The following is a 115,343-nucleotide window of genomic DNA, read 5'->3' as shown; positions in this document are numbered from 1 at the left end:
AATAGTGAAACAATAAACCATTGTTGCCCAACGACGCTCATGCCCGATGAATATTTCATGGATATCGCACTAGGACTGGCTGAGGAAGCCGCCGATAATGGCGAAATTCCGGTTGGCGCTGTCGTTGTTTGCCGAAATAGAATTATTGCCAAGGGCCGCAACCAAACCGAACAGCTTACCGATGTAACAGCCCATGCCGAACTCATGGCGATTACAGCAGCAGAACATTATTTAGGCGGCAAATACCTGACCGACTGCACCTTATACGTAACCTTAGAACCCTGTGTAATGTGCGCAGGTGCCTTATTCTGGGCGCAATTAGGTCGGTTAGTGATCGGGGCGAGTGATCCCAAACGAGGGTACAGCCGAATGCAGCCGTCCGTATTACATCCTAAAACTCGCATCGAAACAGGAGTACTAGCCGACGAAAGTCAGGCGCTATTGGCAAAGTTTTTTAATCGTCTAAGAACATAAATTGAAATAGGCTTGTTAACTGAACCGAATAATCTTACATTCTAACTAATCAATACAATGGCTTTTGTATTAGATCCGCTTCCTTACCCAAGTGATTCGCTCGAACCGAATATTGACAAACAGACAATGGAAATTCACCACGGCAAGCACCATAACGCTTACGTGACGAACTTGAATAACGCCATTGCAGGCACGGACATGGAGAATAAATCCATCGAAGATCTGCTGGCCAGTGTGAGCAAAGCACCCGTTGCTGTTCGTAATAATGGTGGTGGCCATTATAACCATACATTGTTCTGGAACACCATTTCGGGCACGGGTGGAGGACAACCTACTGGCACGTTAGCTGAAGCTATCAACCAGAAATTTGGCTCATTTGACGCTTTTAAAGAAGAATTTACGAAAGCTGCTACCACTCGTTTTGGTTCGGGTTGGGCTTGGTTGATCGTAACGCCAGAAGGTGAATTAGCGATCACGTCTTCACCAAACCAGGATAACCCATTAATGGATATTGCCGAAGTAAAAGGCTTCCCTATTATTGGCCTTGATGTTTGGGAACATGCTTATTACCTGAAATATCAGAACCGTCGTCCAGATTATATTGCGGCTTATTTCAACGTAGTTGACTGGAATGCTGCCGAAAAACGGTATCAGCAAGGCAAGCAAGCCTAATTAATTGGGTAATGAATAATGTACAATGCATAATTTATAATTAATAACTCCATTAGTCATTGTACATTATTCATTATTCATTACTTTTGCACTCTCAAAAATGGTGATTGTAGCTCAGTCGGTTAGAGCGTCGGATTGTGGTTCCGAAGGTCGCGGGTTCGAGCCCCGTCTTTCACCCTGAAAAAAAGCCCTGACTGTTCAGGGCTTTTTTTATTGCCCCTGCACTTACTAACCTAGTTAGTTAGTCAGTAACTAAGTGTTAACGTGGATAATCGATAGAATCTGAAATTATTAACTGATAATCAGTCACTTATAATGTTATTTTTGTCATCCCGACGCCAGGAGGGATCTTCGGCAACTGGTTGTCTACCGAAGATCCCTCCTGGCGTCGGGATGACAAAAAACTAGTATAATTCTATTCGTAAATCCTCCATAATTCACGTTAAGTGTTATATAGATTTGATTTATAAGTAGTAAATGCTATTTTTGTTGAACCTTTACAGAAAGAAGATTAAACAAAATTAACATCCCTCGGTTTCCGGTTTATAATTCAACAAGGGAAATATCTATACTCCGCACCAGCTTCGTTTAATTGAGTTTACGGCAGATGCCTTATAGGTTTATTCTTTGCAGTCTTGTTTTATGAGTACCTATTCCATTAGAGATTTAGAGCAGCTTTCAGGAATTAAAGCCCATACGTTGCGAATTTGGGAGCAACGGTACGCCATTATTGCCCCGCAACGAACTGATACCAACATCCGAACGTATGACGATCAGGATTTGAAGCTTGTGCTGAATATTTCCTTATTGAAGGATCACGGCTACAAAATTTCGGAAATCTCGAAGCTCTCACCCGAAGAGTTATATCGTGAAGTTGTTAGTGTTTCAGAACGACGCCTTACCTACCCTGATCAGATTCACGCGCTGACGCTCTCCATGATCGACCTGGACGAGGAAGGGTTCGAGAAAATTATTCGTGATAATTCGTTTCAATTTGGGTTCGAAAATACGATGATCAATATCATCTACCCCTTTTTGAATCGTATTGGTACACTCTGGACAACAGGCTCTATTGGGCCTGCTCAGGAGCATTTTATTTCGAACTTAATCCGACAGAAGCTTATTGTTGCCATAGATGGTCAGAGCAAGCAATCGGCTACGGGTAAAAAATACATTCTATTTCTTCCTGAGGGAGAGTTTCACGAAATCAGTTTATTGTTTGCCGACTATATCATCCGCGCCCGCTCGAATAAAGTCATTTATTTAGGTCAAAATCTGCCATTCAGCGAATTGGAATTCGTTTATGAGCGACATAAGCCCGATTATCTGCTTACTATTCTCACATCACAGCCAGCTAATCATGAGGTCCAGCCTTTCGTAAATCGACTTGCTACCGCTTTTCCAGAGTCGCAAATACTGTTAACTGGTTACCAGATTGTTGGACAAGGAATTGACACGCCCGATAACGTTATGATCATCAATCAAATTAATGAACTCGTCCGCATTGCTACGAATTAATGCTTCTGATCAATTTCCATTAATAAATGACAAGGCCCTACGTTCTGCGTATGTATGTTCATCACGGGCGATCTGAAAACCAACATGGCCACCGGTCCGGGGCGTTTCTAAAAAAATATGTTCGTGGGATTCTGCCAGCCAACCCGGTGAACACTCTGGCGAGAGTAAAGGATCATTCTGTGCATTGAGCAGCAAGGTTGGTACAGTAATACCGGGCATGAAATTAACGGCCGATGCCTGCGTATAGAAATCGTCAGCATCACGATAGCTATTGACTGGGGCCGAAAAAAACTCATCAAAATCCCGCCATTTTTTCACATTTCGTAATTGGCTCATATCCAATCGACCTGGAAATCGGTCGGCCTTCTGGCTTACTTTGGCAACTAGTTTCTTCATGAACCGATTGCGGTAGAATCGGTTAGTTGGGCAGTCGAGCAGTACCGCGCTGGCACCCAAATCAGTTGGGGCAGAAATGGCGATACCTTGCTTGACTGCATCGGGAAGCTGTTTTCCATGAACACCCAGGTATTTCAGCGTAATGTTTCCGCCCATGCTATAACCGATCAGTGCTATTTCCGCATATCGTTTTGTTTGCAACGCATGATCGATAACCTCGCCTAAATCACCGATTTCGCCGTGGTTATAAAGCCGAAACTCCTTGTTCATTTCGCCACTACAGGAACGACAATTCCAGGCCAGCACATCGTACCCGTGCTTAGCAAAGAGTTTTGCGGTCCCCAGTATATACTGTCGGCCACTGTCGCCCTCCAGGCCGTGCGTCAAGACAACCAGACGATTTTTACCACCGTCAATCCAATCCAGATCAACGAAGTCGCCATCGGTTAGTATTAATCGCTCACGTTCGTAGGTAACCCCTGCCACTTTACGTGTGAGGCTGGGAATGATCGTTTGCAGATGGCCGTTATATTGCAACGCAGGTGGCCCAGGATAAGCAGAATGAATCAGCGGCATATTAACTAAACAACGGATACATTTACATCGTTGTTCCAGTACAAACGATAGTCATGCATATTGCCAAATACATTTCCGTGATCATTGCCAGCACGATCAAATTCGTTGGGGGGCCACTCTCAGGGGTCACGCTTGGATTAACCTGGCTCGAAACCGCGATTTGTACAACAGTAGGTATGATGCTGAGTGTTATAGTCGTTACATACGCTGGAGCTGCTTTGCAAGCCCTGTGGCAACGCTATCGGCCTAGCACACCCAAACGATTTACAAAGCGTACGCGGCTGGCAATCCGTATCTGGAAACGGGCTGGCCTAGCCGGTATCGCGCTCTTAACGCCACTAATTCTGACTCCAATTGGTGGAACTATTATAGCCCTTTCATTTGGAGTCAAACGTGGCCAACTGATGCTGTATATGCTTATTAGCGCGGCCGCGTGGGCCGTTGTTCAGACACTCGCTTTTTACCAGATTCCGGGCCTAAAAGGAATTTTAGGCTAATACTACCGGCTTACCGTTTGTGCGGGAGTAGTCGCTGTTTTTTTGCGAAAGTCACCTTGCGAAAAATATTTCTCAATCAGGCAGTACATCAGAATGAAGAAGTAGCGGCTCCCCATTTCTTTAATTTTCAGCTTCGACTCACCGTATTTCCGATTGGTCCAGCTATTGGGTACTACCTCATACGAATAGCCCCGTACAATTGCTTTAAGGGGAAGTTCGACCGTCAGGTTAAAATGGGGCGCTAGAAATGGCTTTACTCCTTCAATCGTCTCTCGTTTGTAGAGTTTAAATGCGTTGGTCGTGTCGTTGTATTTAATGCCCATAACCATCCGCACAATGAAGTTAGCAACACGGTTAATGAGTTTTTTCAACTCAGGATAGTCAATTACTTTACCATCTTTTCCCCAGCGCGAGCCAAATACCGCATCGGTACCGGTTTCCATCATTTTGTGATAAAACTTCACTAAGTCCTCTGGATCGTCGGACAAATCGGCCATAAACACAGCGACACAATCACCCGAAAACCGTTCCAGACCATAGCGTACCGCATAGCCAAACCCGTTTGGTCCGGGATTAGTATAGTAAACCAGTGTCGGGATTTCCGTTGCCGCTAACTGCTCTAGTACCTTCAGCGTGCCATCTTTGGAGTTATCGTTTGTAACGCAAATTTCATGAGGAATTCCGTGCTTGGCCAGTGTTTGATAGAGCACGCGCAACGTTGGCGGCAACGACTCTTCTTCATTGTAGGCAGGAATAACAACGCTTAATTTCATATGTAGTCAGGTACGGACAAGATCCGCAATTGATGGTTTATTCATCCGCATCGCCTATCGATGTGGCAACAGGCGCAACGTGCTATAGACTTTAGCAACTGGCCGCGGTACAATATAGTCTCTAATAACGGCTTTTGTTTTATTCCAGCCTGGCTTTGCCATATAAAGGTATTTGACCGCCAAAGCTGCCCGCCGGAAATAGCTATCTTTATACTGTTGGGAATCGAGCATCATTCGATAATAGCGAGCCATATTTCGGCGCAGTAAAGCATCATACCGATAATCGAGTTCCTGATTAATATCGCTGTACATCTGAATCCGGTTCCGCAGAAACGTTTCATTCTGATAGTTATCATGAAAGCTGGCTCCAGCCCTATTCTTCCGATATACAGACATAACATCCGGAATATAACCGATCTTACCGAGTTTAGCTTTCAGGATCAAGCGCGGAATATCGCCACTCGACGACTCGCGAAACCAGGCCGGGTACTCTTTTATGCTATTTCGGTACATCGTACTCGAGGTAGCCATAAACCAGATTTCATCCTCACCAATCAGGTCTTCTACCGTATAAAACGGCTTCATGTCATCGCCATTGAGTACGTGAGACGGACTACCATCTTCATACGTAATCAATGCATTATGGAAGCTCATTGAATAGTCGGGATGGGCATCCAGCTGATCGGCCTGCTTTTGAAGTTTCAGTGGATTGGTTAAGTAATCATCGCCATCAATTAAAGCGTAGTACTCACCTTTAGCCAGCTTCAACGTTTCCAGAAAGTTAATGCCGCCATTTTTACCCATGTTGTGCGGATGCAAGACACCAATAACCAAGCCTGGGTACTGGCGTTCGTATTCCTGAATAATCTCCCGTGTGCCATCGGTCGAAAAATCATCACCAACTAATATTTCGATAGGGAATGTTGTCTTCTGCGCCAAAACACTATCAATAGCTTCGCGGATGAATTTCTTCTGGTTATACGTGATAATCAGGACACTAACTTTTATCATAACTAGTCTGTAGTAAGGAATAAACCAGGAGGCATCAGAAAAGTTTCCCCTCCGATGCCTCCTGGTTTATTCCTATCACTTTATTTCTATACAGTTGCTTCTTTAGCAGTTTGAATATGGGATTTCCAGCCTTGAGGCTCATCTTTGTCAGCAGGTTTTCCCCAGGGGTCATAGAAAGGCAGAATAGCTACCCAACGACCAGCGGGATCATCCCAGCTAAAACGGTCCGCAAAACTTGACGGGCTAACCCAGTGAGGCAGATCGTACCGGAATAAAATAATATCGCCCATGTCCTGATAGCCCTCTGTTTCAACAATATGATCATTGATAACATAACCTGTTCCGCCTGAATTGTAATCTTTCCCGTATTGGTTCAGGGCCAGAATAGTGCCCACTTTTTGTGGATTAAGCGGGTGCCAGTGCCGACCAAAGAAACTACCGCCCAATGGGTAATGCGTTACCTGTGGATGAAAATAGGGCTGGCCTTTCCGAATACCATACTCTTCATTGTTACCCGTCAGGTTATTCCAGAATTGACGCAGGGGATTAAAAACCTCCATCAACGTTTGTTGCGTTGGTTCTTCAAGATCAAGAATAGCATCGAAGGTATGGTCGTGAAACAACTGCGGAGCCTGTTGAATTTTGGCAATGTGCAGTCGTTGTTTGTGCTGATTATTGTCGAAGGAATCGGGAGCCTCTGCCAAGGGTGTCTTGGATGCCCAGGCATGCGTAGCTTCGATAACGTTACGAAGCGTTTGTTCCGGAATACCTGTTTTAATAATAACAATATTCGGCTCGTTGACCAACCGCATTACCTCTTCATATGGAATCTCGGGCACGATCTGGCCATCCTTGAATTGAGCATCAACCTTTATAATGTATTTTGCTACTTCTTTCATGGTTATTCGCTTACTGATTTCGTACAAAGTAGGCGGCTACCTACATAAAATGCAAATTCCTCTACGCTGATTTTAATCAGTTTTTGACTGAGTGGCATAGCCAAATCCAGACGCACCAAAACCGTTTCCGTTATAGAACATAACCCATTGATTCTGATGCGGGAAAATGTGACAATAGTCCATCATCAGTGAGTCCCAGCCTTCAGCCGATCGCTCAATACCCGCTAATTCATCTTTCCGTACCCAGTTAATACCATCTTCTGATTCGGCATAACCAATCCGATAACTACGCTGAACGTCGGTACGATAGTTCGTCGCGTTCCGATAAGAAAAATACATTTTGTACAAATTCCCATCTTTATAAACGGTAGGTCGCCCGATGGCGTCCGTAAATTCATCGTAGCCTACGCAAACATGTCCCGTACGCTCCCAATGAATTCCATCTGCCGATTCAGCATACTTAACATCATAAAAAGGTTCGGGATGTCCTTGAATCACTTCGATTTTGGTGCAAGACAAATACCACATTCGCCATAGAATAGAGCCATCAGCCTGCTCCTCACGGATAACGCAGGGTTGAGCCACCCACACCTGATCGAATATATACCGATCGAGCAACGGACCGGTAAACTTACGTTCAAACGTCAGGCCACCATCCTTACTAATAGCCAGCCCAATACCGAGCCGATAACTAGCGGTTTCGCTCTTGTTCCAGCCAGTATAGTATAGCCAGATTTCGTCGCCAACGGGCAGAAACCAGGACGGCATTGTTCCCGTTTCGTCAAACATGCCCACATCGCCTTTTTCTAAGCAGGTCTTGTCGTGCACATAGAGTACTTCGGAAAGATTATCGGGATTCAATTCAACAAATGACACTGCCGACGAAATGTTTTCATCGCGTGTCGAGAAATAAACCCGCAACTTATCCTGCATCGGGTAACCAAACGGCACTTGGGCATGGGTTCGGCTGAACGGCTGCGAACCATCGGGTTTATAAATCAGTCCTTTCTTTTTCCAGCTCATCAATTCAGGTATTCGGTACTATACGTTTAAGCGTAACTTATTTAGCTACAGACAAACGGGCAGCCATGCTGTCGTGAATCTGGCTCATTGTCTCTTTCAAATCGAACGTCCAATCCCAATTAGGATAGTGCTGTTTGAATTTAGACAAGTCAGAAATGTACCAGATATGATCACCGCTCCGGTTGGTTTCTGAATATTGGTAGTTCATTTTGTTGCCCGAAATTTCTTCGCAAAGCGCAATGGCTTCGAGCATGGAGCAGTTGGCATAACGACCACCGCCCGCGTTATATACTTCACCCGGACGTGGATTCTGGTAGAAATGCCAGAACATGTTTACCAAATCCCAGCTATGAATATTATCGCGAACCTGCTTGCCTTTATACCCAAAAATGGTGTACTGATTTCCGGTGATAGCACATTTCATCAGGTACGACAGGAATCCATGCAATTGGGCACCTGAGTGATTCGGCCCCGTTAAGCAACCGCCCCGGAATACGCCAGTATTCATACCGAAGTAACGGCCATATTCCTGCACCATAATATCAGCAGCTACTTTCGATGCCCCAAAAACTGAGTGCTTGGTATGATCGAGACTCATGTGCTCGTCGATACCATTTTCGAAGTAGGGGTGATTATGGTCGATTTCCCAGCGCGTTTCGGTTTCGATTAGCGGCAGGAAGTTCGGGTTGTCGCCGTAAACTTTGTTCGTAGAGGTGAAAATAAAGACCGCTTCAGGACAATGAAGTCGAGTCATTTCGAGCATATTAAGCGTCCCTACCGCATTTACACCGAAATCGGTGAACGGCTCACGAGCAGCCCAGTCGTGGCTTGGCTGTGCGGCTGTGTGCAAAACCAGCTTAATATCAGTGCCGAACTCCTTGAAAATTACTTCCAGTTGCGGAACCTCCCGAATATCGGCGGCACGGTGAACGTAATTTGAATAAGTTTCGGCCAAACGATTACGGTTCCATTCCGTAGAGCCATCAGCTCCGAAGAAGTACTGCCGCATGTTATTATCTATTCCGACAACGAGGTCAAACTTATCAGCAAAAAAAGCAACGGCTTCACTACCAATCAAACCAGCAGAACCCGTAACCAGTGCAATTTTCATATATTTATTTGCGCGTAAAGGCGGTTAGCTAACAAAATAATACTCTTTTCAGACTCAACTTGAGTGAACAAAGTAACGCAAAAATTTACATTTACGTTATTTTTCGGCACGTTAGATTGTCTGGAAGGCGGAGCTTTTTAGCCAGCGGTCTGGCAAAATAAAAGCGATGAATCAGCCATTATTTGCTGATTCATCGCTTTTATTTTGCCATTAGCCAATCGTTATTACAGGCTTTGGGTCGTGTTCCGAGGTCCAAATAATTTCTCACGGATTTTTTGCGCCTTCGCATCTAACTCTGGATTAGCCGTGTAGGTGTATTTTGATTGAACAGCAGCCGAATCTTTACCTTTTCCGTATACTTCAGGATCACCAGCCTTGTAATCGGAACGGAAATCTTCTGCCCGGTAGTCTGCCTGGCGGACTGAGTTATATTTTTGATAGTCACACGATGCCAGCGACATCACCACCACAGCCAACAAACCTATATTGAGTACGCGTTTCATAGCCACTTGATTACGAATTGATTCGACAAAAATAAGAAACAGTCGTTAGCCAACAGTCGTTAGTAGTCAGTTTTTTTCTTTTCCCGCCTATTGAGACGCGACAACTACCCTAATTTCTTCATTTCTTCCCCTACGAAAGTCATCAGCTCTTGAATATTTTCGCGCGAAAAGTCGAATGGTACGTTAGCGGCTGCGTATATCTCCCGAATGGGCGCTTTGTAGCCTAAACTCAATGCCTTTTTATAGCCTGCCAAGCCTGCTTTAGTATCTCGTCGGTAGTTCCGCCACACACCAATGGCGCCCAATTGCGCAATCCCATACTCAATGTAATAGAAAGGCACTTCGTATAAGTGCAACTGACGCTGCCAGATATACTCCTGATAAAACGCGAAACCATCCCAGTTGGTCACCGTATCGGCAAACTGGTTGTAAATCCGAAGCCAGTTTTCACGCCTTTCGGTATCGGTATGCTCTGGATGCTCATAAATCCAGTGTTGGAATTTATCGATCGTAGCCACCCAGGGAAGCGTTTCGATGATGGATTCCAGATGCTGAAGCTTGGCTCGCCGAAGCTCATCCGGGTTTTCGAAAAACACGTCCCAGTGATCCATGGAAAGTAATTCCATACTCATGGAAGCCAATTCAGCAACTTCCATCGGTGGATTCCGGAATGCTTTCAGCGGCAAATCGCGGGTTAAGAAGGAATGAACCGCATGGCCGCCTTCATGAACCATCGTCACTAAATCGCGCAGACTTGAGGTAGCGTTCATGAAAATGAATGGTACACCAATTTCTTCGAGCGGATAATTATAACCACCTGGCGCTTTCCCTTTTCGTGATTCCAGATCAAGGTGACCCATCGCGCGCATAATCCGTAGATCATCTCCTAACTCCTTGTCGAGCCGGTCGAAGCAGGTAATGGCTTTTTCCAGCAGTTCATCTCCAGTAGCGAATGGTTTCAACGGTGGCCGACCCTCTACATCCACTTTGGTATCCCAGGGCCGTAGGGGATTAACGGAAAGTTTTTCCTTTCGCTCGCTAGCCAGATCATTGAGCAGTGGAACAACAGCCTCTGCTACAGATTCGTGGAAATTGATGCAATCCTGTGGTGTATAATCGAACCGGCCCAGAGCGGCAAACGAATAATCCCGAAAATTGGCAAAGCCGGCATTAACAGCTATTTCATGACGGAGTGCCCGCAACCGGTCGAACAACTGATCAAGTTCCTCGTGATCCTGATAGCGACGCTCCCAGATTTTACGCCAGGCTTCTTCACGCACAGCCCGATCGGTAGATTGCAGTCGATCGCTGGCAGCGGGCAGGGTCATTTCCTGACCGTCAATTGTTACAGTCATGGCGCCAACAATGGCTCCATATTTTCGTTCCTCGGTCTGAAGTTCAGTTTGAAGCGGAATATTTTCTTCCCGGAAAATCTCGATTGCCTTCTTCATACCCCGTACCATAATATCGTACCCCTCGTCGGTCAGCTCACTTAAAAAGGGGCTATTCACCGCTTTCAGGTCAAGGTCATTGCCGTACGCAGTCATGGGCGGCTGAATCTCGGCAATAAAGAAGTTGAGATTATTGACCAACTCTTCATTAGCCGTATCGCAAGTCATTCGAATGTAACGCCACGCAAAATCTTCCGACAAATACGATTCAAGTTCACTTCGGTCGAGTAACCATTGTCGTAGGTCATTGGCGTTGTTCAGCGGTCGTGCCAGCAAGTCATCGAAAAGTGGTTTAACATCGTCCCAGCTTTGCAAGCTTATAGCCTCACCAATAAATGGGCGGGCAGGCCGAGTTGGAATAGTCAGGGTTTCGTTTGCAGTCATTGTTAAATGATAAGATTCTAGAGATTCTTTTGATGTTGTGGATTCTACCCCATTTAGATGCTATTCGTATGCAGTGCATCTGTATAGAATCTGTGGCCCGAACTACCAAAGAAACATACACCCAACAGAATCCACAAGAATCCTTCCTAAAGAAGCTATTCTAAAACTTTTTTGTTCACAAATTTGCATCTACGAAAACCTTCGTATATGTTTGCTACGAAATTATTCGTAGATGAATCATGAAGCCAACGGACTCTGAACTGGAAATCCTGCATGTACTCTGGACCAATGGGCCCAGTACAGTACGTCAGGTACACGATACGTTGAGCCAAAGCCGAGACCTCGGTTATACAACGGCTCTGAAATTAATGCAGATTATGTACGAGAAAGGGCTGCTTTCCCGCGAGGAAGATGGTCGCTCGCATACCTACACAGCGGCAGTCAGCGAAGAAGCTACCCAACGGAACTTAGTTGACCGTTTTGTTGAAACGGCTTTTCGGGGATCAGCATCGAAGTTAGTTATGCAGATATTGGGTCAACATAAAGCCTCGCGCGAAGAATTAGATGAGATTAAAAATCTGCTGAGTGATCTGAACCGAGATTTATCTGATTAAGCTGATTGACCTGATTTTGTGAACTGATAAAATGATTTTACTCACACTTAACGATTTCCTATAACTCATGAACGCTTTCCATTTTTTGTCGAATTCAGTGGTGGATGCCCTGGGCTGGACGCTACTCCATGCGCTCTGGCAGGGTTTTGCGTTGGTTTTGCCGGTAGCTGTAGTGCTTCATCTTCTTCGGAACCAATCCAGTATGCTGCGCTATCGCGTTAGTGTGCTCACCCTGCTCACCCAACTTTTGGTATCAGGGGCTACGTTTATCTGGTATTATGAGCCAGTTGTTGAGAATCAACCAATCGTGCCGTCAGCCGCCATCCACTATGCTAAACTGGTTCGCTGGCAAACGGTGACGCAAAGTTTACCCTGGCAGCAACAAACGCAGCTATTTCTGGAAAGGCATCTGAGTCAATTTGTCCTGATCTACCTAATTGGTGTGGCCTTGTTCGGGTTGCGACTGGCAGGGGGGTGGCTTTATCTGCAACGGCTAAGCAAAACAGCTACGCAGCCTGCCACCAAAAACTGGCTTTCGTTAACGAACCAGCTTCGTTCGGCCCTGATGATCAAAACCGTTGTGCAAGTTCGTGAATCGGCACGTATTGCGGTACCTATGGTGGTTGGCATGTTAAAGCCCGTTTTATTGCTCCCCATTGGCTTAGCCACAAGCCTGTCTATGCGTGAAGTCGAAGCGGTTTTGGCACATGAATTAGCCCACGTAAAACGGCATGATTACGCCGTGAACCTACTCCAATCGGTTGTTGAAGTGCTCTATTTCTTTCATCCTGCGCTGTGGTGGCTATCAGCTCGTGTGCGAGAAGAGCGTGAACATTGCTGCGACGATTTGGCGGTAGAAGCTTGCGGAGGCAATGGTCGTATTCTGGCACAAGCGCTTGCCCGTGTAGAAGAACTACGGCTTATGCAACTTGAACAGACTCCCGCTTTGGCGATGGCATTTGCCTCAAAACGGCAACACTTATTGCATCGGGTTCGTCGGGTGCTGGGGGTTCCAACGCGCCCCTTCGTCTCCAATGCCAGTCTGGCTGGTTTAACCCTTGCGACTATTTTGCTGATGAGTGTATCGGTTTATGCAGTCCAGAAACAGGATGATACGAAAAAGGAAACCAAACAACCCAAACCTGCTCAATCGACCCGTCGGCATAAAATTGATGGTAATTCTGAATATGGTATGGTCGATGGCAAGAAAGTGGGCTATGTGATCTGGAAAGGCCAAAAGCTGTCGGCAGCCCGATTAACTAAATTACAAACTCAACTGAATCAGGTGATGAATGGGCAGCTATCGCTTGATGCGGTCAAACAAGCTGACCGAGACATTCTATTAACGATTATTGAAAAGAATCAGGCGTTTGATAACGGAATGGGTGCTTTGACCGAAGGCTTATCGCACATTGATTACGATAACATTGTCGCATCATCAGCACTGAAAAACGTTCCCCTCAGCCCAGACGGAACCGTAGAAGGCTTAGCGAAAGTCGATTATAAAAGCATTATCGACGATGCGCTTGCGGCTGCTACTCGTAATAGCCACGATGCGTTCCTGTTAGCAAATGACACCCTTGCCCCTCAGCGCGCTTTCCAGCAACGGCAAATCGATAGCCTAAGCAGGCTTATGAATGAGCGGGCGCATCAGGTTCAGACGTTACACCTTCAGATGGAGAAAATGCAGTTTCCCATTGAGGAGTTCGGACGAAACCAACAGATGTTGGAGTGGCGTAAAGAGAAGCTGATGCAGTTACGCAATAGTCTCATTGAGAAGCAACAACAGATGATGCGTCAGGATGGAAAGCAGAAATTAAGTCTGGAAGAAATGGAGAAGCAAGTAGCCGCTTTTGAGCCAGAAATAAAGAAACAGGAAGCTAGTATTGAGGAGGCCAATCGGCAGTTAGAAGCTACTCAGGCAAAATTACTGGAGGCTCGAAAACCGCTGGAAAAACTAGAACTCGAATCTCGCCAGTTGGATGCACAACTAGAGCGGTTATCAGTAGAAATGGAACGACATGGCGAAAGCCTATCCCGAATAACTAGCGACCTACCCAATCTGGATATGGGCATGAATGTCAACGTCAACACAGGCAGAGGCCGCATTACACGCACTCCGCGTGCCCCACGTGCTCCTCGCCCTGCAATAGCCCCCAGAGTAGATGTAGTAGTACCTGCAGTACCAGCGGCACCAGCAGTACGTGTTCAGGCAGCGCCGGCAATTGCCCCTCCTACTCCCCCTGCACGGGTTGCCAAACCTCGCTCGGCTCCGAAACCAGCGGTGGCACCCAAAATTGACGAGTAGGGAATAAGTTCTCTAAACAAAAAAGGGGAGATAGCCGATGCCATCTACCCTTTTTTGTTTAGAAAGAGTCTTTTACTCAATCTCAATAACGACATTCGGACCAACGGGGTGAGCTACGCAGGTAAGCACGTAACCAGCCTTCAATTCCGACTCGGATAAACCGTCTTCTTCGTCTAGTTTCACCTTACCCGATGTACAGCGTCCCAGACAAGCCGTACACATACCCGCCTGACAGGAGTACGGCAAGTCAATATCCAAATCCAGCGCTGCTTCCAGAATAGTCTGATGAGGGGCAACGGCGAATTTATACTCGCTACCTTCATACAGGACCGTTACTTCTGGTGTTCCATTATCGGCAGCTGTAACGGGTTCTTCAACCACTTCACCCGCCATAACTGGTGCTGTAGCATAGCTTTCTTTATGAACGTGTTCCGAAGAAACACCAACCAACGATAAGGCTGAGCGCACTTCGGCCATCATACCATCGGGTCCACATAAGTAAAAACTGGCATTCTGGCGTTCAGAAGCCGGAAGCTGATCTAATAATTTCGTCAATGTATGCTGATTCAGGCGACCTTCGGCACCAGTCCAACCTGCGCTGGGCTGACTCAGAATATGCGTTACCTGAAAGCGCGAACGTCCATAACCTTGTTCCATCGCATCTAAATGCGCTTTATAAATAATGGACTCCTGGTTACGATTACCATAGATCAGCCACACCCGGCTGTTGGGTTCTACGTGCATCGCCGATTTCGCCATCGAGAAAAGGGGCGTAATACCACTGCCCGCCCCAATCAGGATAATTGTCCGCCGATTTTGGGGATCAAGTTTCGGGACGAACGTGCCCATAGGCTCAAGGGTTTCCAGAATATCGCCGGGTTGGATACGATCGCAGAGGTAATTTGAGGCCAGTCCACCCGGAACACGCTTTACCGATACAGACAAGGATACATCAACGTGGGGCGACGACGCCATTGAGTACGACCGGCGTATCTTTTGCCCATCTATGTTGAGTAAAAAAGTCAGGAATTGCCCCGGCTGATAGCGAACTTCTTCGTTAATGGGGTGCCAGAAGCTTATTGTCACCGCATCGGGCGTTTCCCGAACGATGTCTTTTATTTTCAAAAAATACCGATTTGCCATTATTCAGGTGATTGTCAGTTTACGGTTTACAGTATCCGGTTTACGATGGGCTAACACATCGAGAGTTATTCGTCAGCCCACCGTAGACTGAATACTGTAAACCGTAAAACATTCTGCAAAAGTACGGCGAACACACGGAACTTACCCATTTTTATGGAATTCAACTAACTGTTCGGCAGGTGCTTTTAGAATACTACCCATTGTTAAGCCTGTTTGTTTGACAGCCAGTTGCAGTGGTTTCGCAAAATAGTAAGCAATCGACCCTACAAAATAAATCGGCCACGAACTGGCTTCGGGAAACCGTTTGACATAGGTAGTCAGAAATAACACAAAGGCCTCCGTCACCAAATTGGCGATGTAAGGATGTTCCAGATGCTCGGATAAGAATGGTGTAAATGCGGCAAAGTATCGATTAGGGAAAGGCTTTTGATACGCATTTTCAAGTAACGTTGGGCGATCCAGGGCGTAACGTAATTGAAAGGCTTCGCGGAGTTCGGCGGGTAAGCGTTCCTGAAAAAAATCCCGAACGAGCGTTTTACCCAAATATCCTCCGCTTCCCTCATCGCCCAGCCAAAACCCAAGTGATTGAATACCTCGTGTGAGTTGACCTCCCTCATAGCAGCAGGCATTTGACCCCGTTCCCAAAATGCAGGCTATTCCGGATTGGTGACCGATTGCTCCTCGGGCGGCTCCCAGCATGTCACTATTTACCTCAACAACCTGCAAACCAGGCAATACTGCCTGAAGCGCATCGGCAACAATAGGATTCACCGTTGGGCCAGTGCAACCTGTTCCATAAAAAAAAACCTTCGTGATATCGGTATCGTTCAGGTATGGAATCAATTGCGCCTGCAACGTATTAACCATTTGAGCAGTAGTCTGATAATAAGGATTGAATCCATCCGTTTGAATAGCGTATGTACTGCCATTGCTATCAACAAGTCGCCAGTCGGTTTTAGTTGAGCCGCTATCAGCGATCAGAATTTTCATGTTTAACAATTTCAGGTTCCAGGTTCAAAATTTCACGTTTAATCGGGTATAACATGAAATCTTGACCATTAGATTAATTTCCCAATCGCTGGGAAGCGACTAAAAACACGGTCGGTATGGGGAGCATCAGCCAGTTCATCGGTAAGATCTTGTCCAGCCCAGTGTTCATAATGTTTACCATTACGCCATAAACGCGATGTTGATAGGTCATAAATAATGCCTTCGTACGCGCACCAGATTTCGTCACGATCCTGCCCATTGCGTAAAGCTAGCTGCATACGGGTATACGATGGTAATGAACTTGGGGTAGTAAGAGACATATGTCCGTTGGCTCAAACAAATGAATTATTAGGCATCAATTTTGCGAGTGCCAACAAAATTAGCGTAACTTTAGCCACTCTGATTCTCTTGCATTTGATTAACTATGAGAAAGACTTATTCTATCGCTTTTCTTTCAGTATTAACCCTGTTTAGCCTACTAGTAATGGGCTGTGGTGGTAGTAAGGTAGCTCCCGTTTCAGAACGAATTGCCAAAGTCTGGACAGCTAGCAAAGTGGATGAAAACAGTACCACTGTTTACACCAAAGGAGGAACTACCAATATTCGCAACTATACCAGCTTTAAGCTTGATTTGAGTTCACCCCCAACCGTTGTATACACTGAATTCGATGGGAATAAATTTACTGGTCAGTATTCCCTTCCCGATGACAATACGCTCAAACTGACGAACCTGAACCCTTCGCCAACGGGCGACAATGGAACCATCACCTTTACGATTAACTCCATTGACGACAGCAACTTAAAACTTACCCGAACAACAGCCAGCCAGAAGACAGGTAATACAACAAACGTCTACACGCTGACAAATCCCTAAGACATTCGCAAACCAATTACCAGAAAAAGCCGTTCCGTATGTCAAATCGGAACGGCTTTTTTAATGGATAATGAACAATGTACAATGATCGTATCTATCAATGCATTATTCATTGGCCATTATCCATTATTCATTACTAGTTATCATGACAGACTTAAATACACTTGGCGAAATCGGATTAATTGAACGAATTCGGCAGGCTACCTCTCAACCTACACACCCTGAAACCATACGTGGTATTGGCGACGATGCCGCTGTGTTTGACTGGGGCGATGAATACGGCTTACTTACCACCGACATGCTCGTAGAGGGTATTCATTTTGACCTAACCTACGTACCGCTGAAACATCTCGGTTATAAAGCTGTAACCTTTGGCGTATCAGATATTGCCGCCATGAATGGTTTACCCATACAGGCAACAATTAGTATTGGATTAAGCAGCCGATTCCCCGTTGAGGCTATCGATGAGCTGTACGAAGGTATCCGGGCGGCCTGCGAAGCCTACAATGTAGATTTAGTTGGGGGCGATACGACTTCCTCTCGTTCGGGGTTAATTATTTCCGTCTCCGTTCTGGGAAAAGTCCCTAAGGATTTAATTACGTACCGAAATACAGCCCAGCCAAACGACGTAATTTGCGTAACGGGCGATTTGGGTGCCGCTTATCTGGGTTTGCAGTTGTTAGAACGCGAAAAACAGGTGTTTCTCGCTGACCCGAATATGCAACCCAATTTGTCGGAAGAGCGAGCCTATCTGGTTCAGCGTCAACTTCGCCCCGATGCCCGCACCGATATGGTTCATGAGCTTCGTGATCTCGGCATTCGGCCTACGGCTATGATCGATATTTCGGATGGATTAGCTTCTGAACTACTCCATCTTTGTCAGCAATCGGGTACGGGAGCGGTAATTTTTGACGAAAACTTACCGATAGATGACCAGACGCATTTGGCTGCCGACGAGTTCAAGATAAGTCCGGTGACGGCCGCGTTGAATGGTGGTGAGGACTATGAGCTATTATTTACGGTTCGTCCGCAGGCGTTTGAAAAATTGGAAACCAACGCCCGCATTACGGCCATCGGCTACCTAACGCCCGACCCAAACCAACTTGTTTTATCCACAAAAGCTGGCCAACAAACGCCTATTCGGGCACAAGGCTGGGAGAGGAAAAGCTGATTTCAAACTCTGGCGCGAGTATTCACTCGTGCCCTATAATAAAGCCAGCATTCGCTGACGTACTCAGTAACCTATTGTGCCAGCGAATGCTGGCTCTATTATGGGCACGAGTAAATACTCGCGCCAGAGACGAATCTACAAATGCAGAAACGAGTTAAGTTCGATTTTGAGTTCTACTTTACCAATGGGGGTAGTTTAAAAGGGGAAGATTTCCGACTGGATATTGAAGGCGAGACGATTTCGGATCAGGCCCTAATAGATTACGTTATTGCTGATTTACGCCTACTAATGGTTGGTCAGGCCCGTATTCTCAATAAAGAAATTATAACCGAAGCACACAAACGCGCATCGACCGAAAAAACGGGAAGGCGAAATCGGCTTATTGACTTGAGTCATACAATTGAAGCGGGTCTGGTTACCTATAAAGGGCTCCCCGCCCCTATTGTTTGTGACTACCTGAGTCGCGAAAACTCGCGCCAGTTTTATGAAGCAGGCACGGAGTTCCAAATTGGCAAAATTGAGATGGTGACCAATACAGGTACCTATCTGGATTGCCCGTTTCATCGGTTTGAGCACGGGAAAGACTTATCAGAAGTAGGTCTGGAAGCATTTACAAATCTGGAAGGCATTGTTATAAGCGTACCTTATTCCGAAACACTGGCCGTTACAGAAGCTCATTTACTGAATTATGAACTTCGGAACCGCGCCGTTTTAATTCATACGGGCTGGGATGAATTCTGGAACACTGAAACTTACTACGAAAATCACCCGTTTCTGACCGCTGATGCTGCGGCCTATCTACGCGATTGTGGCGTTAAGTTAGTTGGGATTGACTCGCACAATATTGATGATACAACCGGCAAAAGCCGCCCGGTACACACAACCTTGTTAGGAGCCGATATTTTGATTGTCGAACATTTGTGCAACTTGGCGCTAGTGCCCCAAACAGGCTTTACGTTTAGCGCCGTTCCGCCTAAGTTTAAAGGTGTTGGAACATTTCCGGTACGCGCAATGGCCACTGTTTACTAAGCCTAACTTCTTATACTTTTATGCGCCTTACGTTAAACCCACTTTCATCCTGGCTACTAATCTTCACCATAAGTTTGTTATCCCTAACTGGCTGCAAAAAAACTGAGTCGATACCAGCACCAGACCCTAATCTAGCATCTGCCATATCCGGTCGATATATCGTTACAACCATTACGGCAAGTGGAAGCACACAACCGATTTCGATTGTCAATGGGTTGGTTGTTATAGTACCTACTGGAACCGCGCTGGATGTAGTAAACGTCACATTATCTTACATGACTGCCAGTGCATCCGGGAGCACCGCTTTTTCGGAATTGAAAACGCTTTCGTTACAGCGGTCGGGCAACGCCATTGATTTGTATTCGGGCACAACTAAAGTGGGCAGTTGGACAAGCACAAGCTTAACGTTTACGAATTATCCATTTAACAATTCAACCGTGAGCTTTACCGCAACAAAAGAGTGAGTTGTCGAAGTTTATTTCACCCGAACGAACTTTGAATAACAACGCCGTTCACATCGGGGCTGAAGCAGCATCGTATCTGCATTAAACTTCAATCCCTGCTGAAAGTAGACATTAGCCCGATTAGTCGTAATATACAGATTAAGGAATAGACTGTCGGGATATGTTTTATCGACCAAGAAATACTTGATTGGGTAGTAGTACGACATTGTGTCTCCCTTGGCGCTTAACTTGCCATCCGTATTAAACGTTAATGTTTGTGGCAGGCGATCGGAGTAGCGACCCGTACGGTCAACTGATTTTGTCGTGATAATCGTGTCTTTTTCAAAATGGGCTTTTACCAGGACAGAATCGATCACGTATTGATTATTGACAAAAGTCGAGTCGATTTTATAATAATCACCCACTGAGACCGAGTCAATCAAGGTATCATTGACAATTACGGGGTATAATCGCTCAACAAGGCGCCACGTACCTGCAATGCGGGGATCACTTGCACCGGGCGAAAAATTAGCATCCGATTCTTTACACTCTATGAGCAGAGTTGCCAGAAGTAAGGTTAGGCTTAGGTAGAGAACTTTTTTCACGAGTTAATCAGCAGCTTATAAGGCTAACGAACAGACGGTTTGAGTCATTGCCCAGTCGGTTTTGTTCGTAGACAATCTTCCCGAACAGGTAAGCTATTCGGGAAGATCTTACGCCATCCTAAACAAACTCCGTGCCTCGTTCTTTAGCATCGGCGACAAAGTTCTTCACTTTCTGTTCTTCCTCCTTGCGGCAGATCATCAGAACGTTGTCGTATTCAGCCACAATATAGCCATCCAGGCCATTCACCACGACCAGGCGATCTTTTGGCGTTTTGATAATGCAATTTTTGGTATCGTAAAGCATGATATGACCGTCAACCACATTGAAGTCTTCGTTCTTATCCGATACTTCATACAAAGATTTCCAGGTGCCCAAATCCGACCAGCCAAAATCACTCAGAACAACATATACGTTTTGAGCTTTCTCCATGATGCCATTATCGATAGAGATGCTCTTCGTAAGCGAGTATGCCTTATCGACAAACGCACTTTCTTTCTCGGTGTAATAAGCGCCTTTTCCTTCTTCAAAAATTTCGGCAACTTCGGGTAAGTATGCCTCAAATGCGTTGATAATTGTCTGGGCATTCCAGACGAAAATACCTGCATTCCAAACGAATTCGCCACTTTCGACAAACTGTTGTGCCAGTTCAAGGTGTGGCTTTTCGGTAAATGTTTTTACCCGCAACGGACGTTGGTTTTTAATACCCTCGCCCGATTCGGGAATGTATTGGATATAACCATAGCCAGTATCAGGTCGGCTTGGCTGAATACCAAGCGTTACCAAAATCTCCTGCTCTTTCGTAGCTTCCAGCGCCTTTTGAATCGTACGCTGAAACTCTTCTTCTTTCAGGATAATATGATCGGCAGGAGCAACGACAATATTCGCTTCCGGATCTTGCTGGGCTATTTTATAACAGGCATAGGCAACGCAGGGAGCCGTGTTCCGGGCAATTGGTTCACACAAAACCTGATCATCCGAAAGCTGTGGTAACTGCTCCTGACAAAGGTCTTTGTAGAGTGAACTGGTAACTATATAAATATTTTCGGGGGGGCAAATACCATTAAAGCGATCGGCCGTTTGTTGAAGTAGTGTTCGGCCTGTGCCGAGAACATCGTGGAATTGCTTAGGATAACTTGTTCGGCTGAAAGGCCAGAATCGTGTTCCGACGCCCCCCGCCATAATAATGACATACGTATGATTCATTGATATTGACCTAATTTTATAACAAAGTTGCTATTATCTTATCGTTTTTATACCAGAAAAGTTTAGTATTCTTATCGCAGGGCCGACGCTCGACTGAGTGGCTCTCCAATAAAGTTGACAATTTACACGTAAACTCAAGCAGAATATATTTACCAATACTAGTTATTAGTATCTTCAAGTATTTTCTTTTAATAATTCATTAATTTTCTTAACACAGACCAAGGGGTATTCCATCAGCAAAGATACACTAGTGATTTGACCTAAAAATCACAAAAAAGCAGTACCCTTTAGCAAAGAATACTGTCTTTTTGCTCATCTATTAATTTAGTGACTGGGCTGACCTCAGCAAGCCACTTTTCCTGACTACCAGTCTCCCCCAACCGCACGCAACAACGCAACGGCATATTGTGACTCCTGGCTCCGAAGCTGTACTAACTGTTGTTCGGTTGTCAGAATAGTTCGTTGGGCATCAAGCACTTCCAGATACGTAGCCAATCCTCGAACGTAAAGTTCGCGGTTATACTGTTCCGTCCGGCGAGCTAATGTCAGCGTTTGACCTTGCAAGTCAATCTGCTGACGTAACAACGTAAGGTTATCGAGCGCCGTTTCGGCATCGCGTTGAGCTAACTGAATTGCCTGCAGGTACGTTTGCTGATTGCTCTGGATTGCCTGTTTCGCGAGGGCTATGTTCTGCCGCGCCCGATGGCCTTCATAAAGGGGGACCGAGGCATTGAAGCCTAGTATGTACGTTGCGCTGGTCGGATTTATCCATGGACCAATCCGGCCCGATAGTAAACCTGCGGAACCAACCAGGTTTACGCGCGGCATTGTACTATTTTGCTGAACTGTGACCTGTGCAGCCGCGATCTGATTCTGCCGAATGAATTGCACCAGATCAGGACGGTGTTGTAATTGCTCTGGCGATACGCTGGTATAGGGATAACTTGGCACTGTTGCTGGCAAAGCACCATTAGGCACCGAAAACTGATTAGGGTCCTGCGCACAAAGCTGCGATAAGCCATTAACCAGCTCAACGCGAGCCCGTTCCAGACCTTTGAGCGTTACTTGTAAACCTGCATAATCAGTTTCGGCACGTTGCACGTCGATCTGGTTAATCAGACCAACCCGGAAACGCTCCCGAAGAATGGATAACGTCGTATCACGCGATTGAATATTCCGACGAAAAACGGCTTGTTCAGCGTCGTTGCCCCGAATGAGCAAATAGGTCCGGGCAATGTCGGATGCCAGCGTTAGGCGAAACGTCTGATAGTCGGCCATGCTAGCCTGCGCCTGCAAATCAGTGACGGCAATGGTATTCCGGATTCGTTTGAACAAATCCAGTTCATAGCTGGCATCAATTGGCAATAGCTGAAACGTATTCAACTGAAACCGGGGAGTTTCATCGGGTGCCGCCGTTGCCAGCGCTAATGGCCGGTGCTGTGAGAGACTCTGGGTGGTAATCAGGGCCGAACTCCGCAAAGAAGGCGACAAGAAGGATTGGGCCACCCGCACGCGAATTCGGGCTTCTTCAACGCGACTAAGAGCCGCCCGTAAATTGGGGCTATTGTCTAAACCCAACTGAATCAGCGATTCCAGCAATGGATCACCAAAGCGACGGAAACCGCTGGTCGTCATCGTAGGAGACAGATCAGCGGTAGTAGAACCCGACGTTACAAGGGGCGCTTGCGCATTTGCAGCACCTGTTGCAGCCGACTGAGGCTGAACAACTCCAGGTGTATTGGTCGACCCATTGCCTGGTTGAACGGTTACTGAACCACCTGGTGGGCTAATGGGTGTTGTTTGTGCACTAACTTGGTTACAATAAATCGCAGTACCAACTGCAACAAGATAAACACTAACGGCTAGACTACTTTTTTTCATCGTTGGGCTACGGTTTTTTCGGCAACATTCCCTTTCCGGAATCGAACTTTCTGACCCTCGTGGAGTCGATCATTCGGATTAGTTACTACGGTTTCCTGTCCGGTCAGGCCATTTGTCGCTTCGAGCGTGGTACCATAGTCTCGGCCTAATGTAATTGGAACGAAACGCACTCGCTGGTCTGGATCAACCACCACCACTCGTGGGCCTTCGGATGTTATTTGCAACGCATTGGCTGGAATCAAAATGGGTGCCGTAGCCGCAATCATATCAAATTTCACCTGACTGTACAAACCAGATGGAAGGGCCTGTTTGGGATTCGGGATCACTACTTCGGCTAACAGCGTCCGTGAGTCGTTCCGTAAAGCGCCCGACGTCCGAACTACTTTACCCATAAATTTCTGGTTCTTTAACTCAGGAACAACAACCGTAGCAGGCATACCAATTTTTATGTACCGATAATAGGTCTGTGGCACATCAACAAATACCCGCAATGTTCCCAGTTCAGAAAGGGTAAACAGCGGCTGGCCGGCTCCCGGCGATACAATTACGCCATTTTCAGCCGTCCGACTGGTAATGACCCCACTAAAAGGAGCACGGATTTGCTGTAAATCCTTCAACGCCTGTAACCGACCCAGGTTAGCCTTAGCTACGGCAACACCCGATTGGCGGGTATCGACATCCTGTTTCGCGATGGCACCAGGTAATTGCACGCTTTGCAAACGCTCCAAATTAGTTTGTGCTAATTGCTGATCCGCTTGAGCACGAGCAATATCCTGATCAAGTTCGGGCACGTCGATCGTCGCCAAGATTTGTCCTTGTTTTACCTGGGCACCAATATCGGCATACCATCGACGCAGAAAGCCCTGCGTACGAGCGTACAAAGGTGTTTGCCGGTATGGCTGAATCTGGCCAGGCAGCGTCAGGCCCGTTGTGTCTGACGAGTGTTTCAGCGCAACGGTATTGACAATGGGCTCGCGGTTCTTTTCTACTTCAGATGCCGCTTTTAATTCCTGCGTATTCTTAATGCGTGGCAGTACTCCGAAAAATACAAACAGAGCAGTGAGTGCCAGTAAGGGAATAATGATTCGAATTAGTTTCATATAAGTAACTCAAAGACAATTAGTTCAATTGTTCTATTTCGATAACAGCGTCTTTATTGAGTGGCCCATATAGATGGGGGAACAACTCATTGTTCGTGGCAAGTTCATATTTCAGTTCATGCTTCAGTTTGGTCGTATCAACATGCAAGAGCAGTAAATCGGGAACAGTTGCATAATAACGGCTCAACGTGGCTCCTACCTGTTCTTTCTGCGACAAATGGATGAAACCTTCAGTCTGTAAACTGGCAGCTTCATAATTCGGCGAGTCTTTCTGACTGGCCCAATCGGCAGCAGGAACGATGTGATAAATCAAGCTCATATCTTTATTTTTTTCATGGCTCCGGCCACCCGGTCCGACGTCAGGAGGAATCTTAAAGTATCCTTACTTATACATCAGGAAATTTTAAGATTCCTCCTGACGTCGGAATGACAAAAGTTTATACAGTTTTACTCTTTCGGGCCAGATAGCTAAACACAACTGGCACAAACAAAAGAGTTGTGAATGTCGCCATTAACAAACCGCCAATTACGGCTCGTCCCAGCGGAGCATTCTGCTCACCACCTTCACCTAATCCTAACGACATAGGCAGCATCCCAATAATCATAGCGATCGCTGTCATCAGAATCGGGCGTAGACGCGTCCGACCGGCTTCGAGCGCTGCTTCATACGCATTGCCACCGACTTCGGGCAGGTGATCTTTCGCAAAACTGACGAGCAGAATACTGTTTGCCGTGGCCACCCCAACGCTCATGATGGCCCCCATCAGCGATGGAATACTGAACGTAGTACCCGTTAAGAACAGCATCCAGACCATGCCACATAACGCACCTGGCAACGCTGTAATGATAATGAACGGATAGCGGAATGACTGGAAATTGACCACCATGAGCAAGTAAACCAGCAAGGCAGCAAACACAATGCCTATGCCCAATCGGGTGAACGCGCTTTCCATACTCTCCACCTGACCACGAATCGAAATGACATTACCCGGTTTGAGCTGCGGTTTATATTCGGCCGAGATTTTCTCTAATGCTTTCGCGACTGAACCTAAATCCGTTTTCTCAACCGAGGCATACACATCGTAGGTCGGTTGCGTATTTACCCTATTAATGATAACGGGAGCTACCGTCCGCTTCATCGTCATCACGTTGCTCAACAATTGTGGGCTAATCTGGTTAGAGGTAATTGGCGTTTGAAGCAACTTATCGTACGAATCAAGTTTGTACGGAGGTGTCTGTACAGCAATGACGTATGGAAAACCTGTATTTGGGTCCGGCCAGAAGTTTGGGCGAGTTTGTCCAGTACCGCTCAACGAAATATTCAGGTTCGTAGCCACTCGTTGCTCGGTCAGGCCAAATTGCCCAGCGCGTTCGCGGTCGACATCCAGAAACAGCTCAGGAGCATCCAGAACCTGATGCAAATGCACATCCACCAAACCCGGAATCTGCGCAATTTTATCCTGCATATCCCGCGCCACTTTCAGGTTATTGGCCCGGTCGAAACCTGACACTTGTACGTCTATTGGGGCTGTCAGACCGAAATTCAGAATCTGACTAACAATATCAGCCGACAAAAAGAAATACGTTACGTCAGGCATTTCTTCGCGCAATCGCGCCCGAATTTCCCGGACGTAGTCATCTGTTGGACGTGAGCGCTCTTCAGTCAACGAAATCAACAGTTCAGCATCAGCAGAACTAGCGGTTGAGTTATCGGAGAAAAAGAAGTTGTATCGTTCTGAGGTTAAGCCAATGTTTGAAATGATTGAACCGACTTCGTCTTCTGGAATGACCTCGCGAACGATTTCAGCCGTTTTAGCCGAAATCTGTTCAGCCGATTCGAGTCGTGTGCCCGCAGGAGCCCGCAGGTGCAATCGCATTTGTCCACCATCAACGCGTGGGAAGAAATCACGACCTACAAAAGGCAAAAGTACTCCTGTGAAGACAATGATAACCAGAAAGACAGCTAATACGCTTTTGCGATTATTGAGTACCCATTCTAAAGCACCAATATAACGAGCCTGAAACCGATCAAAACCCGCATTAAAGCTATTATAGAAGCGGGCGAACGCATTAGGGCGCTTATTACCATGCTCCCCGGCCCCGTGCCCCTCGTTTTTCAACATCAGGTCAGCCAGTGCTGGAACCAATGTCCGCGAGAGTACATAGGAAGCCAGCATGGCAAATACCACCGCTTCGGCCAACGGGCCAAATAAGAAACGGGCCGGACCTTCGAGAAACAATACCGATGTAAAAACGATACAGATGGTGAGCGTCGAAACGAGCGTTGGTGTAGCAATTTGCTGAGCCCCTTCGAGAATGGCCTGCCGCAACGGCATTCCTAATTCCTCGTTCCGGTGAATGTTTTCGATAGTTACTGTTGCGTCATCCACTAGAATACCGATAGCCAGCGCTAACCCACCTAAGGTCTGGATATTCAGTGTCTCGCCCAATAAATACAGGATTACCAGCGACGACAGAATCGAGAGAGGAATCGAAATAGCAACAATCAATGTACTGCGCCAGCTTCCGAGGAATAGCAGGATCAAAGCCGCCGTAAGCAAAGCCGCAATCAAACCTTCAACCAATACGCCTTTGATAGAGGCTCGCACAAATAGCGACTGATCGAACAGCGCTTCAATACGCAGGTTAGACGGAGCTGCCGCCCGAACTGTCGGTAAAATCTGGTTTTTAATCTTGTCGACAATTTCCGTAGTCGATGCGTTACCCGTTTTCACTATCCGCATCAATATACCCTTGCTCCCATCCTGCTTAACGATATTTGATTGCACCGCGGCACCGTCATGCACATTGGCAACATCCCGCATGTGAACCGTTGTACCCCCAACCGTTTTGATCGGAATGTCATTCAGCGTCGTAATGACGTCGGGTTTTGAGTTTAGGCGTACATTATACTCCCGTTCCGCTAACCGAAGCGAACCGCCAGGAAGCGTTAGGTTCTGCGCCGAAACAGCATTGGTAACTTCTTCCGGGGTAACGTTATACGCAATCAACTGATCCGGCTCCAAATCAACCGCAATCTGGCGGGTTTTCCCCCCAAACGCCTGCGAAAGCCGACTACCCGGCACGGTCGAAATCTGAGGGCGAACGCGCGTTTGGGCGTAGTCGGTAATTTGGGCTTCGGTCAGACTATCAGACGATAGGCCTAATTGTAAAACTGGTACGTCGGTCGCGTTATAGCGGACAATTAAAGGCGGCTGTGTACCGGGCGGCATCCGCACCAGAATAGTCTGCGAAATGGCTGTTACCTGGGCAAGCGCTTCTTCAATCTTAACGGATGGCTGGAAAAAAATCTTTAAAACTGCGGTTCCATTATACGTCTGCGATTCGAGCCGCTGAATGTCACTTACGTTGTTGATGAGCGAAGTTTCGGAGAAGTTGGTAATCATCTTCTCCATTTCATTGGTTGATAGCCCCGTGTAACCCCAAATAACCGATACTACGGGAATATTGATACGCGGAAAAATGTCGGTTGGCATTTGGTTAACTGCCAGCCCGCCCATTATCATAATCAGCAACGCCATTACAGCGATGGTATATTTTTTCTCAAGTGCTAAGCGGACAATCCACATGTTGAATCAGGTAAGCAATTAATACTTATTGCATTAAGTGTTAACTCTATCTAGTAATAGGACAAAATTAGCGGTGCGCCTATCAACGGAACAGGTAGGTTTTGTAGATTCACTGGTAAAAAATGCAGATTCTAAAAACTGACTCATCAAAATTACCAGTCGACATTGGATTATGCGGCTAAAGCGTACCGTTGTTCGCGGTAGGCACGGGGCGTCATTCCGGTAATACTTTTAAAAAATTTGGTAAAGTTGGAGGGGTCTTCGAAGTTCAACTGATAGCCAACTTCGGCTACCGTCAGGTTTGTATTTCGAATTAAGTTCTGAGCTTCAAACGCTGTTCGTTCCCGAATGTGCTGGAGAGCTGTTTTACCTGTGTACTTCTTTAAAATATCGCTTAAATAATGTGGATGAATGTGCAGTCGATCGGCTGCTTCGTGAACCGTAAGTAATACGGGCGTTCCCTGATTGGGATCGGGTAGGTAATACATCTGCAACAGGCTCTGGAAGCGCTCAATTAAGGACACAGGCTGCGAATAGTCGATAGCAGAAAGTGCCTGACGGTACACCTGCCGACTCTTGATCAATGAAGCCTGCAACAGATGATAAATAAGGTCCAAACGATCCGCTTTTGAGCGTGTTGGATGATTGGACTCCGTAGCAATCAATTCGAATTGATTCGCCAGTTCGTTTGTCTCCTCAGGCGTAATATGTATCAATGGCTGGGCACCCTTTCGATAAAACGGGTACTCCTGCATTGGGTCGGAAAGTACCGATCGTTTGGTTACGAATTCTGACGTAAACATGGCTACGTAACCATGCCATTGGTCTTCTTTATGAATAGACCGAACCGTCCACGGACGCAGGAAGTATAACGTACCCGGCTGTACGCGATACGGCACGCCATCCAGGTGAATCGTTCCGGTACCTTCGGTCACAAGAGCCACTACATAGGTACTACTCCGAAAAGGTGGAATTACCTCACCCGGCCCACCGAATTGCTCAAACGGAAAAATACCGAAGCAACGATTTGTCGACTCAATCGACTTCACTGCTTTCAAAAAATCCGGTAAATTATCGTAATAAGGTATCGATTGAGTTTCCACGTCAACAGGCTAAAAGAGACAAAAAAAGAGCAACAATAGACTTGTAGAGAAACTTACGGAAGTAATATTACTCAGGGAGCAGAATAACGTTGAGTATAATTGCACAAAAACAAGAAATTAGCTTTTGCTCCAGCTTCTTTGCAACTTAATATCAGGCAATTTAGTTGCATTATTCCACAAATACCAATCGATAAATTGGCTTATTCTAAGAATAAATTTATTCATTTATACCATTTGATGATTATTATATAAAGTACATAAGCGGACCAGGAAATGTAATTGCGTTTACATGATGTATATTCATTCACTGCATCGTTTATGAAGCTCCTACCTATACAGGGCCCACAACTGCTTATTCTTAGACCGACTTTCTCCCGACCGCACGGTCGCTTAACCCACTTTTGTTCTGTCTGAACTGGAAATCATTGTAATTTTGTGGACCAAACAAAATTGATTGAGTTATGCCAAAGGCACAAATGAATACAGATAAGGGCACGATGACCATTGAGTTCTTCGAGCAAGATGCCCCAAAAGCAGTAAACAACTTTATTACGCTGGCTAAAAAAGGCTTTTACGACGGTGTCAAATTTCACCGCGTTATCCCTAACTTCATGATTCAGGGGGGCGACCCAACTGGAACTGGTGCGGGTGGTCCTGGTTATACAATTGATTGCGAACTAACAGGGAATAACCAGTATCATGACCGGGGTGTACTGTCGATGGCACACCGGGGCCGTAATACAGGTGGTTCGCAGTTTTTCATTTGTCACAACCGTCAAAATACGGCGCACCTTGATCGCAACCACACCGTTTTTGGTAAAGTGGTGGACGGGCTGGATATCATTGATGAAATTCGTCAGGGTGATAAAATTAACAGCATCACTATTCTGGAAGACGAAGCGGCTTAAACCAACTCGTCTTCTTACAAGTAAAACGCCCACACGTCAAATGATGTGTGGGCGTTTTGTTGTGATGCTAGCTTCTCGTCGTGATGTCAGTTTTGAGAAACTGACATTATGCGGTTTCCCGAAACAGTCGAAACAAACGGTTTTGAAAAACCGCATAATTTCGGGTATAAGTACCCGACACCACAATTCAACTATTAACTATAAACCTGTGTTTTCCGAGAAACCATACCTGCAATAGCGACTCCCACCGCAACAATAGCTCCTATTCCGGCTACCAATTGTATTTGGGGATAGTCTTTTTGCTCTACTGCAATAGCAATGTAAGCCCAGGCAAAAACCAGTATATAGCCCACGCTTCTGAATCGATTGAAGACGATCACGCCAACGATAAGCCCAACGATTAGCATGGCCATCGCCCACGTTTGTTCGCTTAAGCCCATCAAACCAAAGTTTGTCGCTTTTAAATAAACCGCAACATTTAAAATAGTCGCGACTGTAAGCCAGCCGAAGTAGATAGAAAACGGAATTCGGGCCAGCCATGTCTCTGTGGCAGAAGCTGATGATTCAGGTAAGGTATTATCCGGATCGGTTGACAAAACAGGAACATGTTGCCGTTCCAATAAGCGTTGTTCAATAATGACGAGTGAAAATAACATCACCAGAATAACGATCAGGGCAAGTCCGATATACTCATTGTTAAACAGCGGACTCCATATGGCATTGCAAAGGGCGTTTAATACTACCCACCAGCCAATAGCTCGAAAGCGGGGATTGTCTCGCTGGGAAGAAAGTGTCTGGTAGATAGCAAAGGCCAATAGCCCCAGGAAAATGATTCCCCAGATAGAAAACGCGTAACCTGCCGGAGTAATCAGAGTGTGATACTTATCAGAAATCGCCTTATTTGTTTTCCCTCCAAATGCGCCAACGTTGGAGAGATAATTCATAACAATAAGTATGATTATACTGAATACGACGAAGAATTGGCGCAGTTTATCACTCTTCATAAAACAATAAGGGCTTGGTTATTAAGATATAACCAAGCCCTTAAAGATAGTGTTTGTCCTGGTAGTAAACCAGGATATTACAATTCCAGAATCTTGATCTCAGTTCGGCGGTTCTTCTGATGTTCTTCTTCCGTTTTCGCATTTTTGATCACCAGGCGCGTTTCACCGTATCCTTTCGCCACCAACCGATCGGCCGAGATTCCCTGCGATACAATGTAGTCAACGGCCGCTTTTGCCCGGTTCTGCGATAGCTTCATGTTATAGGCATCGGAAGAACGGGTATCCGTATGCGAGCTGAGTTCGAGTTTAAGCGTTGGATTATCTTTCAGAATGACTACGATCTTATCGAGTTCCGGCGAAGCATCTGCCCGAATGTTATACTTATCCAGGTCATAGTAAATATTCTCCAACACAAACGTCTTGTTCAGTACTGATCGATCGAGTAATACGGCTACGTTAAACGTTGTATCGGTCTCCGCTTTGGTCAGGAAAACAGGCGGAATGCTTTTTCCCTGCATGGTAAATTGCTCCCGACGTGTCAGGTACCCTTTCCGTTCAGCCAGAATGGTATAGTCTTTTCCTTCCTGCAAAGGATATTTACCAAATGTACCGGCTTGCCCCGTTGTTACCTCAGCAATGGGTTGGCCCGTAGCATCATCCAGAATCCGAACCTTGGCCGAATCGAGTGGAACGACAGTTGTTTCATTGGCCGAAACTGTTCCGGCAATAAAATAACGTACTGTTTTAGGCGCGTCAGATGGCGGATCGTTCTTAGCAATGGTCGGGGTGTCAGTAGTCGTATCGGGGCCTTCCTGGAAGAAATAAATATCGTCGTCACCCTTACCACCACCACGATTCGAGGCCATAAAGCCTTTTGTTGGGTCAGTATAAATCAGGCCAAAATCATCGGCGGGCGAGTTGATTGGTTGCCCCATGTTCTCAACTCGTGTAACACCGCCAGAACGTGTGGCCACAAAAACGTCCAGCTTACCTAATCCCGGATGTCCATCCGACGAAAAATACAATTTGGCATTTGGTCCAACATAGGGAAACATTTCATCGCCCGGCGTATTGATATCGCGGCCCATATTAACTGGTCGGCTAAAGCGCCCCGACGCATCAATACTGGTGCGATACAAGTCGATTCCACCCGCTCCACCAGCGCGGTTCGAGGCAAAATAAAGTGTTTTGCCATCGCCGGAGAACGCCGGAGAACCATCCCAGGCAGTTGAGTCACTGATCGGCAGTCGTAGTGGCTGACTCCAGGTATTGCCTTCACCTAAACGACTGATATACAGATCAACATCCAGGCCACCTTTACGCTTCCCGTTATTACCACGGGCAAAAACCATCGTTTTACCATCCTTCGAAAAGGCTGGTGTTCCTTCATTTACATCGCCTTGAAACACATTTGTACTGAATACTTCCGGCGTTCCAGAAGCACCGCCAGCATTGCCCGTTTCGTCGGGTTTCTGATTCAGCTTAGTTTTATAAAGACCCAACATGGGCAGGCCATTATTTTTATACGTCTGATCTTTCCGGGAAGCCGTAAAAACAAGTTCTTCTCCTCGAACAACAGGTGCGAATTCTGCCCCTGCCGAGTTCAGGTTTCCCATGTTTTTAAGGGTAATGAGCGATTTATTTTTCGCAATCAGGTCAATCGCTTTCAAGGTTTCTACTTCGCGACGCGCCTTATCGAGTGTAGCTTTGGCTGTCGTTTTAGGCGCATGGGCTACATACTGCTGCAACTGATCAAGAGCCCCGGTATAGTTTCCCTGCGATTTCAGAGCGTAGGCATAATTGAGCCGGGCATCTGGCTCTGTGGTGTTGGCCTCTATGGCTTTTTGGTAAAATGGCGCAGCTTCGCTAAATCGGTTCGACAGTCGATAGGATTCCGCAGTGTAGTAATTCAATCGGGCAGGATCTATGTTTCCCTTAGCCGCTTTCTGGAACTGGCTCAGCGCCAGATTATACTCTCCCGCATCGTAATGGCGAACGCCTTTTTTATACGCCTGCATGGCTGAGTTGCAGCCCATTAATCCAGTGGTCATCCCCACCGCTATTAGTAGTACAGACAACGTATTGATTTTCATAGAGGTATTGAGCAGAAATCTTTTTCCGCGCCCAAGATACTGCAAATTCGGGCGGGTACTACGTTTAACGAATACAATTGGTTTTTATTGAGGCTTTTTCAACGTAACGCGGGTGGAAACCCGCGATTTGTAGTGTCTAGTTTTGATCGCTACAAATCGCGGGTTTCCACCCGCGTTACCTATTAAACTTATACCTATTTCTCTGCACCTACTTCTTCTGTAACCTCCTCAGCATAAGCCTCAACAGGAACACAGGCGCAAACCAGATTTCGGTCGCCGTAAGCAGAGTCAATGCGACTAACACTTGGCCAGAATTTACGGGCCCGAACCTGCGGCAATGGATAAACGGCTTTCTCACGGCTATAAGGTCGGCTCCAGTTATCGCTTAAGGCAACCGTGGCTGTGTGTGGTGCGTGTTTCAGCACGTTACTAGTCCGATCCGCCTGACCATTTTCGATCTCCCGAATTTCTTCGCGGATGGCAATCATGGCATCACAGAAACGATCAAGTTCAGCTTTCGATTCCGATTCCGTTGGCTCGATCATGAGGGTACCAGCTACCGGGAACGAAACCGTTGGCGCATGGAAGCCATAGTCCATCAGGCGTTTGGCAATATCTTCGACCTCGACCCCGGTCGCCGTTTTGAACGGACGACATTCAAGAATCATTTCGTGCGCACAACGTCCATTGGTACCCGTGTAAAGTGTGTCATAATGACCACTCAAACGAGCTTTGATATAATTAGCGTTCAGGATAGCGCGTTTCGTAGCATTTGTCAAGCCCTCACCACCCATCATGGCAATATAAGCGTAGGAAATTGTCAGAATGCTAGCCGATCCATAAGGAGCCGCCGAAACAGCGTGAATGGCCTGAGGACCGCCAAGGTGAACCATCGCGTGTCCTGGCAGGAAAGGCACTAACTGAGGAGCTACACCGATTGGTCCCATGCCTGGTCCGCCACCACCATGAGGGATACAGAAGGTTTTGTGCAGATTCAGATGGCAAACATCGGCACCGATCGAAGCTGGCGAGGTTAAACCCACCTGGGCATTCATATTGGCCCCATCCATGTACACCTGGCCACCATGCTGGTGAATGATATCGCAAATTTCAATAATGCCTTCTTCGAACACTCCGTGCGTCGATGGGTAGGTTGCCATTAGGCAAGAAAGATTATCGCTATACTGTTCAGCTTTTGCTTTCAGATCGGCAATATCAATGTTGCCACGCTCGTCGCATTTCACGATCACCACCTTCATGCCCGCCATAACCGCACTGGCGGGGTTCGTACCGTGTGCTGATTGAGGAATCAGGGCAATTGTTCGGTGCTCATCGCCCCGACTTTCATGATAAGCCCGGATTACCATCAAACCTGCATATTCGCCCTGAGCGCCCGAATTTGGCTGAAATGACATAGCCGCAAAACCCGTGATTTCGCAAAGCCAATCGTTTAATTCCTTGAATAATTGCTGATACCCTATTGTCTGCTCTTTAGGAGCGAACGGATGCAGTTTACCCACTTCAGGCCACGTAACGGGGATCATTTCGGCCGTAGCATTCAATTTCATGGTACAGCTACCCAACGAAATCATCGAATGCACCAGTGAAAGATCTTTTTCTTCCAGTGATTTCAGGTACCGTAACATCTCGTGTTCGGTGTGATGCGTATTGAACACGGGGTGCGTCAGATAGTCGGACGTACGGATCAGTTGCTCCGGCCAGGTGATTTCCAAACCTTCCAGAATAGCGTCCATATCTGCTTTTACCCCAAATACAGTCAGTAACTCCGTCAGATCATGGAACGTTTTCGCTTCGTCAAATGAAACGCTAACATGCTCATCATCGGCAAGATACTTCAGGTTAATTTGAGCCGCCTTCGCCGATTTTTTCAGCGATTCGGTATCCGATACTTTCACCGTTACCGTATCGAAATAATTTTCGGTACTTACTTCGTGAGCACTCCAACGTAGCGCAGTTGCAAACGCCCTTGTCAGTCCATGCACTTGTTCGGCAATGGAGCGAAGCCGTTTCGGGCCGTGGTAAACGGCGTAACTGCCTGCCATAACCGCCAACAAAACCTGTGCAGTACAGATATTAGAGGTAGCTTTCTCGCGACGAATGTGCTGTTCGCGGGTTTGCAACGCCATCCGCAGAGCAGGTTTGCCCTCGGCATCCTGCGATACACCGATAATTCGGCCGGGGATTTGTCGTTTGAAGGCATCGCGGGTAGCAAAATAAGCTGCATGCGGACCACCGTAGCCCATAGGTACGCCGAAACGCTGCGATGAACCGACAACTATATCAGCCCCCATTTCGCCGGGTGATTTCAGTAGGGTTAGCGCCAACAAATCAGCCGCAACGGCTACTGTACTATTTAATTCATGAGCAGCCGCAATCAGATCAGTGTAGTCAAATACTTCGCCATCAGTAGCCGGATACTGTAACAGTAAGCCAAAAATGTCGTCATTAGTTAAATCAACCGTGCGATGATCGCCAATAAGAATATTGACTCCAACGGGCGTTGCACGAGTCAGAAGCACATCGATCGTTTGGGGATGACAACGCTCTGAGACAAAAAACGTGCTGGCATTTTTCTTCGCTGCGGGCCGCATGGCATACAGCATGTGCATGGCTTCGGCAGCAGCCGTCCCTTCATCCAGAAGCGATGCGTTGGCCAAATCCATACCCGTCAGGTCCGACACAACTGTTTGGAAGTTCAGCAGAGCTTCAAGCCGTCCCTGCGCAATTTCAGCCTGATAAGGCGTATAGGCTGTATACCAGGCTGGGTTTTCAAGAATGTTACGCAGGATAACATTAGGCGTAATCGTGTCGTAGTAACCGGTACCGATATACGATTTAAAAACCTTATTCTGGCCAATTATCTTTTTAAAATCAGTCAGAAACTGCATTTCCGATTTAGGCTCGGGCAGATTCAACGATTTTTTGAGTCGAATGATTTCGGGTACGGTTTCCTCAATCAATTGATCGATGGATTGCACACCCACCGTTTTGAGCATTTCGGTCAGAGCCGCGTCCGTCTGACCGTGATGACGGTCTTCAAAGGATTCCTGATAACGAAGATTTAACTTCATTGACGATGGTTTCTATAGTCTGTTAGATCAGACAAATTTACGCAATCCCACCGTAAAAGCCGTATCGTTCGGCTAATTGTCTAACCTATCGGCTTGTAGGAATTAGTTTCACAATAGAGTCATTCGATCTGATTGGGTATTATGAAGCATACTTGTTTTATTTTTATCACTAAATTCATCTGACGCTCTTTTATAGTATACGCGCCTAGACTTTTCTAGAATCTGGACAAAAAAGGACTAAAATCAAGGCACTACACGTTGGTTAACCGACGGACTATCAAAGGCGTATCAGCTGTTCGGCGCCATTCTGGATGAGCAACGAATGAATTCGGCAAGCACACGAGTGAACAACAAGCGGGCCTTCTCTACTATAAATGAACCACATTCTACCTAAGTCGTTCGCTTCATCTTAAAAGCTGGCCTTATTTTTGATTTCGATAGTTATAAATTAGCCTTCCACTGCACTATTATGAAATGTCGTATCTGTGAAAGCGAAACCTCTCTCTTATTTCAGGAGACCGTTTTGAATAAATATAAGGTCGGATATTATGAATGCCCCACCTGCGATTTCGTGCAGACAGAAACGCCTTATTGGCTCGATGAAGCCTATAGTCAGGCATTTACATCAACGGATACAGGAACCCTTCAACGTAGTTTAATTCTTGGGAAGTCAACCATAGCACTCGCGTTTTTTGCTTTTGACCGCCATGCTCGCTTCATCGACTATGCTGGTGGCTATGGTACACTAACCCGTTACATGCGCGATGTTGGGTTCGACTTCTACAGCACCGACTTATACGCGACTAATTTCATGGCCCGTGGGTTCGATGCAAAACCAGGCCGTTACGAATTGGCAACAGCCTTTGAGTGTTTCGAGCATTTTGTTTATCCGGGGAAAGAATTAGAAAAAATACTGGACTATAGCGATAGTATATTTTTCACAACGCAACCCCGCCCCAAACCAGCACCAGCTATTAAGGACTGGTGGTATTATGCCCCCCATCATGGTCAGCATATTGCCCTTTATAGGCCCAAAACGCTGGCGTTTCTAGGGCGGCAGTATGGCTTAAATTATTATAATCTGTTGAACTATCATTTGCTCTCAAAGCGAAAACTGTCGCCTTTTGTGTTCAAGTTTTTAGTTATTGCCGGACGATTGGGGCTGAGTAACGTTGTCAGCCTATTCTTAAAAAGTCGAACTCTTTCAGATGCCGATCTGCTCAAAAAACACCCTTCTGTTCCGGTTCACGTTTCCTAAGCTACTTCCATGAAAAGTTACCAGACCTATGCCCGTTCATCCGTATCTATGTCAACAGATGAGCGATTTAAAGAAACCCTTCACCAACTGTTCACGCAAAACCAGATAGACTATATCATTGAAACGGGAACTTGGTTAGGAACTGGATCAACAAAAACGATTGCAACGACCGTAGAAGGAAAGCATCAGCCTAAAGCCTATTACACCATTGAAGGGAATTTGACCTTTCACACCATTGCTCGCTTCAATCTCCGTAAATGGGATTTTGTTAAGCCACTTTGGGGCGATACGGTAGCCAAAGAACAGGCGCTTAAATTTATCCAGCAAGATGAGGCTTTACATCATCATGAAGCGTATCCTGACGTTTTCATCGACACCTTAGACAATCCGGTCCAGTTCTACACCAACGAATTAGAAGGAAAATTAGGCAAGAACCCGGTCATCAACGCCGTAGACTGGTTTGGCAGTACATTTTTACACCGCAAAGAAGATCTCCTTCGTTCCCTTCTGCTTCGTCATCAGGACCTCCGTCCATTAGTACTGCTGGATTCAGCGGGAGGCATTGGATGGCTTGAATATCAGACAGTTCGCAACACGCTTGCTAACAGACCCTATTGGCTTATTCTGGATGATATTCACCATTTGAAGCACTTCCGGTCTTTTGCCGATGTCCAGCAACGGGACGATTTCCGTGTGATTGACTATAGTGTAGCTGATGGCTGGATGGTAGCTGAACACCTGGCCATGTAGGCGTTTATTGGGAGGATATACTCCGTTTAAGTAATATATTCAGTTGCCGAATAACCCGATCCGTTTCAATGATGGTGATCGGAAAAGGAGATTCTGGATTGAATTGAGGAGCGATTGCCGAAAGATTATTACGGTTTTGTTCAATATACTCCGGATATAGATGAACAATCCGCCCTTGTAGCGGTGGTGAGTAAGGATGCCAGCGAACCAGCGATTTACCCTGTGAAATAACAATTGTGGGGGTATTAGTCGAAGCCGCCAGGTGTACGATTCCGGTTTCATTCGCAATCAATACATCCGCTTTCGATAATACATAGATGAGTTCGGGAATTGATAATTTTCCCGTAAGGTTGAGTACCCGTTCTGACTCAGGCACGTAGGCCAGAAACGCATCGGCATAAACCCTTTCATTGGGTGCCCCAGTCAGAATGATATACTGGTCGGGATAGGTCGTTAAGATATATGTGGCCACTTCAGCAAATCGCTCCGCCGGCCATACCCGAAAATCCTGCCCAGCTCCCAGCGATAAAATAGTGTACTGGCGGGGTACAACAACTTGTTTAGCATACGCTATGTTAAAAACAGGCGGTTTTGCTAAGACAGGTTCCTCCAGAAAGGCTTCTACAATTCGACGGTTGCGTTCCAGCTCAAATACGAGCCCTTCTCCCGAAGGCAGCATTCGTGTGTAGAGTTGATTCCCGAACCAGGCTTCCCACTGTTTGATATTCGCAAAATCGGTCAGGCAACCCACACGTTCTGGGGCTCCTGTTGCGTTAGCCAGAAAATCGTCCAGCACCAGTACGCGGCTATAGGTAGGGCAGAAAACAGTCGAAAACCCTTGCCGCCGAAGCGTTTGTACGAATCTGAATCGATAGAGCGGCCGAGTACTAAGCTTGTAGATATCCGTCCAGATAAAATTATCAATCAGGTCGTGGTCAAAAACCTCAGCAACGGATCGAATCGCGCTATTGGCGCAGAGGGTGATGGCATAATCTTTATACGTTGCCGATTGCCGGATAGCCCGTAAGTAAGGTCTGAATAACAGGTAATCCCCCAACACATCAATTCTTAGAATCAGCAGCGTGTTAGTTTTCTTGGAAACTGACCCAACTGTCAGCACAGCCAGTTTATCAACCAGATACAAGAAAAGATCAATCAGTCCCAGAAGTGGGACAAGCAGGGGCGATGTTTTCAGAATTCGAATGATATTTTTCAGCAACATGGTGGCTCTAATCAATCCAGTATATAGTCAGCCAGGATAATCTATCATTCTATATTCATCGCATTCCTAGCTTACTTTTTAAGGGTGGTTTTTAACACCTCATTCTCTTTCTGTATTAAAGCCAGTTTTTTATCTAAATCAATGATATACAGCGTTAATTCTTCGATCTTTTGCAACAATAGTGTATTAAATTCGGCTAATCGAACGCCTTTCTCCGTTTCTGAAGCTGCGGGAACATCGGGTAAATGCTTATTTTGATTAATGTACTTCTCTACTTCTGTAAGAGAACGTAGTTTATAGGCCGCATTGAAAACATGGTCTGCTGATACATTTTTGGTGACTATATCTTCAGTCAGAATTATACCATCTACAATGAGTTTTGCATTTGCATCCTGAGAGAAATTATTAGTACCAATACCTAAGCGACCATCTAAAAATTGATTACCGACTACGTGCAAACGAGCCTGAGGAAGCGATGTTCCAACCCCAAGTCCTAAATTACCATTGGGCATTAAAGCCATTAATGTAGTACCAAAGTAATTATTAGGAGCTCGATATAACCACTGAAATAACTGGTTCTCACCGCCCCGTAAATCCATCCGAAAAGCTACTCCCTGATCACTATAGTTTGCATTTGGCGCCCGATTATTTATATCAAAATTCAACAGAGGAGTTGTTGTGCCTGCTAACTCGGTAAACAATCCCATCGGGAGCACGGCATTTGATATCTGGATATTTCCGTTAACATCTAGTTGGCTATTAGGCGTTTTTGTATTAATACCAACATAGCCATTTGGGGTAAAAGTAATTTGTCCAAAACAAGATGGTAGTATTGAAATTAATAAGTAAACTAACAAAGAGTAGCCTTTTTTCATGATGGTGATATTTTTTCAATGGTGTTACAAGAATCGTAATATTTCATCAATTTTACTTAACAAACTGATAAATTGAGGTTATTGCTTGATTGTGCAATCTATGTAGCCAACGAATAGGCATACCAGACCAATACTGGCTAAATGTCTGATAATCTTCGTCGAATTGCCGCCTATATTGATTCCCTCCTTTAGACTCAGCATGAATACGAAAGGCTGTTAAGGATTGTGATAGAATAGCTGGTGATTGCAGTTGTTGTAAACGCAACCACCAGTCATAGTCCATAGTGTAATGCAGTGACTCTGTTAAGAAACCTAATTGAGCATGCACATCCCTACGCCAGAAAGTAGAAGGTTGGCAAATAGCATTGGTCATGCCTAAATAGAGTGCTGGAGTGAGGGAACGAAGCAGTCGTTTATAGTGTCGCACTGGCTGCTGAATAGGCATTCCTAGTTGGTCAACAATTTGGCAATCACCAGTAAGCCAGAGTTGATTAGGATTGCGGGCAAAAAAATCACCTACTAATGCTAGAGTACCCGGAAGAAAATAATCATCCGAATTAAGCCAACATACAATATCGCCGGTAGCCATCTGTAGCCCTTTATTGATTGCATCAGTTTGGCCACTATCCCGTTCAGCAATTAGTATGAGTCGGTCTTTATACGCCCTGATTATAGGCAAGGTATTGTCTGTCGAAAGACCATCAATCACAATGTATTCAACCTGAGGATAATCCTGGGCCAAGACCGATTCAATCGTTTGTCGAATAAACTTTGCCTGATTGTATGATGGTGTAATAACACTAATAGAAGGAAGCATAGTTACTCAATAATTATCCTGGATTTTGGTTCGTTTACCATAATGGGTTTCAGGGTTCAAGTCGTTTTTTACCTAAGTAAACATTTTAATCTGACTTTGAAGCTGGGAAATAACCAAAGCAAGCGAAATCTGTTTCAACGCTCTGCGCCAGACAGAAAAGAGGATCAATTCAAGCGTACAGGTAATCCTTAGAATGTAATATACTTCCTGTGTAGACACTCTTTTACAAAAGATCAATACTACATAGGCTTACTACAAAGTCGTCCTAGCGTACTTATTTCTCATGTACGGCCACGGCAGCATTAGCTTCCAGGATGGGCATACCGGCTCGAATATCACTCAGTTCTTTCTTCATCATAGCCATTTCGTGGCTCAGATCCTTGATCTGGTTTTGCAGTTTTGAGTTGACAACTGATAGGTGAACCAGAAAGACAATAATCGCAAAAATCGCGGCCAAAAAGATCAGCGATGGCGGATAATAAACACCCAGTAACAACGAAATCTGCTCCAGCCCTTTACGCCAGATCGCAAATACGATCAGAATAACAGTGCAAAGAATCCAGATAATGGAATATTCCTCCCGCAGTCGTCCCTGAACGATCAGCCGGAAAATCATAATCATGAAGATTGCTGCTCCTAGCAAACTAATGATTTGAATGGTAATTGATAATGAGGCCATATCAGTTCGTTAGGTTAACCCGCTTATTGAACAGACGGATATAGACAAACAAAATGCCGAGCGTAACTTTCAGCATATAATAGACGGCCCGGCCCGTATTGATCGACGAAACGCCCCCCTGTCGCTCCCGCATGGTTACCGGAACTTCTACGATGCGTAGATTATATAAACCAAACTGCACAATAGACTCTGGCTCAGGATACTCGTCGGGATAATAGGTGTTCACTATTTTCAGCGTCCGCCGATTAAACGCCCGAAAACCTGACGTACTATCGTAAATAGCCCGCCGAATCAGCATAAAGTTAAGCCTCCGAAAATAATTGATCCCGATCCGTCGGAGTGCCGTCGACTGAAAGCCCGCTTTCTCCAGAAAGCGTGAACCAATGATGACATCACCCTGACCTTCAACCATAGGCTGTAAGATTTTGATCAGTTCATTGGCCGGATGCTGCCCATCGCCATCCATTTGCACAGCAATGTCGTAGCCATTTCGATAGGCATATTTATACCCTGCCTGCATAGCACCGCCAATGCCCAGATTGACCGGCAAGTCAAGATACAGGCAATTGAGCCCCCGAATAACGGCCATTGAGCTATCCGTCGAACAATCATTAACGACCAAAATATCCAGCCGCAAATTGAATTGAAGCTTCACCTGATTGATCTCCCGAACAACGGTCGCAATAGCTGCTTCTTCGTTGAAACAGGGCACCACAATCAGGATGCGGGGATCAGTTATGGCCTGCGTTTCCATTAATCGTTAATTCGATAAATTGTGATTGACCCCAGTGTCGATACCAGTTTCATACACCGTATTTCGGCAGGCTGCGTTGGATGATCGAAAATGATATACTTCACATTGAGTTGCTTTAACCGAGGAGAGCAGGGGTCCATAGCAACCGTATACCCGTCTTCGAATGTATTCTGAATAATAACGGAATCGCGACCGTCTACATAACTGGTATATACTGTGTGCGCATATCGGTTGTATGCAGAATCACGCTTCATAGCTGGATCAAGTACTTTCATAATTGGGCGGGGGGGGAGTATATTTAACCCCGCTCAATACATCGACCCCAGTTGCCGTAACCATGTAGGCAACGTATTGGCCTCCAAAAACAGCCCACTTTGCAGCTGGTTCCTGTTCGTGAATGGACTGCACTGTTTTATAGAGCTGGTGCTCCGTAATGGGTGTCATACCCTTGGAAACAGGGTTTATTTTTAGGTTAGGCAGCAAAAACAGCATCATGGCTCCCCCAAAATATAGGTTTCGATACGGCAGCGCCCAGCTAAAAAGTAACAGGGAGCCGACAACCGTAAAAAACACGATTGGCAGAAACAGTTGTGACATCTTGAAAAATCCAGCCGAATCCTCCACATTCAGATTAGCGGCATAAATCATAAAGCCTAGTACTGCAGCTACGCCAATACCCGTATACAAGGTATGGGTTCGAATCGGAATCGTTGTCAGGTAATACAAATACGCAATCGTCAGTAAAACGTTGCCGATACCAAATGGAATCTGCGTTCGGCGGGTAGGGCTCATATTCCAGAGCGTCAACTTGGCCAGCCACGCCGGAAATCCGACTTCGATCCAGACATAACCAATAATGACAAACACACTGAGCAATAACACAACCCAGTCCACTTTACGTTTCAGGGTAAAACTGATAATAGCACAGGGAATAATAATGGGCGCAAACGTAATATACTGCGACAACTCACAGGAATTCAGCCAATTGGACGGGAATTTCGAGTCTGAGATTGACCAGCTAAAGTATTCGGAAAACCAGTTGGCAATGAATCCGGTACCACCCAGCTCACTACGCTTGCCTGGATAAACCGTATTCATGATGGCATCCAGCGAAGGCTTCACGTCGGTATAGTAAGCGAAGAAAGCTGCTCCCGTTAGAACAAGCGCCAAGGCAACGCCCCCAACTTTTATTGGCCATTGGCCCAGCATTCGCTTAAGATCAAGATTGTTTAGCAGGTAGCCTAGTAGCAGAAAGGCGAGCACATAGCCTAGTGGAACCTGATAAGGAGGATACAAAATCAGCGCATAATTCATTAATAGCCAGGCCAACGCAACTGAACTCACTAAAATCTGTTTCGTATTCTGGCTATAAATCAAATAAACAACCGCTACAAAAATTAGCCCCATAGCGGCAATCATGGGCGTTGGAATATACATCCAGGATTGCGTGCCCGACGACAGAAAAAGCCAGGCACTCCCAAAAACCGACAGCCAGAAATTGTTGCGCGTAAGGAGCAATAACATGAGCGTGGCCCCAATCAGGGCAAACATGACCCTGAAATTATTCATCCAGGCGTAGCCACGCTCTACATCCAGAATAAAAAAGCCCCAATGATCCGGTTTGAATAGCTCACTAAAGTGCTTTGATGGGGTAACCAGTATAGGTGCTTTTTCGCCCCCAATGGTCAGGTTTTCGGTGGGGAACCCTTTGTTTGCCTGCGACAGAATCCAGGGTGTACCAACGGCATAATCATCCATTCGAATCCGGCGGGGTTCGCCCGAGATAAGTCCACGACGGGGATTACTGCCGTCAGGCATAAGTTGATTCCACATCGCCAACGACATAGAATGGATTTTTGCCAGGGTAAGCAAGACAAATAACCCCACAAAAATGCCCATGAACCACTTTAGCCGCTTATCGAACCGAATCAGTTCAAAGGGCTTATGGATGGGTAAAATCTCAGTAGGTTGCGTTGGAGCGGTGGGTTGAGAACGAGTCGGCGTCGGCTGAGACTTTGGCTGATTAACAACCGGGCTGGCCGCTGTAACGACAGGCTGGCCTTTCCTTTTCTTCGACATGAGTTAAACTACGGAAGGGTTTCTCGAATTGGGTTGATAATTGAGGGTTACTCAATTATCAAACTTACTAATACCGTGCCAGTTTAGCCAACATCTGGCATTTTGTTTATCAAAATACCTAATTTGCCATCATGGTGAAAGGATTTTTTCGGCGGGTCGTGCCGATCATGCTGGCTCTGGGATTGCTCTGGTATGTACTGAAAGATGTACCGCTAACAGAACTGGCATCGCAATTTCGTCAGGCCGATAGCCGCTGGTTACTTATTGCCGGGCTACTTATTGTTATTTTTCACCTCATTCGGGCTGCTCGCTGGCAACTCGCGTTGCAGGCACTTGGCTTTTATCCTTCGCTCTTTCGAACAGCCATTGCCCTACTGGCAGGTACGCTGGCCAGCATGCTGGTTCCTGGCGCGGGCGAGTTGACGCGCTGTGGTACCTTACAGCGTACGGACGGCGTTCCATTAGCGCAGGGTTTTGGTTCTGTAGTAGCCGAACGCATTATTGATCTGCTTATGCTGGTGGTAGTCATTGGCCTTACGGTGCTCCTTGAATTCAAGCGGGCAGGCCAGTATATTCTTGGCCTTCTATCACCTCTTGTAAAGAGGCTTACAACCAGCGGTCAGTCAACGACCCTCCTGATCGTTGCCTTCATCAGCTTCTTCACGTTACTTGTTCTTTTATACTGGCTTTTACGAAGTGCCGCCTTCTGGCAGCACCGACTCGTCATTCGAGTCGTTAACATTGCCCATGAGGTTAAACGAGGATTTCTGAGTATTCAACAGCTTAAACGACCGGGCTTATTCATAATGCTGACGAGTATTAGTTACGGGCTCATTTTCTTAACAACATACACCTTATTTTTCGCCTTACCTCAAACAAGACAACTCCCCCCAAATGCCGCCTTAACGATATTAACGGTCAGCTCTTTAGGTGGTTTAGCCGTACCTACCCAGGGGGGCATTGGCACCTATCACTTCCTGGTTAGCCGCGCCTTGGTTCTATACGGTATGTCCCTTACAGATGGGGTTATTGTGGCCACGTTTCTACACGCGATTCAAACCGGTTTTTCACTCCTGCTGAGCAGTTTGAGTTTTCTGGCTATTCCCATTTTAATTACGAATCGACAGAAAAAACAGGAGGCTGATTTAGTGAAGTAATTTTTTCGGAAATTAGAGGCTAAATGTTCCAATAGAACGCTGATTTTCACAATCAATTAGGATTAATCAGCAGTCTGTTATCTATAACAAAAAACGTTTAATGACTTCTCAACAATTATTGCTGGCTGCAAGCCTAATCAGCTTGCCTTTTGCTAGTATCGCTCAGGACAAGTTTGCCAATACTATTACGGCGGCCGACCTTGAAAAACACCTCCGTATCTTGGCCGCCGATGACATGGAAGGCCGTGAAACCGGAACCCGTGGTCAGCGCAAAGCGGCTGATTATATCGCCAGTCAGTTTACAGCTGAGGGACTCAAGCCAATCGTTAAGGAAGCGGATGGCAAGCTGGGCTATCTGCAACCCTATACACTCTACAAAAAAAACTGGGGTGATTTTTACGTTAGTGCCGGTGGTAAACGATTTGAACCCCAGAAAGACTTTATGCCCAATGGGCTGCTCTATTTGCCTACCGAAACAACGTATGAGACCGTGTTTGCTGGCTATGGCATTGGCGAGACGAATTATGACGATTATGCCGGACGCGATGTGAAAGGGAAGGCCGTAGTTGTGCTGGATGATGAGCCTAAAGCGGCCGATGGCAAAAAGTTGGTGAGTGGAACCAGCGATGCCTCCAAATGGGGCGGGCCAAACGGCTGGCGGGCCAAGAGTCTTTTGGCCAAAGAGAAAGGAGCCGCTCAACTGTTTATCGTCTCCGCGGAGTCAGCCGAAGCGTTTAAGCAGTTGCTCACCCAGCGAAGTGCCATGCAGGCCCGGTTCAATCGACTGAGCCTGAAACCTGGCGCTGAGAATGTAGGTTCTGTTGGTGTATTTCTGATCACCTCCGATATGGCAGCTGCCCTACTCAACACCTCTGCGGCTACGCTGAACCAAACGATGACTCAGCTCGCTCAAGCAACGAAACCGATAGCGTCGTCCTTGACTGGAAGTATTGAGATGAAAGCAGACCGAGTCGATGAGAAAACGGAGTCATCGAACGTACTGGGCTTTATTGAAGGAACTGACAAAAAAGACGAAGTGCTAGTCGTCTCGTCGCACTACGACCATATTGGCATTAGCGCCGATGGGCAAATTAATAACGGGGCCAATGACGATGGCTCGGGAACAGTATCGGTTCTGGAAATTGCGCAGGCGTTTGCTAAAGCCAAAGCCGCCGGAAAAGGCCCTCGCCGGTCCATTTTGTTTCTGACTGTATCCGGAGAAGAGAAGGGGCTGCTAGGGTCGCAGTATTACGCCGATATGAGTCCGGTAATCCCACTGGAGAAAACCGTTGCGGATTTAAACATCGACATGGTCGGTCGTGTCGATGATATCCATCTGGGCAAATCGGATAACTACATTTATGTGATCGGCTCCGATAAACTTTCGTCGGAACTGCACAAGATCAGCGAAGAGACGAATCAGAAGTACATCAAGATGGATCTGGATTACAAGTACAACGATCCGCAGGATTCGCAGCGGATTTACTACCGCTCCGACCACTACAACTTCGCGAAGCACAAAATCCCCATTATCTTCTACTTCAACGGCTTACACCCCGATTACCACAAGCCAACGGATGATATCGAGAAAATCGACTTCAAATTGGCCGAGAAATCAGCCCGCCTGGTGTTCTACACCGCCTGGGAAATCGCCAACCGCGACCAGCGTTTAGTAGTCGATAGCAACAAGCAGTAAGCTAGTTAATGGATACTGAATAATGTACAATGGATAATGGCTGATGCATGACTAATTATCCATTGTACATTATTCAGTATCCATTAATTCAGTATCTACCCACATTTCCAGCAACGCATAACTCAAACTTTTGCCATGCGTATCCATCGTTAGCGAGGTTGTAACACCACCCGTTAGTGCCTGCTGACACACAAACTGAAGCGCCGGTAGATTAGGCAGTTCATAGCGGGTTATCTCTCCCTTAACAATGTATTCCAGGTGTCGACTGACTGCTTCGGCGGTTACCCTGGTGCATAGCAATGGATAATCATCGGCATTATATGGAATGAGCGATAAGGTCAATGTATTGCCTTTATCCCCTGCCCTACTGTGGGCAATATCATATAGCTTTATTCTCATGATTTAAGGACGGTGATACTAGCTGTTATTTTTTGGCGATCCATAAGCGTCGATACAATACCCACGACTTCATGAATGTACTTTCGGGCTCCTCCCCCGCCAGCTGGGCCATTTGTATAGAGAGCTTCTACCTCTTCACCTACTAAAGCTGCTTGTTGGAGCGATGCTGCTCTACCTGCTACCCGAAGCCGGATTTCATAGGGGTCGGGATAGTGCCCAAAGTTTGTACGATGCACCGATGTACTGCCGATGTAATCAATTCGTAGGTCAGTAAAGCGATCCTGCAATCGCTCCTGAATAATCGAACCGGCTAATTGCGCCCGGCCTAAGGCATTCGATCCGGCATAAGAAATTTCACCTTCGCCAATAAAACCGGCTTCGTAACCCACGCTTACTTTCAACGTATTTGGACGATTTTGGCCTCGTCCACCTGTAGCACACACCTGATCAGAGCCTATTTCTTCCAGACGTACCTGCGTAAAATCGGCAATAACATCAGGCGTTATGTATCGACTGGGGTCCATCACTTCGTACAGAAGTTGTTCTTTAGCAGTAGCAGCAGTCAAAGTCCCTCCCGTTCCTGCCACTTTACTAAAAATGGCCGTCCCATCTGGTGAAACATCAGCAAATGGGTGACCCAGGTGTGCCATATCGGGAACATCCTTACGGCCGGGATCAACGAAATAGCCGCCGGTTAGCTGTCCTGCACATTCCAGCAAATGCCCGATCACTGTTCCCTGACCAATCTGATTACTATCATCCAGCGACCATCCAAATTCGTGTACCAACGGGGAGACAAAAAGCGACGGATCGGCACAACGGCCCGTAATAATAATGTCGGCATTCGTAGCTAAGGATGGTAAAATGGCATCGGTACCTAAATAGGCATTTGCCGAAACAAGAGCACCAGAATCCGTTAACGACTTGCCCGTTTCAAGTGCCGTTTCATTACCTGATAACAGATTAAAAACATCATCTCCCGTGACAGCGGCTACAGTTACGGATAACTTTAATCGCTGAGCGATCTCAACAATTTTCTGAGCCGCTGCTAGTGGATTCGCGGCACCCATGTTGGTAATCAGGCGAACCTTTTTTTCAAGTAAATGGGGTAATAGGCTTTCGATTCGGCGTTCCAGTAATGGGTCGTAACCCAGTGCAGGGTCCTGGCGTTTTCGTTTTTGGGCCAGCGCAATGGTTCGTTCTGCCAGACATTCAAGCACGAGGTAATCTAATTGTCCCTGTTGAACCAGAATAAGCGCTGGTTCGAGTCGGTCGCCGGAAAAACCAGCCCCGCACCCAATCCGAATGTGTTGTTTCATAGGTGAATCGAACCGGTTAACAGAGCCGCCAGCGTCATAACCAGCGTTGTGCCGAAGGCCCATTTCAGAATAAATTTCTGATGATCGCCCAAATCCACTTCGGCCAGACCAACCAGCAAAAAAGTTGAGGCTGTTAGCGGGCTAACTGGAAAGCCAACCGTCATTTGTCCCAACAAAGCTGCCCGCCCAATTTCTAAGGGATCGATACCAAACTGAGTAGCCGTTTGGCTTAGAATCGGGACTACGCCAAAATAATAGGCGTCGGGCGTAAAGAGCAGACTGGCAGGCATACTGGTGATAGCGGTGAGTGTTGGTAACCAGGCCGCGTGCTGTTCAGGAATGAGCGAAACCAGTGAGGTCGCCATCGCGTCGATCATTTTAGAGCCCGTTAGAACTCCCGAAAACACGCCCGCAGCGAAGATCATACTCGACACCATGAAAATGTTGTTGCCGTGGCTCCTGAGCACTTTTTGCTGATCCGGTAGCTGCGGGTAATTGATCAACAGGACGACAACGACGGCCACAATGAACAGGGCAGGGGCAGGCACCCAACCTTTCATGAGCGTGACGATCAGGCCAATTGTCAGCAGCGCATTGATCCAGAACAGTTTCGGGCGACGCAGTTGCGTTTGCTGCTCGGTCAGGTTTTCATGATGAGCATAGTGCAAATCGATGACTCCCAGGCGTTTTCGCTCTTTCAGGCCAAACCAATAGGCAACAAACAATACCCAACAGATACCGGCAATGATGGCGGGGATGTTCGGATTGACGAGTTGGGTAGCATCTGTTTTCAGCGTTGAAATAGCCCGTGCAGAAGTCCCCGACCACGGCACCAGGTGCATGGGCCCCACGCTCAACGCCACAATACCCGGTAGCGTCAGGCGATTGATGTTCAGTTGTTTATAGATCGGCAGAAACGCCGACATCACGATCATAAACGTAGCCGTACCGTCGCCATCCAGGTGAACAATCATCGTTAAGATGGCCGTTCCAACAATTACTTTCAGCGGATCACCTTTGACAAAGCGAATAATGCCCACAATAATGGGGTCGAATAAGCCCGCGTCGAGCATCGTCGCAAAATATAATACGGCGAACATCAACAGAATGCCCGTTGGCGCTACCTGCTTTATACCTGCCAGAATCATCTCTCCAAGCTCTTTGGGATTGAATCCGGCGACAAAGCCCATTATGACCGGCACGAGTACGAGCGCCGTTATGACCGACAGTCGCTTGGTAATAATCAGGACTAGAAAAACACCAATGGTGGCAAAGCCAAGTAGAGCCAGCATGATTCGGATTCGAAGGTGTGCAAAAACTTTTTCCTGACAGGATTGACAGGATAAACAGGATTTTCTTCTGGTCTTAAATCCAGTTTTATCCTGTCAATCCTGTCAAAACTTTTTACATCGACTTGCCGGTAGCAATCTGCAACAACTCCTTATCGGGATTATTTTTTACCTGGTTCGTATTATCGAAGATCATCGTAGCGCCACTCTCAGCGTTGTATTGAGGCCATGTCGGCAAGCCTTTGTGATTTGGGTTGCCTGTTCGGGCGAAGGCAATCCAGGCGCGACTCATTTTGTCGGCCAGCGTGTGAGCTTCTTTGCCACCACCGGTCATTTCTTCGCAACGACTGATGTTGTCGAATACGAACGGAATTTCCATGCAGTGCATGGCTTTATAAGCGCCGTCCAACACGGGTGACTGCCAGGTAAACAGGTACATATAGACCGGAGCGGCCCCTGGAATCGCTTTAGCATTTGCCTGCCGGACGGTAAGCGGCCGGAAGTTGAAATCAAGGTCAATGTAATCCGATGGCTTCACGGTTTCTGGGTACGCCTTCTTCACCGCTGCCAGATAAGCATCCGTTTTGTCGCCGTATTTCTTTTGTAGGTTCGCTTTAGCAGCTTCCATCGAAATATCACGGGTAGCTGGATTGAAGGGTGTAAACTCGTTTTTAGTCGACCCAACGAGTAGCGGAATGTCTTTTGAAAGGGCTATAGCGGCTGGCTCTGATGGCTGATACGGAAGGAAATTTCCATCATGAATGGGGCCCCAGCCTAGTCCGAAGGCGGGCCGACCTTCGCCTTTCATACTGTCCGATACTTTACGAAGTGCTTTTTTACCAGCTGCATTCAAACGCTCATACGATATTTTTTGCAGCGAATCGACCTGATTAGGTTGGAGGTTCAGTTCTTCCAACAAGGCCGCGCTTACTTTCTTCATTACATCACTTTCTGCGAAGCTGGTTATGTAGCTACCACTCTGCACGATGGCCTTATGAAATAGTCCTTTTGCAGAAGGCGCGTTCATTAACGAAGTCACTTTGCCGCCCCCACCCGACTGACCGAAGATGGTTACGTTGCCCGGATCACCCCCAAATTGAGCAATGTTCTGCTTCACCCATTGCAAGGCCGACACTAAATCCATCAGACCCGCATTAGCCGAATTTTTGTACTTTTCCCCATAGGCCGACAAGTCGGAAAAGCCTAGAATGTTCAGACGGTGGTTTACCGTTACGACAACGACATCGCCCTTTTTGGTCAGGTTTTCGCCATCGTACGATGGTAATTCAACTGAAGAACCAGCGGTAAAACCACCCCCATGCAGCCAAACCATAACCGGCCGCTTTTTCGCATTGCTGATTTCAGGTGTCCAGACGTTCAGACTAAGGCAATTCTCGTTGGTATAGCCCCAGTCATGATGAAACGGAAACTCGATTTCATCGTTTGTCGTCGTGGTTACATCCATTGGGCAAACCGGGCCATAGGTCATTGATGAGCGAACACCCGTCCACGAATCAGGTTTCGTTGGCGCCATGAATCGCTCAGCTTTGGCGTACGGAATTCCTTTGAAGGTAAATGTACCATTGTGAATGTAGCCCCGAACGCTTCCTGATTCGGTGGGTACGGTGGCAATGCCTTTGCCCGCCATGATGGGGTCTTTGGCTTGCCCAATGGCCAACAGTGGCAGCACGAGTGCCATCAGAATTAATAGACTTGATTTGGTATTCATAGGTTGGTTTAGGGGAATTGACTGATTGATTTAGTTATGTTTAGTAGACAATTAGGCGAGCCAATAAGCATCCGTTAATCGTTCATTACCCCATTCATTTTCAGAATTTTACTAAAAAACAATAATTGGTAAGGCAGTGAATTTCCCCAGTAATCCCAGGTATGGGCGCCGGGTCGTTCAATGTAGTCGTGGGGTGTTTTGTTTTCCATGAGCTGACGGTGCAGATCACGATTTCCCTCGATCAGAAAATCATCGACCCCGATGTCGAAAATCAAGGGCAGGTTATTGGCTTTTAGCTTGTCGGCTAGTGTCACCATTGTGTAGCCGGGATAGGGAGAATTGCCTTCTTTTGGCGGGCCGAGCAGTTTGACAAAGTTTTCGGAGCGGGACTTGGCAAAATCGGCGGGCACTTTCCAGGTGGCGGTGTTGATGTTCATGACCCCACTCATGCTTCCAGCCGCAGCGTACAGATCAGGGTGACGACTGGAGATAAACATGGCCCCGTGTCCCCCCATCGACAATCCGGCAATAATGCGTCCTCTACGCTCCCGAACGGTCCGGTAGGTATTATCAATTTTATCGATTAACTCTTTGGAAATAAAGGTTTCGAATTGGCTGCTTTTGACAAGTGGGCTATCGAAATAATAGCTGGTTGGGTCGCCGTCGGGGGTTACGATGATAATGTTGTACTGATCGGCTAATTGGTGGAGCAGAGTTTTATCAGGCACCTTGGTCAGCCAGTCACGAAAACTACCAGTACCGCCGTGGAGCAGATAGAGCACCGGAAACGGCTGTTTGGCCTTTTTATACTTCGCAGGAAGTACCACTGCCGCCCGAAGCGTTCGGTTCATAGCGGCACTGGGTACATCCAGTGTATCTACTTTGGCAGCCCATGAAGGCAACGAAAGCAGACCGATTACGAGAATTAAAAATAGGTTGGTAGAAATTCGACGCATTGGCTTATTGAACAGTCGTCCCGTTCGCTTTCAGTACGTTAGCAAAAAATAAAACATGATTCGGGAGTGAGTTTTGCCAGTAGTCCCAACTGTGTCCACCCGGACGTTCACTGTAATCGTGCGGAGTTTGGTTAAAAACTAATCGGCGGTGGAGTTCACGGTTGGGTTCAATCAGAAAATCATCGACGCCACAATCGATCACCAATTTCAGCCCGTTGGTTTTCATTTTGTCGGCCATATTCACCACCGAATACGCGCCATAACTGTCGGGCGATTGTTCGATTGGGCCTAAAATTTTCTCAAACTCTCCTTTTATATTTTTAGCCATATCGGGCAGAAGTTTCCAACTAGCCATGTCCAGATTCAGGGCACCACTCATGCTTCCGGCTGCGCAATACAAATCCGGGTGGCGTGTTGCTAGATACAACGACCCATAGCCACCCATCGACAAACCCGTAATAACTCGCCCTTTACTGGTGTTCACGGTGCGGTACGTTTTGTCGATTTTATCAATGACTTCCTTCGTCAGGTAGGTTTCAAACTGGCTATCTTTAACTACTGGGCTATCCAGATAATAGCTAAAGATTTCGCCTTCCGGCATCACAATGATGAGATTATACTGATCGGCCAGTCGGTGAAGCAGGGTTTTATCGGGCGTTTTGGTGATCCAATCATTGAAATGGCCATAGCCGCCGTGAAGCAGATATAGTACCGGATAGTTCGTTTTGCTTTTTTTCGTAGACTGATAGGATTCAGGTAATACAACTACCGCCCGCAGATTTTTCTTCATCACGGCACTCGGAATATCGAGTGAATCCACCTTCGCACAGAAAGCTGATACCGACAGAATTTGCAGACTAATACAAAGGAGTAAACGGAAAAAGTACATGCTTTACGGTTCTCTATAAACGTTGGCAATTTGATCGATATGCAAAAAGGCCTTCAGATCGACCCTCAAATATATCCTATTACTTCACCTGTTCGTCATATATAATTATCCGACCTACTTTATAAATGAACCTGTATCTTTAGGGAATTTTATAAATGTTAATAAATTTCCATAAACGACTCACAACAAGTCATTTGCATGAAGCTGAAGACAGGCAAAGAGGAGATTGCGTACTTACTTGAGCAAGTAATCGAGAAGTACCAACTTGCCACAGGTCAACGAATCGTACGGAATACCAATCCGAAAAACTACGAAGAAGTAGCCAAAACCCTCAGCACCATTAGCAACGAATTGCCGAATACAGCTCAGCAATTAGGGCACGATCCATACCCACCCGACCCAAATCCCAGGCAACTCGAATACCCCCACCGGAAGTACGATATTACGGGTGTTCAGCTTAAAGATGCCTATAATCGCCTGGTCGCAAATCCACGATCGTTTCTGATCGACGCGAGTTACATTTATTTATATGGTATAGGACGCAAAGGGTTCGAGCAAAATCCGCTGGATTCTAATCTGGTTGAAGGGTCAGAAGCCTCACTGACATTACTTAAAGACGAACAGGAAGCTCTCCGACAAGAGTTAGCTGCTTGTCGGCAAGAGCTGGCGACTACAAGTACTCAACTAAATGCGGCATTCAAAAAGCAGAAGAAGACCTGGGTGGTTGGTTTATTAAGCACACTCGCCATACTAGTATTTGTCAGTGCGTACTGGCTCTCCGAGCGGATGGAATGGGCAACGATTCGCAACGATCTGAATATTCTCCCCTATCAACCCACACAGGCCGAAATTGATAGTTTGTCGGGAATCTGGCTGTATTATACGGGCGCTCCTCAGGCAAGAGGGAATGACCCCAATCGGTACCATCAGGTGGCCAACAACCTCGTTGAGATCACCTACAAAAATGGCTATTTCACCTTTTACCGACACGGGGCCAACATCGACCACATCGGTTACGTACAGTTTGAATCGCCGTCGCTGGTTTCCATTTATTCGCGGGTAAAGAATAATACGGGCAAGGTAGAATCGCCAATCCACGCGTTGTTGCGATTAGACAAGGGCAAAGGCTATCTGACAAGCATCGCCACTACCTGGAGCTTCGATACGGGCAAAAGCAACGACATGATTGGGATACGGAATGTGTTTATCAAGCAGGGCAACGGCGGCACGCTCGAAGAAATCACCAATACGCCCGAAAACGCCAACTGCCACTGCAAGATCATGAAGTGGCAGTCGGCGAACCGAAGCAAGACGTTTCAGTTGAAATACAGGCTACTGGATACGCTGACCGATGAATCGCTGAAAAAGTTGATTGATGAAAAAAGTATCCTCCTACGAGAGCCTCAGGAGGGGCTTATTCTCACTCCCGAATCAATACAGGGGCAAAAGCGCTAAGTTCTTTGTGGCTGTATTAACAGAGCTTTCGCGCTTATCGATATCCTCGGTCTGTGTCCTCACCACAGCTATCAGGTTAAAACACCTAAAGTATATATACACCTCTAACACAGGTTAATCAGCCCTGTGAGGGCGCCCTGTCAATAGATATTTTGCCTACTAAAAGCTCCCAGCGCCGTAGGTGCGGCCTAATGTTGTCCATATAGGTCGCACCTACGGCGCTGGGAGTTATGTCCAATCTTCTTTTCTATTAACAGGTCACTCCTAACGGAGTTTCAAACAGGCAAAAAAGATTTGGATATACTCTAGGTGTCCTTACAGACCGATGATATCAGAGCTAACTTACCCTCCCCCTCGACTATTTGATAACCCACTGCTGAAATCCGCTTTGAAGTTTTTCAAGATCTAAAAGCGACCAGTCATCATCTAATCGTTTGGCCATATTGACTGTTTTAATTTGACATAAGCGCTCCACTTGTCGGCGTTCGGGACTGGGTAATTGTTGTAGATAAGTGATCAGCTCGACAACTGTACCGTGCATCTGAATGCAGCTGCGGGTGGGCAAATGGTAATGCATAGCTAAAAGCTCTATTTCACTAATGCGCCATAGTTTAGGATTCTGATAGCGGTTTCGAACACTGTTGTGACTTAACCCTACTATATTGCCAAGGGTACTGGTACTTTGCTTTTCCTGGTGAGTTTTTTGTAACACCGCCCTGGAAAGATTAAAGAACGAGTTCAATGAATTGAGAAAAACGGTAGCAGGCATAAGTCAAGTTTTATACGGCAGGTATTTAGGAAACTAATCAATCGTACTGTGGGTAAAATTCTGGCACAAGGGAGTTTGATCACTTGTGCCAGATGTATCCAAGACTTTCACGCTAAGCCGAGCCACGGTTAGTCCTAGCGCTTAATTAAACCGTGGCACGGCTTAGTGTGTGAGTCCATTACCGTGTCCGCCTAATAACAATCGGTAAGCATTTGGCTGGTGGACAGCTTACGTCCACAATACCGGCATCAATCGTCAGAATATCGCGACGGGTCGGATCTGTTGGCACCAACGCAATCAGACCAGAGCGTCCTGTCGTCGTGTTGGCATCGCTATCCAGGGCAGTGGGTACGCCCGATGCGTTTGCCGTCGTCAACGAGAAGTTCGCAGGCAAGGTTGCTTTGTCGAACTCAACGACATAATTTCCTTCGGGCAGATTCGGGAACAGATAGTTACCCCCACCCGCTGTTATGGTTGTCGACAAAACAGTGTAGTTTCCAGGCGTTGTTTCCTGCAACAATCTGATCGTTACACCATTCACACCCGGCTCACCTGCATCCTGACGTCCATCTTTATCCAGATCATTCCAGACAAAATCGCCGATGCTGCCTAACAGAGGATCACAGTCCACGGGTAGGTTATTACTAGAAATATAGGGATCGCCCGCCTGTACATTGAACACCAGATAGTACGGATTATAGCCTTGCGTACCATTCTGAAGTTGCGTTGTATCGGCAGTAGGTAGCGAGCCTAACTGTACCCATCCATTAGCCGGAATATCCTTGTCCTGCACCGACCCATCCAGTGTGGTTGGGGCAATTGAAGGCGCTGCTGGTGCCCAGGCGCTTGTGGCAATACTGTATCCATTGGGATGGCTGTAGGTAAGCGTGTAACTACCCGGCGTGCCATCTGTCAGGAAACGATAGTAACCCTTTGAACCATCCAGCACAACGGTAGTACTACCCGGACCCGTCACGCTAATTTTACCACCTTTCAAAATGGTGTTATTCTTATAGCAGTAGATATAGCCGGTTGGGTCGTACACCAGACGTTGGAGACCTGCATCAACGGTCGGATTGTTTACTGCCAACCCGGTTCCTGAAGGATCTATATGAACAACCTGGGAGAAACCAGTTATTGGGTCTGCGTCAGAATCTTTTGCGTCGTTGGTACCCGCGTTCTGGTGAGGAGTCAAGGTGCAAGAGACTGGAATCTCACTAAAGCGCACCTGATAGTCGCCCTCCGACAAATTCGGGAACGAATAATGACCAGTAGCATCAGTAACCGTTGTACTGGCTGCGCTCGTACTGCGAACGCCACCCACCACGGTAAACAGTTCTAGTTTTACACCAGCCACACCGGGTTCGTTCGTATCCTGTATACCGTTATCGTTATTGTCTTTCCAGACAAAGTCACCAAGGCTACCCAACGGAGTGAGAGAACAACTGGCCGGTGCCGTGAAACTGGCCGTTGTTGTACCACAACCTGGCAGGCTGATTGTAGCAATATGAGTAGCCCCATCGGAAACAAGTCCAGTGAAGGTTGCGCTAAACGAACTGGTATTCGCAACAATGGTCTGACTGACGGGTGTCGAACCGGGCAGGCTAATTGTAATTATACCAGCCACACTATTTGTCAGCGCAATAGCAACCGTAGCCGAGTAGGTGTTGGTTACCGTAGCACAGATACCCGCAGTGGCTGTTGCACTCAGGCTACAAACCGGAGCAACGGTACAACTGGCGGGAGCTGTGTAGGTTGTGGATGCGGGCGCATAGCCGATGCCACTCACGGTGAGCGTATGTAAGCCCGTACCCGAAGCCAATCCATTCAGCACAAAGCTGGCAGTTGCTTGTCCGGTCGCTATAGAAACGGTTGTTGTACTGGTTCCATCCGTGATGGTTAGTGAACCAGCAACGGCAGCCGTTAGGTTGATAGTACTCGTAATTGCATACTGATTGGTCGCTGTGCTACAGGTTCCAGGTGTGACACTGATAGCCAAAGCAGGCGCTATCGAACAACTAACTGGAGCTGTGTAGGTGGTTGTCGTGGTGGAGCAACCAGGCAGACTAGCCGTTACCGTATGGCTTGCCCCATTAGAGACCAATCCGTTGAAAATGACCGGTGCAGTTACTGTACCCAGCGTAGTCGGTACAGCAATCGTTACACTATTTACGCCATCGGTAACCGTCAGCGTACCTGCCGAAGGATTGGTCATCGTTACAGTCACGGTATTGGAGTAGGTGTTCGTGGCTGTCGAGCACTGACCTGTTGTGGTTATTGCCGAGATAGAACAAACCGGAGCTACCGAACAACTGGCAGGGGCAGTATATGGCGTGTTGACGCTGGCACAACCCGGCAGACTTACCGTGATCGTATGACTGGCTCCATCAGAGATCAAGCCATTAAACGTGCCGGTGAAGGTATTCTGTCCGACAGCCGTCGTACTGAAAGTAAGCGTCTGGCCACCAGTGGAGACCGAAACCGTTCCGCCAGCGGTTGGATTCGTGACGGTCACGACTGCGGTAGCGGAGTAGGTATTGGTGGCTGTAGCACAAGTGCCAATCGTGACTACGGCACTAATCGAGCAAACTGGCGCTACCGAGCAACTCGCCGGAGCAGTATAGGTTGTGGTTGTAGTTGAGCAACCGGGCAACGAAGCCGTCACGGTATGGGTTGTCCCGTCGGAAGTTAAACCGGGGAATTCTATTGTAAAGGTCGCGTTGCCAGCGGGTGTTACAGCCAGCGTGGCGCTTTGTGGCCCATCTGTAACGGTTAACACGCCTGCCGTTGGATTGGTCAATTGAATAACCACCGTAGAACTATAGGTGTTCGTGGCAGTGGCACACAGACCAGCCGTGGCTGTCGCCGTCAGGCTGCAAATTGGCGCTACCGAACACGAAGCCGGAGCCGTGTAAGTCGCTGCTGTTGTGCTACAACCGGGCAGGCTGGCCGTCACCGTATGATTTGCACCATCCGAAATCAATCCATCGAAGGTAGCTGTAAACGTGTTCTGACTGTTGGCCGTCGTACTAAAAGTGAGTGTTTGCCCACCGGTACTAACGGAGACAGTTCCACCTGCTGTTGGATTCTGAACTGTTACCAACGCCGTTACCGAATAAGTATTGGTCGCGGTAGAACATACTCCAGCCGTAGCTACCGCCGAGATCGAACAAATCGGCGCTACTGAGCAGGAAGCTGGAGCCGTGAAGGTTGCCGTTGTGGTGCTACAACCAGGCAGGCTGATCGTAGCCGTATGAGTAGCCCCATCCGAAACTAGATTCTCAAAGATGGCTGTAAACGATCCGGTATTGGCCGCCAGCGTCTGACTAACTGGTGTTGCCCCCGGCAAGTTAATGGTGATCGTACCAGCGACGCCATTAGTCAAGGCAACAGCAACCGTAGCCGAGTAGGTATTGGCAGCCGTAGCGCAACTACTCGCAGTTGCCGTAGCACTCAGACTACAAACCGGCGCTACGGAACACGAAACAGGCGCGGTGTACGTCCGACTAACCGGCGAACAGGCTCCGTCAGAATAACTGGCCGTTACGGTATACGTCTGCCCATTGCTCACCAGTCCAGAGTAGCTAAACGTTCCCGATGCATTACCTATTGGCAATGCGATCGTTCGGGAGGAGAATGCACCGGACGAAATGGTTAGCGTTCCACTGGTAGGTACATTCGTGGCCGTAATTGTTCCCGACAGCGTATAGGCGTTTGTGGCTGACTGACATAGCCCTGGAGTAACGACCATCGCTAAGCCGCAGGGTGCTACTGTGCAACTCGCCGGAGCGGTGTAGGTTGTGGATGCGGGTGAATAACCGATGCCACTTACAGTAACCGTATGCGAGCCCGTACCGGAGGTCAAACCTGCTAAATTGAAGCTGGCGGTTGTCTGTCCAGCGGTCACCAAAACAACTGTTGAACTGGTTCCATCCGTGATCGTGAGCGAACTGGCTACGGCAGCCGTCAGGTTGATCGTACCGGAAATAGCATACTGATTGGTCGCTGTGCTACAGGTTCCGGGCGTAACACTTACTGCCAGTGCAGGTGCTATCGAACAGGAAACTGGTGCCGTATAGGTAGCCGAAGTAGTACCGCAAGCCGTTGCCGATGAGAACAACGTCACGGTGTGTAATCCAGTACCCGAGTTAAGTCCCGACAAACTATAGGTTGTGGACGTCTGCCCAGCACTTACCGAAACAATCGTGCTCACCAGCCCATCGGTAATCGTCAGGCTGCTGGCTGGAGCAGCCGTCAGGCTAATCGTTCCTGTAACCACATACTGGTTGGTAGCCGTGCTACAGGTACCTGGTGTGGCGGTTAAGCTCAGTGAACAGGGCACAACGGTCAGACCAAAGTCGTAGGTGTGATTGGACGTACCTGGCCCATTCGTGGTGAGCATAATAGTCGGCTTGCCATTCATGACCATCGCGTCGTTATTGATCAGGGTAGCGCCCGAATTAGCAGTGCCATTTTCGCCCGGAGTAAGGCTTACATCGGTTAAGGTCAAGCCGCTGGCCACTGTGCTGCTGCCCAGGCTCGTGATTACCACGGCATAGCTCGTATTATACGTCAGGGCCGTTGTGGCGACGGATGAGGTAGATGTACCCGCCGTCACGGTCGTTGAGGAGAAATAATATTCCCCGGCTGCGTTGGTCGTTACACTGGCCAGTGCCGTCGTTTTTGCAGCATCATAGAGCGTGACTACTACGCCTGGAATAGCGGGTTCGCAAGGCTCCTGAAGCCCGTTTTTATTATCATCGCGCCAAACCCGGTTCCCAATCTGAATCGGAGCCACATTACACATGATGGCCAGACCACCCCAGTTGTTGGATTTGGTAAAGTTAACGTTCGTATACCCCGTTGCCGTACCATCGCTGAGCAGATGGTTATCCTTGGATCGATCTCCTGTTGTGCGATTCAACCAGGTCATACCTGATGTCGCATTGTATAACACGTTATCCAAAGCAGGTAACAGAATCTCCGGCCGACCGGGTATATAATCCATCGTACCCGCTAACATGGTACCTTCTAGCCCCTGATATTTGAAGAAACGGTTGGTTGGACTGGTGTTTGCACCGGCACGGTTGGCGGTATAGGTATAATTCACGCCCGATGCGAATGGGCCAACAGCTCCATTGTGCTCCAGAGACCACTGCGGAGCGGCTTCAGTACCCAGGTTTGCACCCCGCATCAGCACCCCGCCAGTTACATAGAACGACGAATTAAGAATGTCGTGGTACCGGTTGCGGGTAGCAATCATCATCCCGTAGACACCGTTCGGCTGAGGATCAAATTCAACCTCAGCTAACCACGGCTGCGTATGCTGGCTATTGTTATCACCGTTATTGTTATAGAACGTACTATTGGCTGTCACTACCTCCCAAGGGTGTACATTCTGGCCGTAATACTGCGCTACGTTGACATTCGTAGCTGGAATATTCAGATTAAGTGGTACGTCCAGTTCCTGGCGGAAATCAGTCGACGCAGGCGTAGCATCCGATGCATCTACCGAATAGACAATACCCTTTAAATCATCCGCAGTAGGCCCCGTACAGGTCACGGTGGCATATACCCGATTGGTGGATGGGTGAACGCCCAGACCCAGCACTGCCTGATACGGACGTCCGTCCGACCAGTTACCTGTTGGACAACCATCCGTTGGCAGTGGGAATCGCTTGATCTGCGCGGCATTCGCTACGGCGGTTCCGTCGGAATTTACTGGAATAACCAGCAACTCCTGCGTTTTCAGGTTGATCGTGTATAACTCGTGACCATCTCGGGCAAACTGCATCGAACCTAAGCCCGTGTAGCCAATTTTGGCAGGTGTGCCGTTGGTTCGTCCATAAATACTCGCCCCCGGATAGGTAGCATCAGCCACATAAACACCCGCAAAGCCATCGCCATAGACTGTTTCCAGATCGAGCCAAACCGATTTAGTACTGGCAGATCCTGTGGTGTAATCGATTTTATAGATGGTAGCCTCGCCAAAGGTATTACCGCCAACATTGGCCTGCATAGGCGCATAGGCCCGCATGAAGGCACCAGACAGTAATTGTTTATGGGTACGATCCCAGGCTAGTCCAAACGTAGTACTCACATCCCCTTTGGTGGCGATTACATTATGAGCAGCTATCGAATAGGAAGCTCCACCCGAAGGTTGCCCCCAGGTATAGTTGGCATCGGCCGTACTGGTCGACGTGAAGGATTGACCAGTGCTGTATTGCATATCAATGATGGTTGGCTCAGTAGCGCCATCATTGTTCCGGGTGAAACAGACGACCGCAAAGCCTGGGTCCGTCTGGCAATAGTCGTTAGGCTGGTTCAGCCCCACGCTGATCGAGCAGCTACCGGGCTGGGTGAACTGAATTGTCGACCCATTCTGTGTACCTTTAAAGGTTGAGGTATAGCCAGATGGCAGGTTACTGAATTCAACGCGATAGGTGGTTCCTGGCGTCAGTCCGGTAAAGCTGTAGGCTCCGTTAACATCGGTTTGCTCCTGAGAAACCTGCGTACTCTGGCCCGAAGCATCACAGCTGAAGATCGTAACCGTCACATTACTAATACCCGGATCATTGGTGCCCTGAGCGCCATTGCTGTTATAATCGCGGAAGGCTGTGCCACCAATCGTACTAGCACTGGCCGTGCAGGATGTACAGGCAATTGGCGTTAAGGCAATCTGCACATTGTCGGAAATACAGGTATTGTAGGTACCACGAACCGTGTAGGTTGCCGTTGTACTGATAGCTCCTGTAGCGAGCGTATTGGATGTACCAACTACGGCTGTGCCACTACCAGCAAACCACTGATAGGTAGTGCCCCCTGGCCCGCTGGCCGCAAGTGTCGTCGAACTTCCCTGACAAACAATCGGATTAGCCGTAATGACGACGGTTGGTCGCGGATTGAGTACAAGCGTGAACTGATCGGCAGGTTTACAGGCGCCGTCAGCCGATACCAGAACGGCATAGACATACAGCGGCAACGGATCATCGCTGACATTATCCGGCAGTTGTAAGTTCGAGAATGTAAGGGTTTTGGTACCGGTTGCTGTGGTCGAGGCTATCGTTCCCAGCACGGTGCCACCTGCGGCTGTATACGCACTGACAGCAGTGGCCAAGGGACTGGTAAAGTACACCAGTCGAACCTGATCGGGTGCTAAAGCATTGGTTAATACCGTAACGGTGAGCGTTGTATTGGCGCACTGGGTCACGGTAGCAGCCGATGGGGTGGAAATGGTCAGCGTCTGTGTCGGTTTGATCATCAGGTTCACAAAGGCGGTGTCGGAGCAGGTGGCACTCAGTCCATTCTGACCAATGATGGCGTAATACCGAATACCGCCCGTTGACGTTGGTTGCTGGCTAAATGTTAAGCTAGTTGCCCCACTGATGGCAGTAAACGAACTGCCACTGGCATCGGTAAAATACCATTGTACACCCGTAACCGTATTGCTCGTTACTGTAGTCGAAAGCGGCAAACTGAAGCTGCTTCCCTGACAGATTGTTTGCGATTGGCTGACAGCCAGCTCTGGTTTTGCACAGTCGGGGATGGAAATCCCAAAGTCATAGGTATGATTGGTCGAGCCTGGCCCACCTGTGGAGAGCATAATAGTCGGCTTGCCATTCATGACCATCGCGTCGTTGTTGGCTTGGGTGCTGCCTGAATTAGCCGTGCTGCTTTCGCCCGGAGTTACCGGTGAAACCGACGTCAGGGATAAGCCTGTGACAACTGTGCTGGTTCCCAGGCTTGTAAGTACCAGTGCATAACCAGTGTTGTAGGTCAGTGCGGTTGTCGCTACAGATGAGGTAGAGGTTCCGGCGGTGAGCGTTGTGCTAGCGATGTAGTACCCCCCGTTCGCATTCGTCGTTACGCTGACGAATGCAGTGGTTTTGGCCGCATCGTAAAGGGTAATTACGGCGCCTGGAATAGGCGGTTCGCAAGGGTCCTGGATACCATTGCTGTTATCATCACGCCATACTCGGTTCCCGATCTGAATCGGAGCCAGATTACAGAGGACTTCCAGATCACCTAAGCCATTGGCTTTATTTTGTGTTCCACCGCCGGTGCCGGAATAAAGGGTAAACCCGTTTTGTTTAGCACCCGTCGTGTTGTCGAAGCCGGTTAAGCCACCCGAACTATAGACGAGGGGATCACCTGCCGATATGCGAATTTCGCCCGAGCCTGGTTTGAAGGCTAAGCCCCCCGTACTGATTTCCTGATGGAGGCCGGTATCATCTACATAAAACTCGCCACCGCCAATACCTTGTCCGCTGTTCTGACCCGAGGTTGCCGTTTTGGGGCTCGTAGGCCCTTCTTTGCCATTATACTCTACTTCATACGATGTACCGTTGAAATAAGCCCGCAACAAATCACCTCCAACAGCACCGTAAGCCGATGTCCGGCCATTGGCTGCTATATGGTCAGGCGTGTACTGGCCTGGCACTGCCCCCTGCTGGTGCTGGAAGCGATCAAAGAAGCCTAGTATCATACTTCCATCCACGTCGAACTCAATATCCGATAGGGTCGGTTGCGTGTAGAGTGTAAATCCACCAACGTTAATCCCAGTTGTATTCGGATATATGCTTGTCCAGGGGTGCCATTGCTGAACATCCGTTGGTGTTGCACTTACGTTTAACCCTTTTGTATAATTGAGTGGGAAGGTTAATACCGGTATCGGATTATACGTACTCGTCGTTGGATCGAACACCAGCACACTGGCCTGTAAATCATCGCGGTTTTGTGAATGGCTGGCATCGCAAATGGCACCTACATACACTTTACCATTATGAACAGCCAGGCCAAATGGCCGGGTTTCGCCAGTTGGCGTACCACTGGAGGTAGTTAGTTCAAAACCCGATAGCATAGCTGCCCCACCGCCTGTATTGCCTGTGATGGCAATGGTCAATACTCCATCTGTAACCGTAGTGGTGAACGAACGGGTAATTCCAACGTTTATCTGACTGCCAGCAGCCGCATACACATCGAAGCCCGACAGTACGGTTGTGCTCTCTAAGGCGACAGACATATTGCGGTTGTTGGTGGTGGCATTGGTGGCAAAATGCAGTTTGACGCCAAATGTGCCGTTCCCCACCGGGAAGCTATAGATCATCGTCGAACCAGCATTGACGTAAGCTGAATTGGCGTATAGCGCGGCATCGGCGGTTCCGGCTGTGGCGTTATTAGGATTGGTAATGGTCTGCCCATAATTGATCGAACTACCGTATATATCGAACAGATAGCCTTTCTGCCACTCCTTCCCATCGGCTGCGATGAAGGTATTATTCCCTGAACCAGCCGAGAAATAACTGGTAGATGGCCCTGTTGTGCAGAGCGAGGGAACAGGATACTTCCCGATAAGGGTCTTGCTGGCAATATCGATGGACAATAGTTGCTTGTTGGTCAAATCCATGACATACAGCGTCTTATCGTCTTCGCTAACGTCAATATCACCTAAGCCAATCCCGGCTACGACACTGAACGACTGGGCATCTAAGCTGGGAGTTCCGGCGTTGGTCAAACCACGGGCGGCATCCAGATCAAATTGCCAGTTACCACTTACCCCAGCCAGGGCAGAGACATTGAGCCAGGGCGTGGTGACCGGGCTAGCCGGATTGGTCATATCGGTCACGTAAATCTGCCCCAGATTCCCATCTTTAAGCCCCACATGCCGCTTGAGGAAAGCCGCTGTGTATAATTGCTTGGTTGTTTTGGCATAAGCCACGCCCCAGGTCGAGCCAATTTGGGTACGAGTGGCAATGTGGTTCACGCTACCGGTCAGGTCATAATTGATACCTACCAATACATCGGTACCAGCGACTGTATTAGGTGTAACAGCACCATCCAGATAACAGGGCGTTACCAGCAATGGATTGGTCTGACAATAATCATTGGCGGTGTTTAAGCCCAAACTGGTGGTACAGGAACCTGGCTGCGTAAACTGTACGGTGGTGCCGTTATTGGTGCCCCGATAGGTGGGTTGGTAACCTGCTGGCAGGTTGCTGAACTCGACCCGGTAGGTTGTTCCGGCAGTCAAACCCGTGAAACTGTAGGCACCATTCAGATCGGTTTGCATCTGAGCAACTTGTGCGCTTTGGTTAGTGGCATCGCAACGAAAGAGGGTCACGGTTACATTGCTCAGGCTGACATCATAGGTGTCGGCTGTTCCATCACTGTCAAAGTCATGAAACACTTTGCCGCCCAGGCTGGTGGCACTGGCAGTGCAAGATGTACAGGTAACGGGGGTAACGGTAAAGCTAGCATCATCCGATACGCAACTACTTAGTGTAACACGTACCCGATAGGTAGCTGCCGTATTAATGGCCGTGGTAGTATACGGGTTGCTGGTGCTGATAGAGGTAGTACCGCTGCCATAGAACCACTGGTATGTGGCTCCACTGAAAGCTAGTGCTGATAGCGTCGCTTTATCGCCTGTACACACCTGTGTTGGGCCCCCAATAATCGTATTCGGACGGGGCTTCAGGGTAATAATCAGGTCATCAACAGGTTGGCAGCTCGCATCTGCTGTTGCCAGTATTGCATACACAAACAAACCCATGTTTGCTCCAGTGAGGTTGTCGGGTAATTGTACATTGCTAAAGGTGAGCGTTTTAGTGCCCGTTGCCGTACTGGATGCAGTCGACGTAGAGAAGACGGGAGTGGCTGTAGTAGAATATGGATTGGTTTCGGTGGTGAATGCAACCAGTTTAATGCCATCGGGTGCTACGGCAGTCGTCGAAACGGTAAAGGTGGCTGTGCCGTTGCCACAATATTGCGTATTGGCCGCTGGTGCTGTGAATGTAATGGTTGGGCAGGTGGCAAAGCTGGCCTCAAAGGGAGGACTATTAGGACTATTGGTACCCAGGCTCATTGTGGCTACAGCTGTAGCAGAACCGACTGGGCTTGAGGTAAAGCCGCTGTTGACGTCAGTACCTGGACTTGCCTGTATACCGTGACTGATTACTATAAACGTCATAGACGCAATCAAAAACCAGGCATAGGTTCTGATCGCGTAAAAAGCTCTATACAGCAAGGAGGATGCTTGCGGGTAGTAGTAAAGCCTACCTGATTGTGAGGTAGAGATATCTGACATACGACAAGTCGTTTGGTGGGTACTCAAAAAGAAAGAGGAGACTATTCCTGATCGAACAGGTTCTATAAAAAACAAAAATGAAATGCGCTATTGCACTGACCTTAAGCTCATTTGCCTACTGTTAGTTGGGGGTGCCGAGCTAACGAGGTTCCAGCTTGATTGGAGCAGAACTGGTTGCTGTTGATCGATTATAATCCTGAACAGTGGAGTAGAACGTTTTCATGTGTATCAAGAGGTAGATTAATAGTGATTCTATGAACAAGTAGTAACTAGCTAACCAGTGATTAGCCAAGGCAATTGGACTCTAGCGTTGAGAAGGTTACACAAAACAGATTCACTGAATCAGCAGAAACGGCTACTTATTGGCCGCTTAACCAATATGATTTTGCCTTTCAGTTGATCATCGAAAAGATTCATTGGCTGAGTAAAAGTCAGAATAACACCTTGGGTCCACTTGCAGAATTGGGCTAATCTGGATGGTAATAACCTCAACAATTAGTAAATCAAAGTTAGATTTACACCTACTTGATAGAGTTATTATAATAGAGATAGGCCACCATGAATTTAGAAAATTGGCACTGCTAGTAGATTTCAGCAGGTATCGTAGCCAAATTGTTGCCAATTATTACTATAGAGTCACTTGCTATTTCCTAAATACACTTATTTAGTGTATACAATCTCGTTTTTTACATGAACGAGGCTTTTCTTACAATGAATGACGCAAATACATATAGAAAACCAACAGTTGAGAATACGAAGTAACTTCTAACCAATACACATCTAGCAGCAATCATCTGTCTGCCCAAAGCCTGGATCTGTCGTACGCTAGAATTACTCGATCTAGGTAGACTTCCCAGCTATTTCCCCAAATCGTAGTCATCCATTCCTATTTCATAACAGACTCTATTTTTATTCATACAAAGCCAGAAATACTATTTGTCCAGTGCAGTGAACCGTATTTCTGGCTTTGTCATGGAATTGGTTGATAATCTCTATAAGCTGTATATACGTATATAGTTAACAGTGTTAAGAAGCAAACTCAACTCTGCAGATTCAGGGTAGTTAAGAAGAAAGAGTAGTTTTATTCTTTGTAATCGCTGGCATTCAAAATCAAATTGGACTGATAATTGCAAGGTCGACTTTGGCCATTCATCCAGCTCATTAGAATCATTTATCTGGCGATGCACTCAGTAGCCTAGATTGTCTGGATGTGCGGAGATTACTAATCTAGATGTAGCGGTATTAAACCTATAGGCTGCACCTCTGTTTACTTTTAACTACTATAGGACTTACGCAAAAGTGGTAAATTGAAATAAAAAATAGCTTGAAGGTCACCGCACAACTTTACGGACAGTTTCTACTGAGTAGCCAGATCAACTATACGGCTACCTACTTGGCTGATCACCTGGAAGGGATCACCCATGACAATGTGCAGTACTTTCTCAAAGCTAGCCGAGTGGCACCTCGCCAGGTCTGGCAACATGTCCGCCACCAAATTCAACTGGATACCGATGGCTATATCCTCTTTGATGATACCGTGCTCAATAAAGAACATAGTCATAAAATTGAACTGGTTCGTCGGCAATACAGTGGAAATGCTCATGGAATCATCAAAGGCATCGGTGTGGTTAATTGTGTCTACTTCAATCCTAAAATTAATCAGTTCTGGCTCATTGACTACCGTATTTTTAATCCCGATGAGGATGGAAAAAGCAAGTTGGATCATGTGTTGGACATGCTTAACCAACTAGCACCCCGCCAGATCAGTTATCGAATCGTCTTAATGGACAGTTGGTATGCTGTGACCGACCTCTTCAAGTGGCTCATTACCAATGAAAAACTGTTTTACTGTCCTATCAAGAGCAACCGTAAGGTCGATGATTCAGGTGGCAAAGAACCGTATCAACCTGTCAGCTATCTGAGCTGGTCAGCTCAACAGGTGCAGCAGGGTAAGCTGGTTAAAGTACACAAGATGCCTCAAAACACCTATCTTAAACTGTTCCGCGTACTGGTGTCTACCCACCGGACGGACTATATCGTCACCAACGATTTAGCTCAAAATGAGACGAGTGCCGCTGAAGAAAAAAGTGGTATTCGTTGGACAATTGAGCAGTTTCATTGAGAAGATAAGCAGATCACGGGTCTGGAATGTTGTCAATGTCGATTAGCTCGTAGTCAACGCAATCACATTGGCTTAGCGGCTCTGACTTGGTTACGTTTTAAACAGTTGGCTTATCAGACTAAGAAAACGGTTTACCAACTCAAACAAGGCTTATTAGATGCTTACCTTCGTCAAGAGTTGGCGAATCCTTCAGTTGCCTTTGCGTAAGTCCTATACTATTCAAGATAAAAAATAAGTATACGCATTTAGCTTTTCTAGCAACTATCTGTTATACAAGAGATAACGTATAGCTGGCTAAGCAGCCCAGTTTACCCATAGCTAGTTAGCAACAGTCAGGCGAACACATCAAAACTCGACTATATCTATCGTAACTGTATGTAGCTATTTATTTTTGCTCAATTACTTTTTGTAACTAACTTGGCATTAATAATACTTCGTAACTTCACTATACCTTATTATGTATTCCTGTCTCATTGTTGAAGATGACCCCATCTTTGTTGATCAACTCAGGGCGTATCTGGCTCAAACAACCCTCTTCGAATCACCCCTAGTTTGTTCTACAGCCATGGATGCTTTCATGGTGCTGACTACTAAAAACGTCGACCTTTTAATTCTTGATTATGATTTACCGGGGATGACGGGCCTGGAATTAATTCAGGGCCTAACAAATCTTCCGCCGGTTATAATGACTACTGTGTATAGTAGTCACGCTGCCACTTGCTATGATCTGGATGCAGTGGTTGATTTTCTGGTCAAGCCGTTTGATTACATGCGCTTTTTTCGGGGCATTCGGCGAGCCTTAGCGGCACTACCCCAACTCACAGAAAATAAGCCCGTAGAGCCGCTTCCTGTTGTCGATGAGAAAAAGCATATGTTCTTTAAATCGGGCCGGAAGCTGAACCGATTTGTGCTCGACGATATCTTATATGCTGAAGCCTATGGCACGTATATAAAGGTGTACACCTTAACAGGCCCCGTAATTATAAACCAACGCCTAAAAACGCTGGAAAACGAACTCCCCGGCGATCGATTTGTACGTATACACAAATCGTTTATCATCAATGTGCAGCATCTTAGCCACTTAGAGGCTCATCAGGTACAGGTTTCAGCGAAAAAGTTCCCGATTGGAGTTACTTACCGTCCATCGGTGCTTCAGTTTATGCAGCAGGCGGGGGTTTTAGGAACGAGTAATTAATGGCTTTATGAGCTTGATTACCCGGCTCCGAACAAGACTTTATCCGAAAGATCGCCTTGATGCACTTCCTACGTTTGATCGGGTCAGATTTGTGACATTAGCCAACATTGGTTGGTTCGGTATACCGTTGCTGGCACTTCTGATAACCATCAATCTTGTTTTCCACAATTATGATCGAGCGCTTAATAACCTCGTAACCATTTCTTTATACCTATTCCCGACCCTATGGTTAATATATCGCTATAAACTAAAGCTGGCTTCCTGGTATTTCATCTGTGCGATGTACGTTGCAGCAATCTGGGGGCTCTACACCAGGTTGATAGTCCATGTTGATGTACATCTTGAGATGTATTTTATCATGATTGCCCTCTTTTCCATCATTTTATTGGACGATAAGGCATCTGTGATTGTTCCTGTTTTTATGGCCATTAGCTATGTAACAGCCAGGCTGCTCGTACTTAGGCAGTTGAACCTTCCGTTTGAAATTGGCCAATTCAATTCGGGTTTAGGTGTATTCATTGTACTTACCTACGTTACCTACACCGTCAAGAAAATAGCCACTACGATTCAGGAGGTTGTCCAACAGCAAAACAAACAGTTACAACAAAAAAACCATGAGCTTAGCGAAAGTAATCTTGTAAAAGACAAACTGTTTGCCATACTGGGTCATGACCTTCGAAGCCCTATTGTGAGCCTCAAAGTCCAACTCATGAATGTGCAGAAAGGGTATACAACAACTGAACAATATGCCGAAGCGAATACCCGACTGCAGCTAACCGTAGATAACGTGTTCAGCACGCTCGACAACCTACTCAATTGGACTCAGCTCCAGCGTGGCGGCATTTATGTAACACCCACTCAGTTCGATTTGCAGGAAGTTGCTCAATCGGTGCTTTTACTATACAATTTTGAGGTTCCAAATAAGCAATTGACCGTAACGACACTTTATGAGCCAGCCCCAATAATTGCGGATGAGTATCAATTAACAATTGTGGCTCGCAATCTCATCCAGAATGCGATTAAGTTCACGCCTAAAGGTGGACATATTCAGGTAAGCACTCGCCAGTTAAACGGTCGATCTCAATTAATTATTCAGGACACGGGTGTTGGCATGCCTAAATCCATTGGCATGCCAACAAGGCCCATTGGTACGTCTAGTTATGGAACTGCAGGCGAAAAAGGCACAGGGTTGGGTCTGGAAATCAGCCGGGAATTTGTGCGACTCAACAATGGTCAGTTATTGATTGACAGTGTCCTTGGTATGGGAACTACGGTTACGATGGAATTTTGAGTCGTTACTCATTCTTGCCGCCACTCACTTTGCCTGCTTTCGCTGGAACGCCGGGTTGAGTGATTTCGAAGTTTTCTTTCTGCTTGGCATCAGCGACTAGTTTCCGTACATCGGCCAGTAATTTTTTAGCATCGTACACAATGCCATCCTTCACGGTGTAGGTAACGCCACCTACACGCTCAACTTCGTTTTTTTCATTGAGGTGAATAGCGCCGGTTCCGTATAGAACCTTCAGATTCGCCAGCGGATTCTGATCGACAATCACGAAATCGGCCAGTTTTCCCACTTCCACCGAACCAATCTGGTCGGCCATACCGAGCGCTTCGGCGCCTTTTAACGTAGCTGCCCGAATAACTTCGAGCGGATGGAAGCCTGATTCGCGCAGCAGTTCAAGCTCGCGAATGTAGGCAAAGCCGTATAGCTGATAAATGAAGCCAGAATCAGACCCTGCCGTAACGCGGCCACCCCGGTTTTTGTACTCGTTGATGAACGCCATCCAGAGTTGGTAATTCTTTTTCCAGGCCACTTCCTGTTCTGTTCCCCACGATTGCCAATACGACCCGTGCGAGATACGGCTGGGGCCGTAGAAACGCCAGAGGCTCGGCATCGTGTACTCTTCATGCCACTCAGCACGCCGAGCCAACATCAGCTCGCGGTTAGCTTCGTAGATATTAAAAGTTGGATCAAGCGTAAAATCCAGCGAAATGAGCTCGTCCATTACCTTATTCCAGCGATCGGAGCCTGGTTTAGCGGCTTGCTGCCACAGATTACCTGCTTCCTCGAAACGATTCTGCTCGTTGCCATAATTGTAATTAACCGGATAGTTTTGGATGGTTTTATCTTCAAATAAGGCTTCGGGAAGTCCATACCAATGTTCGAGCGAAGTCAGCCCTGCTTTAGCAGTCGCCAGGGCATTCATGCGAGCTACTTCTAACTGAGCATGGTGGCAGGCCGACCGCAAACCCAATTTCTTGTTCTCTTCCAGCGCAGCTCGAAACACGTTTGGTTCGGCGCCAAAGAATTTAATGCCGTCGGCGCCCCGCTTCGCATTCAGTTGCACCCAGGCGCGGGCCTGTTCGGGCGTGCTGATTGGCTCCTTTGCGCCTTGCCCAAAAACGGTGTATGCTTTGATACGAGGAGCGGTAATTTCATTCCGTTCACTTTTGGCGCGGTGTTCAAGCACCCAGTCCAGGCCATTGCCACAGGATGGATCGCGAATCGTTGTAATGCCATGCCCGAGCCAGAGTTTAAACACATACTCCGCATTGGCCCCCTGCGCCTGTCCGCCAATATGGCCGTGCATATCCACAAAACCCGGCATCAGGTACATGCCTTCGCAATTCAGTTCCTTATCGCCGGGATCGGCTTTAGGTCGACTTTTCGGATCAATCGGAACACCGGGATAACCAACCTGACGAATCTGTGTAATTCGGTTTTTCTCGACTACAATATCCATTGGACCAACAGGTGGCGCCCCTGTGCTGTTGACCAACGTAACACCCCGAATAATCAGCTTTCCGAACGGTCCGTCACCCTCGTGGCGTGGTGGTGATTTTTCGACCTGAGCCGTTACAGAATGGAGAATGAATAAGGAACAATGAATGAAGAGGAGTACCCGAGAGAAAGGTCGTATCATGGTTGGGTAAATCGTTTGGCTAAACAGTTGTAAGATAAGCGAAACCGTCGGACTTTTGTAGCACAGCGCGGCCGAAACAGGCATATTATGAAACAGATCGTCACTAAAAATTTCTTACTCTTTGTTCTGATTCTTGCCGTCATCTTCGCTTTCGCTATGAAAGCAACCATTTTCCAGAAAGAACCCGACACGAAACCTAAGCCTGCCGATACCTTATCGGCTCATTTCAACAGCTATTGGTTTTCGGGAAAGGCCGAAGTAAATAGTTACCAGCTCAAACAGGCGAAAAATGGTGCCCTGAATGATGGTGAGGCCATGTTGATCTTCATGACCGAAGATTTTCGGACCGACAAGCAGGTGAAAACCGACAACAAGGAAAACACAATACCCGTCCTGAAAACAACCAACTCCAAAAAGTTTTCGACGGGAGCGTATGAGTACTCGCTATTGGCTTCCGTATTTACGCCAATCAATAACCCTACCGATGGGCCGCCCCTTTTCCCGAACACCCTGAAAGTCAGCCTGTCCGATCAGGAGTGGGATGGGCATAGTTATCTTCAGATCAGTTACCGAAATAACGGATATCAGGTGAGTGGCAAGTCCTATTACGAGAAAGAGGCCGATGAAAACTATACCATTGCCAAAGCCATGTTTGAAGACGAACTCTGGAATCGGATTCGTCTGAATCCAGACAAGCTCCCTAGTGGTGAATTACAATTGATTCCGGGCACAATGGCCGCTCGATTACGCCATAAACCACTTGAGCCCTTGCCTGCCAAAGCGACACTCGCCGATTATGAAGGCGTTCTGTATCCGGGCCTCTACCTTAAATCCTACACCATTGAATACCCTACCGACGACCGGACGCTGATCATTATTTTCGAGAAGTTATTCCCCCATAAAATTGTTGGCTGGGAAGAAACCTACGATACCAAAGATAACCTTCTGACCTCGAGAGCGGTTCTTAAGAAGACAACTCAAACGGATTACTGGAATCATAAAGCGCCTGCCGACAGTGTGTTACGGCAATCGCTTCTATCAACACGATAAAACCAAAGCGCCGAACTCAGGCATTCTCAACTGCTTCAGCGCCTAGAAAATCTTATGAAACACATACTGATTGGTTGCTTCTTTCTAACCTTATTTTTTTCCTGTTCTGACAGTGGCGACAAAGCCAAAACGATTGCAGAGGGGCCCGTTTATACACTGATTTTTCTGGATAAAACCCGAAGTGTCAATATCAACAAATCGTTTGTCGCTCAGAAATACCAAAAGGCGCTGACCGACATTATCGAGCAAAATATCCGGCAGAAAGGCGACAAACTGGATGTCTATTTTATTCACGAAAACACGTCCAAAGCTCGTGCGTTAAACCTGACCGTTCGCTCCGAAATGGAAGATGTATCAGCAGCCAGCCCCACAGACCGCGAAGCCGCCGAAACCGAATTTAATTTGAGTCTCTCGCGAGAGAAGGCGCAGATTCGGCAGCGTGTACTTCAACAGTTAGTCGCACAGAACACGGGCTCATCAAATCAGGAAACCGACATCTGGGCCAGCCTACCCGTCATTGCCAAAGCGAATGAAACAGGGGCGACCGTGAAAGTCTATTACCTCAGCGACATGATCGAGAGTGTGAAAGGGACTACCCGGCGGGATTTTCAGGTGAAACCGCCAAAGGACAATGCGCAGGCCGATGAATGGGCTAAAGCGGATGCCGAACAACTTAAACGCTATACAGTTGGTAGTCCTGAGATCTCGATGATCCTGCCATTCGAGCCAAATGCGTCTATTAAGGAAAACAACCCGTCGGTAACGCAATACTGGCAAACCTTATTTTCGGCCTTAGGCGCCGGAACTATAACCGAGGATTGAGTTAGTCAATGAACTACAAATCCGGGCGGCACATCTTTCATGGCATCGCCCCAGTTCGACTTGATTTTGCTGTCCAGGGTACGGCTGTACATAATCGCTGGGTACATAGCCGAAAGCCGGGTACCAATTGGGCGCTCTATGGCGTATTCAACCCAACTGCTGTTGTATTTAAGGAGAAGGAATAGCTCTTTTTTATACGATCGCCACACTGCCTGACGGCTATCTATAAATCCCCATATACTAGTCTTAAGGAGCAATTGCCTTTTCGCGTGCGCATAGCGAACAATTAAGTATTTGCTCAGCGCTCCCCGCGACTCAATGGCGGTAATTTGATCGGCGGTATCGGGTAGATCCGGCCTTATCGATAAATCCTGACTTCGATAGAGGATACGGTATTGAGCATCTGTCTGTTGACTATATAATAGGCCCAATAATAGAGTTATCAAGCGTAGCCAGTTCATAACGAGGATAGCTAGTTTTACGTAGAAGACACGTCGGCCTGTTCACTACTTATTCAGCGGAAACTTCGGCAGGAATTTCAAATTGATAGCCCACCGAAAAGCCCGAAAAATCACTTTTCAGGCAGTATGAGGTCAATACTAACCCTTCGCCTTCACGCTTTACGGCAAGATAGTGAAACATTGGCTTGTAGGTTAACGCCAAATCGGGCAGGCGGCTGGGCGATGTATTGAGCGGTTGACGAAGTCCACCACCACCGCCGATCACCAGGAACGTTTTGCCTTCAAATTCATAGCGCTCAAAGGCATGCGAGTGTCCCGTAATAAATAAGCGCGCTTTCTGAGATTGAACATAGGCCGGAACAAACCGTTGCTGCACCAGCTTCGACGACCCCACTAACTTACTGTTCGAATAAGGTGCATGATGACAGGTAACGATAACTACCTTCACAGCGGGGTCATTATCAAGATCCACCAGTGTTTGTTGGTACCAGGTTTGCTGAGCTACCAAATCAGCAATAGAGAGCGTACTGAAATTGGAATTCAGCATGACCACCGCAATTTCGTCGGTTATTTTTACATAGCCTGTTGGGCTGTGCTCGGGAAAGCGCTGCTGAAAATTCTTAGCGCCTTTGCGGGGGCGGCCCATTACGTCATGATTGCCCATAATAGCATACACAGCCGTTTTTACTTCTGTACACTGAAGCAAAAACTGATCGATGATTCGCCACTTTCGGTTTCGGTAACCCAGCGAAACAATATCGCCCAGCCAGTAAAGTACCGCCGGTTGAATCCGTATAATTTCATCAAAAATTGCCTGTGTTGCTTTTGTATTCTGATGCGTTCGTAACACCAGTCGTTCAACCCACATGGGCGCCTGCGTGTCACTTAAAAATAGAATTTCGCGTTTCGCTGAGTCTTGTTCCATAACGATAATAGAACGCTGATTTTTAGGATCAGTGTGGTTCTGTTATGATAAAAAAAGTTATCCTAACCAATCATGACCATCTGCGGGCCATTATCACTTACTTTCGTTCACCAGGAAAATGCCCGCCAGACAAGCTGAAGCTCTGCGGTAAACGCAGCATTTTCCGTTGCTACAGCATCGAACCATTTTAATTCGCCCGCTACCCTGAATTTACGCCCGATTGGATACGTGTACGATGCAGCCGCCATCCAGCCCAGGCTATTGGTATTACTGAAAACCGTTCCGTCATAATCGAGTCGGGAGTGGTTCACATATAGGCCCGTTCCGGCCGTGATAGCAAGCCGCCGAACCAGACTTTTATCGGTTCCTCTAAGCCAGGCCAAGGGCATCGAGAATACCAGCAAAATCGGAATAGCCGATACATACACATGGGCATTATCGCCAGCAACCTGCCCTTTATAGCTATACATCGTTGTCCAACCGGTTTCCAGCCCCATCCGTAATCGATGATCGGGATACCACATTACACGGAGTGAGCTCGGCACCCCAAACCGGCTGACATGCGTTTGCTCCAGCGCAGCCGGAACCCCAAGGTGGGTTGAGTAATAAGACAACCCGCCCCCCGCCGTTACAACTAGCGTATAAGGCCCGCGTGTCGAATCGGTTAAAACGGGTAGTGGCCGCTGACGTCGAATCCTTGATTGGGCTATAGCGGTTACGTTACTGATAAACAGCAAGGTTAGCACCGCCAGTATCTGTAAACGAATAATCATGCGCTTACTGTTGTTCGATATAATGATAATACGCTACTACCGGCGAATAGTTAGACAGAATTCCATTGAAATGGTTCTGACTGATAAACTCCCGGATAAATTCGGGTTCATCGAGCGTCCAGACGAAAACCGTTAATCCTTCTGCCTGCATGGCCAGCACTTCATCTGTTTGAGGACCTAACGTCCAGCGGGGAGCCCAGATACGGGCGTTCAAACTACGCGTAATGGATGTATCCAATTCACACAAAATCGGCGTATTATCTTTATTAGCCAGGGCTTTATAGGAGTCTACAGCCTCTGTAGTTGGCAAGCCAATTATAATGCGGAGGTTACGCCCCAGGGCCAATGCCTTTTGCCGGTATTTCTGTTGAATGGCCTGTACTTTGTCCATTGGGCCGATGTATTTGGTATCGAGCCAGACAAAATCTAAGGACGTATTATTAACGACCGTTTCCAGTGCCTCCTCCAGCGTTGGAATCTTTTCGCCATTGATCAGCCGAACCAAGGTGCTTAGTTGTTGATAAGTATAATCTTCAAGAGGGCCCGCCAGCCCGCTCTTCTGAATGAGCCGCAAATTCAGCGTATTGTCATGGTATAATACCGGAACGCCATCTTTCGTAAACCGAACATCAACTTCGATTCCTGTGGCGCCAAGCCGTGAAGCCAGCTTAATAATTTCCACTGAATTTTCGGACGCAGGCAGCAAATCCGACGTTCGGCCTCCGCTTCGATGCGCCATGATCGAAAAGGGTTTCGGATTAAGTGGCCGATTATATGTCAGCGTAAGCGGATTAGTAGGCGTAGCTGATTTGTCGCCGTATAAGCCATCAACTACCAGGGTGTCGCCAGGAATCAAACTACCTTTAAAGAGCTGTAGCTTTCCATTATGCTTTTCTCGTACAATCAACCGAGCTTCGCCAATGGACTCATTCACTAGCTTACGCCAGTAACCTTTTAACACCAGGCTATCGGCCTCTGGGCTACCTTCCAGATTAAAATAAGTGGCATCAGTACCCATGAAAATAGACAGATAATGGGTAGTATCTGAACCGTTGAGCAGATAGGTCCATTTTAAAACGGCCTGATCGCCAAACTGACTGGCACCATTTGAAATTGTATAGACCCCTTCCAGAGCCTGCCGTATAGGTGGCACAAACTGCCCCGATCCGGGCGTATTGGTAAACGCATAAGGCACTACAGCTTCGTACGTCTTTCGGCAACCGTCGAAGAGTAGAAATAATAAGCCTATTAGCAGATAATGAGACCGTTTCACAGGATAAAATCAAAAATAAGTTGTGGGTAGAACAGGTTCCGGTCAAAGGTGTCGAAGAGTGACCAGAGCTGCCAGTTGAAATTGGAATAAGCCGCCCGAATCCCTACCGATACATGCCGCTGATGATAAAAAGGCTGCTCTAGTATAAAGGTGAATGCTACCCCGTTGATAGTCCGTCGGTTATAAACAACTGCCAGTGAGCCCACCTGCGATCGGTAATAGAGGTCAATGATAGCTTCCGACTTTACCGTTAATCGCAGATCTTTCGTCAGTTTATACCCAACCGAAACATTGGGAAACGTTTCGACGCCATAAGCCTGACTAGCAAATACATCTTTGATCTGTAAAGCCCCAAGCCAACCCGTTACATCATAACCCGCCGATAAGAACAAGCGGTTCGTTAATGGCGTGGCCCAACGCACGCCCAGGCCCAGATTGCTCTGCACAAACTGCGTCTGGAATCGGCTAGTCAGAAATAGGTGCTTGGTTAATCCGCGCTGGACATTGAAATCAATAGCGGGCACGCTCACCCGAATCTCCTCCGTTAATTCGGGCGGAGTAGTTGTAAAAACAACACCAACCGCTTTGCGCCATTTACCGGGTAGCGGTGCCTCAGGAAAGTAAATTCCTGGCTGTATTGGCCAAGTTTCAGTCGCCTGCGTTTGGGCAAACGATGGTACAACAACCAATAAGCCCACCCATCGGCAGATTTTGGTAACTATATTTCGCAAACTAACCACCTACTAAGTTGCTATAAGAATGAGAACTAGTAAACCGTATTCGCAAGGATTATGTTACGACTAACTATCAGGCTATATACGTTTTCTACGTAGTTCTTCTGAATAACAACCAAAAACAGGGATATTGTCTGCAATTTTATACATACCAACGGCAGGTGCACATCTTTCAATCTCACCGGGTTAAAACCCGGTGAGATTGAAAAAATAAAGAAGTGAAAACCAATTGGGTGCGGCCGGTTATTAGAAAAATAGGTCGCACCTACGGCGCTTAACACTATTGGATCTGGTACGATCACTATTGGCAGGTCACCCCGATAGGGGCTGCTCCGCTATCCTCAAAGATGTGTGCATATCGTAAGTACCAAGCGGATCGGCTTTGTAGTTGTTGAGCCGAACGCTTAGCAGCTATTGGCTAGATAAGCCTTGCGCTGAGGTGCCTTTGAAACGAGTCGTTAAATAAGGGTAATCGCCCATTAGCTGGACAACTTTTCGCCAGTTATTGTACAAAAACCAGTGTATATACTCCCCTGATTCATCTACCCTTTTGAACTCCCGAAGCAATGCTTTATCCACAGTGGGGTCAGCCATTCGCAGTATCATCTTCAGGCCAAGGTTAATATCTTCCAGTTCGGCTTTGGTAAATTCTTTACCCCATTTACGGGGTAGCGTGCCAGGAAACACCACTTCCGAAGCAATTAATGTCTTAATGTACTCCTTAAGTAGGTCTATATTAATTTGATTGTCCATCATTGTTGAGTTTCACAAAATAGATGTAACTAAAATCCTGCCAAATTTTAGAATAACCTTGCAAAATATACTTTGCGTGCCTGTTTTTTCACAATTAGATTACCTAATATCCATAACTACCAGTTTTACAATCACTTAACAACAAAGCCTTTCGAATAAAAATTAATAGCCCACTGGGTATCATAAAAAACGCTGACCTTAGAAAAGTCAGCGTTTAAACCTAACCCATAAGAGCTCACAACCCCACTTACAGGATTGCAATCGCTAACAAATTAGAAAGTAAATTATCTATGCAGTAACATATTGACTGAGTGGTATTCTTATATAAGCCCGATTAAATTGACTATTTATGCACGTCGTTGCGCAAAATCGATTGGTTTTGAGCCTAAAGCGTCTGGCAGCTATCGATAAAAGTCGACTGATTTATTATTTCGTAGCTCAATTACAACCTACCCAATATCGACTACAGACTTGCCCACTTAATGAATTATATGAATAAACCAGAAGATGCGCTCCGTTTGAAGATTATGGAGATTTGTACCGAGACCAAACGGGAAACGCCTAATGGATGGACCCTAACGGCCACACTAGGCGAGTTTATGCAACGCTGTCTGGTCAACCAAATCACAGATGGAGATACCTGGATCGAAGCTGTTCAGTTAGAAGTCGAAGAGTTTCTGGATGCGATTGTACTGTTATTCGAGCTTACTCCCTTATTGGCAGTAGGCGATAGCCTAATGGGCACATCGGGACAATTGTTTCGTATAACTGGTCGGCGTTTTTATCCGGTCGACAAGATTATCAACTATCATTTTGCCTATATATTCGACCGCGAAGATGAGCCAGAATATTACGACGACCAGGAAAGTGATCGTGAAGAAGAAGCTGATTGAAAATCGTGATTACAAACCTATAAGGTTTTGGAAACCTTATAGGTTTAAATAGTACAAACTACCGTTAGAATTTCGGGCAGGGCAGTTTTTTATCCCGACGCTTTACGCCAGGACGTCCCTTTTCGGGCTTGTCGAAAATATAAGATAACGACAATTCGTGCGATCCACCACTATTACCAAGGGTTGAGATCGTGACGTCGTAACTATAGCCAATAGAGAATTTTTCCATCCGCCAGCCAATCAGAGCCGCCACGGCATCGTGGTTATTAAGCGTCTGCTCGTATTTTTTGAATGGAATACCGCGATAATAGGCACCGATCGTTAACGGCGAATAAGTCAGATAAGCACCAATGTCTAACTGATCGTATTTGCCCTGATGCTTATACATAATCACAGGCGATAAACTAATTTCCCGGTCCAGGTCATCGGCCAGTCCCGTGAAACTCCCCAACGGAATTCGAAGGCCTGCCTGAACACTGGTTTTCATTGGCAATCGCTCGTTTTCACTGATAAAGAATCCCTGCGCAGGTCGGTTAATATGGTGCGCCGACAAGCCGACCCAGAACCAGTCGGAATAAAAAAGACCACCCGTCGAAAAATCAAGGTATTTGTTTGTGGGTAGACCACCCTGCAAGGCAGGATCACCCGAGACGCTGCCTGTAATAAAACCTCGATCCGTAAATTGGTCGCCGGTAGTCAAGCCAAAATAGTTGATACTCCGATTTACATAAGACCCCTGCAACCCTAAACGCACAGACGATGATTCACTAACTTGGAATTGGTATGCATATTGCAACCCAATGTCTGTAGATTGAATCCTTCCCTGACCCTGGTTGTCGCTCTGAATCATCAGCCCGACACCACTGTTATATTTTTCAATGAAATGATCTACGGCAACCATGGTGGTTACGTAGTTCGTAATGGCGGGCCATTGGTTTCGATAGTTGGCTGTAATTCGTGGAGCCAGCGCCGAACCAGCGAAGGCCGGGTTGAGGTACATAGGTGCCGCATAGAATTGAGTAAACTGAGGGTCCTGAGCAAAGACCATGCGGCTTAGGGTCAGCGTCAAAAGAGTCAGTAAGTATTTCTTAAGCATAACAGCTAAATCAAGGCAAAGACTGGGCCAACTTTATTGTTGCAACGTTATCAAGACAAACGAAGTATTTAACAACAAAACAATCTATGAAATTAGGCGAATTTTAAGGGCTTTTATGATGGTTAGTCGATAAAATTTTAACTAAGCATCATCGTTTATAGTAACGTAATGCCCCTGCTGTTGTTATGTTGAGGGAGTGAATTTGAGAGGGTGGCTTTATTATTCAGCGTTTCTTCATGTCAAGGTTTATCAGTCATATCCGGGTAGTTGGAATTCTAGCGGTGCTATTCCTTATGGCAGGACTAACTACGTCCTGGGCGCAGGAAATAAAAATTAGTGGTAAGGCCTGTATTCCCGATCAGGAATGTGGGGCCGACTCGCTCACCTTTACCGATAGTATACGCACAGGCGTGACAAAACGGGTCTGGGATTTCGGCGATGGCGGCACACTTACCAAGCAAAACAGCGATTCTATCGCCAAGCACGTTTATCAAACAGCGGGTTTATACACCATCACCTTAACCCGAACCATCAACGGGACCACACAAACGGCTACAACCAAGGTAAATGTTAGTACCCCACCCCCATCGTTTACCAACTGGCGTACCGATACAACCATCTGTAAGGGAGAAAAAATTACGCTTGATCCGTATGCCGGAGCGACTCAATCGGGATATCGGTATTTATGGTACCCTAAGGGCGATACAACGCAAAGCATACAGGTCGATAGCTCCGGTTGTTATTCGGTCGAAGCAATAAGCCCCAATGGTTGCTCCTATCAGAATCGTATCAACGTCGATGTTTGTGGAGAAAAGAAAGAATCGCAGGGGGTAAAGTGGTATTTTGGCCAGAACGCAGGTCTGGATTTTAGTGGTGGAGGTACGCCTAAACCCATTACGGATGGTAGTTTAAGTACCATTGAAGGGTCATCATCGATTGCCAATACCAAAGGCATATTGCTGTTTTATACGGATGGGATAACGATTTATGGTAAAGACGGCAAACCTCTCAAATCGCTCGTGCCGGGCGACACGAATGCCGTTCAGATTCCATTAGATGGTAATACACACTCCACGCAGTCGGCGATTATTGTACCTAAGCCAACCTGCCGGGGCTGCGAGTATTTATATTACGTGTACACGACTTCTGAAATTCGTGGCCAGAAAACACTAACGTATAGTGTAGTCGATATGCGCCAGAACGGTGGAAAGGGTGCTGTTGTGGAAAAGAATATTCCCATATCGAATCAGAGTACAGAGCAGTCAGCCTCCGTAGAAAATAAGACTGATTCAACCTTCTGGGTCATTACCCGGAAATACGGGACGAATCAATTCGTCATTCAGCATTTAACTAAAGCATCGTCACCCGTTGTAACTACGTACAATGGTGGGCAAGTCATTGACTCTTTAGCCAATGCAGAAGGCTATATAAAAATAGGCCCAGCCGATACCACCGCTGCCAATAAGGGCGACCGGCCAATGGCGGTTGTTATTCCGGGGCCACCCAAAAATTCCGTTGATTTATACACTTTCAACGACTCAACGGGTGTAATGAAATTCAATAAAACCATCGATTTAGGTACGGCTCCACCTAAGGCCTATGGGGTTGAGTTTTCGCCCGACGGTAAAAGTTTATACGTAACGATGCTTGCCGATACCAATAGTGACGGCAGTCTGAAAGGAGCATCTTATCTTCTAAAATATGATTTGAGCCAGCCAGACTCGTTGATAAAAAGCTCCAGAACCGTTGTCGATAGTAGTACAACCAGGCAATATGGGTCCCTTCAGATTGGACCCGATGGCCGAATTTACGTAGCCATAAAGGGCAGTAAATCCCTGGGGACGATCGAAAACCCAAATGGTGGTTTACTGGATAGTTTGGTGTTTAACCCATCGGGTCAGTCACTCGGGGGCAAAACGAGTCAGTTAGGGTTGCCTAACTTAGTGGCTAACTTTAACGACCCATCCAGCGGTCCAGGGTTAACCTATGCCGATACTTGTGTAAACGCCCCTACGGTCTTTCAGATTGGGCCAAACTGCCCGAAACTTAAAGAAACGTATACGCTTGATTATGGCGACGGTAGCCGCCCTTACTCAACAACATCATCACAACCTGTTACCCACGGTTACGCACAACCTGGGCAGTATTTTGTCAGTCTTCGGATTGTAACCCGAACAAGCGCAGGCGGAATCTGTAAAGACACGCTGATTAAAGACACGCTGACCATTTTAGCAACCCCACCCGATATACATCTGGGAGCCGATACCGCCATTTGTAATAAAAAAGGGATTACACTGGATATGAAGGTACAGGCCAAAGTATATGTCTGGCTGGTCAATGGAGCGGTCGCCAGTAGGCAACAGACTATAAAACTCGACAGGCCCGGCTATTACATTGTAGTTGGTCTGGCGGCCAATGGCGAGTGTTTTAAAAGCGATACGATTGAGGTACAGATCAAACCACCGCCATCACTCGACTTAGGTCCCGATACCGTTTTTTGTTATCGATCATCGATCAACCTGACCGTACCGCAGCAAACCTGGACGCAGTTTCAGTGGAGTAACGGCGGGAATACGCGAACCATTTCGGTTTCCAAAGGGGGCACCTACACTGTTACCGCGCAATCGACGGTAAATGGTACCACCTGCGAAAACTCGGATACGATCCGGGTTAGCGAATTGCCTAAACTACGGGTAGCCGCTACCCTGACTGGCCCAACAACCTGCACATCGGCAGATGGCTCGATTCAACTGACACCGACCCCGGCCGGAACATATCTTTACACCTGGACTCGTTCGGACGGAGCGATTCTAACGGGTACTGGCAGTCGGCAAACCAGTCTGACAGAAGGCGGCTATAAGGTCAGCGTAACGGATAGCATTCACACCTGTAAGGCCGATACTGCCTTTACGTTAAAATCCCCGGCCAATCAACTGGCTCTTACTGCATTGGTTAAGGACGCTTTATGCAGTGTACCGAATAGTGGCACCATCAATGTAACCGTAACGGGAGGAACGCCAGCGAGCTACATCTGGCTGGACCGAAACAACAACCTGGTAACAACAACGCCCGTTTTGGGGAATGCGTCGCCAGGGCTTTATTCAGTACAGGTAACGGACATATTGGGCTGTAAAATCCTAAAAGATAGCATTCGGGTGGGTCTCGATAGTACGGGCTTTGCCCGTCTGGGACCCGATACACTCAAATGTTCAGGAATTGGGGTTATTCTGTCTCCCTTATCTGGCGATCAACCGGGTAATACCTATCAATGGAGTACCGGATCATCGGCCCCATTCATTACTGTTTCTCAACCAGGTTCGTATAGCCTTATCCTTAGAAATACACAAACAGGTTGCGTAGGCCGAAGTAATATCCAGGTAGGCGACCGACCACCGCCAACCTTTTCACTTTCAGATAATGTTGCCCTTTGCGAAGGTGATTTAGAGAAAGCACAACTTTCGGCTAATGGAGCGCCGGGGTTGCGCTATCTGTGGCTCACTCGTAATGATACCACTAAAACGATTGTGGTTGACCGAGCTGGTAGCTATTCTATTCGGGTGACTGATCCGCAAGGATGTACGGCAACGGGTATTGCACGCGTGTTCAATTTGTGTGAGCCCCGCGTCAATGTTCCCGATGCATTCACCCCCAACAACGATGGTGTAAACGACGTATTACAGATTTTCACCGCCTATACCACAAACTACGAGTTCCGTATTTACAATCGATGGGGCGAGGTGATTTTTGCCAGCGATAATCCAGAGCAGAAATGGGATGGCACCTATCATGGATCTACCTATCCATCAATGCTTTACCCGTACATTATTACCTATAAAAGTGAGTCATTCCCAGAGCGTCCACAGGTTGTAAAACGAGGCTCAGTATTGCTCATTCGGTAGCGATTTTCTCCTGTTTTTTTCGTAAATTTGAGGTAAACGACCCGGCCAAATAAGCCTATTTTCAGGTAAACATTTGGCCGGGTCTATACGATTCAAAATCATGCGAAATGACTTTTTAAAGGGCTCGACAGAGGGCATGAGTGCGACCGACAAGGAGATTGAACGGGCGCTTAGACCCCTCTCCTTCGAGGACTTTACAGGGCAGGAAAAAGTCCTCGAAAATCTCGAAGTATTTGTTCGGGCGGCTATGCAACGGGGCGAAGCCCTCGACCATGTTTTGCTTCATGGCCCCCCAGGGTTAGGCAAAACAACCCTATCGCACATTGTTGCCAATGAACTCAACGCCAGCATCAAAATGACTTCCGGACCTGTTCTGGATAAACCCAGTGATCTGGCTGGTTTGTTGACAAATCTGCAACCAAACGATGTGCTCTTTATCGACGAAATTCACCGGCTCAACCCAATTGTGGAAGAGTATCTGTATTCGGCGATGGAGGACTATAAAATTGACATCATGCTCGACTCCGGCCCCAACGCCCGAACCGTGCAGATAAAATTGAATCCGTTTACGCTTATTGGCGCCACAACTCGGGCGGGTATGCTTACCTCTCCCCTACGAGCCCGTTTTGGTATTAGTTGCCGATTGGAATATTATGACGCCAAACTTCTAACATCCATCGTTCAACGGTCGTCGGCTATTCTGGGAACCGCAATTGATGAAACAGGCGCTTATGAGATTGCACGTCGGAGTCGGGGTACACCGCGTATCGCGAATAACCTCCTGCGCCGTACCCGCGACTTTGCACAAGTTAAAGGGAACGGTTATATCAACGTCGATATTGCTGAAATCGCGTTGAGCGCTCTGGAAGTTGACCAGAATGGGTTAGATGAAATGGATAATCGGATTCTGACAACGATCATCGAGAAGTTCAAAGGGGGGCCGGTAGGTCTCTCAACCATTGCTACGGCTTGTGGGGAGGAATCTGAAACGATTGAAGAAGTCTACGAACCGTTCTTAATTAAGGAAGGCTTCCTAAAACGAACATCGCGCGGACGAGAAGCTACCGAGCGGGCTTATATTCATCTTGGTATCATACCGCCTTATAAAACCGGCGATCTATTCAGCTAACAGTCGGTAAGTAAAAAGCGTTAGAAAAAAGACCTCGGTCTTTTTTCTAACGCTTTTTACTGTGCTCTCTAAATGGATTAGCTTATTAGTTTACTCTTGTAAATACAATCGATGATCTCCGCTACAGCAGCATCGACCAGAAAGTAATAAATGTTTTTGCCGCTGCGCCGGATATCCAGAATGCCTTTGTCGCGCATGTTAATTAAGTGGTGCGAAATGAGGGATTGTTCGGCGTTTAGATTTTTGTAGATAGTCGACACATTTAGCTCTTTGCTCTCATTCAACATCTGAATGATCTTTATTCGCAGAGGGTGCGCAACAGCTTTAAGCACATAAGCCGCTTTGTCAATGCGTTTTTCGTCATCTAAAATTTTTTCGGTTGCCATGATAAGGTGGGTAATCGTTTGGGTAATAACGGGGGCCAATATACTCCTAAAATAGACATATGTAAAATACTAACGTCCTGAACGTGAGCGCAACTTTATTTAATGGTTGTTTTTGTAATCCTATCGTAACATGATACTTCTTTTATATAGCAGGCTAGTTACCTTTAAGTAAGTAATACCCCCATAATAGGCACAATTTGTTAGTTGGTTACAGAAGGAGTTACTTGTTTGTTCCCTTTCCAACCAATCATAAAGACGCCAGCTAATACCAGTAGGGTACCTATAATTTGCTCAATGCTAATCGTTTCATGGAGAATAGTGGTCGACAGGAAAATTGTAAAAATTGGACCAATACTGCCAATAATAGAGGCATTACCCGATCCCACCCGCTTAATTCCTTCAGCAATCATAAACGTCGGGATCACGGTTACAAAAATGCCCATCCCCAACCCTAAAGCATATACGGGCATTGGATAGCCTCCCAAGTGCAGCCCATTTTGAACCGCGCAATGCAGCACTGTAGGTACCGTGGCGGCAATCATGGCATAACAGGTATACCGCAGCGACCCAATTAATGGGATCATGCGGTCGCTACCAACCAAATAAACGGCATAGACCAATCCGCTAAGGATAACCCAGAAGGCGCCCAACACAACATTGTTTTGAGCCGAAGTCTCAATATTTCCCCAAAACGCCAGGAGAATTCCGGCATAGGTTAAGATAAGCGCTACGATCTGTAATTTCGTAACCCGCAGGCCAAAGCCCATGGCGTTCATCAGCAGCACAAAGGTTGGATAGACGAATAGAAGAATCCGCTCCAAACTTGCTGTTATGTAAATCAAGCCTAAAAAATTGAAGAAACTGGCAAAGTAATAACCTGTAATTCCAAATATGGCCAGAGCTGCCCATTGCCGACTCGTTAGTTTAGCGGGGGATTGCTTTCGGTTCAGATTGACTAAAATAACGATGTAGAATGGCAGCGCAAACAACATTCGTAATGTTAGCAGCGAAATCGAGTCAATCTGATATTGGTAGGCCAGTTTAATAAGAATGCCTTTACAGGCAAAGCAAAAAGCAGCTAAAAAAACTAGAAAAGCGCCAATCCAATAACGTGAGGAAGTTTTCATGATATACTGACCAAAACAAGTCAGGAGTAGCCGAGTATCGTAATTAGACGAACAATACCTGGCTACTCCTGACTATATTAACTCTACTCTGTGCTTTATTTTTGCCGGAAAAACACCGTAATCGGTACACCTGTAAAGTCAAAATGTTCTCGAAGCCTGTTCTCCAGGAAACGCTGGTATGATTCCTGAACATACTGAGGTAGGTTACAGAAAAATACGAACGTTGGCGAAGGCGTTGGCACCTGAAGCATGTACTTAATTTTAATATGCTTCCCTTTGATAGCCGGCGGTGGATATTTCTCGATTTCGGGCTGCATGGCATCATTCAGCTTCGACGTCGCAACCTTTTTCGTCTTGTTCTCATACACTTCCATCGCTTTTTCCATCACCTGGAAAATACGTTGCTTCTCATGAACCGACGCAAAAATGATAGGCAGATAGTCAATCGGCATCATTCGCTGAATCATTTCCTTACGCAATCTGTCGGCAGTATGCTGGTCTTTTTCAACCGCATCCCATTTATTGACCATGATTACTACGCCCTTTTTCGCTTTCACAGCCTGCCCAATAATGGTCAAATCCTGCGCTTCGAGGCCACGTGTCGCATCAAGGAGAATAATACAGACATCCGAATCCTCCATGGCTTTAATCGAACGTAATGTCGAATAAAACTCAACGTTGGAGTCAATACGCGCTTTACGGCGGATACCAGCCGTATCAGTCAGAATAAAGTCTTTACCGTAAGCTTTATAGCGAGTGTCGATCGCGTCTCGAGTAGTACCGGCGATAGGCGTCACAATACTACGCTCCTGCCCTGTCAGGACATTCAAAAACGACGATTTACCAACGTTCGGACGCCCGAGAATTGCAATTCTTGGAATTCCGGCATCCGGATTTTCAACGCCAGCCGTTGGAAAATGCTTGATCACTTCATCCAGTAAATCACCAGTACCAGTGCCCGTTTGCGACGAAATTGCATAGGGATCACCTAATCCAAGGGCATAAAATTCGGCAGCGCCATGCGCCCGTTCGCCGGTTTCGGCCTTATTAGCGACTACGTATACGGGCTTTTTGGTTCGGCGTAGAACATTGGCAAAGTCCTGATCCAGGCCAGTGATGCCTGTTTGCGTATCAACAACAAACAACAAAACCGTTGATTCCTGAATAGCAATTTCGACCTGTTCCCGAATCGACTCTTCAAATACATCCTCAGAGCCAACAACGTAGCCACCTGTATCGATGACTGTAAAATATTTATCGTTCCACTCGGCCGTGCCATAATGCCGGTCGCGTGTAACACCACTTTGGTTATCCATGATGGCCTGTCGCTGTTCCGTCAGACGGTTAAACAGCGTGGACTTGCCCACATTTGGGCGACCAACGATTGCAACAATGTTTGCCATTTTTTTGAAGGAGTGAGGAGCGAGGAGTGAGAAGTGAGGAGTTGCTGACGCAAGTTTAATGAGTGCTTCAACAACTCCTCACTTCTCACTTCTCACTCCTAATGCTTATTCATCGTATCCTAACCGCTTGAGCATCCGCTCTTTCTGGCGCCAGTCGGGTTCTACTTTGACGAATTGTTCTAAAAATACTTTTTTGCCGAAGAAGCGCTCAAGTTCTTCACGGGCCATAATTCCCGTTTTTTTAATCATATTCCCACCTTCACCAAGCAGAATAGCCCGTTGCGTAGCCCGTTCGACCAAAATTTCGGCCTGAATAACAATGATATCCTCTTTTTCCTTGAAGCCCGTTATAACTACCTCACTGCTATAGGGAACTTCGCGTTTGTAGTTCAGGAAAATTTTCTCCCGAATAATTTCTGAGGCAAAAAACCGCTCGGGTTTATCGGTCAGTTCGCTCTTAGGAAAATAAGGCGGATGCTGAGGCAGCCGACTGATAATACCGCCAAATACCTGATCAATATTAAAGCCGTTCAACGCCGAGATAGGAATGATTTCCTGGGCGTTGAAATTTTCCTGCCAGTACGCAATTTTCTCCATTACCTGATCCTGCGTAGCCTGGTCAATTTTATTGATCAGCAGCAGCACAGGAACTTCCGATTTTTGCAGTCGCTCAATGACGTCGTTTTCGTCGTGTTGTTCGAAGATATCCGTTACGAACAGCACAACATCAGCATCTTCAATGGAGCCGCGTACAAAGCTCATCATTGATTCATGAAGTTTGTACTGGGGTTTAATAATTCCGGGGGTATCGGAGTAAACGAGTTGGAACTCCTGTCCGTCATGAGTTCCGTTCAGGATACCCATTATCCGGTGGCGTGTCGTCTGTGCTTTGGAGGTGATAATAGACAGCCGTTCGCCAACGAGCTGATTCATCAGGGTAGATTTACCGACATTGGGCTTACCAACGATACTGACGAAACCGGCCTTATGATTGGCCGGGAAATTTTCAATGATTTCCGTATTCATTCTTTGAGGTGATCCCGCTGGCTGATTACCAGCGGCTTTAGCAAACAACTCACTCCTGACAAAAAACGTTTCAGACAGTGAATAAACTTTTTTTTACAAAGATAATTGTATTTGTAAAATGTTGTCGTACATTTGCAGTCCCAACATCGCGGGATGGAGCAGTTGGTAGCTCGTTGGGCTCATAACCCAAAGGTCGCTGGTTCGAGTCCAGCTCCCGCTACTAAGAAAAGCCGTTACGAATTCGTAACGGCTTTTTCATTTTGCGCCAGTATTTTTTTGCATGAAGCCAAATCGAATAGCTTTAATTTAGCCCCTTCTTTCGTTTCTGCTTCAAAGCAAATCATGCTCGACCAGTTAAAGAACACAATCCTGGCCTGTTTTCCTGACCTTGCCGACGCTACCTTTACATTACTAACTACCGGATGGGATTCTGTTGCCGTTGATATAGATGATCGGTTAGTTTTTAAATTCCCCCGTGATCCGGAAGCTATCGAGGCTTTGCGCAGAGAGGCTACAATGCTCACCGTGATTCGGCCCAGTGTGACAATACAAGTGCCCGATCTTGAGTTTTTTGAAAAGCCAGTTACGTTTTCGAAACACACAAAGCTTAAAGGAGAACCCGTTACGAGGCCGCAGTACGAATTATTGGGGAAGGTAGCTAAAGAGAGCTTAGCGAAAGACATAGCTCGTTTTTATGGGGAGTTACACGCAATTGAGCCAGACTTGCTACGAACTGCCGGCGCCCTACCAATTGACCAATGGCCAAGTCCTGACATTATTCTGGCTGGTATTCAACCACTCTTACCCAAAAATCTTCTCCCTAAGGCCCAACAAACGCTCAAAACCTGGGCGCAGCTTCCTCCCGATCTGCCTATATATGGATTTTTCGATGGTCATGGCAGGAATATGGCATTTGACTATTCTACTCAACAACTAACTGGTATTTATGACTTTGGCGATGCTGGTTTTGGCGAATTGCACGAGGAATTTATTTATACCAGTTTTATTTCAAAGGAGCTTACCGCGGATGTCATTAGCCACTATGAACAGCTAACAGGACGCACAATCGATCATAATCGTGTTCACACCTTAACCGGCGTATTACTGTTAACCGAACTGGCCGATATGGTTGACGACCCTGAACATGGGGCTACGTGTTTAGAAAACGCGTTGACTTGGCTAACGGAGAATAGTTAAGTATCAAAACAGCCACCCATCGCCAAGTTGCCCTCCAAACGAACGGTCCCATATAGTCAATTGACCGTATAGGACCGTTTTGGATTTATAACCAGCCAATTCTTTCTTAAGCCAGCGTTTTCCGTGCTTCGCGATCGGGATCATTCGCCAAAGCGGGAACATCATCCAGAATCATGGTTTCACCATGTTGGGTCGTATACGGCTTCCAGTTAGGTAAGCCTCCCCCATTAGGATTTCCGGTTTTGATAAAGTTCAGAAACGAGTGAGCCATCTTATCGGATAAGGCTCTTGGTCGCTTCCCACCACCAGTATGCGTCAGCATCAAATCGGTATTATAAAACCAGAAACAAATATCGTCGCAGTGGAAAGCCCGCATCCGACCATCAAATAGCGGGGGCTGCCAGCCAAACCAGGCTACGTAAACAGGCGCTTTTTGCTGAGCGGCTTTAGCATCGGCAGTGGCAACGACATTCTTTCGATTCGAAACAATCAATGCCCAAATCTCAATGGGGCGAGCCTTCGGGAAATTCTTGGCGTAAGCGTCTACAATTTCACCAGATTTATCGCCAAAGCGGGATTTTATTTTCTCTTTCACTTCGGCCAACGAAATACCCTCCAGGCTGGCATCTGTCCGGTCAGGATTTTGCTCATGAAATGTGGAACAGAGAATCAGCGGAATATCAGCCGAGAATTGATTGGGGTTATTGAAAAAAGCCCCTTCGGCCAAGTAGGTGCCATCACCAACGGGCGAATAGCCTCCCCGCTGGATATTCATTCGCTTGGCTTCATCGGCCATTTTCTCAACAGCCCGGTTGGCGATATCAATGTATTGGCGCCACGGAATCTGCTGAAGTTTATCGATTTCGCCCGGCTTCAGACCAGCTTCCTCCATCACCTTCACGCCTAATTTTTCGGCATATTCTTTATTAACGCCAGATAGCGAGCTACCACTCAATGCAACAGCCTTATGAAACAGGCCTTTGGCGGATGGCATATTCATTAGGGTTGTCACTTTGGCTCCGCCACCCGACTGCCCAATAATAGTTACATTGGCAGGGTCTCCACCAAAATTGGCAATATTGTTTTTGACCCATTCCAGAGCGGCCACCATGTCCAGATTACCTACGTTACCAGATGCGGCATGGCCTCCGGCAGCTTTCAGATCGGTATACCCCAGCGAGCCAAGCCGATGATTGATGGAGCAAAAAACGATATTGCCCAAACGAGACAAGTTTTCACCCTGATATCCATCCTGCTCAACCGCATTTCCATTAACGAAGCCACCGCCGTGCAGCCAGACAACTACTGGTCGTTTTTGCGAGTCTAGGGCTGGTGTCCATACATTTAGCTTCAGGCAGTCTTCTGAAACATCATCGTAATTCCAGTGGTCAACGAAGGACGCGTAAACATTGGCATATCGTTTTTCCATGATTTGGGGAGCTGAGTTTCCCCACCACAGAGTAGGCCGAATATCAGTCCAGGGTGCGGGCTTTTGTGGAGGCATAAACCGATTTTTACCCGAGGTATCAGCCCCATAAGGCACTCCTAAAAATTGATGAATACCCCGAAGAATAAATCCTCTAACTTTTCCGTGTTCTGTATTGGCAATGGCAATCGTATCGCCCACAAACAGAACCTGATCGTCGCCTGCTGGCTTTTTAGGTGCAGGTAATGCTGTAGCAGAAGCTTGTTTAGTAACCCCCAAACTGGCCACGCCAACGCCCAGCGATTGTAAGAAATTACGTCTTGACGGTTTCATCGATTGTTTTTTGTTAAAGGGTGAAGAAAAGGCGAACCCTATGCATCTAAAACACAAGGCAAACTATCTCTTAAAGCATGATCTTTCGTGAATCTATTGGCTCCTTAAGAAATTAGTAAAGCGCTAACCGCCAGCCATCTATCTGCCGAGAGCATTAACAATAAACGGGTACCACGTTTCAAAAGGAAACGTGGTACCCGTTTATTGTTAATGCCCTTCCTAAATTACCCCAATTTTTTATACTTGATCCGGGTTGGCGTGGCATCCGTGCCTAGTCGTTTGCGCCGATTTTCTTCGTATTCCGAGAAATTTCCCTCAAACCAATAGACCTGTGAATCGCCTTCAAAGGCCAGAATGTGCGTAGCAATCCGATCCAGGAACCAGCGATCGTGGCTGATGATCACCGCACAGCCTGCAAAATTCTCCAGGCCTTCTTCCAACGCTCGCAACGTATTCACATCCAGGTCATTGGTCGGCTCATCCAACAAGAGCAGGTTAGCGCCTTCCTTAAGTGTCATGGCCAGATGAACCCGGTTACGCTCACCACCCGACAATGTTCCGATTTTCTTTTCTTGATCGGCACCGCCAAAATTAAATCGGCTTACATAGGCGCGAGCGTTTGACTGCTTTCCGCCCATAATAATCCAATCGTTGCCTCCCGAAATGGTTTCATAGACCGTCTTGTTCGGATCTAAGCCATCATGTTCCTGGTCAACGTAGGCCACTTTTACCGTTTCGCCTACGTCGAATGTGCCCGAATTGGGTTTGTCGCGACCCGTAATAAGTTTGAATAGCGTCGTTTTACCGGCTCCGTTTGGCCCGATGATACCAACAATACCACCCTGTGGGAGTCTAAAACCTAAGTGTTCAAATAAAAGTCGGTCGCCAAACGCTTTGGATACGTCTTCGGCTTCAATCACTTTAGCACCTAGACGTGGACCAGCTGGAATAAAAATTTCTAGTTTTTCGTCGCGTTGCTTAGCGTCTTCATTCAACAGCTTTTCGTAAGCTCCCAAACGTGCTTTAGATTTTGCCTGTCGTGCTTTCGGAGCCATTTTCACCCATTCTAACTCGCGTTGAAGGGTTTTCTGACGCTTCGATTCTGTCTTTTCTTCCTTCGCTAGCCGATTTTGTTTCTGCTCTAACCACGATGAATAATTGCCTTTCCAGGGAATGCCTTCACCCCGATCAAGTTCGAGAATCCAACCCGCCACGTTATCCAGAAAATATCGATCGTGGGTTACAGCGATAACGGTTCCTGAATATTGGCGAAGGTGTTCTTCTAACCACAACACCGATTCGGCATCAAGGTGGTTCGTTGGCTCGTCAAGTAGCAGAACGTCTGGTTGCTGTAGCAGCAGGCGACAGAGAGCCACCCGGCGTTTTTCTCCCCCCGACAGATTATCGATCAGAGCATCGGACGGTGGGCATCGGAGTGCATCCATGGCTCGTTCGAGCTTCTGGTCGAGTTCCCAGGCGTTATAATGGTCTAGTTTTTCCTGAACCTCGCCTTGCCGATTAATAAGTTTATCGAAGTCGGCATCGGGGTCGCCAAAGGCTTCATTAATCTCGTCAAATTCCTTCAAAAGGTTCACAACTTCCTGTACGCCCTCTTCCACAACTTCACGTACAGTTTTGCCAGCCTCAAACTTTGGCTCCTGCTCAAGCATACCAACCGAATAACCGGGCGAGAAAACGACTTCTCCGGTATAATTTTTGTCTATACCTGCTATGATCCGCAATAAGGTCGATTTTCCAGAACCATTAAGTCCTAAAACACCAATTTTTGCACCATAAAAAAAGGAAAGGTAGATGTTCTTTAGGATTTGTCGGTTAGGCGGAATATTTTTACTCACGCCTGCCATAGAGAAAATTATGGTTTCCTGGCTCATTAATTTCTGATAGATTTGTGTTGGCAATAATCCTCAAAATTAACCCACAGCGCAGCCTTAACCAAGCACAGTAATGGAAAACGCTTCACTGGTAGATGAATACGGTTACGTCAAAGACGGAAAGGTATTTTTGAAAGGCTACCTGAATTACGAAGACCGCCAAATCGGCGAAGTCAAACGCACCGAGCAGGAAGCGCTCGATTATTTTAAAAATCGCTTCATCATTGCAGAGAACAAAGTCAGTCAGTTAGAGAAAGACATCGACGAGGCTCAGAACAAAGGCTCGTACCTGACAAAGCTGGTCCAACTCCGCAAGAAACTGCTTGGATTTGATGCATTAGGAGATTTCCCTCCCCTACTCGACCGTCTGGACGAGCAAGAAAAGTTATTGGCCGATTTAATTACGGTCAACCAACGCAAGAATTATGACATTAAGCGGGCTCTGATCGCTGAAGCCGAAGCTATTGTCGACAGTACTGACTGGCGAACAACAGCTGATGAACTTCAGGAGATCAAGACGAAATGGATTAAGACTGGCCCGGTTGACAAATCGGTAGAGGAGGAAGTAGAAGGACGGTTTCAGGAACTACTGGACGGCTTTTTTCAACGCCGACGGGAGTTCTTCAACGAGCAGAACAAAGTTATTCAGGAACGCCTGGATAAGTATGACGAGCTGATTCGATTAGCCTTCCGTGCCAATCGATTGGGTGATCTGGATGCGGCCTTTCAAGAGGTTCGGCGGCTGAACAATGCCTGGAAGGCGGTTGGTGAAGTACCGATCAAGAAAAGTGGAAAACTGTATAAGCAGTTCAAGAAAGCCACAACCATGTTCTATGCGAAGTATAACGACGCGAAGGGCATTGTACTGGTACCCAAGATCGATCCACGGATTGAGGCTCAAATGAAAATGGCCGATGAAGTGGAGAAACTATCCAAACAATCCGACATTTTTGCTGCTGCTGAGCGAGCAAAAGTGTTACTCAATGCCTGGAAAGAGATTCGGGTGCCGTTCAAATTACAGGACAAAGTTGTTAATGAACGTTTCCGGGCAGCCTGCGACAAAATTTTCGAGCTAAGCTATCTTGGCCGTGTTCTGACCCGGAAATACCCTGCGTTTGAGCTTAAAAGTCAATCGGAGCAGATTCGGACGAAAATTCGGGAGATGGAATATCTCGTTAAACGCGAGAAAAACGACTTGCAGTTTGCCTTGCAGGATGCTGACGGCCTCGATCCAAACAATGATGCCGACAAGCAGATTCTGAACAAAATCAATACGCAGAGACGAAAAATCGCGATGAAAGAAACAATTCTGCGCGAGTTACAGAAACAACTGGAAACAGCTGGCTATTAATTTTTGCCACGCTGGATTCAGCCGGGATTTCAACCTAACGAGACGTGCTCCGATCTAGAATTGGGGCACGTTTCGCATTTTAGGATTGTTGTTAGGATATGGAAACAAACCTGATTGCGTCCGACTTTATTCCTTCTGAAACCGATTTTCGGTCTGCTATTATTCCTGGCAAATTCGTGCGTCTTGAGTACCTGACCGATTTGAGTGAGTTCATCAAAGCCGATGTCATGATTAAGCAACTTCTCCACGAAAATGGTGCTGAATGGCTCGAACTGGCCACTGGCGAAACTTTACCACTCGATCGTGTTGTGAGTATTTCGGGCAACTTATCTCCGAAATACCCTAGTTACGGCAATTACTCTTGCGACTGTTAAGCCGCCTGGGCATGAGAGTTAACACTTAGATCAAATGTGGCCATCAGTTGGTTAAGCTGTTCCACATATTGTTCACGAACACGAACAAACCCTTCGATAGCCAATTCATTGCGAGGCTGGATTTGTCGATGCCGCTCAATGGAAGCATTTGCCCGCTCAATTAAATCTAGAAGATAGCTGATAGCTAGTTTTAAATAGTCTGATTGCGAAATCTCGGGATGTTTCATGCCTAAACCTAAGTACTTATCTGATTTCACAGAAAACTTGTTGACTCTGCGCCCATTAGGGTTTGATAGTAAGTTGGCTGCTCTGGCCATAAATCAACTTCCCATCTTTATCAATAGTTAGCTTTCCTACTGGAAAACTACCATTGACTTGTATCTCATGGTAAATACTTGTCTGTTCGCCTAATAAGGGTGGACGGCCAACGTTCCAAGTACTTGCATCTGACCAATTACCATTACCTATTGTAAATATTTTATCTATTAATACCGTCAGCTGATTTTTTTTACTGCTATTTCCATAGTTGGAGTAGAGCTTATTATTGTACAACATTGGAACGCCAGAATATCCATAGCCAGTGTCAGGGTTTGGTACCAATGTCAAGTTGTTTCCATCATATTGACCCAACTGATGCTTGCCATCACTATTTTGGTAGTCAAGATAGAATTTATTGTTGTGTACTATTGGGTTTCCATAAAAGCCAAGCCCATTATCAGGATTAGGAACCAATTTCAGGTTATTACCATCATACTCACCTAATTGAATGGTACCGCTACTATTTGAATAGCCAACATAGAGTTTATTGTTGAGCAAATACTTATAACTAGAAAAACCAAGACCATTATCAGGGTTTGGTACCAACGTTAGGCTGGTACCATCATATTGTGCCATCCGGTATGTCCAAGGACGGCTTAAGTACCATATATAGAGTTTATTATTATATTCAATTGGATAGCCCCAATAACCATAGCCATTGTCAGGGTTAGGTACTAACGTAAGGCTGCTGCCATCGTACTGTGCCAACTGATAATTCTCACTACTATTTTGGTACCAGAGGTAGAGTTTGTTATTGTAAACAATCGGTGGAATATACCGATCACCCGAGCCAAAGCTATAATAGCTATTGTCAGGGTTAGGTATTAATGTAAGGCTGTTTCCATCGTATTGAGCTAATTGGTAGATGTTATTACTGTTTTTGTACAGAATGTAAAGTTTATTGTTATAAATTACTGGACTGCCCATATAGCCCCTGCCATTTTCGGGGTTGGGCACCAGCGTTATGCTAATACCATCATACTGTGCTAACCGTATTTTATTGTTTCCATCTATATACTTAAGATAGAGTTTGTTATTGTACTCAATTGGCCAGCCTTGATAGCCAGAACCATCGTCGGGGTTAGGTACCAGCGTTAGGCTATTGCCATCGAACTGCGCTAGCTGATAATTACCCCTTCCGCTCTGGTACCAGAAGTAGAGTTTGTCCTTGTAAACAATCGGTGGAGTAGACTGGGATCCAAAGACAGAGCCATTATCGGGATTAGGCACAAGCCTTAATTTGTTACCATCATATTCACCTAATTGATTGCTAAGATTGTTACTAAAATTTTGGTACCAGATGTAAAGCTTATTTTTGTACACTGTTGATGGCGCATCATAATAAAGAGTGTAATTGTCAGGGTTTGGTATCAGTGTCAGATTGTTTCCATCGTACTGTGCCAATTGATAGGCGTAGTTGCTGTTAATATACTGGAGGAAGATTTTGTTGTCATATCCTATCTTGATAACCTCATTACCATAACCATTATCGGGGTTAGGAACAAGCATCAGGCTCTGAGCCTGAATTGCCAACTTCCATAGTATTAATCCACAAAACAAAAGTAGCCGTACTACATGCTGCTTTCCCCACTCACTGATCAAATCACCACCGAGTACGCGTTTATCCATTATTATATAAAATGATGCGTAAAATTAATCCAAAGCAAGATAATAAGAATACAAAATCGTAAGTGATCGAAGCTACTGTATTTGCAGTCACCCAAAGACAGGGCTGCTAAAGTTCACTGTCAAACGAGTCTGGCTTGTCGCCGACGAAACACGAACAAAATCGCTGATGATCAAAAACTTACACTCTATATATGTAGGAAAAATATTAAAGGCGACCAACACTTTAAAACTATATACTAATCCCTATCAAATTATTAAAACAGAAATAGTCACAATCAAACGTTTGATTGTGACTATTTCTGTTTTAATAATTTGATAGGGAGATAAATTTACTCGCTCATCAAACGTCATAACACCTTAAAATTATCTACTCAATCGTTTCAAAGCCACAATACGGCACCAGCACTTTCGGAATACGGATGCCTTCTGGCATTTGGTTATTTTCCAGAATCGATGCCAGAATACGGGGAAGGGCTAACGCTGAACCATTCAGCGTATGCATCAACTGCATCTTACCCTCCAACTTCGAACGAAGTTTAAGCCGATTAGCCTGGTAGGTTTCGAAGTTAGAGACTGAGCTTACTTCCAGCCAGCGCTGTTGCGCAGCCGACCAAACTTCCATATCGTATGTAAGCGCTGATGTAAAGCCCATATCGCCCCCGCAAAGCCGCAGAACCCGATAAGGGAGTTCCAGTTTTTGCAACAGATTTTGCACATGTAGGCTCATTTCTTCCAGAGCGGCATACGAATTTTCAGGCTTCTCGATCCGAACAATTTCAACCTTGTCGAACTGGTGTAACCGGTTCAACCCACGAACATGGGCTCCCCAGGAACCCGCTTCACGACGGAAACAGGGGGTATAACCAACGTTTTTAACGGGTAGCTGGCTTTCTGGCAGAATGACATCGCGGTAGATGTTCGTAATAGGAACTTCGGCCGTTGGAATCAGATATAACTTATCTTCCATTACGTAGTACATCTGCCCTTCTTTGTCTGGCAATTGCCCCGTTCCGAAACCTGAGTCTTCGTTGACGACAATCGGCGGTTGTACTTCCATATAGCCCGCTTTTAGGGCTTCGTCCAGGAAGAAGTTAATCATTGCCCGCTGAATCCGTGCCCCTTTGCCTTTGTAGACCGGGAAACCCGCTCCTGAAATCTTGACGCCTAACTCGAAGTCAATGATATCGTACTTCTTAATCAGTTCCCAGTGCGGCTGCGCCTTTTCGTGCAGCGTCGGCTTCTCACCATGTTCCAGCACAACTTCGTTATCCTCAGGCGTGCGGCCTTCAGGAACGCTGCTATGCGGAATATTAGGAATGGTAACGAGTACCGCCTGCAAATCTGATTCAATTTGCCGAAGGGCATCGGCAAGATCTTTTGAGCGTGCTTTTAAGTCTGCCGTTTCGGCTTTAGCCGCTTCGGCAGCTGCTTTATCGCCAGCTTTCATCAACGCGCCGATCTGGCCCGCTTTCGCATTGGATTGAGATAATACGTCATCCAGTTCACGTTGGGTATCGCGTCGGTTTTGATCAAGTGTGAGAACCTGATCAATGGCGACCTCGGCATTGGCGAAATTGCGTTTGCGCAATCCCGCTAACGTTGTCTCTTTATTTTCGCGGATAAATGGAAGCTGGAGCATTATTTTATGTTGATAAATTCTTTTTCAAACCTATAAGGTTTCAAAAACCGCTCCGGCGGCCCGGCTTATAGGTTTGGGAGAGTACTAGTTGGCAAAAAGTCCATCGTTCAGCGCATTCAAAGCTTCTGCTTTATAACGGCCATGAACGAGCAAGGAGATGTTGCTTTCCGTTCCACCGTACGAAATCATCCGAATCGGAATATTTTTCATGGCGCTGAAAACACGAATGGCAACCCCTTCGTTGTCAGCGCTGAAATTGCCCACAACGCAAATAATGGTTTGGTCAAAATCAGGCTCTTCGAGTGTGCAGAATGTATTTAGCTCGTCGGTTATTTCCTGAATCCGTTCCGTATTATCGATCGTAACCGATACCGAAACTTCGGATGTGGTTATCATATCGACCGGCGTTTTGTACTTCTCGAAAATCTCGAAAATCCGACGCAGGAAACCATACGCATTCAGCATACGGGTCGAGTGAATATACAAGGCCGTGATGCCGTCTTTGGCCGCAATGGCTTTAAACACCTGGTTAGAAGTCCGGTCGGCAATCAGTGTTCCCGGTGCACTTGGGTCCATCGTGTTTTTCAGACGAACGGGCACACCGAACATCCGCGCCGGTGTAATAGTGGACGGGTGCAGAATTTTAGCCCCGAAATACGCTAACTCAGCCGCTTCGTCGAACGTCAACTCCCGAACCGGAAAGGTATTTTTCACGATTCGAGGGTCATTATTATGCATCCCGTCGATATCGGTCCAAATCTGAATTTCTTCGGCACGCATAGCCCCGCCAATTAGGGAAGCGGTGTAATCAGACCCACCCCGTTTGAGGTTATCGACTTCACCTCGTGGATTTCGGCAGATAAACCCTTGCGTGACAATAATTTGCTTATCGGCATGCAGTGGTAGCATTTCAGCTAATTTCTCCTCCGTAAAGTGAATTTCTGGCTCGTTATCAGCATCGATTCGCATGAATTCCAGTGCAGGCAGCAAGGTCGATGGTACGCCTTCTTCCGCTAGAAACGCCTGGAAAATCTGTGTACTCAGGAGTTCTCCTTCAGCCACCAATTCTTTCTCCTGCTTGAGCGTAAATGGCTTAATCCCGACCAGCGAGCGGATAAACGAAAATTCGTTATCAATGATTTTCTGCCCAGCGGCTTTCCCATCGGTCGTTTTATACAACTCGTCGATAAAGCTGTCATAATGCGCTTTAAGGGCATCAATCTTAGCATTTGCATCGGCATCGTTATTTGCTTTAAGCGATTCGCCAATGGCCAAAAGTGAATTGGTAGAGCCAGACAGAGCTGACAGGACGACGATTTTACGTGTATCGTCTTCAGTAATCAGATTTCGAATCGACTGCATACGCTCAGGTTTCCCAACCGACGTACCGCCAAATTTCCAAACATGCATAATGGTGAAAGAGTGAATGAGTGAAAGAGCGACTAAGTTGAGAGCTATCTGGCGCTCTCTCACTCATTCACTCTTTCGCTCTTTAAAATTTAGTATAAACTTGTTGTTGTAATCCGAGCATTTTGATGGCGGTAATTGCCGCTTCGTCGCCTTTGTTGCCATGCTTCCCACCTGCTCGATCAAGTGCTTGTTGCTGATCATTAGGGGTTAACACGCCAAAAATGACGGGCTTGCTTGTTTTCAGACTCACGTTCGTCAAGCCCTGTGCCACAGCGTGGTTTATGTAATCGTTATGTTTGGTTTCACCCTGGATTACACAACCAAGCGCGATTACGGCATCGATATCATCGCGCTGCGCAAACCATTGAGCGCCTAAACTCAACTCGTAGCTACCCGGCACATTGCCCCGGATAATGTTTTCAGCCTTTGCACCGTGTTGAAGCAGGATTTGGTAAGCGCCTTCGAATAAGGCTTCGGTAACCTCGGTATTCCACTCAGAAACCAGAATAGCAAACCGTCGAGCGCTAATATCAGGTAGTTCGTCTGTCGAGAAGACGCTTAGATTTTTTAAGTCAGATGCCATTTTTTTTGTCATGCTGACGAAGGAAGCATCTTCGCGAAAAGCAATAGAGGTTATTATCGTTAAACCCAATTGACGAAGATGCTTCCTTCGTCAGCATGACAAAAGTCCAACAAAAAAGGACAAAACCGATGTCGGCTTTGTCCTTTGCAGTATTGATTTAGTCAAGTACGCTTACGACTCACCGACGGTTGCCTCAAGTACGGATTTGTACTTCTTAGCACTACCAACCTCAGCGGATTCAGCGTATTTTTCAATGATTTCGTTGTACGTCTCGATAGCTTTATCATTCTGCTTAGCTTGCTCGTAAGCAACAGCTAGCTTCATAAGATAGCCAGGCGTGAAGTATTTGTTCGACTTATAATCAGCAGCCTTTCTGTAATAATCGGCAGCTTCGTCGAAGCTTTTCTTCTCCATATAAGCATCACCCGTCAGAGCATAAGCACGCGCCTGCACTAACAGATCTGAAGAACTGAAGCTTTTCAAATGCTCAATGGCATCGTCGTATTTGCCTTCTTTCAGCAAACCAACGCCCGCATAAAATTCGGCCAGGTTACCACCTGGTGTCGAGCCATAATTATCAGCCACTGATAGCAAACCAGGAGTTTTGCCATCGCCGTTCAAGGCTTTTTTCAGTGAGTCTGCTTCGAGTTGATAAACCGACGGAAACATTTCGACCTGCGCCGTTTCATCCTGGCTACCGATGTAAAAACGATATCCTACAAAACCAGCAACCAGCAGCACAATACCGCCGAGAATACCGAGTACAATATTCTTGTTTTGCTGGAAGTAATCGCCAACATCCTCTAACTTTCCTTCTAATGCGTCTGGATCTTCCAGAAAATCCAGGCCACTATTCTTTTTGCTCATGCTTTTGCAATTTGGACTGCAAAATTATAAATATTTATAATTGCGGAAAAGCGTAAGTCTCAAAAGTTTACGAATTCTGAGCTTCTTATTGCGATATATCGCGTACCGCCATAATTTCTGACGCCCGAACCTCCCGAATTTGGTGTGCTAACAAGGTTTCGATAGCTACAGCCTCGCCCGTTAAGGTGACAAATTCAACTTCAAACGCCTTTCCTCCATTATACACAGTTAAAATCGTGCCAACATCACCAGCTTTTAACTGTCCATCTGAAACATCTTCCTGTAAAACCACTAAATCAAACTCATTCATATCTACATAAATATGGTACGAACACTATCTTTTAAGTACACAAACGACGGATTTTACCTCTTGTTTCGCAAATTAAATTAACTTTGCCTCGCTAATCTTAATAAGGGGTGCCCTAATACAACGGGCTGAGATTATACCCATTGAACCTGCGCGGGTAATGCCGCGAAGGGAAATGAATTCGCAGCAAGCAGTTGTGAATGTGTCCAAACAATTATCTCTAACCAAAGGTAGGTTTGGCCCCTTGCCTATCGTAACTGTTTTCAGTCGTGAAAAAAAGTACGACCTATCTTACAATTCTCGTAGCCCTACTGTGGCTATCAGCACTGCCTTCATGGGCTCAATTATCTATTTCCGGTACAGTCAGCGATGCCGATGGCGGTACATTGCCTGGTGCAGCCATTACGATTGATGGTACTTACAAAGGCACGTTCACAAACGCTTCAGGTGCTTTTCGGCTCACCGGCTTAAAACAGGGGCCTTTATCTTTACGCATATCCTTATTGGGGTATGAACCTCAGAATCAAACAGTCGACCCAACGTCAACGACAAACCTTGCCATCAAATTAGTCAAAACGGCAGTGGCAGTTGATGAAGTGGTGGTTAGCGCCACGCGTGCCAATCAGAAATCAGCTATTGCGTATACAGATGTAACGCGTCGGGATTTAGACAAGCTGAATCTGGGACAGGATGTGCCCCAACTACTGAATTTTACCCCGTCGATTGTTACAACGTCGGATGCGGGTGCAGGCGTGGGGTATACGGGTATCCGTATCCGTGGGTCCGATGCCACACGGGTCAATGTGACACTCAATGGGATTCCCTATAACGATGCCGAGTCGCAAGGGACATTTTTTGTAGATATGCCCGACTTTGCTTCGTCGGTAAGCAGTATCCAGATTCAGCGCGGTGTTGGCACCTCAACCAATGGCGCTGGCGCATTTGGAGCCTCTGTTAACATTCAGACGAACAAACTCGAAACAAAACCCTATGCCGAAGTCAATCTATCGGGCGGATCGTTCGGGACTCGGAAAGCGAATGTGCTGGCGGGTACGGGTTTATTGAACAACCACTTTACGGTAGATGCTCGTCTGTCGAGTATTCACTCCGATGGTTTTATTGATCGCGCTTTTTCAAATCTGAAATCGTTTTATCTGTCAGGCGGCTACTACTCGGATAAGAGTTTTGTGCGGTTAAATGTCTTTTCGGGCACGGAGCAAACTTATCAGGCCTGGAATGGCGTGCCGGAAGATATTCTGAAGACGAACCGACGGTATAACTCGTTCACCTACGATAATCAGACAGACAATTATCAACAGGATAACTACCAGCTAATTAGCTCGTTCGGGTTAAGTAAAAACTGGCGGTTGAATGCGTCTTTATTCTACACCAAAGGCAAAGGTTATTATGAAGAACTAAAGCCGAACGATGCATTCAGCAAGTATAACTTGCCCAATGTGGTTATCGGCGATTCGGTGATAAAGAGCACGGACATTATTCGGCGGAAATGGTTGGATAATGATTTCTACGGAACCGTTTTCTCCCTCGATTACAACAGCTTCGGTAAACTAACGGCCAACTTCGGTGGAGGCTGGAACCAGTATCAGGGCGCTCACTTTGGGGAAATCATTTGGGCGCGCGTAGCCGGGAATACCAATATCCGGGATCATTACTACGACGACAACGCCATTAAAACCGATTTCAACTTGTATGCAAAGGCATTTTATCAATTTAGCAACCCACTTAGCGGTTTTCTGGATCTACAGGTTAGAACCGTTGGTTATTCGTTTTTAGGCTTCAATAGTAAGCTCCAGAATGTTCAGCAGAATGCCAACTTAACATTCTTCAACCCGAAAGCGGGGCTGACGTATACTATAAGTGATCACAGCACAGTATATGCTTCGGTAGGCGTTGGGCATCGTGAACCCAATCGCGATGATTATACCCAATCGACCCCCGAAAGCCGCCCGAAAGCTGAGCAATTGATCGACTATGAAGCGGGTTATAAAATTCAGTCGGAGGGGCTGGCCTTTTCGGTCAATGGTTACTATATGAGCTACAAGAACCAGTTAGTGTTATCTGGTCAGTTAAATGATGTTGGCGCTTACAACCGCGTGAATATTCCGGTAAGTTATCGCGCGGGTCTGGAGTTTGAAGTGGGCGCGCGATTGGCGAAACAGCTTCGCTGGAACGTAAATGCTACGTTTAGCCGAAATAAGGTTAAGAATTTCACAGAATATCTGGACAACTACGACACCGGCAATCAAGACAGCCGCAGCTACAGCCAAACCGATATTTCGTTTTCGCCCAATGTTATTGCCGGATCGCAGTTGTTGTTTACTCCTGCTAAAGGGTTGGAACTGGGGTTACTTTCAAAGTATGTTGGCAAGCAGTATCTGGATAATACGTCCAATGAAAGCCGGAAATTGAATTCCTATTTCACGAATGATATCCGATTGATTTATACAATCAAGCCGAAATTCGCGAAGGAAATTGCGTTTACAATACTGTTCAACAACGTTTTGAACGAACTCTATGAGTCGAACGGCTACACATACGCTTACATTTCGGAAGGCAAAGTCTTAGCTGATAACGCTTACTATCCACAAGCCGGGCGGAATTTCCTGGCCGGGATACGAATGCGTTTTTAGTGTACCACTAATCGACGGTGCAAGGCTGGCTGGTTAGCAGGGCGTACAACAATCTGGTACAAGCCTGCTGGCCAGTCAGCAACCGAAATAGCGTACTCATTTACTCCGGTTATAAATCGAATAGGGCGTTCGTAGATACTACGGCCCAGCAGGTCAGTCACTTCCAGCTGGGCACTCCCAGACATAAGCGCTGTATAACGAACGGTTGCCTGATCCTGAGCGGGTGATGGAAATACGATAAAGCCTCCTTCTGCTTCAGGGGTTGTAGCAGTAATAACCTGAGGGCTAAATAAGTACGGCTTACTGACAATCGCTTTCTCGAACTGATCAGAACCCCAAAAGAGCCGCGCCGTTGCATAACCGGCATTTTCCAGGTAATCCATCTGAATATCATATACCTGCCCTGCCACTAAACTAGCCTGCCCCGACCATTGACTGGACGGTTGTAATCCCCATTTGTCGATCAATAGTTTTTTGTCCACCCAGAGTCGAACGCCGTCATCGGTTTCCGTGTAAAACGTATAGGTATCGGTAAGTGGTGCCTGCACTTTTCCGGTCCAGCGCGTAACAAAGTTATCATCGCCAATAAGGGGGGAAGGAGAGCCTTCGCCCCAGTTAAAGTCAATGGTATTATCAACACGGGTTACTGTGGGTGTTCCGGTGATTTCGCTGCTATTGTTATAATACTCACCTAATAAACCATTACCCTTTGGAGGGGTTATAGCCTCATAATTCATTGCCAGGTTAGGGCTTCCCGATGGCACTTCGTAGGTTATTAAGGGCGCATTTTGGTTATTCCCCCAACCCAGAAATTTATAGAAACCGTCGGACGTAGCCAGATAGGGTTTGGTTTCGAGGCTCCGAAGCATCCCAACTACGGACTGAAACGTCAGATCAACCTGCTGGGGTTGCCCTTCCAGATAGATTCGAATACCTGTTAAACTACTCCCAATGGTAACCGTAGCGATTTCAGGTTTAACATCAACATAGGTTTCGTTGGTAAGGCCCGACACATCGGTAACCAGCAAGTGGATTCGATACCAGACTTCAGTAGAGGTTTCGCCCACACGAGGCACTCTGTATGTGCCGGTAGAAATGCCGCTAACGGGGTCAAGAGCGGGGTGCGTATGATCTTCGTGATGAAAATTAATCCACCAGGTCAACTTAGCATTTGTTAATGGCTGCTGGCTGGCATTTAGCGCACTGCCTGCGAATGTAATCAGATCGCCCGCTTTGTACGTTGTATTGCTTACGGGCTGGCTGATAGAGGCTATCGGCCGCTGTGCTTGTACAACGCGTAACGACATAACATCCGAACTATCGGCCCCCAACGCATTCGAAATAATACAATTAAATGTGGCTCCATTGTCGTCCAAAGTAGGACTAGTTAGTGTATACTGACTTTGATTGGCCCCCGAGATTACTTTTCCATTCCGATACCAGGTGTAAATCAATGGTTTCTGACCAACGGCTTCTACTTCAAACGTGACAGCTTCGCCCACTGGAACAAAGGCGCTTGTCGACTGGCGGCTGATATACGGTAAACCCGAATCGAAAAATGAGACTTTATACACCGAACCGTTCGTGCTTGAGGTGTTATCTTCCAAAGCACCTCCCCCCTGCCCAGCTCGAGCCACGTAATAAAGGTATCCGTCGGGACTAGTAGCCAGTGCAACAGGCCGATCAATTCCCGTTACGAATGTGTTGATTATCTGCCCGGTTGCCGGGTCCAATGTCTTGATGGTTCCTCCGCAGTAATCAGCGAAAAACGCTCGTCCTTTGTATTCAGCAGGAAAACGAACAGTGGGTGGATTATAAATCGCCAGACCCGCTACCGCACAGTCGGAATCGTGATTGTAGGCATAAATTGGGTCTACGTAATTGCTGGGTGCATCCTGACTGGTTCGACGCCCTTCGATCAGCGGCCAGCCATAATTACCTCCGGCTTGAACCACGTCGATTTCTTCGAACAAATCCCCACCAACATCACCAACCAGGATTTGTCCGGAAACAGGGTTAATATCCATCGAAAATGGATTTCGAAAACCCAGCGCGTAAATAGCCTTGTACGGGGCCGCCAGTTGATTCGCGAACGGATTATCGGCGGGGAAGCTACCATCATCATTCAATCGAAGTACTTTCCCTAATAGGCTGCTTAAACTTTGGGCAGCTGTGGCATTGGAGCCCTCCCCTACGGCCACGTATAACTTTCGATCAGGCCCAAATCGGAGTACACCGGCATTGTGAATTGTCCCAAGTAATGGGTCGAAGTCGAGTAGAGTTTTCTCACTTTTCGGATCGGGAACACCACTAACTACCGTAAATCGGCTCAATCGGTTGTGCTCGGCCCCTTTTACGGTGTAGTAAACGTAAAGATAAGGCGTTCGCGGGAAATCGGGGTGGAAGCATAGGCCCGATAAACCGCGCTCATTGTAGGTATCAACATTGGTCAGCGTCAGAAATGGATCAGAGGCTAATACATCGTTGATAATTTCGCGGATGCTCCCGTCTTTATCAACCACAAACAACCGCCCATCTGGCGAAAAGGTGATCGTGGTAGGATTCAAATTTCGCGCCACCTGTCGCTGGACAAACCCATCCTGCAGTTGAGCCAGCGCCGATTTTAGAAGCGTAACCAGAATTAGCGTAAAAATGAAGCGCATCCGTTTAATAAAATAAAGCTTTTATCAAGCCAATTCCATCTCAATACTAGTTGGCTTGGGCATTTTTTGGGAAGCGTTCAGTAGCTCTATACCAACCAATGCCCCAGATACCGAGTAATCTAAAATAACACCGGGCTTATCTTCATCACTTTCGGCAATCGGTTCATTGCTCAAACTGATATACAGAATATCTGTTTCCTTATCATACTTTACTTTCATTCGTATTTCTTGATTTTTGAGGTGAGATAAACTGTCTTGACTAAGTTCGGGGTTTTAGTACCATTAACAAAAATTCGCAGTAAATAGTCTTTTGTGTCTCGTTCAACTACACCCTGATAAATTTTTTGACCATCTCCCTCTTCGAAAATAGAATCGGGAGCAGATAGAACTGAGTCAACCATTTCCAAAGTTAAATTACGCAGTTCTATCTGTTCAAGTGCATGCTTAGAAAGTTCAAACTTTGCCATCTCAGCCAATGGCCTGTTCCAGATCCTGAATCAAATCCTCAACGTCTTCAATACCAACGCTGAGCCGGATGAGCGTGTCTTTCAGGCCATTTTTAATCCGTTCTTCTTTAGGAATGCTGGCGTGGGTCATGCTGGCCGGATGCGTACAAAGCGACTCCACACCACCCAGCGATTCGCCAAGGGAAAATACCTCGAAGCTTTCCATGACTCGCACGGCTTCCGGCATTGAATCGCCTTTTAATTCAAACGACAACATACCCCCGAAACCCCGCATTTGTTTTTTCGCCAGTTCATGGCCAATGTGCGACTCCAGACCCGGATAATAAACCTTGCTTACTTTAGGATGCTGTTGTAAATACGTTGCTACTTTCATTGCGTTTTCACAATGCCGCTGCATTCGAATGTGCAGCGTTTTTATACCGCGAAGCACCAGAAAACAATCTTGCGGCCCCGGCACGGCCCCGCAGGCATTTTGAATAAAAGTTAGTTTCTGAGCGGTTTCGTCATCGTTCAGGACAATAGCGCCCATAACCGTATCGGAATGGCCACCCAGGTATTTCGTCACGGAATGCATCACAATATCAGCACCCAGATCGAGCGGATTTTGCAGGTAGGGCGACGCAAACGTATTATCAACTACCAGCTTAATGTTGTGTGGTTTCGTAATGGCCGCAATAGCCGCAATGTCGACTAGCCGAAGCAACGGATTGGTTGGGGTTTCAATCCAGACCATTTTGGTTGCTGGCGTAATCAGTCCATCCAGATTAGCCGGATTCGATAGATCGACGAATTTAAATTTCAGCCCAAATTCCTGAAACACCCGAACCATAATTCGGTAGGTGCCGCCGTATAAATCATTGCTGGTAATGATTTCATCGCCGGGCTTAAATAGTTTCAAAATCGCATCCGTCGCGCCAAGTCCCGACGAATAACAAATACCGTGTTTGCCATTTTCGAGCGCTGCGAGGTTATTTTGCAGCACCGTACGCGTTGGATTTTGCGTACGGGCGTATTCGTAGCCTTTGTGCTTACCCGGTGACTCCTGAACGTAAGTCGACGTTTGATAAATGGGCGTCATAATGGCACCCGTAGTAGGGTCCGGCTCAATACCGGCATGGATGGCTTTGGTTCCGAATTTCATGATCAAAGGTAGCGAAGAATACAATGTAGAGCCGAGCCTATAGATAGGGTTTAAACCACAATCCCCATTTCCCCGTTTGATACAGTGTGAAGTTAACTATTTCTAAATCGGTTACCGGCCCGGCCCTTGCTGGCCTCGCCTTATCGGTAACCCCAATTGTATTTACCTCTATACTGACCTACTATGCCGTAGTTCATGAGGCTGCTATTGCCGGTTTTACGGCCTGGCAATGGGCAGGTATTACGATTACCTGCGCCATTACGTCAGCAGGCTTAACGCCCCCAACCATGTTAGCGCTGATTTTCGGCTATTTTCTCGGCTGGCAGGCTGTTTTGCCCCTATTCGTTATCAATTTCGGCGGAATTCTGTTCATCAACCTGCTCGTCCGTTGGCTCGATCACGAGCGTTTTCTGGCCTTTATTCGACGAAATCCAAAAGCCCAATCGGTACTCGATCGGATTTTGAACAACGAGTTAGAAGTTATCTTTTTCGCGAAACTCTCCCCTATTCTACCTTTTGGTCTGACGAACCTACTGTTTGCGCTATCGGGAGCAAAGCTCAAAAATATTCTACTAGGCGGCTTTTTAGGCATGACGCCCCGCACCATATTGGCGATCTGGTCTGGTCACGAAGCCCATGAGATCAAAACGCTGCTGGAAAATCCGAACCAAAGTGCCTGGACCCAAATTGTGGTTATTGGCTTAATTGTCGTCTCAATTGCGGGGCTGTGGCAGGTTATTCAGCGATCATTAAAATAACATACTTCTGGCGCGGGTATTCACCCGTGCTTTTCAATATGGCGAGCATATGCTCGCGTTTATGAATGGGCACGAGTAAATACTCGCGCCATACGGTGCTTAATACATTGACTCTTTTACTTTTAGCCCTTCTCCGGCCAACTCAATTAAATGATTGTGGCCTGTTTTTAAAACGGTGAGTTCGTAGTGAAGAAGGCGTTTTGTTAGAGGCAAAATGTAGATGCCCGGAACAATTCGGTCGAAAGCACCCGTAAAAAAATGTACGTGCACCCTATATTCATTCAATACCTTACTGATAACAGTCAGATTTGGCTGAATCAGGCGAAACTGAGTCCAGCTTTTATACACTAATGCTCGTTGCTCAGGAGTACCCAACGAAATTTCGGCGAAGCGCATAACCGTTCGATTCAGTAAGCCAAGCCGGGTGAGCGTATGACCGAAGGCCGTTAGCATCGACAAATGCCGGAGTACATAACGAAACAGCCATCTTCCTACACTTGATCCTGTAGCCACCTGATACCACGGACTTCGCGTAATACCATCAGGCGCCAGCAAGAACAGTTGATCAAGCCGACCTGCAAACCCCTCAACAGTCGCTAAAGCAAAACGACCACCAAGACTAAAGCCCATTAACGAAAATCGGTCGATGTGCTGCTCCTGCAAAAAGGCACCGATAAACCCTTGCCAGACTGATTTAGTCAGTAACTCGTCGCTCGTGTATTGACTTTTGCCATGGAAAAATAAATCAATCGCAAAAATGGTAAATTGATTACCCAGCGATGCTTCTAACGGTGTAAAAGCCAGGCGGCTTTGCCCAAAACCATGGAAGGCCAGCAAAACAGCCGGGCCCGTTCCGAATTTTTGGTAAGCCATCAACTTGCCTTTGCGCTCAAACGTTTGAACAGTAGCCTCGCTCATAGCCAGCAAAGTTGCAAAAACCCGAACACCCATGCTAACCTTCACTAATCTGGCCGACTTTTCGGCTCACGTTGGACAACCTCTCGGCACAACCGAGTACATGACCATCACGCAGGAAATGGTCAATCTCTTTGCTGAAGCCACCGGCGATCATCAGTGGATTCATACCGACCCCGAACGAGCGGCCAAACTATCACCCTATAAAATGCCTATTGCGCATGGATTCTTAACGTTATCACTGGCCCCCAAGCTAATGGCTGAACTCTACCGAATTGAATCAGTGAAGATGGGAATTAACTATGGGTCCAATAAAGTTCGTTTTACCAATGCTGTTCCCGTTGGAAGCCGATTGCGGATGAGCGTCCAATTGCAAAGCGTAGAGGCTCAAAGCAAAGGCTTTCGGGTTATTACGGAATGTATTTTCAACGTAAAAGGCGACCCAAAACCAGCTTGTGTGGCGGAGTTAATTACCTTATTGTTCGAATAAATAGTATGCAAGCATACCATTATCCAACAATTTATTACATTTACACATAGACCGCTGATGTTTATGATCGTTATGATCCATTATGATTTTTGAGGTGAAATATATCTCCTTACATAATAGAGGCCGGTGCGGTTCTATCAATACTCACAACAAACCTTTTAAACAACACAATTCAGATGGCAACGGCATCGCTGGAGTTACAGGGATTGAATTTTAATTTATCGGAAGAGCATCTGGCAGTAAAGGAAGCTGCCCGCGATTTCGCCCAGAATGAGTTATTACCTGGCATTGTCGAGCGTGACAATGAAGCCCGATTCCCAGCCGAACAGGTCAAAAAAATGGGCGAGCTGGGCTTTCTGGGCATGATGGTTTCGCCCGATTATGGGGGTGGCGGCATGGATACGGTTTCGTATGTGCTGGCCATGGAAGAAATTTCCAAGATCGATGCGTCGGCTTCGGTGATCATGTCGGTTAATAACTCGCTGGTTTGCTATGGTCTCGAAGCATTTGGCACCGAGGAGCAAAAACAGACCTATTTAACCCGACTGGCAACAGGCGAAACCTTAGGCGCTTTTTGCCTGTCAGAACCAGAAGCTGGCTCCGATGCTACCTCACAAGCCACCACCGCCGAAGATAAAGGGGATTATTATTTGGTAAACGGGACTAAAAACTGGATTACGAATGGTAACTCATCCGGCATTTGCCTAGTCATCGCCCAAACGGACCGGGAGAAAAAACATCGGGGTATCAATTGCCTGATTGTCGAGAAAGGTACCCCCGGCTTTGTCGTTGGCAAAAAAGAAGATAAAATGGGGATCAGGGCCTCCGATACGCATTCCTTGTTGTTTACCGATGTAAAAATACCTAAAGAAAATCGTATCGGGGAGGACGGTTTCGGTTTCAAGTTTGCCATGTCGACCCTGAACGGAGGCCGGATAGGTATTGCCGCCCAAGCCCTGGGTATTGCTGCTGGGGCCTATGAGTTAGCCCTGAAATATAGTCAGGAACGAAAATCGTTTGGTAAGCAAATCTTTGAACATCAGGCTATTCAATTCAAATTAGCCGAAATGGCAACCAAAATTGAGGCCGCTCGCTTACTGGTGTATAAGGCCGCCCGGCTTAAAGATGAGCATAAAGACTATATCCAGGCCGCGGCTATGGCCAAGCTATTTGCCTCAGAAATAGCTATGTGGGCCACCACCGAAGCCGTACAGATTCATGGAGGCTATGGCTACGTAAAAGAATTCCATGTAGAGCGATTAATGCGCGATGCTAAAATCACACAGATTTACGAGGGTACATCTGAAATCCAAAAATTAG

Annotated in this window: 93 protein-coding genes, 2 tRNA genes and 1 pseudogene (2 of these 96 running past the window's edge); 34 read left to right on the top strand and 62 right to left on the bottom strand. The window is 46.8% G+C overall.

The window, feature by feature from the left end; translation table 11 throughout:
* The 5 genes from H3H32_RS31685 to H3H32_RS31665 all read left to right on the top strand — a co-directional run.
* A protein-coding gene (locus H3H32_RS31685) for an Ig-like domain-containing protein (protein WP_220472573.1) crosses the window boundary here: on the top strand, positions 1-16 show its final stretch. Its footprint begins 4,610 nt before the window's first position; 16 of the gene's 4,626 nt are visible here — the last part of the coding sequence; its start codon lies beyond the left edge, outside the window; its stop codon occupies positions 14-16.
* A 23-nt stretch (positions 17-39) separates the two neighbouring features.
* On the top strand, positions 40-474 hold the full coding sequence (locus tag H3H32_RS31680) for a nucleoside deaminase (protein ID WP_182459734.1): 435 nt from the start codon (positions 40-42) through the stop codon (positions 472-474).
* A gap of 57 nt (positions 475-531) precedes the next feature.
* On the top strand, positions 532-1,146 hold the full coding sequence (locus H3H32_RS31675; protein ID WP_182459733.1) for a superoxide dismutase: 615 nt from the start codon (positions 532-534) through the stop codon (positions 1,144-1,146).
* Between the two features lie 102 nt (positions 1,147-1,248).
* Positions 1,249-1,324 (top strand) — tRNA-His (locus tag H3H32_RS31670).
* A 464-nt stretch (positions 1,325-1,788) separates the two neighbouring features.
* A complete protein-coding gene (locus tag H3H32_RS31665) occupies positions 1,789-2,664 on the top strand; it encodes a MerR family transcriptional regulator (RefSeq protein WP_182459732.1) in 876 nt (291 codons plus the stop codon).
* A 9-nt stretch (positions 2,665-2,673) separates the two neighbouring features.
* On the opposite strand, the gene H3H32_RS31660 is transcribed toward H3H32_RS31665, so the two are convergent.
* Positions 2,674-3,636, bottom strand: coding sequence for a YheT family hydrolase (locus tag H3H32_RS31660; RefSeq protein WP_182459731.1), 963 nt, complete (start codon positions 3,634-3,636; stop codon positions 2,674-2,676).
* A 53-nt stretch (positions 3,637-3,689) separates the two neighbouring features.
* Between H3H32_RS31660 and H3H32_RS31655 the strand changes: the two genes are divergently transcribed.
* Positions 3,690-4,133 (top strand): hypothetical protein, encoded by a 444-nt coding sequence (locus tag H3H32_RS31655; protein WP_182459730.1) that lies wholly within the window; start codon positions 3,690-3,692, stop codon positions 4,131-4,133.
* A gap of 2 nt (positions 4,134-4,135) precedes the next feature.
* Here the strand turns inward: H3H32_RS31655 and H3H32_RS31650 are convergent, their stop codons facing one another.
* The 7 genes from H3H32_RS31650 to H3H32_RS31620 form a co-directional block, all read right to left on the bottom strand.
* Entirely contained in the window at positions 4,136-4,906 is a 771-nt protein-coding gene (locus H3H32_RS31650; RefSeq protein ID WP_182459729.1) for a glycosyltransferase family 2 protein, read from the bottom strand.
* A gap of 54 nt (positions 4,907-4,960) precedes the next feature.
* Positions 4,961-5,917 carry a glycosyltransferase family 2 protein gene (locus H3H32_RS31645; RefSeq protein WP_182459728.1) on the bottom strand — a complete coding sequence of 319 codons (957 nt, stop codon included), beginning with the start codon at positions 5,915-5,917 and terminating at the stop codon, positions 4,961-4,963.
* An 86-nt stretch (positions 5,918-6,003) separates the two neighbouring features.
* Positions 6,004-6,816, bottom strand: coding sequence for a hypothetical protein (locus H3H32_RS31640; protein WP_182459727.1), 813 nt, complete (start codon positions 6,814-6,816; stop codon positions 6,004-6,006).
* 72 nt (positions 6,817-6,888) lie between these two features.
* The gene (locus H3H32_RS31635) at positions 6,889-7,839 is read right to left on the bottom strand and encodes a glycoside hydrolase family protein (RefSeq protein ID WP_182459726.1); all 951 of its coding nucleotides are present in this window, start codon (positions 7,837-7,839) and stop codon (positions 6,889-6,891) included.
* 37 nt (positions 7,840-7,876) lie between these two features.
* Entirely contained in the window at positions 7,877-8,950 is a 1,074-nt protein-coding gene (locus tag H3H32_RS31630) for an NAD-dependent epimerase/dehydratase family protein (protein WP_182459725.1), read from the bottom strand.
* Positions 8,951-9,174: 224 nt separating this feature from the next.
* Positions 9,175-9,453 (bottom strand): hypothetical protein, encoded by a 279-nt coding sequence (locus tag H3H32_RS31625; protein WP_182459724.1) that lies wholly within the window; start codon positions 9,451-9,453, stop codon positions 9,175-9,177.
* Between the two features lie 104 nt (positions 9,454-9,557).
* A complete protein-coding gene (locus tag H3H32_RS31620; protein ID WP_182459723.1) occupies positions 9,558-11,288 on the bottom strand; it encodes a M3 family oligoendopeptidase in 1,731 nt (576 codons plus the stop codon).
* Positions 11,289-11,527: 239 nt separating this feature from the next.
* On the opposite strand from H3H32_RS31620, the gene H3H32_RS31615 reads away from it, so the two are divergent.
* Positions 11,528-11,902 (top strand): BlaI/MecI/CopY family transcriptional regulator, encoded by a 375-nt coding sequence (locus H3H32_RS31615; protein WP_182459722.1) that lies wholly within the window; start codon positions 11,528-11,530, stop codon positions 11,900-11,902.
* A gap of 67 nt (positions 11,903-11,969) precedes the next feature.
* Positions 11,970-14,210, top strand: a complete 2,241-nt coding sequence (locus tag H3H32_RS31610; protein WP_182459721.1) for a M56 family metallopeptidase — start codon at positions 11,970-11,972, stop codon at positions 14,208-14,210.
* A 72-nt stretch (positions 14,211-14,282) separates the two neighbouring features.
* On the opposite strand, the gene H3H32_RS31605 is transcribed toward H3H32_RS31610, so the two are convergent.
* The 3 genes from H3H32_RS31605 to H3H32_RS31595 form a co-directional block, all read right to left on the bottom strand.
* Positions 14,283-15,353, bottom strand: a complete 1,071-nt coding sequence (locus tag H3H32_RS31605; protein ID WP_182459720.1) for a ferredoxin--NADP reductase — start codon at positions 15,351-15,353, stop codon at positions 14,283-14,285.
* A gap of 141 nt (positions 15,354-15,494) precedes the next feature.
* Positions 15,495-16,343 carry an N-acetylglucosamine kinase gene (locus H3H32_RS31600; protein WP_182459719.1) on the bottom strand — a complete coding sequence of 283 codons (849 nt, stop codon included), beginning with the start codon at positions 16,341-16,343 and terminating at the stop codon, positions 15,495-15,497.
* 68 nt (positions 16,344-16,411) lie between these two features.
* Positions 16,412-16,663, bottom strand: coding sequence for a cytochrome b5 domain-containing protein (locus tag H3H32_RS31595; protein WP_182459718.1), 252 nt, complete (start codon positions 16,661-16,663; stop codon positions 16,412-16,414).
* A gap of 104 nt (positions 16,664-16,767) precedes the next feature.
* Between H3H32_RS31595 and H3H32_RS31590 the strand changes: the two genes are divergently transcribed.
* The 4 genes from H3H32_RS31590 to H3H32_RS31575 all read left to right on the top strand — a co-directional run bounded on the left by H3H32_RS31590 (position 16,768) and on the right by H3H32_RS31575 (position 19,881).
* The gene (locus H3H32_RS31590; protein ID WP_182459717.1) at positions 16,768-17,217 is read left to right on the top strand and encodes a hypothetical protein; all 450 of its coding nucleotides are present in this window, start codon (positions 16,768-16,770) and stop codon (positions 17,215-17,217) included.
* Positions 17,218-17,362: 145 nt separating this feature from the next.
* Positions 17,363-18,388 carry a thiamine-phosphate kinase gene (gene thiL, locus H3H32_RS31585; RefSeq protein WP_182459716.1) on the top strand — a complete coding sequence of 342 codons (1,026 nt, stop codon included), beginning with the start codon at positions 17,363-17,365 and terminating at the stop codon, positions 18,386-18,388.
* A gap of 141 nt (positions 18,389-18,529) precedes the next feature.
* The gene (locus H3H32_RS31580) at positions 18,530-19,417 is read left to right on the top strand and encodes a cyclase family protein (RefSeq protein ID WP_182459715.1); all 888 of its coding nucleotides are present in this window, start codon (positions 18,530-18,532) and stop codon (positions 19,415-19,417) included.
* A 20-nt stretch (positions 19,418-19,437) separates the two neighbouring features.
* Positions 19,438-19,881 (top strand): hypothetical protein, encoded by a 444-nt coding sequence (locus H3H32_RS31575; protein ID WP_182459714.1) that lies wholly within the window; start codon positions 19,438-19,440, stop codon positions 19,879-19,881.
* Positions 19,882-19,892: 11 nt separating this feature from the next.
* On the opposite strand, the gene H3H32_RS31570 is transcribed toward H3H32_RS31575, so the two are convergent.
* The 7 genes from H3H32_RS31570 to H3H32_RS31540 form a co-directional block, all read right to left on the bottom strand.
* Positions 19,893-20,465 carry a hypothetical protein gene (locus H3H32_RS31570; protein ID WP_182459713.1) on the bottom strand — a complete coding sequence of 191 codons (573 nt, stop codon included), beginning with the start codon at positions 20,463-20,465 and terminating at the stop codon, positions 19,893-19,895.
* Between the two features lie 118 nt (positions 20,466-20,583).
* Positions 20,584-21,669, bottom strand: coding sequence for a mannose-1-phosphate guanylyltransferase (locus H3H32_RS31565; RefSeq protein ID WP_182459712.1), 1,086 nt, complete (start codon positions 21,667-21,669; stop codon positions 20,584-20,586).
* Between the two features lie 363 nt (positions 21,670-22,032).
* On the bottom strand, positions 22,033-23,550 hold the full coding sequence (locus tag H3H32_RS31560) for an efflux transporter outer membrane subunit (protein ID WP_182459711.1): 1,518 nt from the start codon (positions 23,548-23,550) through the stop codon (positions 22,033-22,035).
* Positions 23,547-24,650, bottom strand: coding sequence for an efflux RND transporter periplasmic adaptor subunit (locus tag H3H32_RS31555; protein WP_182459710.1), 1,104 nt, complete (start codon positions 24,648-24,650; stop codon positions 23,547-23,549). The genes H3H32_RS31560 and H3H32_RS31555 overlap by 4 nt, the downstream gene beginning before the upstream one ends.
* 19 nt (positions 24,651-24,669) lie before the next feature.
* Complete coding sequence (locus tag H3H32_RS31550; RefSeq protein WP_182459709.1) at positions 24,670-24,969, bottom strand: DUF952 domain-containing protein; 300 nt, start codon at positions 24,967-24,969, stop codon at positions 24,670-24,672.
* Positions 24,970-25,087: 118 nt separating this feature from the next.
* Positions 25,088-28,240, bottom strand: a complete 3,153-nt coding sequence (locus H3H32_RS31545; RefSeq protein WP_182459708.1) for an efflux RND transporter permease subunit — start codon at positions 28,238-28,240, stop codon at positions 25,088-25,090.
* A gap of 170 nt (positions 28,241-28,410) precedes the next feature.
* Complete coding sequence (locus tag H3H32_RS31540) at positions 28,411-29,343, bottom strand: helix-turn-helix domain-containing protein (RefSeq protein WP_182459707.1); 933 nt, start codon at positions 29,341-29,343, stop codon at positions 28,411-28,413.
* A 461-nt stretch (positions 29,344-29,804) separates the two neighbouring features.
* On the opposite strand from H3H32_RS31540, the gene H3H32_RS31535 reads away from it, so the two are divergent.
* Positions 29,805-30,251, top strand: coding sequence for a peptidylprolyl isomerase (locus H3H32_RS31535; protein ID WP_182459706.1), 447 nt, complete (start codon positions 29,805-29,807; stop codon positions 30,249-30,251).
* Between the two features lie 194 nt (positions 30,252-30,445).
* Here the strand turns inward: H3H32_RS31535 and H3H32_RS31530 are convergent, their stop codons facing one another.
* The 3 genes from H3H32_RS31530 to gcvP form a co-directional block, all read right to left on the bottom strand.
* On the bottom strand, positions 30,446-31,255 hold the full coding sequence (locus H3H32_RS31530; RefSeq protein WP_182459705.1) for a TspO/MBR family protein: 810 nt from the start codon (positions 31,253-31,255) through the stop codon (positions 30,446-30,448).
* 77 nt (positions 31,256-31,332) lie between these two features.
* Positions 31,333-33,348 (bottom strand): CHU_0125 family OmpA-like outer membrane integrity protein, encoded by a 2,016-nt coding sequence (locus tag H3H32_RS31525; protein WP_182459704.1) that lies wholly within the window; start codon positions 33,346-33,348, stop codon positions 31,333-31,335.
* 194 nt (positions 33,349-33,542) lie between these two features.
* Positions 33,543-36,440, bottom strand: coding sequence for an aminomethyl-transferring glycine dehydrogenase (gene gcvP / locus H3H32_RS31520; RefSeq protein ID WP_182459703.1), 2,898 nt, complete (start codon positions 36,438-36,440; stop codon positions 33,543-33,545).
* 469 nt (positions 36,441-36,909) lie between these two features.
* Here gcvP and H3H32_RS31515 point away from each other — a divergent pair, with 469 nt between their 5' ends.
* Together H3H32_RS31515 and H3H32_RS31510 are read left to right on the top strand one after the other, a co-directional pair.
* A complete protein-coding gene (locus H3H32_RS31515; RefSeq protein ID WP_182459702.1) occupies positions 36,910-37,698 on the top strand; it encodes a class I SAM-dependent methyltransferase in 789 nt (262 codons plus the stop codon).
* A gap of 9 nt (positions 37,699-37,707) precedes the next feature.
* Positions 37,708-38,448, top strand: coding sequence for a hypothetical protein (locus H3H32_RS31510; RefSeq protein ID WP_182459701.1), 741 nt, complete (start codon positions 37,708-37,710; stop codon positions 38,446-38,448).
* Between the two features lie 4 nt (positions 38,449-38,452).
* Here the strand turns inward: H3H32_RS31510 and H3H32_RS31505 are convergent, their stop codons facing one another.
* From H3H32_RS31505 to H3H32_RS31480, 7 genes are all read right to left on the bottom strand, one after another.
* Positions 38,453-39,670: a glycosyltransferase family 9 protein gene (locus H3H32_RS31505; RefSeq protein WP_182459700.1), complete on the bottom strand. Its 1,218-nt coding sequence runs from the start codon at positions 39,668-39,670 to the stop codon at positions 38,453-38,455.
* A 71-nt stretch (positions 39,671-39,741) separates the two neighbouring features.
* Entirely contained in the window at positions 39,742-40,545 is an 804-nt protein-coding gene (locus H3H32_RS31500; protein ID WP_182459699.1) for a hypothetical protein, read from the bottom strand.
* Positions 40,546-40,597: 52 nt separating this feature from the next.
* Positions 40,598-41,362, bottom strand: coding sequence for a glycosyltransferase family 2 protein (locus H3H32_RS31495; protein WP_182459698.1), 765 nt, complete (start codon positions 41,360-41,362; stop codon positions 40,598-40,600).
* A gap of 274 nt (positions 41,363-41,636) precedes the next feature.
* Entirely contained in the window at positions 41,637-42,041 is a 405-nt protein-coding gene (locus H3H32_RS31490) for a DUF2304 domain-containing protein (protein WP_111346286.1), read from the bottom strand.
* A gap of 1 nt (position 42,042) precedes the next feature.
* Complete coding sequence (locus tag H3H32_RS31485) at positions 42,043-42,795, bottom strand: glycosyltransferase family 2 protein (RefSeq protein ID WP_182459697.1); 753 nt, start codon at positions 42,793-42,795, stop codon at positions 42,043-42,045.
* Positions 42,795-43,070 carry a DUF7654 domain-containing protein gene (locus tag H3H32_RS37660; RefSeq protein ID WP_240543555.1) on the bottom strand — a complete coding sequence of 92 codons (276 nt, stop codon included), beginning with the start codon at positions 43,068-43,070 and terminating at the stop codon, positions 42,795-42,797. Before H3H32_RS37660 ends, H3H32_RS31485 begins: the two co-directional genes overlap by 1 nt.
* Complete coding sequence (locus H3H32_RS31480; RefSeq protein WP_240543554.1) at positions 43,057-44,874, bottom strand: DUF7657 domain-containing protein; 1,818 nt, start codon at positions 44,872-44,874, stop codon at positions 43,057-43,059. Before H3H32_RS31480 ends, H3H32_RS37660 begins: the two co-directional genes overlap by 14 nt.
* A 131-nt stretch (positions 44,875-45,005) precedes the next feature.
* Here H3H32_RS31480 and H3H32_RS31475 point away from each other — a divergent pair, with 131 nt between their 5' ends.
* Together H3H32_RS31475 and H3H32_RS31470 are read left to right on the top strand one after the other, a co-directional pair.
* A complete protein-coding gene (locus H3H32_RS31475) occupies positions 45,006-46,031 on the top strand; it encodes a lysylphosphatidylglycerol synthase transmembrane domain-containing protein (protein ID WP_182459696.1) in 1,026 nt (341 codons plus the stop codon).
* Positions 46,032-46,131: 100 nt separating this feature from the next.
* Positions 46,132-47,727 carry a M28 family peptidase gene (locus H3H32_RS31470; protein ID WP_182459695.1) on the top strand — a complete coding sequence of 532 codons (1,596 nt, stop codon included), beginning with the start codon at positions 46,132-46,134 and terminating at the stop codon, positions 47,725-47,727.
* Positions 47,728-47,796: 69 nt separating this feature from the next.
* Here H3H32_RS31470 and H3H32_RS31465 read toward each other — a convergent pair whose 3' ends face one another.
* The 6 genes from H3H32_RS31465 to H3H32_RS31440 form a co-directional block, all read right to left on the bottom strand.
* On the bottom strand, positions 47,797-48,126 hold the full coding sequence (locus tag H3H32_RS31465) for an AtuA-related protein (protein ID WP_182459694.1): 330 nt from the start codon (positions 48,124-48,126) through the stop codon (positions 47,797-47,799).
* Positions 48,123-49,445 carry an acyclic terpene utilization AtuA family protein gene (locus H3H32_RS31460; protein WP_182459693.1) on the bottom strand — a complete coding sequence of 441 codons (1,323 nt, stop codon included), beginning with the start codon at positions 49,443-49,445 and terminating at the stop codon, positions 48,123-48,125. The genes H3H32_RS31465 and H3H32_RS31460 overlap by 4 nt, the downstream gene beginning before the upstream one ends.
* Positions 49,442-50,737: a CitMHS family transporter gene (locus H3H32_RS31455; RefSeq protein ID WP_182459692.1), complete on the bottom strand. Its 1,296-nt coding sequence runs from the start codon at positions 50,735-50,737 to the stop codon at positions 49,442-49,444. Before H3H32_RS31455 ends, H3H32_RS31460 begins: the two co-directional genes overlap by 4 nt.
* A gap of 112 nt (positions 50,738-50,849) precedes the next feature.
* Positions 50,850-52,463 (bottom strand): carboxylesterase/lipase family protein, encoded by a 1,614-nt coding sequence (locus H3H32_RS31450; protein ID WP_182459691.1) that lies wholly within the window; start codon positions 52,461-52,463, stop codon positions 50,850-50,852.
* Between the two features lie 74 nt (positions 52,464-52,537).
* Positions 52,538-53,419 carry an alpha/beta hydrolase gene (locus H3H32_RS31445; RefSeq protein WP_182459690.1) on the bottom strand — a complete coding sequence of 294 codons (882 nt, stop codon included), beginning with the start codon at positions 53,417-53,419 and terminating at the stop codon, positions 52,538-52,540.
* Positions 53,420-53,423: 4 nt separating this feature from the next.
* Entirely contained in the window at positions 53,424-54,308 is an 885-nt protein-coding gene (locus H3H32_RS31440; protein ID WP_182459689.1) for an alpha/beta hydrolase, read from the bottom strand.
* Positions 54,309-54,506: 198 nt separating this feature from the next.
* Here H3H32_RS31440 and H3H32_RS31435 point away from each other — a divergent pair, with 198 nt between their 5' ends.
* Positions 54,507-55,763, top strand: a complete 1,257-nt coding sequence (locus tag H3H32_RS31435; RefSeq protein WP_182459688.1) for a hypothetical protein — start codon at positions 54,507-54,509, stop codon at positions 55,761-55,763.
* Between the two features lie 358 nt (positions 55,764-56,121).
* On the opposite strand, the gene H3H32_RS31430 is transcribed toward H3H32_RS31435, so the two are convergent.
* Positions 56,122-56,532, bottom strand: coding sequence for a helix-turn-helix domain-containing protein (locus H3H32_RS31430; RefSeq protein ID WP_182459687.1), 411 nt, complete (start codon positions 56,530-56,532; stop codon positions 56,122-56,124).
* Between the two features lie 178 nt (positions 56,533-56,710).
* A complete protein-coding gene (locus H3H32_RS31425) occupies positions 56,711-67,618 on the bottom strand; it encodes an SdrD B-like domain-containing protein (RefSeq protein WP_182459686.1) in 10,908 nt (3,635 codons plus the stop codon).
* 1,324 nt (positions 67,619-68,942) lie between these two features.
* Between H3H32_RS31425 and H3H32_RS31420 the strand changes: the two are divergent.
* The 3 genes and pseudogenes from H3H32_RS31420 (at position 68,943) to H3H32_RS31410 (ending at position 72,226) form a co-directional block, all read left to right on the top strand.
* Positions 68,943-69,947 (top strand): annotated as a pseudogene (locus H3H32_RS31420) (IS701 family transposase).
* Between the two features lie 250 nt (positions 69,948-70,197).
* Positions 70,198-70,935, top strand: a complete 738-nt coding sequence (locus H3H32_RS31415; protein ID WP_182459685.1) for a LytR/AlgR family response regulator transcription factor — start codon at positions 70,198-70,200, stop codon at positions 70,933-70,935.
* Between the two features lie 7 nt (positions 70,936-70,942).
* Positions 70,943-72,226 (top strand): sensor histidine kinase, encoded by a 1,284-nt coding sequence (locus H3H32_RS31410; protein WP_182459684.1) that lies wholly within the window; start codon positions 70,943-70,945, stop codon positions 72,224-72,226.
* A 4-nt stretch (positions 72,227-72,230) separates the two neighbouring features.
* On the opposite strand, the gene H3H32_RS31405 is transcribed toward H3H32_RS31410, so the two are convergent.
* Entirely contained in the window at positions 72,231-73,862 is a 1,632-nt protein-coding gene (locus H3H32_RS31405) for an amidohydrolase family protein (RefSeq protein WP_182459683.1), read from the bottom strand.
* 87 nt (positions 73,863-73,949) lie between these two features.
* On the opposite strand from H3H32_RS31405, the gene H3H32_RS31400 reads away from it, so the two are divergent.
* Together H3H32_RS31400 and H3H32_RS31395 are read left to right on the top strand one after the other, a co-directional pair.
* Entirely contained in the window at positions 73,950-74,912 is a 963-nt protein-coding gene (locus H3H32_RS31400) for a hypothetical protein (RefSeq protein ID WP_182459682.1), read from the top strand.
* Positions 74,913-74,966: 54 nt separating this feature from the next.
* Positions 74,967-75,734: a hypothetical protein gene (locus H3H32_RS31395; protein ID WP_182459681.1), complete on the top strand. Its 768-nt coding sequence runs from the start codon at positions 74,967-74,969 to the stop codon at positions 75,732-75,734.
* Positions 75,735-75,739: 5 nt separating this feature from the next.
* Here the strand turns inward: H3H32_RS31395 and H3H32_RS31390 are convergent, their stop codons facing one another.
* The 6 genes from H3H32_RS31390 to H3H32_RS31365 form a co-directional block, all read right to left on the bottom strand.
* Entirely contained in the window at positions 75,740-76,195 is a 456-nt protein-coding gene (locus H3H32_RS31390) for a hypothetical protein (RefSeq protein WP_182459680.1), read from the bottom strand.
* A gap of 49 nt (positions 76,196-76,244) precedes the next feature.
* The gene (locus H3H32_RS31385) at positions 76,245-77,120 is read right to left on the bottom strand and encodes a metallophosphoesterase family protein (RefSeq protein WP_182459679.1); all 876 of its coding nucleotides are present in this window, start codon (positions 77,118-77,120) and stop codon (positions 76,245-76,247) included.
* Between the two features lie 107 nt (positions 77,121-77,227).
* Complete coding sequence (locus H3H32_RS31380) at positions 77,228-77,893, bottom strand: hypothetical protein (RefSeq protein ID WP_182459678.1); 666 nt, start codon at positions 77,891-77,893, stop codon at positions 77,228-77,230.
* Positions 77,894-77,897: 4 nt separating this feature from the next.
* Positions 77,898-79,166, bottom strand: a complete 1,269-nt coding sequence (locus H3H32_RS31375) for a glycerophosphodiester phosphodiesterase (protein ID WP_182459677.1) — start codon at positions 79,164-79,166, stop codon at positions 77,898-77,900.
* The gene (locus tag H3H32_RS31370; RefSeq protein WP_240543553.1) at positions 79,163-79,897 is read right to left on the bottom strand and encodes a hypothetical protein; all 735 of its coding nucleotides are present in this window, start codon (positions 79,895-79,897) and stop codon (positions 79,163-79,165) included. Before H3H32_RS31370 ends, H3H32_RS31375 begins: the two co-directional genes overlap by 4 nt.
* Before the next feature lie 414 nt (positions 79,898-80,311).
* Complete coding sequence (locus H3H32_RS31365; protein ID WP_182459676.1) at positions 80,312-80,656, bottom strand: hypothetical protein; 345 nt, start codon at positions 80,654-80,656, stop codon at positions 80,312-80,314.
* A gap of 488 nt (positions 80,657-81,144) precedes the next feature.
* On the opposite strand from H3H32_RS31365, the gene H3H32_RS31360 reads away from it, so the two are divergent.
* Entirely contained in the window at positions 81,145-81,546 is a 402-nt protein-coding gene (locus H3H32_RS31360) for a hypothetical protein (RefSeq protein ID WP_182459675.1), read from the top strand.
* A 64-nt stretch (positions 81,547-81,610) separates the two neighbouring features.
* On the opposite strand, the gene H3H32_RS31355 is transcribed toward H3H32_RS31360, so the two are convergent.
* Positions 81,611-82,642, bottom strand: coding sequence for a PorP/SprF family type IX secretion system membrane protein (locus H3H32_RS31355; RefSeq protein ID WP_182459674.1), 1,032 nt, complete (start codon positions 82,640-82,642; stop codon positions 81,611-81,613).
* 293 nt (positions 82,643-82,935) lie between these two features.
* Here H3H32_RS31355 and H3H32_RS31350 point away from each other — a divergent pair, with 293 nt between their 5' ends.
* Both H3H32_RS31350 and ruvB read left to right on the top strand, forming a co-directional pair.
* Entirely contained in the window at positions 82,936-86,541 is a 3,606-nt protein-coding gene (locus tag H3H32_RS31350; protein ID WP_240543552.1) for a T9SS type B sorting domain-containing protein, read from the top strand.
* Positions 86,542-86,641: 100 nt separating this feature from the next.
* The gene (gene ruvB, locus H3H32_RS31345; RefSeq protein WP_182459672.1) at positions 86,642-87,670 is read left to right on the top strand and encodes a Holliday junction branch migration DNA helicase RuvB; all 1,029 of its coding nucleotides are present in this window, start codon (positions 86,642-86,644) and stop codon (positions 87,668-87,670) included.
* Positions 87,671-87,747: 77 nt separating this feature from the next.
* Here ruvB and H3H32_RS31340 read toward each other — a convergent pair whose 3' ends face one another.
* From H3H32_RS31340 to era, 4 genes are all read right to left on the bottom strand, one after another.
* Positions 87,748-88,056, bottom strand: coding sequence for an ArsR/SmtB family transcription factor (locus H3H32_RS31340; protein ID WP_182459671.1), 309 nt, complete (start codon positions 88,054-88,056; stop codon positions 87,748-87,750).
* A 200-nt stretch (positions 88,057-88,256) separates the two neighbouring features.
* Positions 88,257-89,183 (bottom strand): DMT family transporter, encoded by a 927-nt coding sequence (locus H3H32_RS31335; protein WP_182459670.1) that lies wholly within the window; start codon positions 89,181-89,183, stop codon positions 88,257-88,259.
* A 95-nt stretch (positions 89,184-89,278) separates the two neighbouring features.
* A complete protein-coding gene (gene der, locus H3H32_RS31330) occupies positions 89,279-90,586 on the bottom strand; it encodes a ribosome biogenesis GTPase Der (protein WP_182459669.1) in 1,308 nt (435 codons plus the stop codon).
* Positions 90,587-90,691: 105 nt separating this feature from the next.
* Positions 90,692-91,612 carry a GTPase Era gene (gene era / locus H3H32_RS31325; RefSeq protein WP_182459668.1) on the bottom strand — a complete coding sequence of 307 codons (921 nt, stop codon included), beginning with the start codon at positions 91,610-91,612 and terminating at the stop codon, positions 90,692-90,694.
* Positions 91,613-91,759: 147 nt separating this feature from the next.
* Between era and H3H32_RS31320 the strand changes: the two genes are divergently transcribed.
* Positions 91,760-91,832 (top strand) — tRNA-Met (locus tag H3H32_RS31320).
* Between the two features lie 122 nt (positions 91,833-91,954).
* Positions 91,955-92,809: a phosphotransferase family protein gene (locus tag H3H32_RS31315; protein WP_182459667.1), complete on the top strand. Its 855-nt coding sequence runs from the start codon at positions 91,955-91,957 to the stop codon at positions 92,807-92,809.
* A gap of 106 nt (positions 92,810-92,915) precedes the next feature.
* Here the strand turns inward: H3H32_RS31315 and H3H32_RS31310 are convergent, their stop codons facing one another.
* Both H3H32_RS31310 and ettA read right to left on the bottom strand, forming a co-directional pair.
* Positions 92,916-94,568 (bottom strand): carboxylesterase/lipase family protein, encoded by a 1,653-nt coding sequence (locus H3H32_RS31310; protein WP_182459666.1) that lies wholly within the window; start codon positions 94,566-94,568, stop codon positions 92,916-92,918.
* Between the two features lie 224 nt (positions 94,569-94,792).
* Positions 94,793-96,460, bottom strand: a complete 1,668-nt coding sequence (gene ettA, locus H3H32_RS31305; RefSeq protein ID WP_182459665.1) for an energy-dependent translational throttle protein EttA — start codon at positions 96,458-96,460, stop codon at positions 94,793-94,795.
* 73 nt (positions 96,461-96,533) lie between these two features.
* Between ettA and H3H32_RS31300 the strand changes: the two genes are divergently transcribed.
* Together H3H32_RS31300 and H3H32_RS31295 are read left to right on the top strand one after the other, a co-directional pair.
* Positions 96,534-97,811 (top strand): DUF349 domain-containing protein, encoded by a 1,278-nt coding sequence (locus H3H32_RS31300; protein WP_182459664.1) that lies wholly within the window; start codon positions 96,534-96,536, stop codon positions 97,809-97,811.
* Between the two features lie 98 nt (positions 97,812-97,909).
* Positions 97,910-98,185: a hypothetical protein gene (locus H3H32_RS31295; protein WP_182459663.1), complete on the top strand. Its 276-nt coding sequence runs from the start codon at positions 97,910-97,912 to the stop codon at positions 98,183-98,185.
* Here the strand turns inward: H3H32_RS31295 and H3H32_RS31290 are convergent.
* From H3H32_RS31290 to H3H32_RS31260, 7 genes are all read right to left on the bottom strand, one after another.
* The gene (locus H3H32_RS31290) at positions 98,182-98,412 is read right to left on the bottom strand and encodes a hypothetical protein (RefSeq protein ID WP_182459662.1); all 231 of its coding nucleotides are present in this window, start codon (positions 98,410-98,412) and stop codon (positions 98,182-98,184) included. The two genes, H3H32_RS31295 and H3H32_RS31290, sit on opposite strands and share 4 nt — an antisense overlap.
* Before the next feature lie 55 nt (positions 98,413-98,467).
* Positions 98,468-100,132 (bottom strand): hypothetical protein, encoded by a 1,665-nt coding sequence (locus H3H32_RS31285; protein WP_182459661.1) that lies wholly within the window; start codon positions 100,130-100,132, stop codon positions 98,468-98,470.
* A 367-nt stretch (positions 100,133-100,499) separates the two neighbouring features.
* On the bottom strand, positions 100,500-101,771 hold the full coding sequence (gene serS, locus H3H32_RS31280) for a serine--tRNA ligase (RefSeq protein ID WP_182459660.1): 1,272 nt from the start codon (positions 101,769-101,771) through the stop codon (positions 100,500-100,502).
* Positions 101,772-101,855: 84 nt separating this feature from the next.
* On the bottom strand, positions 101,856-103,181 hold the full coding sequence (locus H3H32_RS31275) for an aspartate kinase (RefSeq protein ID WP_182459659.1): 1,326 nt from the start codon (positions 103,179-103,181) through the stop codon (positions 101,856-101,858).
* An 82-nt stretch (positions 103,182-103,263) separates the two neighbouring features.
* Positions 103,264-103,764 (bottom strand): 6,7-dimethyl-8-ribityllumazine synthase, encoded by a 501-nt coding sequence (ribH, locus tag H3H32_RS31270; RefSeq protein ID WP_182464542.1) that lies wholly within the window; start codon positions 103,762-103,764, stop codon positions 103,264-103,266.
* 171 nt (positions 103,765-103,935) lie between these two features.
* Positions 103,936-104,631 carry a tetratricopeptide repeat protein gene (locus H3H32_RS31265; RefSeq protein ID WP_182459658.1) on the bottom strand — a complete coding sequence of 232 codons (696 nt, stop codon included), beginning with the start codon at positions 104,629-104,631 and terminating at the stop codon, positions 103,936-103,938.
* A gap of 85 nt (positions 104,632-104,716) precedes the next feature.
* Positions 104,717-104,941: a DUF4926 domain-containing protein gene (locus H3H32_RS31260; protein ID WP_182459657.1), complete on the bottom strand. Its 225-nt coding sequence runs from the start codon at positions 104,939-104,941 to the stop codon at positions 104,717-104,719.
* A gap of 266 nt (positions 104,942-105,207) precedes the next feature.
* Here H3H32_RS31260 and H3H32_RS31255 point away from each other — a divergent pair, with 266 nt between their 5' ends.
* Positions 105,208-107,589, top strand: a complete 2,382-nt coding sequence (locus H3H32_RS31255; protein WP_182459656.1) for a TonB-dependent receptor — start codon at positions 105,208-105,210, stop codon at positions 107,587-107,589.
* Here the strand turns inward: H3H32_RS31255 and H3H32_RS31250 are convergent.
* The 4 genes from H3H32_RS31250 to H3H32_RS31235 are packed head-to-tail and all read right to left on the bottom strand — an operon-like array spanning position 107,586 to position 111,860.
* Positions 107,586-110,252 (bottom strand): PQQ-dependent sugar dehydrogenase, encoded by a 2,667-nt coding sequence (locus H3H32_RS31250; protein ID WP_182459655.1) that lies wholly within the window; start codon positions 110,250-110,252, stop codon positions 107,586-107,588. The genes H3H32_RS31255 and H3H32_RS31250 overlap by 4 nt on opposite strands.
* Positions 110,253-110,276: 24 nt before the next feature.
* Positions 110,277-110,471: a DUF2283 domain-containing protein gene (locus H3H32_RS31245; RefSeq protein ID WP_182459654.1), complete on the bottom strand. Its 195-nt coding sequence runs from the start codon at positions 110,469-110,471 to the stop codon at positions 110,277-110,279.
* On the bottom strand, positions 110,468-110,719 hold the full coding sequence (locus H3H32_RS31240; protein WP_182459653.1) for a DUF4258 domain-containing protein: 252 nt from the start codon (positions 110,717-110,719) through the stop codon (positions 110,468-110,470). Before H3H32_RS31240 ends, H3H32_RS31245 begins: the two co-directional genes overlap by 4 nt.
* Position 110,720: 1 nt before the next feature.
* Entirely contained in the window at positions 110,721-111,860 is a 1,140-nt protein-coding gene (locus H3H32_RS31235; protein ID WP_182459652.1) for a cystathionine gamma-synthase, read from the bottom strand.
* 86 nt (positions 111,861-111,946) lie between these two features.
* On the opposite strand from H3H32_RS31235, the gene H3H32_RS31230 reads away from it, so the two are divergent.
* Complete coding sequence (locus tag H3H32_RS31230; RefSeq protein WP_182459651.1) at positions 111,947-112,618, top strand: TVP38/TMEM64 family protein; 672 nt, start codon at positions 111,947-111,949, stop codon at positions 112,616-112,618.
* 99 nt (positions 112,619-112,717) lie between these two features.
* Here the strand turns inward: H3H32_RS31230 and H3H32_RS31225 are convergent, their stop codons facing one another.
* Entirely contained in the window at positions 112,718-113,536 is an 819-nt protein-coding gene (locus H3H32_RS31225) for an alpha/beta fold hydrolase (RefSeq protein WP_182459650.1), read from the bottom strand.
* 31 nt (positions 113,537-113,567) lie between these two features.
* Here H3H32_RS31225 and H3H32_RS31220 point away from each other — a divergent pair, with 31 nt between their 5' ends.
* Positions 113,568-114,023: a MaoC family dehydratase gene (locus tag H3H32_RS31220; protein ID WP_182459649.1), complete on the top strand. Its 456-nt coding sequence runs from the start codon at positions 113,568-113,570 to the stop codon at positions 114,021-114,023.
* Between the two features lie 206 nt (positions 114,024-114,229).
* A protein-coding gene (locus H3H32_RS31215; RefSeq protein WP_182464541.1) for an acyl-CoA dehydrogenase crosses the window boundary here: on the top strand, positions 114,230-115,343 show its 5' portion. 26 nt of this gene lie beyond the right edge of the window; the window shows 1,114 of its 1,140 coding nt (coding positions 1-1,114); the start codon lies at positions 114,230-114,232; its stop codon lies off the right edge, out of view.

Origin of the sequence: Spirosoma foliorum (assembly GCF_014117325.1) — a bacterium.
GTDB classification, from domain to species: Bacteria; Bacteroidota; Bacteroidia; order Cytophagales; family Spirosomataceae; genus Spirosoma; species Spirosoma foliorum.
Note: the sequence above shows the minus strand (reverse complement) of the source record. Positions and strands in the feature narration are given on the sequence as shown.

Excerpts from the sequence above, each read along its gene's own strand:
- H3H32_RS31680 (WP_182459734.1), top strand. The coding sequence starts at position 40 with ATGCCCGATGAATATTTCATGGATATCGCACTAGGACTGGCTGAGGAA.
- H3H32_RS31675 (WP_182459733.1), top strand. The coding sequence starts at position 532 with ATGGCTTTTGTATTAGATCCGCTTCCTTACCCAAGTGATTCGCTCGAA.
- H3H32_RS31665 (WP_182459732.1), top strand. The coding sequence starts at position 1,789 with ATGAGTACCTATTCCATTAGAGATTTAGAGCAGCTTTCAGGAATTAAA.
- H3H32_RS31660 (WP_182459731.1), bottom strand. The coding sequence starts at position 3,636 with ATGCCGCTGATTCATTCTGCTTATCCTGGGCCACCTGCGTTGCAATAT.
- H3H32_RS31655 (WP_182459730.1), top strand. The coding sequence starts at position 3,690 with ATGCATATTGCCAAATACATTTCCGTGATCATTGCCAGCACGATCAAA.
- H3H32_RS31650 (WP_182459729.1), bottom strand. The coding sequence starts at position 4,906 with ATGAAATTAAGCGTTGTTATTCCTGCCTACAATGAAGAAGAGTCGTTG.
- H3H32_RS31645 (WP_182459728.1), bottom strand. The coding sequence starts at position 5,917 with ATGATAAAAGTTAGTGTCCTGATTATCACGTATAACCAGAAGAAATTC.
- H3H32_RS31640 (WP_182459727.1), bottom strand. The coding sequence starts at position 6,816 with ATGAAAGAAGTAGCAAAATACATTATAAAGGTTGATGCTCAATTCAAG.
- H3H32_RS31635 (WP_182459726.1), bottom strand. The coding sequence starts at position 7,839 with ATGAGCTGGAAAAAGAAAGGACTGATTTATAAACCCGATGGTTCGCAG.
- H3H32_RS31630 (WP_182459725.1), bottom strand. The coding sequence starts at position 8,950 with ATGAAAATTGCACTGGTTACGGGTTCTGCTGGTTTGATTGGTAGTGAA.
- H3H32_RS31625 (WP_182459724.1), bottom strand. The coding sequence starts at position 9,453 with ATGAAACGCGTACTCAATATAGGTTTGTTGGCTGTGGTGGTGATGTCG.
- H3H32_RS31620 (WP_182459723.1), bottom strand. The coding sequence starts at position 11,288 with ATGACTGCAAACGAAACCCTGACTATTCCAACTCGGCCTGCCCGCCCA.
- H3H32_RS31615 (WP_182459722.1), top strand. The coding sequence starts at position 11,528 with ATGAAGCCAACGGACTCTGAACTGGAAATCCTGCATGTACTCTGGACC.
- H3H32_RS31610 (WP_182459721.1), top strand. The coding sequence starts at position 11,970 with ATGAACGCTTTCCATTTTTTGTCGAATTCAGTGGTGGATGCCCTGGGC.
- H3H32_RS31605 (WP_182459720.1), bottom strand. The coding sequence starts at position 15,353 with ATGGCAAATCGGTATTTTTTGAAAATAAAAGACATCGTTCGGGAAACG.
- H3H32_RS31600 (WP_182459719.1), bottom strand. The coding sequence starts at position 16,343 with ATGAAAATTCTGATCGCTGATAGCGGCTCAACTAAAACCGACTGGCGA.
- H3H32_RS31595 (WP_182459718.1), bottom strand. The coding sequence starts at position 16,663 with ATGTCTCTTACTACCCCAAGTTCATTACCATCGTATACCCGTATGCAG.
- H3H32_RS31590 (WP_182459717.1), top strand. The coding sequence starts at position 16,768 with ATGAGAAAGACTTATTCTATCGCTTTTCTTTCAGTATTAACCCTGTTT.
- thiL (WP_182459716.1), top strand. The coding sequence starts at position 17,363 with ATGACAGACTTAAATACACTTGGCGAAATCGGATTAATTGAACGAATT.
- H3H32_RS31580 (WP_182459715.1), top strand. The coding sequence starts at position 18,530 with ATGCAGAAACGAGTTAAGTTCGATTTTGAGTTCTACTTTACCAATGGG.
- H3H32_RS31575 (WP_182459714.1), top strand. The coding sequence starts at position 19,438 with ATGCGCCTTACGTTAAACCCACTTTCATCCTGGCTACTAATCTTCACC.
- H3H32_RS31565 (WP_182459712.1), bottom strand. The coding sequence starts at position 21,669 with ATGAATCATACGTATGTCATTATTATGGCGGGGGGCGTCGGAACACGA.
- H3H32_RS31560 (WP_182459711.1), bottom strand. The coding sequence starts at position 23,550 with ATGAAAAAAAGTAGTCTAGCCGTTAGTGTTTATCTTGTTGCAGTTGGT.
- H3H32_RS31555 (WP_182459710.1), bottom strand. The coding sequence starts at position 24,650 with ATGAAACTAATTCGAATCATTATTCCCTTACTGGCACTCACTGCTCTG.
- H3H32_RS31550 (WP_182459709.1), bottom strand. The coding sequence starts at position 24,969 with ATGAGCTTGATTTATCACATCGTTCCTGCTGCCGATTGGGCCAGTCAG.
- H3H32_RS31545 (WP_182459708.1), bottom strand. The coding sequence starts at position 28,240 with ATGTGGATTGTCCGCTTAGCACTTGAGAAAAAATATACCATCGCTGTA.
- H3H32_RS31535 (WP_182459706.1), top strand. The coding sequence starts at position 29,805 with ATGCCAAAGGCACAAATGAATACAGATAAGGGCACGATGACCATTGAG.
- H3H32_RS31530 (WP_182459705.1), bottom strand. The coding sequence starts at position 31,255 with ATGAAGAGTGATAAACTGCGCCAATTCTTCGTCGTATTCAGTATAATC.
- H3H32_RS31525 (WP_182459704.1), bottom strand. The coding sequence starts at position 33,348 with ATGAAAATCAATACGTTGTCTGTACTACTAATAGCGGTGGGGATGACC.
- gcvP (WP_182459703.1), bottom strand. The coding sequence starts at position 36,440 with ATGAAGTTAAATCTTCGTTATCAGGAATCCTTTGAAGACCGTCATCAC.
- H3H32_RS31515 (WP_182459702.1), top strand. The coding sequence starts at position 36,910 with ATGAAATGTCGTATCTGTGAAAGCGAAACCTCTCTCTTATTTCAGGAG.
- H3H32_RS31510 (WP_182459701.1), top strand. The coding sequence starts at position 37,708 with ATGAAAAGTTACCAGACCTATGCCCGTTCATCCGTATCTATGTCAACA.
- H3H32_RS31505 (WP_182459700.1), bottom strand. The coding sequence starts at position 39,670 with ATGTTGCTGAAAAATATCATTCGAATTCTGAAAACATCGCCCCTGCTT.
- H3H32_RS31500 (WP_182459699.1), bottom strand. The coding sequence starts at position 40,545 with ATGAAAAAAGGCTACTCTTTGTTAGTTTACTTATTAATTTCAATACTA.
- H3H32_RS31495 (WP_182459698.1), bottom strand. The coding sequence starts at position 41,362 with ATGCTTCCTTCTATTAGTGTTATTACACCATCATACAATCAGGCAAAG.
- H3H32_RS31490 (WP_111346286.1), bottom strand. The coding sequence starts at position 42,041 with ATGGCCTCATTATCAATTACCATTCAAATCATTAGTTTGCTAGGAGCA.
- H3H32_RS31485 (WP_182459697.1), bottom strand. The coding sequence starts at position 42,795 with ATGGAAACGCAGGCCATAACTGATCCCCGCATCCTGATTGTGGTGCCC.
- H3H32_RS37660 (WP_240543555.1), bottom strand. The coding sequence starts at position 43,070 with ATGAAAGTACTTGATCCAGCTATGAAGCGTGATTCTGCATACAACCGA.
- H3H32_RS31480 (WP_240543554.1), bottom strand. The coding sequence starts at position 44,874 with ATGTCGAAGAAAAGGAAAGGCCAGCCTGTCGTTACAGCGGCCAGCCCG.
- H3H32_RS31475 (WP_182459696.1), top strand. The coding sequence starts at position 45,006 with ATGGTGAAAGGATTTTTTCGGCGGGTCGTGCCGATCATGCTGGCTCTG.
- H3H32_RS31470 (WP_182459695.1), top strand. The coding sequence starts at position 46,132 with ATGACTTCTCAACAATTATTGCTGGCTGCAAGCCTAATCAGCTTGCCT.
- H3H32_RS31465 (WP_182459694.1), bottom strand. The coding sequence starts at position 48,126 with ATGAGAATAAAGCTATATGATATTGCCCACAGTAGGGCAGGGGATAAA.
- H3H32_RS31460 (WP_182459693.1), bottom strand. The coding sequence starts at position 49,445 with ATGAAACAACACATTCGGATTGGGTGCGGGGCTGGTTTTTCCGGCGAC.
- H3H32_RS31455 (WP_182459692.1), bottom strand. The coding sequence starts at position 50,737 with ATGCTGGCTCTACTTGGCTTTGCCACCATTGGTGTTTTTCTAGTCCTG.
- H3H32_RS31450 (WP_182459691.1), bottom strand. The coding sequence starts at position 52,463 with ATGAATACCAAATCAAGTCTATTAATTCTGATGGCACTCGTGCTGCCA.
- H3H32_RS31445 (WP_182459690.1), bottom strand. The coding sequence starts at position 53,419 with ATGCGTCGAATTTCTACCAACCTATTTTTAATTCTCGTAATCGGTCTG.
- H3H32_RS31440 (WP_182459689.1), bottom strand. The coding sequence starts at position 54,308 with ATGTACTTTTTCCGTTTACTCCTTTGTATTAGTCTGCAAATTCTGTCG.
- H3H32_RS31435 (WP_182459688.1), top strand. The coding sequence starts at position 54,507 with ATGAAGCTGAAGACAGGCAAAGAGGAGATTGCGTACTTACTTGAGCAA.
- H3H32_RS31430 (WP_182459687.1), bottom strand. The coding sequence starts at position 56,532 with ATGCCTGCTACCGTTTTTCTCAATTCATTGAACTCGTTCTTTAATCTT.
- H3H32_RS31425 (WP_182459686.1), bottom strand. The coding sequence starts at position 67,618 with ATGTCAGATATCTCTACCTCACAATCAGGTAGGCTTTACTACTACCCG.
- H3H32_RS31415 (WP_182459685.1), top strand. The coding sequence starts at position 70,198 with ATGTATTCCTGTCTCATTGTTGAAGATGACCCCATCTTTGTTGATCAA.
- H3H32_RS31410 (WP_182459684.1), top strand. The coding sequence starts at position 70,943 with ATGAGCTTGATTACCCGGCTCCGAACAAGACTTTATCCGAAAGATCGC.
- H3H32_RS31405 (WP_182459683.1), bottom strand. The coding sequence starts at position 73,862 with ATGATACGACCTTTCTCTCGGGTACTCCTCTTCATTCATTGTTCCTTA.
- H3H32_RS31400 (WP_182459682.1), top strand. The coding sequence starts at position 73,950 with ATGAAACAGATCGTCACTAAAAATTTCTTACTCTTTGTTCTGATTCTT.
- H3H32_RS31395 (WP_182459681.1), top strand. The coding sequence starts at position 74,967 with ATGAAACACATACTGATTGGTTGCTTCTTTCTAACCTTATTTTTTTCC.
- H3H32_RS31390 (WP_182459680.1), bottom strand. The coding sequence starts at position 76,195 with ATGAACTGGCTACGCTTGATAACTCTATTATTGGGCCTATTATATAGT.
- H3H32_RS31385 (WP_182459679.1), bottom strand. The coding sequence starts at position 77,120 with ATGGAACAAGACTCAGCGAAACGCGAAATTCTATTTTTAAGTGACACG.
- H3H32_RS31380 (WP_182459678.1), bottom strand. The coding sequence starts at position 77,893 with ATGATTATTCGTTTACAGATACTGGCGGTGCTAACCTTGCTGTTTATC.
- H3H32_RS31365 (WP_182459676.1), bottom strand. The coding sequence starts at position 80,656 with ATGATGGACAATCAAATTAATATAGACCTACTTAAGGAGTACATTAAG.
- H3H32_RS31360 (WP_182459675.1), top strand. The coding sequence starts at position 81,145 with ATGAATAAACCAGAAGATGCGCTCCGTTTGAAGATTATGGAGATTTGT.
- H3H32_RS31355 (WP_182459674.1), bottom strand. The coding sequence starts at position 82,642 with ATGCTTAAGAAATACTTACTGACTCTTTTGACGCTGACCCTAAGCCGC.
- H3H32_RS31350 (WP_240543552.1), top strand. The coding sequence starts at position 82,936 with ATGGCAGGACTAACTACGTCCTGGGCGCAGGAAATAAAAATTAGTGGT.
- ruvB (WP_182459672.1), top strand. The coding sequence starts at position 86,642 with ATGCGAAATGACTTTTTAAAGGGCTCGACAGAGGGCATGAGTGCGACC.
- H3H32_RS31340 (WP_182459671.1), bottom strand. The coding sequence starts at position 88,056 with ATGGCAACCGAAAAAATTTTAGATGACGAAAAACGCATTGACAAAGCG.
- H3H32_RS31335 (WP_182459670.1), bottom strand. The coding sequence starts at position 89,183 with ATGAAAACTTCCTCACGTTATTGGATTGGCGCTTTTCTAGTTTTTTTA.
- der (WP_182459669.1), bottom strand. The coding sequence starts at position 90,586 with ATGGCAAACATTGTTGCAATCGTTGGTCGCCCAAATGTGGGCAAGTCC.
- era (WP_182459668.1), bottom strand. The coding sequence starts at position 91,612 with ATGAATACGGAAATCATTGAAAATTTCCCGGCCAATCATAAGGCCGGT.
- H3H32_RS31315 (WP_182459667.1), top strand. The coding sequence starts at position 91,955 with ATGCTCGACCAGTTAAAGAACACAATCCTGGCCTGTTTTCCTGACCTT.
- H3H32_RS31310 (WP_182459666.1), bottom strand. The coding sequence starts at position 94,568 with ATGAAACCGTCAAGACGTAATTTCTTACAATCGCTGGGCGTTGGCGTG.
- ettA (WP_182459665.1), bottom strand. The coding sequence starts at position 96,460 with ATGAGCCAGGAAACCATAATTTTCTCTATGGCAGGCGTGAGTAAAAAT.
- H3H32_RS31300 (WP_182459664.1), top strand. The coding sequence starts at position 96,534 with ATGGAAAACGCTTCACTGGTAGATGAATACGGTTACGTCAAAGACGGA.
- H3H32_RS31295 (WP_182459663.1), top strand. The coding sequence starts at position 97,910 with ATGGAAACAAACCTGATTGCGTCCGACTTTATTCCTTCTGAAACCGAT.
- H3H32_RS31290 (WP_182459662.1), bottom strand. The coding sequence starts at position 98,412 with ATGAAACATCCCGAGATTTCGCAATCAGACTATTTAAAACTAGCTATC.
- H3H32_RS31285 (WP_182459661.1), bottom strand. The coding sequence starts at position 100,132 with ATGGATAAACGCGTACTCGGTGGTGATTTGATCAGTGAGTGGGGAAAG.
- serS (WP_182459660.1), bottom strand. The coding sequence starts at position 101,771 with ATGCTCCAGCTTCCATTTATCCGCGAAAATAAAGAGACAACGTTAGCG.
- H3H32_RS31275 (WP_182459659.1), bottom strand. The coding sequence starts at position 103,181 with ATGCATGTTTGGAAATTTGGCGGTACGTCGGTTGGGAAACCTGAGCGT.
- ribH (WP_182464542.1), bottom strand. The coding sequence starts at position 103,764 with ATGGCATCTGACTTAAAAAATCTAAGCGTCTTCTCGACAGACGAACTA.
- H3H32_RS31265 (WP_182459658.1), bottom strand. The coding sequence starts at position 104,631 with ATGAGCAAAAAGAATAGTGGCCTGGATTTTCTGGAAGATCCAGACGCA.
- H3H32_RS31260 (WP_182459657.1), bottom strand. The coding sequence starts at position 104,941 with ATGAATGAGTTTGATTTAGTGGTTTTACAGGAAGATGTTTCAGATGGA.
- H3H32_RS31250 (WP_182459655.1), bottom strand. The coding sequence starts at position 110,252 with ATGCGCTTCATTTTTACGCTAATTCTGGTTACGCTTCTAAAATCGGCG.
- H3H32_RS31245 (WP_182459654.1), bottom strand. The coding sequence starts at position 110,471 with ATGAAAGTAAAGTATGATAAGGAAACAGATATTCTGTATATCAGTTTG.
- H3H32_RS31240 (WP_182459653.1), bottom strand. The coding sequence starts at position 110,719 with ATGGCAAAGTTTGAACTTTCTAAGCATGCACTTGAACAGATAGAACTG.
- H3H32_RS31235 (WP_182459652.1), bottom strand. The coding sequence starts at position 111,860 with ATGAAATTCGGAACCAAAGCCATCCATGCCGGTATTGAGCCGGACCCT.
- H3H32_RS31225 (WP_182459650.1), bottom strand. The coding sequence starts at position 113,536 with ATGAGCGAGGCTACTGTTCAAACGTTTGAGCGCAAAGGCAAGTTGATG.
- H3H32_RS31220 (WP_182459649.1), top strand. The coding sequence starts at position 113,568 with ATGCTAACCTTCACTAATCTGGCCGACTTTTCGGCTCACGTTGGACAA.